93 protein-coding genes and 1 pseudogene (2 of these 94 cut by a window edge) are annotated in these 115343 nt (G+C 72.1%); 37 read left to right on the top strand and 57 right to left on the bottom strand.

The features are described from left to right. The 28 genes from rfbH to HCC61_RS16885 all read right to left on the bottom strand — a co-directional run. On the bottom strand, positions 1 to 428 hold the beginning of the coding sequence (rfbH, locus tag HCC61_RS17020) for a lipopolysaccharide biosynthesis protein RfbH (RefSeq protein ID WP_169136296.1). It extends 877 nt beyond the left edge of the window; the window shows 428 of its 1305 coding nt (coding positions 1-428); its start codon is at positions 426 to 428; the stop codon falls past the left edge of the window. Beyond that, on the bottom strand, positions 425 to 1537 hold the full coding sequence (locus HCC61_RS30760) for an NAD-dependent epimerase/dehydratase (RefSeq protein WP_169136295.1): 1113 nt from the start codon (positions 1535 to 1537) through the stop codon (positions 425 to 427). Before HCC61_RS30760 ends, rfbH begins: the two co-directional genes overlap by 4 nt. Continuing rightward, positions 1527 to 2510 (bottom strand): dTDP-glucose 4,6-dehydratase, encoded by a 984-nt coding sequence (gene rfbB / locus HCC61_RS17010; protein ID WP_169136294.1) that lies wholly within the window; start codon positions 2508 to 2510, stop codon positions 1527 to 1529. Before rfbB ends, HCC61_RS30760 begins: the two co-directional genes overlap by 11 nt. Next, positions 2507 to 3574, bottom strand: a complete 1068-nt coding sequence (locus HCC61_RS17005) for a glucose-1-phosphate thymidylyltransferase (RefSeq protein WP_169136293.1) — start codon at positions 3572 to 3574, stop codon at positions 2507 to 2509. The genes rfbB and HCC61_RS17005 overlap by 4 nt, the downstream gene beginning before the upstream one ends. Before the next feature lie 109 nt (positions 3575 to 3683). Continuing rightward, on the bottom strand, positions 3684 to 4685 hold the full coding sequence (locus HCC61_RS17000) for a methyltransferase (RefSeq protein ID WP_169136427.1): 1002 nt from the start codon (positions 4683 to 4685) through the stop codon (positions 3684 to 3686). A 181-nt stretch (positions 4686 to 4866) separates the two neighbouring features. Beyond that, entirely contained in the window at positions 4867 to 6249 is a 1383-nt protein-coding gene (locus tag HCC61_RS16995) for an FAD-binding oxidoreductase (RefSeq protein ID WP_169136292.1), read from the bottom strand. Between the two features lie 633 nt (positions 6250 to 6882). Continuing rightward, the gene (locus tag HCC61_RS16990) at positions 6883 to 7938 is read right to left on the bottom strand and encodes a methyltransferase (RefSeq protein ID WP_169136291.1); all 1056 of its coding nucleotides are present in this window, start codon (positions 7936 to 7938) and stop codon (positions 6883 to 6885) included. A gap of 173 nt (positions 7939 to 8111) precedes the next feature. After that, positions 8112 to 9677: an FAD-dependent monooxygenase gene (locus tag HCC61_RS16985; RefSeq protein WP_169136290.1), complete on the bottom strand. Its 1566-nt coding sequence runs from the start codon at positions 9675 to 9677 to the stop codon at positions 8112 to 8114. A gap of 197 nt (positions 9678 to 9874) precedes the next feature. Then, a complete protein-coding gene (locus tag HCC61_RS16980) occupies positions 9875 to 10705 on the bottom strand; it encodes an SDR family oxidoreductase (RefSeq protein ID WP_346777242.1) in 831 nt (276 codons plus the stop codon). A gap of 38 nt (positions 10706 to 10743) precedes the next feature. Further along, complete coding sequence (locus HCC61_RS16975; protein WP_169136288.1) at positions 10744 to 11232, bottom strand: flavin reductase family protein; 489 nt, start codon at positions 11230 to 11232, stop codon at positions 10744 to 10746. Positions 11233 to 11517: 285 nt separating this feature from the next. After that, positions 11518 to 12342, bottom strand: coding sequence for an NAD(P)H-binding protein (locus tag HCC61_RS16970; RefSeq protein WP_169136287.1), 825 nt, complete (start codon positions 12340 to 12342; stop codon positions 11518 to 11520). Continuing rightward, a complete protein-coding gene (locus tag HCC61_RS16965) occupies positions 12339 to 13169 on the bottom strand; it encodes an NAD(P)H-binding protein (protein WP_169136286.1) in 831 nt (276 codons plus the stop codon). Before HCC61_RS16965 ends, HCC61_RS16970 begins: the two co-directional genes overlap by 4 nt. Before the next feature lie 173 nt (positions 13170 to 13342). Further along, positions 13343 to 14467: an acyl-CoA dehydrogenase family protein gene (locus tag HCC61_RS16960; RefSeq protein WP_169136285.1), complete on the bottom strand. Its 1125-nt coding sequence runs from the start codon at positions 14465 to 14467 to the stop codon at positions 13343 to 13345. Between the two features lie 16 nt (positions 14468 to 14483). After that, positions 14484 to 16253, bottom strand: a complete 1770-nt coding sequence (locus HCC61_RS16955; RefSeq protein WP_169136426.1) for an FAD-binding oxidoreductase — start codon at positions 16251 to 16253, stop codon at positions 14484 to 14486. 2 nt (positions 16254 to 16255) lie between these two features. After that, complete coding sequence (locus HCC61_RS16950; RefSeq protein ID WP_240969045.1) at positions 16256 to 17845, bottom strand: MFS transporter; 1590 nt, start codon at positions 17843 to 17845, stop codon at positions 16256 to 16258. Between the two features lie 115 nt (positions 17846 to 17960). Next, complete coding sequence (locus HCC61_RS16945) at positions 17961 to 18536, bottom strand: dTDP-4-dehydrorhamnose 3,5-epimerase family protein (protein ID WP_169136284.1); 576 nt, start codon at positions 18534 to 18536, stop codon at positions 17961 to 17963. 7 nt (positions 18537 to 18543) lie between these two features. Further along, positions 18544 to 19881, bottom strand: coding sequence for a nucleotide disphospho-sugar-binding domain-containing protein (locus tag HCC61_RS16940; RefSeq protein ID WP_169136283.1), 1338 nt, complete (start codon positions 19879 to 19881; stop codon positions 18544 to 18546). A gap of 11 nt (positions 19882 to 19892) precedes the next feature. Continuing rightward, positions 19893 to 20408, bottom strand: a complete 516-nt coding sequence (locus tag HCC61_RS16935) for a nuclear transport factor 2 family protein (RefSeq protein ID WP_169136282.1) — start codon at positions 20406 to 20408, stop codon at positions 19893 to 19895. Between the two features lie 14 nt (positions 20409 to 20422). After that, positions 20423 to 21925 (bottom strand): FAD-dependent monooxygenase, encoded by a 1503-nt coding sequence (locus HCC61_RS16930; RefSeq protein WP_169136281.1) that lies wholly within the window; start codon positions 21923 to 21925, stop codon positions 20423 to 20425. Positions 21926 to 22035: 110 nt separating this feature from the next. Further along, positions 22036 to 23604, bottom strand: coding sequence for an FAD-dependent monooxygenase (locus tag HCC61_RS16925; RefSeq protein ID WP_169136280.1), 1569 nt, complete (start codon positions 23602 to 23604; stop codon positions 22036 to 22038). Between the two features lie 2 nt (positions 23605 to 23606). Then, entirely contained in the window at positions 23607 to 24542 is a 936-nt protein-coding gene (locus HCC61_RS16920) for an aromatase/cyclase (protein ID WP_169136279.1), read from the bottom strand. A 22-nt stretch (positions 24543 to 24564) separates the two neighbouring features. Then, entirely contained in the window at positions 24565 to 25350 is a 786-nt protein-coding gene (gene fabG / locus HCC61_RS16915) for a 3-oxoacyl-ACP reductase FabG (protein ID WP_169136278.1), read from the bottom strand. Between the two features lie 285 nt (positions 25351 to 25635). Next, on the bottom strand, positions 25636 to 25905 hold the full coding sequence (locus HCC61_RS16910; RefSeq protein ID WP_169136277.1) for an acyl carrier protein: 270 nt from the start codon (positions 25903 to 25905) through the stop codon (positions 25636 to 25638). 68 nt (positions 25906 to 25973) lie between these two features. Next, entirely contained in the window at positions 25974 to 27197 is a 1224-nt protein-coding gene (locus tag HCC61_RS16905; RefSeq protein WP_169136276.1) for a ketosynthase chain-length factor, read from the bottom strand. After that, positions 27194 to 28474, bottom strand: coding sequence for a beta-ketoacyl-[acyl-carrier-protein] synthase family protein (locus HCC61_RS16900; protein ID WP_169136275.1), 1281 nt, complete (start codon positions 28472 to 28474; stop codon positions 27194 to 27196). Before HCC61_RS16900 ends, HCC61_RS16905 begins: the two co-directional genes overlap by 4 nt. After that, entirely contained in the window at positions 28471 to 28797 is a 327-nt protein-coding gene (locus HCC61_RS16895) for a TcmI family type II polyketide cyclase (RefSeq protein ID WP_169136274.1), read from the bottom strand. Before HCC61_RS16895 ends, HCC61_RS16900 begins: the two co-directional genes overlap by 4 nt. A 582-nt stretch (positions 28798 to 29379) precedes the next feature. Beyond that, entirely contained in the window at positions 29380 to 30180 is an 801-nt protein-coding gene (locus HCC61_RS16890; RefSeq protein ID WP_169136273.1) for a hypothetical protein, read from the bottom strand. Between the two features lie 353 nt (positions 30181 to 30533). Continuing rightward, positions 30534 to 31259, bottom strand: coding sequence for a methyltransferase domain-containing protein (locus tag HCC61_RS16885; protein WP_346777241.1), 726 nt, complete (start codon positions 31257 to 31259; stop codon positions 30534 to 30536). A 130-nt stretch (positions 31260 to 31389) separates the two neighbouring features. Between HCC61_RS16885 and HCC61_RS16880 the strand changes: the two genes are divergently transcribed. Beyond that, a complete protein-coding gene (locus tag HCC61_RS16880) occupies positions 31390 to 33225 on the top strand; it encodes a sugar-binding protein (RefSeq protein WP_346777240.1) in 1836 nt (611 codons plus the stop codon). Between the two features lie 239 nt (positions 33226 to 33464). Further along, positions 33465 to 34193, top strand: a complete 729-nt coding sequence (locus HCC61_RS16875; protein WP_169136272.1) for a DUF899 family protein — start codon at positions 33465 to 33467, stop codon at positions 34191 to 34193. Between the two features lie 52 nt (positions 34194 to 34245). Here the strand turns inward: HCC61_RS16875 and HCC61_RS16870 are convergent, their stop codons facing one another. The 6 genes from HCC61_RS16870 to HCC61_RS16845 form a co-directional block, all read right to left on the bottom strand. Next, positions 34246 to 34767 (bottom strand): GNAT family N-acetyltransferase, encoded by a 522-nt coding sequence (locus HCC61_RS16870; RefSeq protein WP_169136271.1) that lies wholly within the window; start codon positions 34765 to 34767, stop codon positions 34246 to 34248. Next, entirely contained in the window at positions 34764 to 35537 is a 774-nt protein-coding gene (locus tag HCC61_RS16865; protein ID WP_169136270.1) for an ABC transporter ATP-binding protein, read from the bottom strand. The genes HCC61_RS16870 and HCC61_RS16865 overlap by 4 nt, the downstream gene beginning before the upstream one ends. A gap of 3 nt (positions 35538 to 35540) precedes the next feature. Continuing rightward, a complete protein-coding gene (mdlC, locus tag HCC61_RS16860; RefSeq protein WP_169136269.1) occupies positions 35541 to 37331 on the bottom strand; it encodes a benzoylformate decarboxylase in 1791 nt (596 codons plus the stop codon). Between the two features lie 124 nt (positions 37332 to 37455). Next, positions 37456 to 38280 carry an ABC transporter permease subunit gene (locus tag HCC61_RS16855; RefSeq protein ID WP_169136268.1) on the bottom strand — a complete coding sequence of 275 codons (825 nt, stop codon included), beginning with the start codon at positions 38278 to 38280 and terminating at the stop codon, positions 37456 to 37458. After that, a complete protein-coding gene (locus tag HCC61_RS16850) occupies positions 38277 to 39194 on the bottom strand; it encodes an ABC transporter permease (protein ID WP_346777239.1) in 918 nt (305 codons plus the stop codon). Before HCC61_RS16850 ends, HCC61_RS16855 begins: the two co-directional genes overlap by 4 nt. Before the next feature lie 3 nt (positions 39195 to 39197). Then, entirely contained in the window at positions 39198 to 40154 is a 957-nt protein-coding gene (locus HCC61_RS16845) for an ABC transporter substrate-binding protein (protein ID WP_240969044.1), read from the bottom strand. A gap of 372 nt (positions 40155 to 40526) precedes the next feature. On the opposite strand from HCC61_RS16845, the gene car reads away from it, so the two are divergent. Both car and HCC61_RS16835 read left to right on the top strand, forming a co-directional pair. Continuing rightward, positions 40527 to 44324: a carboxylic acid reductase gene (gene car, locus HCC61_RS16840; RefSeq protein ID WP_169136266.1), complete on the top strand. Its 3798-nt coding sequence runs from the start codon at positions 40527 to 40529 to the stop codon at positions 44322 to 44324. A gap of 236 nt (positions 44325 to 44560) precedes the next feature. Further along, a complete protein-coding gene (locus HCC61_RS16835) occupies positions 44561 to 45811 on the top strand; it encodes an aromatic acid exporter family protein (protein WP_169136265.1) in 1251 nt (416 codons plus the stop codon). A 148-nt stretch (positions 45812 to 45959) separates the two neighbouring features. On the opposite strand, the gene HCC61_RS16830 is transcribed toward HCC61_RS16835, so the two are convergent. From HCC61_RS16830 to HCC61_RS16805, 6 genes and pseudogenes are all read right to left on the bottom strand, one after another. Continuing rightward, complete coding sequence (locus HCC61_RS16830; protein ID WP_169136264.1) at positions 45960 to 48056, bottom strand: aconitate hydratase; 2097 nt, start codon at positions 48054 to 48056, stop codon at positions 45960 to 45962. A gap of 78 nt (positions 48057 to 48134) precedes the next feature. After that, entirely contained in the window at positions 48135 to 48827 is a 693-nt protein-coding gene (locus HCC61_RS16825; RefSeq protein ID WP_169136263.1) for a TetR/AcrR family transcriptional regulator, read from the bottom strand. Beyond that, positions 48824 to 49573, bottom strand: coding sequence for a DUF4166 domain-containing protein (locus HCC61_RS16820; RefSeq protein WP_169136262.1), 750 nt, complete (start codon positions 49571 to 49573; stop codon positions 48824 to 48826). The genes HCC61_RS16825 and HCC61_RS16820 overlap by 4 nt, the downstream gene beginning before the upstream one ends. Positions 49574 to 49878: 305 nt before the next feature. After that, a pseudogene (locus HCC61_RS16815) lies at positions 49879 to 50607 on the bottom strand (hypothetical protein); the annotation flags it as partial. Between the two features lie 118 nt (positions 50608 to 50725). Continuing rightward, entirely contained in the window at positions 50726 to 52579 is a 1854-nt protein-coding gene (locus HCC61_RS16810) for a thiamine pyrophosphate-binding protein (RefSeq protein ID WP_169136261.1), read from the bottom strand. Further along, complete coding sequence (locus HCC61_RS16805; protein WP_206322590.1) at positions 52572 to 54107, bottom strand: aldehyde dehydrogenase family protein; 1536 nt, start codon at positions 54105 to 54107, stop codon at positions 52572 to 52574. Before HCC61_RS16805 ends, HCC61_RS16810 begins: the two co-directional genes overlap by 8 nt. Before the next feature lie 186 nt (positions 54108 to 54293). On the opposite strand from HCC61_RS16805, the gene HCC61_RS16800 reads away from it, so the two are divergent. The 9 genes from HCC61_RS16800 (at position 54294) to HCC61_RS16760 (ending at position 62930) form a co-directional block, all read left to right on the top strand. Beyond that, positions 54294 to 55682 (top strand): Rieske 2Fe-2S domain-containing protein, encoded by a 1389-nt coding sequence (locus tag HCC61_RS16800; protein ID WP_169136260.1) that lies wholly within the window; start codon positions 54294 to 54296, stop codon positions 55680 to 55682. Beyond that, complete coding sequence (locus tag HCC61_RS16795; RefSeq protein ID WP_169136259.1) at positions 55679 to 56392, top strand: 3-phenylpropionate/cinnamic acid dioxygenase subunit beta; 714 nt, start codon at positions 55679 to 55681, stop codon at positions 56390 to 56392. Before HCC61_RS16800 ends, HCC61_RS16795 begins: the two co-directional genes overlap by 4 nt. Further along, on the top strand, positions 56389 to 56754 hold the full coding sequence (locus HCC61_RS16790; RefSeq protein WP_206322589.1) for a hypothetical protein: 366 nt from the start codon (positions 56389 to 56391) through the stop codon (positions 56752 to 56754). Before HCC61_RS16795 ends, HCC61_RS16790 begins: the two co-directional genes overlap by 4 nt. After that, the gene (hcaB, locus tag HCC61_RS16785; protein WP_169136258.1) at positions 56751 to 57617 is read left to right on the top strand and encodes a 3-(cis-5,6-dihydroxycyclohexa-1,3-dien-1-yl)propanoate dehydrogenase; all 867 of its coding nucleotides are present in this window, start codon (positions 56751 to 56753) and stop codon (positions 57615 to 57617) included. Before HCC61_RS16790 ends, hcaB begins: the two co-directional genes overlap by 4 nt. Beyond that, positions 57614 to 58429, top strand: a complete 816-nt coding sequence (locus tag HCC61_RS16780) for a class II aldolase/adducin family protein (protein WP_346777238.1) — start codon at positions 57614 to 57616, stop codon at positions 58427 to 58429. Before hcaB ends, HCC61_RS16780 begins: the two co-directional genes overlap by 4 nt. Before the next feature lie 298 nt (positions 58430 to 58727). Then, positions 58728 to 60284 carry an SLC13 family permease gene (locus tag HCC61_RS16775; protein ID WP_169136257.1) on the top strand — a complete coding sequence of 519 codons (1557 nt, stop codon included), beginning with the start codon at positions 58728 to 58730 and terminating at the stop codon, positions 60282 to 60284. A 97-nt stretch (positions 60285 to 60381) separates the two neighbouring features. Next, positions 60382 to 61083 carry a class II aldolase/adducin family protein gene (locus HCC61_RS16770; RefSeq protein ID WP_169136256.1) on the top strand — a complete coding sequence of 234 codons (702 nt, stop codon included), beginning with the start codon at positions 60382 to 60384 and terminating at the stop codon, positions 61081 to 61083. Positions 61084 to 61094: 11 nt separating this feature from the next. Continuing rightward, the gene (locus HCC61_RS16765; protein ID WP_346777237.1) at positions 61095 to 62084 is read left to right on the top strand and encodes an ABC transporter substrate-binding protein; all 990 of its coding nucleotides are present in this window, start codon (positions 61095 to 61097) and stop codon (positions 62082 to 62084) included. A gap of 48 nt (positions 62085 to 62132) precedes the next feature. Continuing rightward, positions 62133 to 62930 (top strand): IclR family transcriptional regulator, encoded by a 798-nt coding sequence (locus HCC61_RS16760; RefSeq protein ID WP_169136255.1) that lies wholly within the window; start codon positions 62133 to 62135, stop codon positions 62928 to 62930. 10 nt (positions 62931 to 62940) lie between these two features. On the opposite strand, the gene HCC61_RS31235 is transcribed toward HCC61_RS16760, so the two are convergent. Then, positions 62941 to 63942 (bottom strand): TetR/AcrR family transcriptional regulator, encoded by a 1002-nt coding sequence (locus tag HCC61_RS31235; RefSeq protein ID WP_169136254.1) that lies wholly within the window; start codon positions 63940 to 63942, stop codon positions 62941 to 62943. 134 nt (positions 63943 to 64076) lie between these two features. On the opposite strand from HCC61_RS31235, the gene HCC61_RS16750 reads away from it, so the two are divergent. Both HCC61_RS16750 and HCC61_RS16745 read left to right on the top strand, forming a co-directional pair. Further along, positions 64077 to 65282, top strand: a complete 1206-nt coding sequence (locus HCC61_RS16750) for a cytochrome P450 (protein WP_169136253.1) — start codon at positions 64077 to 64079, stop codon at positions 65280 to 65282. A gap of 89 nt (positions 65283 to 65371) precedes the next feature. Further along, positions 65372 to 65569 (top strand): ferredoxin, encoded by a 198-nt coding sequence (locus HCC61_RS16745; RefSeq protein ID WP_169136252.1) that lies wholly within the window; start codon positions 65372 to 65374, stop codon positions 65567 to 65569. A 109-nt stretch (positions 65570 to 65678) separates the two neighbouring features. Here the strand turns inward: HCC61_RS16745 and HCC61_RS16740 are convergent, their stop codons facing one another. The 11 genes from HCC61_RS16740 to HCC61_RS16690 all read right to left on the bottom strand — a co-directional run bounded on the left by HCC61_RS16740 (position 65679) and on the right by HCC61_RS16690 (position 77483). Further along, complete coding sequence (locus HCC61_RS16740; protein ID WP_169136251.1) at positions 65679 to 66098, bottom strand: PPOX class F420-dependent oxidoreductase; 420 nt, start codon at positions 66096 to 66098, stop codon at positions 65679 to 65681. 267 nt (positions 66099 to 66365) lie between these two features. After that, entirely contained in the window at positions 66366 to 67331 is a 966-nt protein-coding gene (locus HCC61_RS16735; protein ID WP_169136250.1) for a UbiA family prenyltransferase, read from the bottom strand. Beyond that, positions 67328 to 68572: a polyprenyl synthetase family protein gene (locus HCC61_RS16730; protein ID WP_169136249.1), complete on the bottom strand. Its 1245-nt coding sequence runs from the start codon at positions 68570 to 68572 to the stop codon at positions 67328 to 67330. Before HCC61_RS16730 ends, HCC61_RS16735 begins: the two co-directional genes overlap by 4 nt. Positions 68573 to 68796: 224 nt before the next feature. Then, positions 68797 to 70053, bottom strand: coding sequence for a cytochrome P450 (locus HCC61_RS16725; RefSeq protein WP_169136248.1), 1257 nt, complete (start codon positions 70051 to 70053; stop codon positions 68797 to 68799). Continuing rightward, positions 70050 to 71264, bottom strand: coding sequence for a cytochrome P450 (locus HCC61_RS16720; protein WP_169136418.1), 1215 nt, complete (start codon positions 71262 to 71264; stop codon positions 70050 to 70052). The genes HCC61_RS16725 and HCC61_RS16720 overlap by 4 nt, the downstream gene beginning before the upstream one ends. 56 nt (positions 71265 to 71320) lie before the next feature. Beyond that, complete coding sequence (locus tag HCC61_RS16715; RefSeq protein WP_169136247.1) at positions 71321 to 71929, bottom strand: ATP/GTP-binding protein; 609 nt, start codon at positions 71927 to 71929, stop codon at positions 71321 to 71323. Then, positions 71901 to 72269 carry a DUF742 domain-containing protein gene (locus HCC61_RS16710; RefSeq protein ID WP_169136246.1) on the bottom strand — a complete coding sequence of 123 codons (369 nt, stop codon included), beginning with the start codon at positions 72267 to 72269 and terminating at the stop codon, positions 71901 to 71903. The genes HCC61_RS16715 and HCC61_RS16710 overlap by 29 nt, the downstream gene beginning before the upstream one ends. Then, positions 72266 to 72670, bottom strand: coding sequence for a roadblock/LC7 domain-containing protein (locus HCC61_RS16705; protein ID WP_206322588.1), 405 nt, complete (start codon positions 72668 to 72670; stop codon positions 72266 to 72268). Before HCC61_RS16705 ends, HCC61_RS16710 begins: the two co-directional genes overlap by 4 nt. After that, complete coding sequence (locus HCC61_RS16700; RefSeq protein WP_169136245.1) at positions 72667 to 74229, bottom strand: ATP-binding protein; 1563 nt, start codon at positions 74227 to 74229, stop codon at positions 72667 to 72669. Before HCC61_RS16700 ends, HCC61_RS16705 begins: the two co-directional genes overlap by 4 nt. 832 nt (positions 74230 to 75061) lie before the next feature. Then, on the bottom strand, positions 75062 to 76315 hold the full coding sequence (locus HCC61_RS16695; protein WP_169136244.1) for a CapA family protein: 1254 nt from the start codon (positions 76313 to 76315) through the stop codon (positions 75062 to 75064). Between the two features lie 346 nt (positions 76316 to 76661). Then, complete coding sequence (locus tag HCC61_RS16690; protein ID WP_169136243.1) at positions 76662 to 77483, bottom strand: SAM-dependent methyltransferase; 822 nt, start codon at positions 77481 to 77483, stop codon at positions 76662 to 76664. Positions 77484 to 77808: 325 nt separating this feature from the next. On the opposite strand from HCC61_RS16690, the gene HCC61_RS16685 reads away from it, so the two are divergent. The 3 genes from HCC61_RS16685 (at position 77809) to HCC61_RS16675 (ending at position 80485) form a co-directional block, all read left to right on the top strand. Continuing rightward, positions 77809 to 79641 (top strand): bifunctional metallophosphatase/5'-nucleotidase, encoded by a 1833-nt coding sequence (locus HCC61_RS16685; protein ID WP_169136242.1) that lies wholly within the window; start codon positions 77809 to 77811, stop codon positions 79639 to 79641. A gap of 274 nt (positions 79642 to 79915) precedes the next feature. Next, positions 79916 to 80146 (top strand): CBS domain-containing protein, encoded by a 231-nt coding sequence (locus tag HCC61_RS16680; protein ID WP_169136241.1) that lies wholly within the window; start codon positions 79916 to 79918, stop codon positions 80144 to 80146. Positions 80147 to 80251: 105 nt separating this feature from the next. Next, positions 80252 to 80485 (top strand): hypothetical protein, encoded by a 234-nt coding sequence (locus HCC61_RS16675; protein ID WP_169136240.1) that lies wholly within the window; start codon positions 80252 to 80254, stop codon positions 80483 to 80485. A 192-nt stretch (positions 80486 to 80677) separates the two neighbouring features. Here the strand turns inward: HCC61_RS16675 and HCC61_RS16670 are convergent, their stop codons facing one another. Further along, positions 80678 to 81154, bottom strand: coding sequence for a phospholipase (locus tag HCC61_RS16670; RefSeq protein WP_169136239.1), 477 nt, complete (start codon positions 81152 to 81154; stop codon positions 80678 to 80680). Between the two features lie 1144 nt (positions 81155 to 82298). On the opposite strand from HCC61_RS16670, the gene HCC61_RS16665 reads away from it, so the two are divergent. From HCC61_RS16665 to HCC61_RS16635, 7 genes are all read left to right on the top strand, one after another. Then, entirely contained in the window at positions 82299 to 82502 is a 204-nt protein-coding gene (locus HCC61_RS16665; protein ID WP_169136238.1) for a type A2 lantipeptide, read from the top strand. 379 nt (positions 82503 to 82881) lie between these two features. After that, a complete protein-coding gene (locus HCC61_RS16660; RefSeq protein ID WP_169136237.1) occupies positions 82882 to 83685 on the top strand; it encodes an HlyD family efflux transporter periplasmic adaptor subunit in 804 nt (267 codons plus the stop codon). 452 nt (positions 83686 to 84137) lie between these two features. Beyond that, positions 84138 to 86303 carry an NHLP family bacteriocin export ABC transporter peptidase/permease/ATPase subunit gene (locus tag HCC61_RS16655; protein ID WP_346777251.1) on the top strand — a complete coding sequence of 722 codons (2166 nt, stop codon included), beginning with the start codon at positions 84138 to 84140 and terminating at the stop codon, positions 86301 to 86303. 598 nt (positions 86304 to 86901) lie between these two features. Then, positions 86902 to 89799, top strand: coding sequence for an NHLP bacteriocin export ABC transporter permease/ATPase subunit (locus HCC61_RS16650; protein ID WP_169136415.1), 2898 nt, complete (start codon positions 86902 to 86904; stop codon positions 89797 to 89799). A gap of 161 nt (positions 89800 to 89960) precedes the next feature. Then, positions 89961 to 90314 carry a hypothetical protein gene (locus HCC61_RS16645; RefSeq protein ID WP_169136236.1) on the top strand — a complete coding sequence of 118 codons (354 nt, stop codon included), beginning with the start codon at positions 89961 to 89963 and terminating at the stop codon, positions 90312 to 90314. Between the two features lie 326 nt (positions 90315 to 90640). Then, complete coding sequence (locus HCC61_RS16640) at positions 90641 to 91117, top strand: SSI family serine proteinase inhibitor (RefSeq protein WP_169136235.1); 477 nt, start codon at positions 90641 to 90643, stop codon at positions 91115 to 91117. A 285-nt stretch (positions 91118 to 91402) separates the two neighbouring features. Then, complete coding sequence (locus HCC61_RS16635) at positions 91403 to 91789, top strand: VOC family protein (protein ID WP_169136234.1); 387 nt, start codon at positions 91403 to 91405, stop codon at positions 91787 to 91789. A gap of 10 nt (positions 91790 to 91799) precedes the next feature. Here the strand turns inward: HCC61_RS16635 and HCC61_RS16630 are convergent, their stop codons facing one another. After that, positions 91800 to 94154, bottom strand: coding sequence for a DMT family transporter (locus HCC61_RS16630; protein WP_206322587.1), 2355 nt, complete (start codon positions 94152 to 94154; stop codon positions 91800 to 91802). A gap of 330 nt (positions 94155 to 94484) precedes the next feature. Further along, positions 94485 to 97814 (bottom strand): D-alanyl-D-alanine carboxypeptidase, encoded by a 3330-nt coding sequence (locus tag HCC61_RS16625; protein ID WP_346777236.1) that lies wholly within the window; start codon positions 97812 to 97814, stop codon positions 94485 to 94487. A gap of 239 nt (positions 97815 to 98053) precedes the next feature. Here HCC61_RS16625 and HCC61_RS16620 point away from each other — a divergent pair, with 239 nt between their 5' ends. From HCC61_RS16620 to HCC61_RS16610, 3 genes are all read left to right on the top strand, one after another. After that, positions 98054 to 98857, top strand: a complete 804-nt coding sequence (locus HCC61_RS16620; protein WP_169136232.1) for a GPP34 family phosphoprotein — start codon at positions 98054 to 98056, stop codon at positions 98855 to 98857. A 281-nt stretch (positions 98858 to 99138) separates the two neighbouring features. Then, the gene (locus HCC61_RS16615; RefSeq protein ID WP_169136231.1) at positions 99139 to 99999 is read left to right on the top strand and encodes a Scr1 family TA system antitoxin-like transcriptional regulator; all 861 of its coding nucleotides are present in this window, start codon (positions 99139 to 99141) and stop codon (positions 99997 to 99999) included. 138 nt (positions 100000 to 100137) lie between these two features. Further along, the gene (locus tag HCC61_RS16610; RefSeq protein ID WP_169136230.1) at positions 100138 to 100347 is read left to right on the top strand and encodes a DUF397 domain-containing protein; all 210 of its coding nucleotides are present in this window, start codon (positions 100138 to 100140) and stop codon (positions 100345 to 100347) included. A gap of 187 nt (positions 100348 to 100534) precedes the next feature. On the opposite strand, the gene HCC61_RS16605 is transcribed toward HCC61_RS16610, so the two are convergent. After that, a complete protein-coding gene (locus HCC61_RS16605; RefSeq protein WP_169136414.1) occupies positions 100535 to 101629 on the bottom strand; it encodes an ADP-ribosylglycohydrolase family protein in 1095 nt (364 codons plus the stop codon). Between the two features lie 99 nt (positions 101630 to 101728). Continuing rightward, the gene (locus HCC61_RS16600; RefSeq protein WP_169136229.1) at positions 101729 to 104389 is read right to left on the bottom strand and encodes a bifunctional FO biosynthesis protein CofGH; all 2661 of its coding nucleotides are present in this window, start codon (positions 104387 to 104389) and stop codon (positions 101729 to 101731) included. Positions 104390 to 104532: 143 nt separating this feature from the next. Here HCC61_RS16600 and HCC61_RS16595 point away from each other — a divergent pair, with 143 nt between their 5' ends. The 9 genes from HCC61_RS16595 to HCC61_RS16550 form a co-directional block, all read left to right on the top strand. After that, a complete protein-coding gene (locus HCC61_RS16595) occupies positions 104533 to 105201 on the top strand; it encodes a hypothetical protein (protein ID WP_169136228.1) in 669 nt (222 codons plus the stop codon). 259 nt (positions 105202 to 105460) lie between these two features. Continuing rightward, a complete protein-coding gene (locus tag HCC61_RS16590; protein WP_240969069.1) occupies positions 105461 to 106936 on the top strand; it encodes a CehA/McbA family metallohydrolase in 1476 nt (491 codons plus the stop codon). A gap of 276 nt (positions 106937 to 107212) precedes the next feature. Continuing rightward, positions 107213 to 108991, top strand: coding sequence for an ATP-binding protein (locus HCC61_RS16585; RefSeq protein ID WP_206322585.1), 1779 nt, complete (start codon positions 107213 to 107215; stop codon positions 108989 to 108991). Continuing rightward, complete coding sequence (locus tag HCC61_RS16580) at positions 108988 to 109413, top strand: roadblock/LC7 domain-containing protein (protein ID WP_169136227.1); 426 nt, start codon at positions 108988 to 108990, stop codon at positions 109411 to 109413. The genes HCC61_RS16585 and HCC61_RS16580 overlap by 4 nt, the downstream gene beginning before the upstream one ends. After that, positions 109410 to 109778: a DUF742 domain-containing protein gene (locus tag HCC61_RS16575; protein ID WP_169136226.1), complete on the top strand. Its 369-nt coding sequence runs from the start codon at positions 109410 to 109412 to the stop codon at positions 109776 to 109778. Before HCC61_RS16580 ends, HCC61_RS16575 begins: the two co-directional genes overlap by 4 nt. A gap of 91 nt (positions 109779 to 109869) precedes the next feature. Further along, entirely contained in the window at positions 109870 to 110448 is a 579-nt protein-coding gene (locus tag HCC61_RS16570; RefSeq protein WP_346777235.1) for an ATP/GTP-binding protein, read from the top strand. Continuing rightward, a complete protein-coding gene (locus HCC61_RS16565; protein WP_346777234.1) occupies positions 110445 to 111953 on the top strand; it encodes a cytochrome P450 in 1509 nt (502 codons plus the stop codon). The genes HCC61_RS16570 and HCC61_RS16565 overlap by 4 nt, the downstream gene beginning before the upstream one ends. Continuing rightward, positions 111884 to 113335, top strand: a complete 1452-nt coding sequence (locus tag HCC61_RS30750) for a cytochrome P450 (RefSeq protein ID WP_240969043.1) — start codon at positions 111884 to 111886, stop codon at positions 113333 to 113335. Before HCC61_RS16565 ends, HCC61_RS30750 begins: the two co-directional genes overlap by 70 nt. A 286-nt stretch (positions 113336 to 113621) precedes the next feature. Beyond that, positions 113622 to 115343, top strand: the 5' portion of a protein-coding gene (locus HCC61_RS16550; RefSeq protein ID WP_169136224.1) for a BTAD domain-containing putative transcriptional regulator. 1239 nt of this gene lie beyond the right edge of the window; 1722 of the gene's 2961 nt are visible here — the first part of the coding sequence; the start codon lies at positions 113622 to 113624; the stop codon falls past the right edge of the window.

Genomic DNA, 115343 nt, shown 5'->3' with positions numbered 1-115343 from the left:
TTGCAGGTGGTGAGGTCCACGTCCACGAAGACGGGCACGAGGCCGTTCTGGAGGATCGGGTTGACGGTGGTCGGGAAGCCCGCCGCCACCGTGATCACCTCGTCGCCCGGCTTCAGCTGCGCCTCCTCCAGCAGGTGAGAGGTGAGAGCCGAGACGGCCAGCAGGTTCGCCGACGAACCGGAGTTGGTGAGGTGGGCCTTGCGGCGCTTGAGCCGCCGGGCGAAGGCGGACTCGAACTTGCGGCAGCTGCGGCCGGCGGCGATGCGCATCTCCAGCGCGGCCTCCACCAGGGCCGTACGGTCCTCCTCGTCCAGCACCGCGCCGGACGGCCAGATCTCCGTCGTGCCGGGGATGAACTCCCGCTCCGGGGAGGCCTCCCGGTGGTACTTGCGGACCTCGTCGAGTACCGGTTCCTTGCGGTCGCTCACAGTGCGTCCCCTTCCATGTCCGGTGCGCCGGCCGCGGCGCGGATCGGTGCGTGCCCCGGCGGCAGTACGGGCGCGAGCAGATCGCGCAGGGAGTCGTCGAGCCGGCGGCGGGGCCGCCAGTCGAGCAGCCGCGCGGCGCGAGCGATGTCCAGCCGCTGCCGCGCGACGTCGGCGCGCGCGGGCGCGCCCTCGGAGGTCTCGGCGACCGGCACGTCCAGACCGCTGAGCGAGACCATGCGCTGGATCAGTCCGCGCACCGGGACGGCCTCGCCGCGGCCCACGTTGATCACCCGTCCCGTCACGGCCGCTCCCGGTGCCGTGGCCGCGGCCAGCACCGCGGCGGCGGCGTCGCCCGCGTCCACCAGGTCGCGGGCCGCGCGCAGCGGCGGAAGCCGCAACTCGGGGGCGCTCTCGCCGCGTTCGACGGCGCGCGCGGCCGCACCGAGATGGGCCGCGACACGTCCGAAGAGACTGCCCTCCGGGACTCCGGCACCGAGCACGTTGGCGAGCCGCAGCACCACGCCGTCCACGCCCCGCTCGGACGCCGCGCGCAGAACTGCCCGGGTTCCCAGCAACTTGGTGCGGCCGTAGGCGCTGACCGGGGCCGGCGGGTGGTCCTCACCGGTGGCGGTGTCCGGTGCGCCCGCCCCGTACTCGTGGACGGTGCCCAACTGGACGAGCCGTACCGGCGGACCGGGCCGCTCGGCGAGAACCGCGACGAGACGCTCGACCAGTTCGGCGTTGCCCGCCGCCATCTCCTCCTCGCCGGCCCGCCAGGCCCGCCCGGCCGCATTGACCACCACGTCGGCGCCGGCCGAGTCGAGCAGCGCGGCGATGTCCTGCGGCGCCGCCGCGAGCAGATCCAGTCGTACGGGCACGGCGTGCAGGGCGGGGCCGGGCCGGGCGGTGGGTGATTCGCCGGAGGGCGGTCCGTCGGTGCGGGGCCCGCCGGAGGGTGATCCGCCGGTGCTGGGCCCGCCGGTGCGCGACACCGCATGCACCCGGGCGCCCAGTTGGGAGAAGACCGCGGCGATGTGGCCGCCCAGGAACCCGGAGCCGCCGAGCACGACGACCGAGAGCCCGGCCAGCGGACGGGCGTCAGACCGCACGGCTCATCCCGTGCTTGACGGCCTTCCACCAGTCGGGGTTGTCCCGGTACCAGGCGACCGTCTCGGCCAGGCCCTCCTCGAAGCCGGTCAGCGGCGCATAGCCGAGCTGCTCGCGGATCTTGGACTCGTCGATCGAGTAACGCAGGTCGTGCGCCTTGCGGTCCGGCACGCGGCGGATCATCTCCTCGCCCGCGCCGGTCAGTTCGAGCAGCTTCTCGGTCAGTGCGAGGTTCGTGTAACCGTTGCCGCCGCCGATGTTGTAGATCTCGCCGGGCTGGCCCTGGTTGAGCACGAGGTTGATGCCGCGGCAGTGGTCGTCCACGTGCAGCCACTCGCGGACGTTGCGCCCGTCGCCGTAGAGCGGGACCTGGCGGCCCTCCAGCAGGTTCGTGACGAACAGCGGGATGACCTTCTCGGGGTGCTGATGCGGCCCGTAGTTGTTGGAGCAGCGCGTGATGGACAGGTCAACGCCGTGCGTGCGCCAGTACGTACGGGCGACGAGGTCCGAGCCGGCCTTCGAGGCGGCGTACGGGGTGTTGGGCGCCAGCGGCCACTCCTCGGTCCAGGAGCCCTCCTCGATCGAGCCGTACACCTCGTCGGTCGAGACGTGCACGACCCGTTCCACGTCGCTGTTCAGCACGGCGTCCAGCACGGTCTGGGTGCCGAGCACGTTCGTACGGAAGAACTCGCCCGCGCCCTCCAGGGAGCGGTCGACGTGGGACTCGGCCGCGAAGTGGACCACGGCGTCGTGGCCCGGCACGAGCTGGCGCATCAGGTCGCGGTCGCAGACGTCGCCGCATACGAACACCAACCGCTCGTGCGCGGCCGGGATGTTGTCACGGTTGCCCGCGTAGGTCAGCTTGTCCAGGGCGGTGACCTGGGCGCCCGCCCAGCACGTGTACTCGTCGGCCAGCAGCCGGCGGACGAAGTTGGAGCCGATGAAGCCGGCCGCTCCGGTGACCAGGATCCTCATGCCGCGACCTCCACTCGGGTGTGGTCCCCGACGACCAGGCAGTGATGGTCGGTTCCGCGGACGGTGGTGCCGACGGAGGCGGCGCGGCCGATCAGCGAGTCGCGCAGGCCGTGCACGCCGGTCACCGAAGCCTCGTCCAGGGCGATCGAGCCCTCCAGCCGGCTGCCGGTCACCAGGCAGTCCCGCCCGATCGAGGTGTACGGGCCGATATGGCTCTCCTCCACGACGGTGCCGGCGCCGATGATCACCGGGCCCTCGATGCGGGACCGCAGTACGCGCGCCCCCTCCTCGACGACGACCTTGCCCACGAGGACGCTGCCGGTGTCGACCCGGCCGTCCACGCGCCGGCTCAGACCGTCCAGGAGACGGCTGTTGCACTCCAGTACGTCCTCGACCTGTCCGGTGTCCTTCCAGTAGCCGTCGTACCGGCCGGCCCGTACGTCCGCGCCGGAGGAGACCAGCCACTGGACGGCGTCGGTTATCTCCAGCTCGCCGCGGGCGCTGGGCTCGATGGCCGCCACCGCCTCGTGGATGGCGGACGTGAAGAAGTACACGCCGATCAGCGCCAAGTCGCTGCGCGGCTGCTCGGGCTTCTCCACCAGCCGCAACACCTCGCCGCCGGGGCCGAGTTCGGCGACCCCGAAGGAGCGGGGGTCGGGCACCTTGCACACGACGACCTGGGCGGCGGGGCGGTGCCTGGCGAACTCCTCGGCGATGCCGACGACCCCGTCGGGCAGCATGTTGTCGCCCAGGTACATCACGAAGTCGTCGTCGCCGAGGAAGCCGCGTGCGAGGGACACGGTGTGGGCCAGCCCGCCCGGCACGTCCTGTGGGATGCAGGTGATCCGCAGGCCGAACCGGGATCCGTCGCCGAGCACGGCCTCGATCTCGGGCCCGCGGTTGCCGACGATGACGCCGACGTCGGTCACCCCCAGATCCCGGACGCCCTTCAGTACGTGCACGAGGACGGGCGTGTTCGCGATGGGGATGAGCTGCTTGGGCATCGAGTAACTGAAGGGGCGCAGGCGGGTACCGGACCCGCCTGCGAGCACCAGAGCCTTCATCGAGAGGTCCTCTCGGTTCGTTGGTTCGTGCGCTGTACGGGCGCGGCGCGCCGCGCGACGTCGCCCGGCAGCGGCACGCGGCACCGCCGCGTCAGGCGGCCCTGGCGCGTCAGGCGGCCCTGGCCTCGATGAGGCAGAACAGCCCGCCGGGTCCGCCGAGCCGTGTCACCGACTCGACCGCGAGTCCCGCCCGGCCGCACACCTCCTCGAACTCGGAGCGAGTGCGCTCCCTGCCGCCCCAGTTGACGAGCATGTTGAGATCGCCGAGGTAGAGCCCCACGGACTGCGGGTCGACCGCCTCGGACAGGACGGGCTCCACGATCAGTACGCGTCCGTCCGCCGGGAGGACCTCGCGGCAGTGGCCGAGGATCGTGACGCACAGGTCGTCCGGCCAGTCGTGAAGGATGCTCTTGATCAGGTAGGCGCCGGCGCCTTCGGGCACGGACTCGAAGAAGTCCCCCGGCACCAGGGAGCAGCGGTCCGCCAGACCGTCGCGCCGCAGGGTCTCCGGGGCCTGGGCCAGGCCCTCCTCGGTGTCGTAGAGGATGCCGTTGAGGGAGGGGTGCTCCCGCAGGACGCCGGCGAGCAGCGTGCCGTCGCCGCCGCCGATGTCGGCGACCGTGCCGAGGCGGCCGAAGTCGAAGGCGCCCGGCAGCACCGCGGCGGTGCCCCGAGTCGCCTGGCTCATCGCCTCGTTGAAGCCCGCGGAGCGTTCCGGGTGGTCCTTGAGGTGGCTGAAGAAGTCCTTGCCGAAGACCTTCTCGAACGAGGTGTCGCCGGTGCGGACGCTGTCCGCCAGGTGGTCCCAGCCGGGCTGCATGATCCGCTCCATGAACGTGGAGGAGGCGACCATGGAGGCCATCGAGCCCGGGGTGCCCGGGTCGAGGAGGGCTCCGGCGGACGTCACCGAGAAGGCGCCCGGCGCGGACTCCTCAAGGAGGCGCAGGGCGGCCAGGGCGCGCAGCAGCCGGAGTGTGGCCTGCGGGTCGGTGCCGGCCTCCGCGGCCACTTCGGCGGCGGACCTCTCCTTGCCGCCGATCAGCTCGACGATCCTCAACTCGATGGCCGCGCGCACCGTGTGCGCCGCCAGGCTCCCGAACACGAGTTGCATCAGGTACCCGCGGTCGTCGATCGCCGCCGCCCGGCCTTCGTCGTGCGCCGCGGCGGCCGCGGTCGTCGATTCCTGTGTCATGAGCTGTCCTCCAAGGGGGCATGGTCCGCGGGCCGTCGGTGTGCGGGCATGCGAGAGGGGGGCGCCGGACAACCGGCGCCCCCCTCTCGGCAGTCGTCGCCTACGACGTGGCGGGCAGGATGTTGTGGTTGGAGCGGAAGAGGTTCTCCGGGTCGTACTTCGCCTTGATCTGCGCGAGCCGTGCCCCGGTGTCCCCGGGGTAGAGCGCCTCCCGGATCTCCTGCTGGTCCGCGGTCGCCACGAAGCCGGCGTAGATGCCGGAGTCGGACTGCTTCAGGGCGGCCCTGAAGCCGTCGATCCACGTCGCGTGCACGTCGGCCTCGGCCTTGTCGCCGTAGACGGCGGACAGCAGGGCCATGATCTTGCTCTGCCGGTGGGCGAAGGCCGTGGCATCGGACGGGACACGTGCCAGGGCACCGCCCAGCACCCGCAGTTGGGCCCCGGCGATCATCGCGCCCGAAGCGGTGATGTGCTCCAGGATGGTCTCGGCCGCGGCACGGTCGACCCGGTCGATGAACATGTTGCGCTCGATGGTGAGGGGGTGCTCCAAGGGGTCCCCGGGCGGGAACATCCCGGCGTACGGCATGGCCTGCACCATGTCGGCCAGCGGCGTCGCGATCGCCCGGAACCGGTCGACGACCTTCTCGCCCTCGTCGGCGGGACCGGCGTAGCACAGCACCGCGAGAATGATCGGCTTGCCGTGGTGCTCCTCGGGCACGAACGGGAACGGGGGCGCCGTCCACACGTTGACGATCGTGGAGAGCTCCTCGGGGGCGGCCTCGGCCTCGGCGATGAACGCCTCCAGGATCCCGGGGTCGACCGGGAGCACCATGATTCCGCCGTACACGCCGTCGAGTTCGTGCAGCCTGAACTTGAAGCGGGTCACCACGCCGAAGTTGCCGCCGCCGCCGCGGATGGCCCAGAAGAGGTCGGGGTGGCTGTGCTCGTCCACCGACAGCAGCTCGCCGTCCGCCGTGACGATCTCCGCGGCCAGCAGCGAGTCGATGGTCATCCCGTGCTTGCGGGACAGGAAGCCGATGCCGCCGCCCAGGGCGATGCCGCCGACCCCGACCAGGCGGCCGTCGCCGAATCCGGTCGCGAGCCCGTGCTCCCCGGCGGCGTCGGTGAACTCGCCCGCGGTGATGCCGGGTTCGGCCCACGCCGTACGGGCCTCGGCGTCGATCTCGATGGCGCGCATCCTGCTCAGGTCCAGGACGATGCCGCCCTCGCAGACGCCGTGCCAGCTGTGCCCGCCGCTGCGCACGGCCAGCTCGAGTCCGGTCTCTCGTGCCAGCGCCAGGCCCTGCGCCACCTGCGTGGCGTTCCCGGGGCGCAGGATGACGGCGGGCCTGCGGTCCACCGCGCCCGGATACACCGTGCGCGCTGTTTCGTACTCGTCGTCATCGGGTCTGATGACCTGCCCGTACTGCTCATCGGTGAGCTCCCCGGTCGAAAGGGGGGCGCGGCCGAGAGGTGCTGTCACAGAGTGACTCCTTAATATGCGTCGCAGATCCGCATGGCTGATCCAGACCGATCTCCGGGTGGAGACGGCGGGATTTCATAGGCGCTCAGACGATGCCACCCGGGCTTTTTCGTTGTCAAACATGGTTGAAACTCCCGAACAGAATCAGCCAGCGCGGGATTGGCATAGCGATGCGCGGACGCATCGGCTCGCAGGCAGATTTCAGGATGACCGGAGACTCCCGCTGAGGCTTCTCCGGTACCGGCCGTGCATGCGGACGGACCGGCGGTCGCCCGTGGGCAGCCCCGGGTCAGTACAAATGTGAACCACCTTGGGAGCCCGCCCAGTTCAGCGGATGCCAGGGTGGTACCGGACGGCGGCGCGGGCCGGGATTTCCCCTTGCGGGGCCTGATGAAAATCCCGGAAGATTACGACCGGCCGCGGTTTCCCGTGCTACGCGGGACGAGCGAGACCGGCGCCCGGGGCCCGGACATTCATGAAAGCCCACGCCGCCCATGGAAACGGAATCTGTTCCTACGGAAAATTCCCGGCGCCACCGGACGGACGGGAATTCACGCGAGGGCGACGGCGGAACCCGGGGGCCGGTTCGATACCCCCGGGCCGTCGGCCTTTTCGGCGGCGTACGACGAGACCTCAGTCGGACGATTTCACCAGGCTGAGCATGCGTGCCCCGTAGGCGAGGGTGCCGGATACGGAGTCGATCCTCATTCCGGCGGCGACCGCCAGCTCCTGCCACTCCTCGTACGTGCGCTCACGCCCGCCGAAGTAGGCCAGCATCCGCAGATCGCCGCTCGTGAAGCCCCGGTCCGGCTTGGAGGGCGACTGGTCGGCGCACTCGATGAGCAGCACGGAGCCGCCGGGCTCCAGCGCGTCCGAGCAGTTGCGCAGGATCCGTACGGCGTCCTCGTCCGGCCAGTTGTGCAGCACGAACGACACCGCGATCAGGTCGGCCGTCCCCGGCAGCGGATCGAAGAAGCTGCCGTCGACCACGTCGGCCTTGCCGGTCAGTCCCGCCTCCTCGAACCTCGCCCGCGCGCGGGCCGCGGGGCCGGGAAGCTCCAGCAGGGTGGCGCTGATCCCGGGCTCCTTCGCCAGGACGGCGGCGATCAGGTCGCCGTCGGCGCCGCCCACGTCGAGGATGCGGCGCACACCGGACCAGTCGCGCTGCTTCACGACCTCGCTGAAGATGGTCTTCTGACCGTTCGCCATCAGGTCGTAGAAGGTGGCGCCGAGGACCGCGTCGTCCGAGACGTCGTCCCAGAACTCCCTGCCGTAGCGCTGCCCGTAGACGGAGCCGCCCCCGCGGACCGCGTCGAAGAGGTGGACGAGAGAGAGGTCGGCCCGCCCGATCATGTGGTCCGGGTCCAGCCAGCCGACCTGGGTCAGCGGGTGGCCGTGTGCCAGCAACTCGCCCAGGGCGGTGGGCACATAGTGGTCCGGCGCGGACTCCTCCAGCACGTCGATGGCGACCAGGTGCCGGATCAGCCGCCGCAGCGTGTCCTGGTGCGAGTCGGTCAGCTTCGCGAGCGACTCGACGTCGTGGGCTCCGTTCTGGATGTGGTCGACCAGGTGCAGGTGCGCGGCCACCCGTACGGCCATGGGGGTCACCAGGTCGCCGAGCTGCATCAACGTGGCGAACTCCGGGGGGAATCCGGTGATCGCGGGCTGCGTCTGTTCATCCGTGGACAAGCGGTTCTCCTATCAACGTGGGCGCTGTCGGGCCCTGTTCATGGCACGTCGGGTTGTCTGCGACGGGTCTTCGTCCGCGAGGGGTCTTTGTCTGGGACGGGGCTCCATGGGGGCCGCCCCTCGTCCGCGAGGGGGCTTGCGGCTCGCTGCGGGCTCCGGCTTCCTGCTCCCGGTCAGCCGCCGTGCGGAGGGCCGAACCACCGGGTGAGCGCGGACCTGAGGCCGTCGGCGGTCTCCGCGGCGTCCGCGCCGGCGGGCGCGGTCGGCAGGGTCGGGGCTGTCGGCGCCGTAGGCGCGGTCGGCGCGGTCGGCGCGGCCCAGGCGACATGGCCGTCGGGCCGGAGCAGAACGGCCTCGGGGGCCGGCACTTCGCCGATCACCGGGTAAGTCCAGTGCTCGTCCTGGCACTCCGCCTCGACGAGGTCGACCCGGTCCGTCCAGCCGTCGAGTGCGGTACGCAGCCCGGCCCGTCCGGAGAAGTCGAGCAGCACGGGCCGCGCTTCGTGCAGCAGCTCGAAGACGCGTGCATGCCCGGAGGGCGTCTTGATGTCGAGGTCGGGCATACGGCGTCCCAGGGCCGGATGCCCGTCGCCCATCGGGTAGCGGAGGTCGAGCTGTGTGCAGGCGCCGCCCAGCCGCCGGTTGACCTCCTCGGACTCGACGAGCGAGCCGAACACCTCGCGCAGCGCGTCGGTCTGCGCGTCCGGTCGCCAGAGGGCGGTCTGCGCACGGGTGCTGACGAGCATGCGCTCGGCGGCCGGGTGCCGTTCGGCGTGATAGCTGTCCAGCAGCTCCCCGGGCGCCTGCCCGCGGACGACCGCGGCGAGCTTCCAGCCGAGGTTGAAGGCGTCCTGCAATCCCAGGTTCATCCCCTGCCCGCTGGAGGGGAAGTGGATGTGCGCGGCGTCCCCGGCCAGCAGGACCCGTCCCTCGCGGTACCTGTCGGCCTGCCGGGCGGCGTCGCTGAAGCTGCTGAGGAAGTGCGGGCTGTGCATGCCGAAATCGGTGCCGGCGATCCTGACGCATGCCTCGCGAAGCGTCTCCAGAGTCACCGGGGCGTCCCTGCTGGTGACCTTGCCGAACTCCATGGTGATCAGCCGGTGCATGCCGGGCCGGTCGGCCTCGAAGATCATGAAGGAGCCGTGCTCCCGGCGGCCCTCGGCGCCGAAGACGATCCCGGCGGGAGGGTCGGTGAGCTTCACGTCGCCGAGCAGCGCGGTCACCGTGGCCGGTGTGCCGGGGTAGCCGATGCCCGCCAGCTTGCGTACGGCGCTGCGCCCGCCGTCGCAGCCCACCAGATAGTCCGCTCGCAGCCGCTCGGTGCCCCCGTCCCCGGCGAACTCCACCTCCACGCCGGTCCCGTCCTGCCGCAGACCGGTCACCTCCGCGGGGCGGCGCAGCCGTACGCCCAGTTCGGCCGCACGCTCCTCCAGCAGCCGCTCGACCCGTGACTGGTGGACGGCGAGCGCGTACGGATGTCTCGTCGGCAGGTCACCGATGGACAGCGGTATGAACGAGAAGTGCGCGAACGGCCCCTGCCTGCCTGCCGCGAGGAAGCGGTCCACGATCCCGCGCTGGTCGAAGAGCTCCACGCTCCGGGCGTGCAGGCCGCCGGCGCGTGACTCGCCGCTCCGCTCCGCGAGCCGTTCCAGCACCACCACGTCCACGCCGGCAAGCCGCAGCTCGCAGGCGAGCATCAGCCCGGTCGGGCCGGCGCCGGCGATGATCACATCTGGCATGGGGAGACCTCTCGTATCCGCCGTAGAACTGGAAACAGGCGCTCGTCGCCGGGCAGTCGCCAGGGGGAGCGATCAACGATGGGCGCCGGAGCGGGACTTCGCCCGGGGAGCCGGAGCAGCACCGGGCCCCGTGGCCCGGCCCCGACCCCGGGCCCGGGCCCGCCCCGCCGTGTCCGGGACTGCCGCTCCCGCCGCCGCTACCGGAAGTCGGCCACGTGGTCGGCCGCCCACTGGTCGAAGGTGCGCGCGGGCCTGCCGGTGACGTCCTCGACCGTCGAGGTGACCTGCGCCCGCACACCGACGAGCCCCGCCTGGAACTTGAGGGTCATCTCCACCATGTCGGCCGGGACCCGATCGCGGATCATCCGCTCGCGTGCGACATCCGGCGGCACCTCCTCGTACCGCACGGGACGTCCGAGGGCCTCGCCGATCCGCCGTGCCTGCTCGGCCTGGGTGAGCGACTCCGGCCCCGTCAGCGTGTACTTCGCGCCCGAGTGCCCCTCCGAGAGCAGCGCGCGGGTGGCGACGTCCGCGATGTCGCGGTCGTCGACGAGCGACATCTCGGCCTCCGCGAACGGGCCGCGCACCACGCCCTCCGCTCGGATCTGCGGTGCCCACTGCCGGGTGTTGGCGGCGAACGCGCCAGGCCGGACGACGGTCCACTCCAGCCCGGAGTCCTCCACCTGGTGCTCGATCTCCCGGTGGTAGGCGACGACGGAGTTGTCGGCGCCTTCGCCGGAGTACCCGACGGCGGACGAGGAGAGCATGACGACCCGGCGTACCCCGAGTTCTCTCGCGGCCCGCAGGACCGGCCCGGCCGTACCCGGCGAGGGGAACAGGAACAGCGCGGAGACGCCCTTCAGCGCAGGCTCCACCGTCTCGGGCCGTGCGAGGTCGCCGGCCGCCACCTCGGCACCCGCCGGCAGCCGGGCGGCCGCGGGGTCGCGGGTCAGTGCGCGTACGGCCGCACCCGCGGCCAGCAGGCGGCCGACGACATTGCGGCCGACGTTCCCGGTCGCTCCGGTCACCAGAAGCACAGAATCCTCCAACTCACCGACGGTCGGCGTCATTTCGCATGTGTTCGCTCGCTGAGGCTGGCGTAGCGGCCGGAGTGGAAGATCAGCGGCCGCGCGTCGGCGCCGGTTGACCAGTCCACTGCTTCGGCGATCACCAGCTCGTGGTCCCCCTCGACCTGGACCGTCCTGATCCGGCAGTCCAGCCAGCCGAGTCCGTCCGCCGTCACGGGACGTCCGGCGGGGGTCCTGGCCCAGTCCCGGCCGGCGAACCGGTCCGTGCCGCGTGCGGAGAAGGTCCGGCAGACCTCTTCCTGCGCGTCGCTGAGGATCGAGACGGCGAAGCCGCCCGTGGCGCGGATGGACGGCCACGTGGTCGAGGTCAGCGCGGCGCAGAACGCGATCAGAGGCGGATCGAGCGAGACGGAGGTGAAGGAGTTCACCGCCATGCCGACCGGTCCGCCGCCCGACTCCGCGGTCACCAGCACGACTCCGGTGCCGAAGCAGCCCAGTACGTCGCGGAATCCGCGCCGGGTCAGCACTGTCGTGCCCTCTGCCGGCAGGCGGCGCGTACGGCGTGCCGGCGGGCGGTCCCGTACGGCACCGGCGTGACCGGCGGGCGGCCGCCCGAGGTGTGCGTGATCAGCTGCGGGCGGCTGCCGGCTCTCCCGCCCAGGACCAAAGCCTTCACGTGCGTCCTCCCCCTTCACCGGGCGTCCCCTTCACCGGGCGTCCCCTTCACCGGGCGTCTCCTTCGTAGCGCGCCCCTCTTGCCGGACGCCCCTCTGCCGGGCGCCTCCTTCACCGGGCGCCTCCTTCACGGGACGTCAGCGGAACGAGTCGGCGTTGTCGCGCGCCCACTCCGCGAACGTCCTCGCCGGCTCGCCCGTCACCTTCTCGACCGTGGGCTGTGCCCGGGTCTCCGCCTCGGTGGGGCTGCCGACGAACTCCAGGGTGGCGGCGACGATTTCGGGCGGCATGTGCGCGGCCATCTCCTCCGCGGCCCGCTCCGCGGTGATCTCCTCGTGCCGCAGCTCCCGGCCGATGGCCCGGCCGATCGCCGCCACCTGCTCGACGGGCGTTACCGGCTCCGGGCCGGTGAGCGAGTAGGCGGCGCCCGCGTGCCCCTCCCGGGTGAGCGCGGTCCGGGCGACGGACGCGATGTCGCCGGTGTGAACGGCGGGCAGGCCCACCCGGGGAAACGGCGTACGGATCACGTCGCCGGCCGCGATCTGGGCGCGCCAGGCACGGGTGTTGGAGGCGAACTGGCCCGGACGCAGGAACGTCCACTCCAGCCCGGACTCCGTTACGGCACGTTCGGCCTCCAGGTGCAGCCTGCCGATCAGGGACTCCGGGCGGGTCTCCACGGCCATGGTGGACAGCAGCACGATCCGCCGCACTCCGGCGCGTGCCGCCTCCCGTAGCACCGCGGTCTGGTTCGAGGACATCATCAGGAAGGCGGACTCCGCCCCGGAGAAGGCCTCGGCCAGCGACTCCGGGGCGCCGAAGTCGCCCTCGGCCACGTCCACTCCGGCCGGGAAGCGGGCCCGCGACGGGTCCCGGGTGAGCGCCCGTACCGCGGTCCCTTCCGCGTGAAGCTGCCGCAGCAGCTCGCCGCCGACGTTGCCCGTGGCTCCCGATATCAGAATCATGACGTCACCTTTCGGAATGTGTTGGCGTGGTCGGCCACCCACCGGGCGAAGCTCAGCCCGGGCCTGCCCAGGAACGGGTCGACCGGTGAGATCTCGTGCGGGCGGCCGACCAGCTTCTCGAACATCCGCAGCCGCGCCTCCACGGCGTGCGGGGGGACACCGGCGCGCAGCCACTCCTGCCGCGCCTCGTCGTGCGTGAGCTCTTCGAACCGCACGGGCTCGCCGGTCACTTCGCCGATGATCCGTGCCCGGTCGGCGTAGCTGAGCGACTCCGGCCCGCTGAACAGCGGTGCCTCGCCGACGAGTTCATCGGTCAGCAGCGCGCGGGCGGCCACGGCCGCGATGTCGCGCTCGTGTACGGGGGCGGTCCGCGCGTCCCCGAAGGGCGAACGGGCCACGCCCTCGTTCCTGATGTGCTCCGCCCACTCCAGGGCGGTCGCCGCGAACCCGCCGGCGGGACGCAGGAACGTCCACTCCACACCGGCCTCCCGGATCTGGCGCTCCAGATCGCGGTGCTTCACGCCGATCATGTTCTTCGGGTCGTCGTCGAGGACCGAGTACGAGGACAGGGCGACGATGCGGCGGACCCCGGCCGCCTTCATCCGGGCGATCGGCTCGGCCGTGCCTCCCGGGAACGCGGCGGTGACGAAGAAGACCGAGGTGACGCCGTCCAGCGGCAGTTCGGCGGTGGCGGCCGCCTCGACCTCGTCGGGCAGGCCGGCGGTGGCGGGTTCGCGGCTGAGCGCCCGCACCTTGCGGCCGGCGCGCAGCAGCTCGTTCACGAGGGGCCTGCCGACGTGCCCGGTGGCTCCCGTTACCAAGATCATTCGCTGCTCTCCTTCAGGTCGCCCCGGCCGGTCGGCCGGGCGGGACGGGCACGTCGCTCGGGCCGAACGGGCCGAACGGGCCCGTCACATCGGTCAGTTGGCCGGTCGGCCGGTCCCGTCCCGGCGGTCCCGTCCCGTAGGTCCCGGCGGTCCCGGCGGTCCCGTCGGTCCGGTCAGGTCGGCCCCACGAGGCCCTGAAGACCGAGGGTGTAGGCGAGGCCCGCGGGCTCGAACTGCATGACGGCGTGGCTGGCGACCGAGCGCACGTCCCGCCAGTACCGCTGCATCGGGTGTGCGTCGTCCTGCGCCCTGGTCCCGCCGATCCTCAGCAGCCGGTCGGTCGCGGCGACCAGCATCTCCAGCGCCAGCGCGCAGTCCCTGCGGTTGCGGTTCGCCAGCTCGGGCGGCACGGCGTCGCCGTCCGCGACGGCGGCGGCCCGCTCCAGCAGCAGCTGCGCCGCATCGATCTCTCCGGCGGCCCTGGCGAAGTCCACCTGGTACGGCTGGCCGGCGGCGGCCCGGGGACCGGTCGGGGCGACCGCCACGAGCTGCTGCGCGATTCCGAGAGCACCGCGCGCGGCGCCCAGTACGGGAGCGACGAACATCAGCCCGCTCACCGCCGGGTTCGACAGCTGGGTGTGTCCCGGATGCCCCACCATCGCTCCGCGCATCGCGTCCTCGCGCAGACAGACACGGTGCGCGGGCACGAACACGTCGTCCAGTACGAGCGTGTGGCTGCCGGTGCCGCGCATCCCGAGGGAGGTCCAGGTGTCCTCGTACGTGTAGTCCCGCCGCGGCACCGCGAAGAGCCTCATCGGCTGACCGCCGGAGTCCGGGCCGGGCGCGGGACCGGTCAGCAGCGCCCAGTCGAAGTGGTCGACGCCGCTGACGTACGTCCACGAACCGGAGAGCCGGAACCCGCCCTCCACCTCGTCCGCCTTGCCCAGCGGTTTGAAGACGATCGCCGCCAGCGTGTCGGGACCCTCCGCCCAGACGTCGGCCTGGCCCTGCTCGGGCAGGCAGGCCACGTACCGGGCGGCGTAGGCGGCGACGCTGGCGAGCCAGGCCGTCGAGGGGCACTCCTCACCGAGCCTCGCCACCGCGGCGGTCAGCTCCTTGTGGCTGCGCTCGGCGCCGCCCCAGCGGGACGGCACCCGCCAGCGGGCGAAGCCGGCGTCCACGACCGCCCGTATCACGTCCGGGCTCACCCTGCGCTCGGTGTCGGCCTGCGCGGCCTGCGCCCCGGCCAGCTTGGCGACCTCGTCCGTCGCGGCCTGTGTCTCCGTTGCGAGTGACATGCCGGTTGTTCCCCTTTCAGGCGCCGTCCAGGACGGGCGGGATGTTGTGGTTGACGCGGAACAGGTTGTGCGGGTCGTACTCGGCCTTCAGCGCGGTCAGCCGCCGGTGGTCCGGCTCCGAGTAGGCCCGCCGGACCCGCTCGGGACCGGAGTCGTGCTCGTAGAGGAACCCCGGCAGCAGGCCGCCGGTGTCCCAGGGCCGCAGCCGTTCCAGTACGCGGTCGGCGGCCCTGCGCACGGCGTCCGCCTGCTCGGCGGGGGCCGGCATCCGCATCCACATGTGGAACGCGGCGTCCCTGATGCCCACCGAGTGCGGACGTGCGGGCGGCCGGCTCAGCGCACCGCCCAGGTGGCGCAACTCGATGCCGGGGAACGGCCCTTCGGGCACCGCCGGATCGATGAACGAGACCAGCGTCTCCACTGCCGCGTCGTCCGGCTCGTACAGCAGCGCGCTGCGGAAGTGCACCCTGACCGGGTGCTTCGGGTCCTGGTGCAGCTCGGTGATCCGCGAGTACGGCATCGAGGCGCAGGTGTCCTTCTCGGGCCCGAGCGCGCGCAGCGGCTCCACCAGCCGGGCGCCCTGTGCCTCGTCGCCGACGTGGACGATGTGCACCTGCACGATCGACCGGCCGCGCAGTTCGCGGGGCAGCTGCGGCACGTCCGGGAGCCGCAGCAGAGTCACCGAGGACGACATCCCGTCCGGCTGCTCCTTGACCCAGGCCAGATAGGAGCGCACGACGTGCGCCGCGTGCGCGGGGTCCTCGGCGGGGTAGCGCAGCTCGCCGCCGTAGACGCTCCGCAGCGGCACCAGGTCGATCTCGGCCGAGGTCACCACGCCGAAGTTGCTCGTGCCGCCCCGCACCGCCCAGAACAGGTCGGGGTCCTGGTCCGGGGAGACCGTACGGATCCGGCCGTCGGCCGTGACCAGTTCCAGGGAGCGGACGTGGTCCGCGGCGAATCCGTACGTACGGCAGGCCATCGGCAGTCCGCCGCCGGTCAGATAGCCCATCACCCCGACCTGCTCGGAGGAGCCGCACAGCGGCGCCAGTCCGTGTTCGGCGGCGGCGTCCACCACCTCGCCCCAGCGAAGTCCCGCCCCGATGCGGGCGGTTCGGGCCCGCGGGTCGACCGACAGCTCGCGCATCTCCCGGGTCGACACGAACACCGCGCCGTCGGCGGGCACCGACTTGCCGTGGCCGGTCGACTCCACCGCGACCGGCAGGTCCGCCGTGGCGGCGAACCGCACGGCTGCGGCCACGTCGCCGGCGTCGGCCGCCACCACGACAGCGGCGGGACGGTGCTCGACGGTGAGCAGCCAGCCCGAGCAGGCCTCCTCGAATCCGTCGTCCCCGCGGTGGAGGGTGCGCCCGCGGATCGGCGCACCGAGGCTCACGACGTCGTGCCAGACGGCCGGTTCGTCACCGATCCGTTCACCGGCGGACTCGGCGGTCGTGGTGTGCACCAGCGTGCCGTCGGGGGTGTGGATGCGGGCGCTGCCGACTCCCGTGTGCGCGGCCCCGTCCAGGTGGGCCTCGACGTGGGCCTGTATCTGCCCCGCCTGGCCGCTCGCCGGGGTGAGGGTCTCGGTGAGTTCGTAGGTGAACCGCCCCGCCTGCCCGGCTGCCCAGGTCCCGGTGCCCACGGTGACGGGCGTACGCAGCGCGATCGTCCCGTCCGGGGCGAAGGAGATGGTGTAGGGGTCGCTCTGGCCGTCGTGGCGCACGACACCGGCCCAGACCCCCACGGGGGTCTGGGCCGGGCCGGCGCCGGAGTTGGTCTCCGGCATCGTCAATTATCCGCCTTCTCAAGGGACTTCGCCCCGTCGTCCGCTTCCGCGGACGGCGGGGGGCCCGGCATCCGGGCGTTGCGGAGCATGGTCGTGGCCACCACGGCCAGCAGTAAGGCGAGCACGGCACCGCCGACCGCCGTCGTCTGGAGGCCGTGTACGAACGCGTCACGCGCCACCGTCAGCAGCCGGGAGCCGTCGGCGGCCGGCAGCCTGCCGGCGACGTCGACCGCCTCGGCGAGGGTGTTCTTGGCCTGTTCGCCGACGGAGGCCGGCAGGCCCTCGGGGAGTCTGTCGGAGAGGTTCCCCCGGTAGACCGCGAAGGCGGCGCTGCCGATCACCGCGACGCCCAGCGCGCTGCCCAGCTCGGTGCCGGTCGAGGCCATCGCGGACGCGGCGCCGGCCCGCTCGGGCGGTGCCGCTCCCACGATCAGTCCGGTGCCGAGCGCGACCATCGGCCCGAGCCCGAGGCCGATGACGGCGGTCCCCGCCACGGCGAGCACCAGGTCGGAGGGGCCGTCGACCCGGGTGACCAGCGCCATGCCGAGCGCGGAGACCACGAGGCCCGTGGCTAGCAGGCTGCTCAGCCTCATGCGTCCGGCGAGCGCCGGCCCCCCGAAGGCGCCGATGGTGATTCCGACCGTGATGGGCAGCGACCACAGCCCGGCCTGGATCGGGGTCAGGCCCCGTACGAGCTGGAGGTACTGCATGACCAGGAACTGCGATCCGGCCTGGAGCAGGGTGGCGAGCACCAGCATGCCGAGTGCGGTGCCGAACAGGCCGTTTCGGAACAACCCGAGGTCCACCAGGGGCTGTTCGAGGCGGCGCTGGCGGCGGAGGAAGAGCGCGGCGAGCACCACGCCGGCCACGATGGCGACGCCCGACTCGGGGCTCAGGCCGTCCGCCGCGATCCGCTTGAGGCTGAAGATCAGGGCGAGGACGCCGGCGACGGACATGACGGCGCTGAGCAGATCGGGCCATGCGACCGACTCGTCCCGGTACTCCGGCAGCAGCCGCGGGCCCAGCACGATCAGCAGCAGCATGACCGGGACGCCGAGCAGGAAGACCGAACCCCACCAGAAGAGCTCCAGGAAGGTGCCGCCGACCAGCGGCCCGATCACCGTTCCGAGGCCGAAGAAGCCCGTCCACGCGCCGATCGCGGTGCCCTGCTGCCTCGGGTCCTGGAACATGATGCGGATCAGGGACAGCGTCGAGGGCATCAGCGTGGAGCCGGCGATGCCCAGCAGCGCCCGTGCGGCGATCAGCATCGCCGGGCTGACCGCGAACGCCGAGAGCACCGAGGCCACTCCGAACGCGGCCCCGCCGATGAGCAGCAGCCGCCGGCGGCCGATCCTGTCCCCGATCGCGCCCATGGGGATGAGGAAGCCGGCGATGAGGAAGCTGTAGATGTCCACGATCCACAGCAACTGCGTGTTGCCGGGCCGCAGATCGGCGGTGAGGGTGGGCAGTGCCAGGTGCAGCACCGTCAGGTCCATGGCGATGAGCATGGTGGGAAGTGCGAGGACCGCCAGCCCCAGCCATTCCCTTCGCGTCGCCCGCGGTGCTGCCGCCGTACCGGTGTCGGTACCCAAAGAAATCTCCTTGCGTCGTCTGTGGACGACGAAACCGTAGAACTTCAAGTTCAGTTGAGGTCAAGAACCGGCCGTTCTCGCCCGGCGCGTGGCGCCGCCGCGTACGCGTCCCGGATCAGCGCACGTCGTTCCAGTGGGCCAGCAGCCCCGAGGCGAGCGCCGCACGCACTCCCGGTGCCTTCGCGTCCTTCTCCGACATCAGCGGCGGTTCGCCGAACCCCCACGGAAGCGCCAGTTCGGGGTCGAGCGGGTCGATGTCGATCTGCGTGCCGGGCACGTGCCGCGTGGAGACCACGTAGCAGATGCAGGCGTCGTCGGTGAGCGAGAGGAATCCGTGCCCCACCCCTTCCGGCACGTACACGCACCGCCCCGACTCGGCGTCCAGCAGGGTCACTTGGTGCGCGCCGAAGGCGGGTGAGCCCACCCGCAGGTCCACAACGATGTCGCGGAGCGTCCCGCGCACGCACGTCACGTACTTCGCCTGCCCCGGCGGTACGGACACCCCGTGTACGCCGCGGAGGGTGTTCCGCCGGGACACCGAGTAGTTGATCTGCTCCGGCCGGAACGGGCGCCCCGTGGCCTCCTCGACCTGGTCGCAGCGGAACGCCTCGAAGAAGGCGCCCCGCTCGTCGCGGATCTGCTTCGGCGTGAACACGAACGCGCCCGGCACCCGGGTCTCCTGTACGTCCATGTCCGGTTCAGCCGCCGGTACTTGAGCGGGCGTGGGCGCGGGCACCGGCACCGGCACCGCGATCGGCACCGGCACCGCGACCCGCACCGTACTGCGCGGCCATCCGCTCCAGGACCGGAACGATCTCGCCGGGCCCGGGGGCGGCGGTCATGTCGGCGTACACGGCCGCGGCCCCCCGCTGGAACGACGGCTCGGTCAGCATCCTGGAGAGTCCGCCGCCCACCTGCGCCGCGGTCAGCCCGTCGCTGTGGAGGGCCATGCCCGCGCCCCTGGCCTCCAGATACCGGGTGCTGTTGAGCGCGCTGCCCAGCTCCTCCATCACGATCATCTGGGGCACCCGGTGCGCGGCCGCCGCGAAGAACGTGCCGAAGCCGCCGTGGTGGATGACGGCCGAGCAGGTCGGCATCAGCTGGGTGAGCGGAAGGTAGTCGACGATCCGCACGTTGCCGGGGACCTTCGGGTCCTCGCCCAGCTGACCGGCGTCGACCGTGGCGACCACCTCGACGTCCATGCCGGCCACGGCCTCGAAGGCGGCCATGACCCGGGCGTCCGGGCCGTCGTGGACCGTACGTCCTGTGACGCCCAGCGACAGGCACACCCGGGGCCGCGACGGCGGCCGCGACAGCCACTCCGGCACGGGGGCCGCCCCGGTGTAGGGCACCCAGCGCATCGGGATCCGGCGCAGCCCCTCGCGCCGGGGCAGCAGCGGGGGCAGCGGGTCGATGGTGAAGTCGCCGAACAGCAGCTCCTCGGAGAAGCCGTGGCCGAACCGGCCGAAGACCGGCGCCAGAAGCTCGGCCAGCGGATCCGTCTCCGGACTCGCGGCGGACGCCGGATCGCCGGCTCGTTCGACGAGGCGCCCGCGGAGCCAGCCGATGTAGTCGGGTCCCCACATCATCCGGGCGGAGGCGGCGCCGCACTCGCGGGCCGCGACCGCCCCGACGGGGCACGCGGGATCCCAGATCACCAGGTCCGGTCGCCAGTCGCGGGCGGCCCCGACGAGGTTGTCGGCGAGTTCCTGCCGTCCCTCCTCGTCCGGGTGGTACCGCGTCTTGGCGGCCACCATGTAGTAGCCGATGGCCCGCCAGAGCTGGTCGGAGTCGGAGCCGGCCTCGAACCCGAGGGCGTCGCCGAAGCGCTCCAGCTGCTCGTCGGTGACGGGCGGGGGCGGCGAGCTGCGCTCACCGAGCCCTACCGCCGTGAGGCCCGCCGCGGTGATCTGCCCGACCAGGCCGGAGTTGGAGGCCACCCGCACCTCGTGCCCTGCGCTCTGGAGCGCCCACGCCAGCGGGATGCTGGGATACAGATGAGCGGTCAGCGGTGCGACCGCGATGAGAGTCCGCATGTGAATCGCCTTCAGCTGTCGTGGATGGCGGCGCGCACCGGCGGTGTGCCGCGGGTCCAGATCACCTCGAACGCGAGCCGCGCGAAGCGCCAGCCGGCTTCGGTCCGCACCGCCTCGCCCTCGAAGCGGTCCCCCGTCTGGAAGGGCTCGGGCGCCGCCGCGGAGGTCTCCCGCGAAGCCGGCCGTCCTGACGGGCCGTCCGGTGCGGCCTCTCGCGGGTGCAGGTGGGTGGCGAGCAGGTTTCCCCTCACCCGCGCCCGGTCCCCGTCGACCTCCACGATGTGGCCCGCGGCCATGTGGTGGGTCCGCCGCCACTTGCCCATCATCGCGGCGGTGAACTCGGCCATGCCGGCCGCTCCTTCGTGACCGCCCATCGCGAACTCGAACCTGCCGCCCTCGGTGAAGAACGACCGCGCCCAGGCGTCGTCGAACTCCGCCTCGTCCAGACCGGCCAGATAGCGGTCGACGAGGTCCCGGACGTCCATCCGGTCGGCGAGCCGTCGCGGTGACGCCGCGTCGTGTGACATGTGCTCCCCTTCGCTCAGGCCGCCTCGGCGGCAGGCGGGCCGAACCAGCGGCCCAGCGCGTCGGCCGGTCCCTCGTCACCGCCGGGCGCGGCCCAGGCCACGTGCCCGTCGGGCCGTACGAGCACGGCGTCCACCCGCGGACCCGTCGAGCCGGCACCGGCGGCCGCCTTGGCGGTGACCACGTCCACCCGGTCCGCCCACGGCCGCCCGGACCGCCGTACGGACTCGTCGTCGCCGAGGTCCAGCAGCAGGCCGCGCCCCGTGCGCAGCAGCGGGAAGACCGTGGTCGTCCCCGTCTCGCCGACGAGTTCGAGGTCGGGCATGCGCAGCCCGAGCAGCGGGTGGTCGCCGGGACCCATGGGGTAGCGGATCTCCAGTCCGCTGACCATGCCGGCCAAGTGCCGGTGCACGACCTCGTGTTCGGTCAGCTCGCCCAGTACGTCGCGGAGCGGCTGCATCTCGGTGCCGCCCAGAAAGAGCAGGCCCTGGGCGCGGGTGTTGCCGAGCAGCCGTCTGCCCACCGCGTGCCGCTCGTCGTGGTAGGTGTCCAGCAGCGTGCCCGGGGCCCGTCCGCGTACCACGGCGGCGAGCTTCCAGCCGAGGTTGAAGGCGTCCTGGATGCCGGTGTTCATGCCGAGACCGCCCGCGGGGAGGTGCACGTGCGCGGCGTCCCCGGCGAGCAGCACGCGCCCCCTGCGGTACTCCGTCGCGAGGCGCGTGGCGTCGCCGAAGGCGCTCACCCACAGCGCCTCGCCGTGGCTGATGTCCTCTCCGGTGAGCCGCTGCCAGCCGGCGGCCACCTCGCTGAACTCGGGGGGCTCGGTGCGCCGCCCGGGAGGCGTGTCCCGTTCGCACACGACGACCCGGTCCACCCCGTCGCCGATGGGAGCCGACATCGCGACCCCGCCGGGCAGCCACTCGCCGATGAAGCGCGGCCGGATGCCGCAGCCGCGCACGTCGGCCAGGAACAGCTCAAGGGTGGCGGGAGTGCCGGGGAAGTCGAAACCGGCCAGCCCGCGGACCGTGCTGCGGCCGCCGTCGCACCCGACGACGTAGCGCGTACGCAGCAGCAACGGCCCCTCTGGGCCTTCGACTTGGAGCTGGACGCTCTCGCCGGTGTCCTCCAGGCCCACGACCTCGTGTCCGCGGCGTATGTCGCAGCCGAGCTCCGCGACCCAGCCGCGCAGCATCGTCTCGGTGTGCACCTGCGGCAGGTTCATCACCGCCGGATGGGCCTCGGGGAACACCCCGAAGTCCAGGGGCAGTCCGCCGAAGTGCCCGCGGGTGGCGGTCTGCAACGGGGCGTCCAGCTCGTCGAACCTGCCGGCCAGGCCGCGCTGTGCGAACACCTCCATGGTTCTCGGGGTGAAGCCCAGCCCTCTTGATTCCGTGGTCGGTTCGGTCAGCCGGTCCAGCACCAGGGCCTCGACCCCGGCGAGGCGCAGCTCCCCGGCGAGCATGAGCCCGGTCGGCCCCGCGCCGACGACGACGACCTCGGCGTCGCATGCAGCATCCATCAGTGGATCCCCTCTTCGGATTCCGGGCCCGGCACGCGGATGCGCACCGACAGGCACCGACGCGCACCGAGGCGCACCGGCCGCCCGGCGGTCGGGCCGCCCGGGCTCTCTCACACCCCGGCCGCGGGCTCCGGGGCCGCCCGGTCATGCGCCGGGGCACCGAACCAGCGGCGCAGTGCCGTATCGAGCCGTCCCGTATCGAGCCGTGCCGAGCCGAGTCGTGCCGTATCGAGCTGTGCCGAGCCGTAGTCGGCCCATGCGACGTGGCCGTCCGGGCGGATCAGTACCGCACGGACGGGCCTGCCGCCGGGCCCGGCCGGGGGCCCGCTCGCAGGGGCGTGCGGCGCCGGGGCCGGCACCATGCCGACCCGGTCCGCCCAGCCGGCGACCGCCCCCGGCGACAGACCGGCGGTGAAGTCGAGCAGCACCCCGCGCCCGGTACGCAGCAGTTCCGCGGTACGGGCCGCCCCGTCCCCGCCGGCCGGCTCCCAGTACGGCGCCCGGCGGCCGGCCAGCGGGTCGTCGTCTTCGCCGGGGTAGCGCACGTCCAGGCCGCTGATCATTCCGGCCAGATGCCCCACCGCCTCGTCGTGGCCGAGCAGTTCGGCCACGACCGCGCGCAGCGGCTCCACCTCCGGGCCGCCGAGCAGCAGCAGCGCCTGCGCCTCGATGTTGGCCAGCACGCGGCTGCCGACCGCGTGCCGCTCGTCGTGGTAGCTGTCCAGCAGGCCCGCGGGTGCCGTGCCGCGCACCTGCGCCGCCAGCTTCCAGCCCAGGTTCACGGCGTCCTGGAGGCCCAGGTTGAGGGCCTGGCCGCCGACCGGCATCTGCACGTGGGCGGCGTCCCCTGCGAGCAGCACCCGGCCGTCGCGGTAATGCCCGGCCAGCCTGCGGGCGTTGCCGAACGCGTTGACCCAGACCGGCCTGCCCGCGGTGATGTCCTCCCCGGTGACCCTCGCCCACGCCGCCGCGACCTCCGCGAACTCCGGCTCCCCGGCACGTGCCGCGGCGGACTTCCCGAACTCGTGCACCATGACCCGGGTGATCCCGTCGGGCCGGCGGTGGGCGACGGCCATGCCGTGCTCGTGGCGCTCGAACCGGCGGTCGGGCACGTCGATGCCGGCCACGTCGGCGCGGAGCAGCTCCCGCGTCGCGTCCGTACCGGGGAAGGGGAAGCCCCCCAGCCGCCGTACGGCGCTGTTCTCACCGTCGCAGCCCACCAGATGGGAGGCCCGGATCCGTACGGTGCCGCCGGGGCCGGCCGCTTCGGCTTCGACCCCGGACTCGGTCTGCCGCAGCTCCACGAGTTCGTGACCGCGCCTGACGACCGCGCCGAGACCGGCGGCCCGACTGCCCAGCAGCCGCTCGGTGTCGGCCTGCGGCACCTTCCACAGGCCCCGGTACGGGCTGTCCAGTCCGCCGAAGTCCAGCCGGATCCCGCCGAAGTGCCCGGCCGTGTCGTGCGGCACCGTCCCCAACTCGTCGAGCAGGCCCCGCTGTTCGAAGATCTCCATGGTGCGGGCGTGCAGGGTCGACGCCCGCGACTCGGTGGTGGGTTCGGCCAGCCGCTCCAGCACGGTCACGCGCGCGCCGCCGGTGCGCAGCTCCCCGGCGAGCATCAGCCCGACCGGCCCGGCACCCACGACGATCACATCGGTGTCCACTGAGTGCGCGGCCATGGTCAGCGCTTGTTCTCCGCGTAGTCCTTCGCGTGGCCGAGGGTGGCGCGGCTGTTGGCGCCGAGCGCGTTGCGCACGTACTCCCGGGCGTCAGCGACGCCGGCCTCCTCGCCCAGCACGCGGGCGATGTTGCCGGTGTTGAGGACCACGGTGTGCTGCGAGGTGGCCTCGACTCCGTGCTCGTCCTCTTTGAAGGTCCACAGGCCGGTGTGCAGCGTCATCAGGGCGGGCAGCGTGACCTGCTTGTACGCGATCCTGTGGTGCGGGAAGGTCACGCGGTACGACTTGGTGGTGTGCGTGGAGCCGTCCTGCGCGCGGGTGTCCATCTCCAGGGTCTGAAGCCCCGGGGTGTCCTCCTCCAGGCGGACGCTCGCCACGTGCGGGAGCCGCTCGGCCCACATCCCGGCCTCGTCGATGAAGTCGTAGGCGTCCTTGGCCTGGCCCTGTATCCGGACGGTGTCCTCGAAGGAGAAGGTGATCTCCTCGGAGGCGTGGGCCAGTTCGACATTCTGCTTCAGCGAGGCGAGTTCGGTGCGGGAGTTGCGGTCGACGGCCTCGTCGATCCACTTCAGGCCGTCGGGGTCGTCGTCCACGGCCCGGTAGTCGTGCAGCAGCCGCACCCGGGAGGCCGAGCCGGACAGCGGCTCGACGATCCAGGTGCCGCCCATGGCGGCGACCGGCGGGCTGGAGACCTCCTGGCGGAAGGTGATCCGCAGCTTCCGCGGGTCGAGGGTGCGGCGCGAAGTCCAGTTCTTGGCCTCGCCGTTGGCGGTGGCCCAGATCCGTATGCGCTCCTCGTCCTCGCCCCGCTCCATGTGGTCGACGTGGATGGTGGGCGGGAAGATCCGGGGCCAGTTCTCCACCTCGGCCAGCAGCCGGTAGACGGCGGCGGCCGGGGCGTCGACGGTGATCTCGTGCTCGACCTGGCGGTTCGTCATCGGTCCTCTTCTCCGCGGTTGTCTAGAAGTTGCCGAGGCCGCCGCAGACGTTCAGCGCCTGCGCGGTGATGGAGGCGGCGGTGTCGGAGGCCAGATAGCCGACCAGGCCGGCGACCTCCTCGGGAGTGGAGTAGCGGCCGAGCGGGATCTTCCCCTCGAACTTCTGGAGTACGGCCTCCTCGGTCGTGCCGTATACGTCCGCGTAGCCCTGGCGGACGCGCTGGGCCATGGGCGTCTCGACATAGCCGGGGCAGACGGCGTTCACGGTGATGCCGGTCGGAGCCAGCTCGTTGCCGAGGGCCTTGGTGAAGCCGACGACGCCGTGCTTCGACGCGGAGTACGGGGCGCCGAGCACCACGCCCTGCTTCCCCGCCGTGGAGGCGATGTTGATGATCCGTCCGCGGTCCTTGTGCCGCATGCCGCCGGTGTTGAGCACCTCGCGGGACATCCGGAACACGCTGTTGAGGTTCGTGTCGATGACGTCGAACCACAGCTCGTCGGCGATGTCGGCGGTGACACCGCCGCCGGACCGGCCCGCGTTGTTGACCAGCACGTCGACCGTGCCGAAGCGGTCGACGGCCTGCCGCACGAAGCGGTGGACGTCCTCGCCGGAACGCACGTCGCAGGGGGCGCCGTCGACGTCGAGTCCCTCGCCGGCCAGCTCCTTGACGGTACGGGTCACGCTGTCCTCCGTGCGGGCACAGAGGAAGACGCGGTGGTCCTGACGGGCCAGCAGCCTGGCCGTCTCCAGGCCGATGCCGCTGGTGGCCCCCGTGACGACGGCGACCTTCCGATTCTGCTCCGTCATGCTGTCTCCTGACTGCGTGGGTGAACGACGCGCGGCTGAACGACGCGTGGGTGAACGACGCGTGGGTGAGCGTGGTTTGAAGGCGCGTTGGGTGAACTACGCGTGGTTGAAGGTGCGTTGGCTGAAGGCGCAAGGCCCGTCGGGTGAACTACGCGTAGCCGTACGGTCGGTGGGCGCGCGGCCGTAGCAAGGCCCGGGAAGCGGAACGGGCGCGGCGCCGCCCCCGCCGGGACATCGCCGGTCGACCGGCGGGGGCGGGGGCGGGCTCCGGGAGCGCTCCCGGGGTCAGGCCGCGCCGGACGGCACCAGCAGGCCGTTGACGGCGTCGATCAGGGCGCGTGGCGTCCTGGCCTCGGTCAGGGTGTCGTCGTCCAGCGTCACGGCGAACTCGCGTTCAATGCGGCCGCCGGTCTCCAGCATCGCCAGCGACTCGTAACCGAGCGACTCGAAGTCGGTGTCGAGGATGTCTCCGTCGAGGTCGACGCCCTCGTCCGCGCCGGCACCCTCGCGCAGGATCCGCTTCAGATCGTCGACGGTGAACTCGTGGGCAGACATGAATGGCTGTCCTTTCATCTCGGTGGGGCGGTCACGGCGCGGACCTGCCCGTACGGCGGGGCGCCGGTTCATACGGCGCGTGCCACCAGCGCGGAGTTGAAGCCGCCGTGACCGCGGGCGATCACCAGGGCGGAGCGGACCGTCGTGGTGCGCTCCTCCTCGACGACCAGGTCCAGGTCGTACTCGGGGTCGGGGTTGACGCCGACGGTGGGCGGGACGACTCCGTCGCGCATGGCGAGGAACGCCGCGGCCACGTCCAGCGGCGCCGCCCCCGAATACAGGCGCCCTGTCATGGTCTTGGGCGCGGTCACCGGCACGGCCCGCGGGCCGAAGACGCGGGAGATCGCCTCGGCCTCGACGCGGTCCAGCTCGGGTATCGCGGCCGCGTCGGCGAAGACCACGTCGATCTCCTCCGGGGCGGCGCCCGCGTCGGACAGCGCCAGCTCGATCGCCCTGGTCAGCCCGGGGGGACGGCCGCTGCCGGGCCGGGGGTCCAGGGTGGTGCCGTAACCGGCGATCTCCCCGTACACCGCCGGGACCCCCCGGGCGCAGGCGCTCTCCAGGTCCTCCAGGACCAGCAGCGCCCCGCCCTCTCCCGGCACATGACCCCGCGCGGCGGCGTCGAAGGGCAGATACGCCCGCTCCGGGTCCTCACTCGTGCTCAGCCGGCCTCCTGCCATCTGGGCGACCCAGCCCCACGGGCAGATCGAGGCGTCCACGGCCCCGGAGATCACCAGGCCGGTGCCCTTCCGGATCTGACGCCGCGCGTGGGCCATCGCGTCCAGCCCGCCCGCCTGGTCGCTGACGACCACGCCGCTCGGGCCGCGCATGCCGTTGCGGATCGAGATCTGGCCGCTGTTGACGGCGTAGAACCACGCGAAGGACTGGTAGGCGCTCACGTAGCGGCCGCCCTTGCTCCACAGCGCCTGGAGCTCGCGCTGTCCGAACTCGAAGCCGCCCGAGGAGCTGGCCGTGATCACGCCCATGTCGTACTCGGGCAACTCCCCCGGGTCGACGCCCGCGTCGGCGAGCGCCCAGTCCGCGCTCGCCAGGGCGATCCGGGTCATCCGGTCGGTCTGCGGCAGCAGCCGCCCCGGGAGATGGTCCTCGGCGGCGAAGTCGTCGATCTCCCCCGCCAGCCGGGCCGGGTACTGCGCGGGATCGAACCGCGAGATGCGGCCGATGCCGCTGATCCCCTTGCGGGCCGACGCCCAGTACGTGTCCGTGCCGCAGCCGTTGGGGGCGGCCACGCCCAGACCGGTGACCACGGTTCTGACGGCAGCACCGTTCATGCCGCGCTCCTTTCGGGACGGGCCAGCACCATCGCGCTCTGGAACCCGCCGAAGCCGCTGCCGACGGAGAGGACGGCGTCGGTCCGCCGGTCACGTGCCGTCAACGGCACGTAGTCCAGGTCGCATTCGGGATCGGGCGTGTGCAGGTTGGCGGTCGGCGGCACGACTCCGTGCTCCATCGCGAGCGCGCTGGCCGCGATCTCGATCGAGCCGATGGCGCCCAGCGAGTGCCCGACCATCGACTTGATCGAGCTGACGGGCACCTTGTACGCGTGCTCGCCCAGGCTCCGCTTGAAGGCGGCGGTCTCGTGCCGGTCGTTCTGCTTGGTGCCGGAGCCGTGTGCGTTGACGTAGTCGACGCCGTCCGGAGCGAGCCTCGCCTCGTCCAGGGCGACGCGTATCGCCTCGGCCATCTCCCGTCCGTCGGGGCGCAGTCCGGTCATGTGGAAGGCGTTGCTGCGCGTGGCGTAGCCGGCGACCTCCGCGTAGACGTGGGCGCCGCGGCGTCTGGCGCTCTCCAGCTCCTCCAGGACGAACACGGCCGCGCCCTCGCCCAGTACGAACCCGTTGCGGGTGCGGTCGAAGGGGCGTGAGGCGTGCTCCGGATCGTCGTTGCGCGACGTGGTCGCCTTGATCGCGTCGAAGCAGGCCACCGTGATCGGTGAGATGGGCGCGTCCGACGCCCCGGCCACCATGACGTCCGCGGAGCCCTCGCGGACCAGCTCGGTGGCGTAGCCCACCGCGTCCAGCCCGGAGGTGCAGCCGGTGGAGACCACGGTGGCGGGGCCCTCGGCGCCCACGTCCCATGCCACCTCGGCCGCGAAGGAGCTGGGCACCAGGTAGTTGTAGAGGTGCGGCACGGCGTAGGTGTGGTCGACGAGTTCGAGCCGGCCGCTGTCGCTGACGGTGCGGTACTCCTCGTCCAGCCCCATGGTGGCGCCGACCGCGCTGCCGACCGTCACGCCCGTGCGGTACGGATCGAGGGCGGCGAGGTCCAGTCCGCTGTCCGCCACCGCCTCACGCGCCGTCACCACGGCGAACTGCGCGGCCCGGTCCATCCGCCGGATCTGCTGGCTGCTCAGCCCGAGCAGTTCGGCGTCGAAGTCGGCCTCCGCGGCGACCTGCGAGCGGAACGGGCCCGGGTCGAAGAAGCTGATGCGGCGGGTGGCGGTGCGGCCGTCCGTCAGCAGGCTCCAGAAGTCCTTGACGCCCACACCGCCGGGCGCCGTGACGCCGATCCCCGTGATGACGACCCGCCGACCACGAGACGCGGTCACCGTGCGGACCAGTGATAGAAGCGCCGCGCCATGGCGTCGGCGGGAGAGCGCCAAGTGGCCGGATCGTAGGCGGTGATGAACGGCTTCAGGTCGTTGCTGATGCCGACGAACCGCGAGTCGGTCTTCGCCTCCTCGATGCGCTCGCCGCCGTCCTCGCCGTCGAAGTCCTGAAGGTGGAAGTAGAGGCCGCGGTACGAGTAGAGCTGCCGGCGCCTGGTCCCCATCCGGTGCGGCATCTCCGTGCCGTCGAACGCGTCGAAGAGGTTCGCGACCTGCGCGGCCGAGTCGGGTTCCATCCGGGCCACGATCAACGTGCTGTGCATCCACATCTCCTTGTCGGGACGGTTGGGTCCGGGGAGGGCCGGACCGGCGCTCGTGCGCCATGAGCAGGTCGTGGTGGCTGCCGGACGGCGGCCCCGGCGGGAGTACGGGCCGGGCCGGGGCCGGCCCGGCGGGCGGCGGGGTAACGCCGAAGCGGCGCACCCCGGTTCGCCGTGGGTGCGCCGCGCTGGAAATGCAGGGATTTCTTCGAGCCGTACCGTACGGCCCGTACGAGGAATTCCCGAACGGTCCGCCGGCCGTCTCGGCCGAGAATCGAACCGGAGAATCTTCACGGTCAATGGACCGGTGCACCGACCGCTTGAACCGACCCGGTAAACCGGCACAGTGCTGAGGAAGTTAGTGAACAGCTTCTTCGAGGGGCCGGGAGATGTCAACGCCGTTCTCTCAAAGCCGCGACAGGGCCGGGTCAGAGAACGGTTAAATCGCGCCGCGCGTGCAACGCGGTTTCAGCTGGCCAGGGCGTGGACGCCGCGCGGTTTCGCAAGCTCTCGCATATCCGCCGGAAAAAAGGAGAGCGGGCACGGCGCCGAGGCCGTGCCCGCTCGTTCCCGTGGGACGGTCCGTCAGGAGCGCCCGCCGGTGCGCGCCCCGAGGGACCGCAGGACGTCCTCCTGGTGGTAGAAGGTGCGGCCCTTGGCGCTGCGCCGCCGCCACCGCTGTTCGCTGGCGTGCCGGTACACGCTGCCGGAGGCGACGCCCCACAGCAGGGAGATGTCCCGGGCGCTGAGCCACCGCACCGCGGGCGCCCGAAGCGCCGGGCCCTCCGCCCGCACCGGGCCCTCCGGCCGTACCTGACGCCCCGCAGACGTGCCCCGGGTCAGCCCCATCCACTGCTGCGCGGACCAGCGGTGCGAGGGCGCCGCGGCGCAGGCGATCTCGACCGGGGCGTCGGCGCGGTCGATCCGCACCACCGCCGTCAACTCGCCCTCGCAGCCCGCCTCCACGCACGTACCGACCCCCATGCCCCGGCCGGAGGGCGGGTCGACCACGTACCGCGCCCGGCGTACCGCGCGCGCCACCTCCTCGGACAACTCGCCCGCGGCCTCGTGTGCGGCCAGCCATCCGGCGTGCCGGACAAGGAACTCGACGACGCCCGCCACCGTGTCCCCGGGCCCCGCGACGACCCGCTCCGCGGCGACCAGCCCGGCCCAGGAGCGCAGCACCCCGAGGATCATGGAACGGGCCTCGGCCGCCGCGGTGTTGAAGGGGATCCCGGGCAACGAGCCGCCGCCGGAGGTGCGTTCGCGCAGCCGTCCGTCGGAGCCCCCGAGGAGCATTCCGCACTCGTCGTACAGGCGCGGCAGCCGCGTCAGATCCCTCGTCAGGCGCAGGGCGCACGCCGAGCAGAACCGGGTCCCCGCCACGGCAGGGCCCCGGGAACGCCCCGGCGTCTCACTTCTGCCGCGGCATGCGATGCCCTCGCATTCCGTGATGTCCGCCACAGAGTGGGTCGCTCGTGCGGCGCCGTCGAATTCGCGCGTCATGTCTCGCGTCATGTTTCGTGTCATGTTTTCCCCCGTCTCGATGGGGGCGAATGTATTTCGCGGATTCGACGGCGTGCAAGGAAAGGCCTGTTCCCTGTCCGGCTTCTGTAGCGGACTTTCCCTTTCCCTGATGGAGCTGTCCTGTGTATGTCGCTCGGCCGGACAGTCCCGCGGCCCCTCATGTCCCGGGCGATGCGGGAGCCTTTTTCAGCGGGCCGGTTCCGTGAGCGGGCTCAGTCCCCGCGCCGTGCCAGGACCAGGCGGCAGCGGGGAGCGCCGTCCGGCCGCCGGCCCAGGGACTCCAGGGGAAGGGTGGCGACCGTGAAGCCCGCGGCGACGAGGTCGCTGCGGACCTCGGGGAGGCGGAACCTGCGGTAGTACATGACGAAACGGGGGTGCCAGAGCGCGTTGCGCACCCGCATCGCGGCGTCGAAGCCCCACAGCGTCCAGTACGGGAGCGAGCCGACGCGCGGTGGTGCCGCGACGGGAAAGGCGAACAGGCCGCCCGGGCGCAGGGCCGCGTGCACCTGAGCGAACAGCACGGGCCGCTCACGCGGCAGGAAGTGCCCGAACGCGCCGAAGCTGACGGCCAGATCGAAGGCCTCGCGGGCCGGCAGCGCACGGACGTCGGCGCGCACCCACTCCGCGTCGGGCACCGCACGGCGGGCCTCGGCGAGCATGCCCCCGCTGAAGTCGACTCCCGTGACGGTGCCGCCGCACACCCGCCGCAGCACCCGGTCCACACCGGCGCCCGTGCCGCAGCAGAGATCGAGCCCCGTCTCGTACGGACCGGTCCGGCGCAGCGCTTCAGCGGTGGCGTCCAGCACGTTGTCCGGCGTACGGAACGGGCTGCCGTCGAATTTCGGCGCGAGCAGGTCGTAGCCGCGCTCCGTGGACGACAGGGCCTGCCGGACCAGCTCGGCGAAGCCCGGCCCCTCGGGAGAGATGAACGGCGTCACGCCCTCACGCTAGCCCGCCGGCGGCGGCACGGCCCCTCGGCCCGTAAAGGGCTTGTCCGCGGGCGGGAGTTGACGAAGAGTTACGGTCGGCAGGTCTCAGGCCCGTGGGCGGGAAAGGGCGGTTTGCATCGTGGTCGAATCGAGCGGGAAATCCGGCGCGGCGGGGCCCTCCCGGCGGCGCGTGACGGCCGCCATGGCCTCCGGCCTGGTGGGCGCGGCGTACGCGGCGGGCACACCGGCCGCGCGAGCGGACGAGCGGCGCAAGCCCGGCGGCCGCCACGGACCCGCCCACCACGACGTGCTGTTCGTGAGCGCGCACCCCGACGACGAGGCGGGCAGTCTGTCGACGTTCGGCCTGTGGCACGAGCGCCGCGGGGTGCGTACGGGAGTCGTCACCATCACCCGGGGTGAGGGCGGCGGCAACGCGGTCGGCCCCGAGGAGGGCGCGCCGCTGGGCATGCTGCGCGAGGACGAGGAGCGTTCCGCGACCGCGCTCGCGGGCATCGAGAACATCTTCTACCTCGACAAGCCGGACTTCTGGTACACGCTGTCCGCACCGCTGACCGAGCGGATCTGGCACGAGCAGGACACGCTGGAGCGCATCGTCCGGCTGTTCCGCATGATCACGCCGCACACCGTCGTGACGATGGATCCGCGCCCGTTCAACCAGCACGGCGGGCACCAGATGTCGGCGCGGCTGGCGATCGAGGCGTTCTTCCTGGCCGGTGATGTGACGGCGTTCCCGGACCAGTTGACGTGCGAGGGTCTGAGGCCGTGGCGGCCTCGCCGGCTGCTCTCCCAGAACGACAGCTTCTCGGATCTCCTCGGCCCGGACGCGCCCGAGAAGCACCGCACCGACCCCGACACCGGCCTGCCCGTACTCGGCTTCTGGTCGGGTCACGTCTCGCGGCGGCACGGCAAGACCTGGGCGCAGGTCGAGCGGGACGCGTCGCGCATGTACCGCACCCAGGGATGGGCCGCGCAGCCGCCCGAGGTGCCCACGGACCCCGAGAAGCTGGACTCGGACTGGTTCAGCGTGCTGGTGGAGCGGGGCGAGATCGTACGGGCGCGGGTGCGCGAGCAGGAGGAACTGCGGCCGCTGTACGCCGAGTTCAGCGCGTGGACGCGGAAGGTGGGCCTGCCGTGGCTGGCCAACGCCGCGCAGCCCGACTACCCGGCCGCGCCGTCCACGACCGTCCCCGAGGTCGCCGTCGCGCCCGTGCTGAACGGCGTCGAGGGCGAAGGCGAGTACCCGGGGCCGGAGTTGCGACTGCGGCACTGGGAGGGCGACGAGGTGCCGGACGCCGACTGCTCGGCGACTGCGAAGCTGTCCCGGCACGGTGACGACCTGTTCGTGCTGGTCACGGTCGTGGACGACCGGGCTGGGACCGCCCTCGGGCAGGACGACGCGAAGAGGCACTGGCGCACCGACTCCGTCGAGATCGCGCTCGATCCGCGCGGTGACGGGGACGACACCTCCACCACGTTCAAGACCGGCATCTTCCCGTTCACGGCCGGCGACGGCGGCCCGGCCGCCGAGCGGGACGCCGACAACCGCCAGGGGCCCGCCGCGAAGACCGCGCCCGGAATGCGCGTCGCGGCGAAGGTGGGCGACCCGTACCGGGGCTACACGGTCGAGGCGAGGATCCCGCTCGGGGAGCTGCCGGCCGCCGCGGATCCCGAGCGGTTCGCGGTGAACGTCCTCGTCTACGACTCCGACACCGACGACAAGACCGGTCAGACGCGGCTCGCTTGGTCGCCGTTCGGCAGCGCGCAGGCCGATCCGTACGTCTGGGGCACCGCACGCCTGGAGGGGTACACGCCGCCCGCGGACCGCCCCACGGACCCGGCCGACCCCGAGATCCCGACCGAGGCGGCGCGCAGCGAGGACTCCGCCGCGTCCGTCGCCCAGGCCCGCCGCACGGGCGTGCCGCTCGCAGGAGGACCGCGCCCCTGCCGCAGCTGACGTCCGACGCCGGGCGCCCGGGTGCGAGAGCCGGGGCGCGGGAGTCGGTTGCCGGAGCCGGTCGCCGGAGTGGGGCGTCACGGGCACAGGGGCCGAACTGCCGCAGGGCTCGCGGCACTTGGCCTCCGGATCTTCCGGGTCGTTTCGGTGCAGGGCGGGCGCCGCACGCGGACGTACGGTGTGGGCCGTAGCAGACTGCGGCCACCGGGCGGCAGACGAGCCGGGAAGCGGGGACAGCGATGCGTCAGACCAATCTCACCGGAGAGTCGCCCGAGCACGCCGCCGCCCGCGAGGAGCTGCGGCAGGCCGAGATCGAGCTGATGCGGCAGGGCGAACGCGTCGCCGAGCGGCGTCGCCGGCTGCCGCCCGGACCCCTCGTCGAGGACTACGAGTTGGAGGAGGGCCCGGCCGATCTGGACGAGGGCGACTCGCCCGCGCGGACCGTGCGCCTGAGTGGGCTGTTCACCGGGCCCGGACGTGAACTGGTCGTCTACCACTTGATGTACGGCAAGGCGCAGACCGAGCCGTGCCCGATGTGCACGATGTGGGTGGACGGCTTCAACGGCGTGGCCCGGCACATCGCGCAGAACGTCGACTTCGCGGTCGTCGCCGCGGCCGGACTGCCCGAGCTCCGCGCGCACGCCCGTGACCGGGGGTGGGCGAATCTGCGTCTGCTGAGCGCCGGTGAGAGCACCTTCAAGTACGACCTGGGCAGCGAGGACGCGGAGGGCGGCCAGGACTCGACGGTGTCGGTCTTCACGCGTGACGCCTCCACGCGCGACGGCTCCGGATCTCCCGCCGAAGGCGCGGGCGAAGGACCGGTGCGTCACGTCTACTCGGTGCACCCGCGGATGTCCGACGACATCGCGGAGCGCGGCATCGACCTGCTGAGCCCTGTGTGGCACGTCCTCGACCTCACCCGCGCGGGCCGTGGCGACTGGTATCCGGCCCTCGGCTACGGAAGCTGACGAGTCCGGCTCCCGTCCCCGTGCGGGGCGGCGTCCGCCGCCGCCCGTGCCGTCAACGGCCGTTCCCGTCCCGTGTCCCACCCGCGTCGAAGGAGATCCAGACGTCGGGCGGCAGATCGGGGCGGCCCGGGACCGGTCTGCGTTCCTCGGACCAGTCGTCGCCGGCGATCTCCGTCACGGCGCGGCGCCAGAAGCGGACCGCGGCCGGGTTCGCGTCCTGGAAGGCGACCTCCCACGGTCCCGGGTGCCGGGACACGACCTGCCGGACGGCCCGCAGTCCCATGCCCGTTCGGCGTGCGGCGCGCACCACGAAGAAGGTGTTCAGCACCCGTACCGGCGCGGTGAGGGCACGTACGAACGCGATGCCGACCGGATGCTCGCCACTCGTCAGCAGGTACGGAGCCCAGTCGGCGCCGTCGGTGAGCGCCGCAAGGAGCCGGTCGCTGCGGAAGGTGCCGTCCGGGGCGGGCAGCCCGCCCTGGAACTCCGACATGTCGTGCCGGAACATCAGCCACAGCCGCTCGACCGTGGGATGGTCTGCGGCCCGCACCGGGCGTACGGAGACGTCTGTCATGGCGGGTCCTTCGCTGGTGCGGCCGCGGGGCGGCGGACCTGGCGGCTGACCTCCGTGCGGAGTTCGACGAACTCGGGGAGCCGTCGCGTGGCGATCTGGTCGCGGCTGCGGGGCAGGTCCACGGGGAGGTCGGAGCGTACGGTACCGGGGCGCGGTGACAGTACGACGACTCGGTCGCCGATGTAGACGCTCTCGTCGACGTCGTGGGTGACCACGAGGATCGTCGCGCCCTCCGCGTCGCGCACGGCCAGCAGCAGGTCCTCCAGCTCCTCACGGGTCTGCGCGTCCACCGATCCGAACGGCTCGTCCATCAGCAGCAGCGAAGGACCGCACGCCAACGCCCTTGCGATGGCGACGCGTTGCTGCATTCCGCCGGAGAGCTGCCAGGGGTGTCTGCGTGCCGCGTCGGGGAGGCCGACGAGTTCGAGCATCCGGGCCGCCGTCTCCCTGCGCTCCTTGCGGGAGGCCACGCTTCGGCGGAGCGGCAGGGCGACGTTCTGCGCGGCGGACAGCCAGGGCAGCAGCGAGCGGCTGTAGTCCTGGAAGACCACGGCGAGGCCGTCCGGTACGCCGTCGACGATCGTGCCGTCGACCGTGATGCGGCCCGACTCCGCCCGTGTCAGCCCGGCGACGCAGCGCAGCAGCGTCGACTTGCCGCAGCCCGACGGCCCGACGATGGAGAGCAACTGGCCGTCGGGGACGGTGAGTCCGACGTCCCGGAGGGCCGGGTGGCCGCCGTAGGAGTGGCTGAGGTCCTCGATGACGAGCACGGGTCACCGCGCCCACGGCTCGGGGCCGTAAAGCGCCGACTCCTCGTCGCCCACGCGTACTTCGAGGAGGGCGGGCCCGCCGCCTTCCGGGGCGAGAGCGTGCGCGAGGGCCGCGGGGAGCGCGTCGGCGGTCTCGACGCGGTCGGCGGGACAGCCGAGCGACGAGGCCAGCGCGGCGAAGTCGATGCCCTCGATGCCGGTGCCGGGGACTGCGTCGATGCCGATGCGGCGGCCGAGCGATCTGACCGCCTCGTAGCCGCGGTTGTCCAGCAGCACATAGGTCACCGGGGCGTGGTGGCGGGCGGCCGTCCACAGGGCCTGTACGGAGTAGAGGGCGGAGCCGTCACCGACGACGCACACGACCCGCTCCGGTCCGTCCGCGCGGCTGCCGCCCCTCGTGCCCTCGTCGCCCGGGGGCTCCTTCTCGGTGTCGGCGAGGGCGCGGCCCACGGCCAGCGGCAGGCCCCAGCCGAGCGCCCCGCTGCCGGTGGTCAGAAAGCCTCCCGCGCGGGTCACCGGCAGCCGCTCGTGGAGGGTCGCCCGGTGGCTGGGCGTCTCCTCGACGATCACGGTGCCGTCCGGCAGCGTGCGCCGCAGCAGGTCCATGACGAGTGCGGGCGCGATCGGGTTCCCGGCGGGGGCCGGCGGCGGGGAGCTGCGCACGGGCGGCGGCTCGCGGTCGGAGCGGGCGACGAGCCCGGTGAGGGCGCGTACTCCGGCTCGTACCGTCGTGAGCACGCTGGTGCCGACGGGCAGCCAGGCGGCCTGCTCCGGATCGCAGTCCAGGTGGAACAGCTCGGTCCCGTCCGGCAGATGAGGGCCGGGGCCCTGGACGTGGTACGTGAACAGCGGGGCGCCGATCGCGATCACCACGTCGTACGCGCCGAGCCTGGCGGCGAGCTGCTCCGGTACGGGCGGCAGGAAGCCCTGGAAGAGCGGATGGGTCTCGGGGAAGCCGGAGCGTCCGGAGAGCGGGGAGATCCACGCGGCGGCACGCAGCCGTTCGGCGAGGGCGACGACCTCTTCGAGGGCGCAGTCGTCCTCCACGCCGGGGCCGATCACGAGCGCGGGCGCGGTCGCGGTGTCGAGGCGCGCGGCGAGCTCGGCGAGCGCGGACGGCTCGGCGACGAAGCCGTCCCGCAACTGTCTCGGGGCGACGTACGGCACGGGCCCGGCGTCCCAGTCGTCCTCCGGCACGGAGAGGAAGACGGGACCGCGGGGATGGGTCATGGCGACCCGGTGGGCCTCGGCCAGGGCGGCGGGCACGTCCTCGGCGCGCTCGGGCTGGCGGCTCCATTTGACGTACGGGCGGGGGAACATGGCGGGCTCGTCGGCGCCGAGGAACGGGTGGGTGGGGAGAAGGGCGCGGGACTGCTGTCCGGCGACGATCACGACGGGCACCCGGTCCCGGTAGGCGTTGAAGACGGCGCCCAGCGAGTGGCCCACGCCGCCCGCGGAGTGCAGCGACACGAGCGCCGCACTGCCGGTGCCGAGGGCGTGCCCGGCGGCCATGGCGACGGCGGTCGACTCCTGTAGCCCGAGGACGTAGCGGAAGTCGCGCGGCCAGTCGCGGAACATGCGCAGCTCGGTCGAGCCCGGGTTGCCGAAGACGGTCGTCATGCCGGTGCGGCGGCACAGCTCGAACACGGCCTCGCGGACCGTCACGCCGGGGGCCTCGGGCCCGGCGGGCCCGTCGGGTTGGACGGGTTGGGCGGGCTCGGCGGGCTCGGCGGGTTGGGCGGCCTCGGCGGGCTTCCCGGGCCGTGTGCGTGCCTGCGTTTCGCTGTCGGTCATCGTCGGGCACCTCCGCAAGGTCGTGGTTCGGCGGGCCAGGAGCGGGAGTTCGGGGTCGTGGCGGTCAGGGGCTGGGGGCCGCGGGGAGGCCGGGGCCCACGGGGTCGGTCGGGGTCGGTCGCGGTCATGGCCGGGCCGCCCCGCGTGTTGCGCGGTGCCACGCCAGCAGGCGCCGCTCGGCGGCCAGCAGGCCCGCGTTGAGGAGATTGCCCAGCAGCCCGAGGAGTGCGACGACCGCCCAGACGGTCAGCAGGTCGAACCGGGTCTGCGCCTCCGTGAGCTGGAATCCGATGCCGTTCTCGGTGCCCGGCAGCAGCTCGGAGAAGACCGTGAGGATCAGGGAGAGCGACAGGCTGAGCCGCAGGCCCGCGAAGATCTTCGGAGCCGCGGCCGGCAGGAGCAGCAGCGACACCCTGTCGGCCGGGCCCAGTCCGAGCACCCGTGCCGTGTCCAAGTGCAGCGGCTCCACGTCGCGTACGCCCTGCGCCGTGTTGATGAGCACGGGCCATACGGCGCTGAAGACGATCGACGCGAGCTGCATGGGCGTCCCGAAGTCGAAGAGGACGACGAAGACGGGGACGAGGGCGGGCGGCGGCACGGCCCTGGCGAACTGGAGCACCGGGTCGAGCACGGCGTAGACCCGTGCGGACCGCCCCAGCGCGAGACCGAGCACGATCCCGCAGACGGAGGCGACGGCGAAGCCCGCGGCCAGCCGGCCCAGGCTCGGGAGGATCCCAGTCAGCGCCTCGCCCGTGAGGAAGAGCCGGGCGGGAGGTCCGGAGAACCACAGCTGGTGCACGTGTGCCGCGATCCGCGTCGGAGGGGGGAAGTAGACACTGGCGTGTGCCTGCGCGGCCCACTGCCAGAGCGCGACCGCGGCGGCGAACACGCCCCAGTGCAGCAGGAGTCCGCGCAGCGGGTCGCGCGCGCTGCCGCCGGCGCCGCTCATCGCGTGCGCCCGCGGTGCTCAGGAGCCCAGGGGAAGAGCCGGCGCTCGGCCGCGACGAGCGCCTGGTTGACCGCGAGCCCCAGCGCGCCCGCCCACACGACCCCGGCGAGCACGTCACGTACGCCGTCGGTGGCGGTGGCGGCCTGCGCGATGAAGATGCCCAGTCCGTCGCCGAAGCCCGCGATGATCTCCGTGGCCACGGCGAGGATGAACGCGACGGCTGCCGCGATCCGTATCCCGGCCGCGACGAACGGAGCCGTGGACGGCAGCCCGACCCGCAGCAGCACTTGCAGCCTGCCGAAGCCGTAGGCGCGCAGGGTCTCTTCGGCGACGGGGTCCGTCTCGCCGAGTCCGTAGACGGTGTTGAAGAGCACCGGCCACACGCACGCGTAGGCGATCAGCACGACCTTCATCTCCGTGCCGGTGCCCAGCAGCAGCGATACGAGCGGTATCAGCGCGACGGACGGGATCGGGCGGAGGAACTCCACGACGGCCCGTACCGCGGTGTCGACCAGCGGCACGCTGCCGAGCAGCAGCCCGAGCGGTACGGCGACGGCGCACGCGATGCCGAGCCCCGCGCCCCATGCCACGAGCGTCGCCAGCAGGCCCTGGAGGAACACCGGGTCGCCGGCCAGCGCCGCCGACCGGACCAGCACCGACGAAGCCGGCGGCAGATAGGCCCGGTTGACGATTCCGGCCCGTCCGAGCACCTCGAAGACGAGCACGACGGCGGCGATGCCCGCGGCGCCCGGCAGCAGTCCCGCCGGCGGACGCGGCAGACGCGCACGGCGAGGCGGACGCTCACTGCGAGGCAGGCGCTCATGGCGAAGCAGACGCTCATGGCGAAGCAGGCGGGCCGCGCGCGGGAGGCGTGGATCACGGCGCGGCACGGCTTCCTCGCTGGGACGCGTCACGCGTCACGACTTCCCCGTGAAGAAGAACCCGCCGGTGCGGGGCTCCTTCTTCAGCAGTCCCGCGTCCTTCATCAGGGCGGACAGGCGGCCGATCCGCTTCTCGCTGTTGGCGACGGGATATCCGGGCAGTCCGATGCGCGAGGCGGTCTTCGCGTCGATGCGTGCGTAACCGGGCAGGACCTTCTCGACGTCGGCGCGGTCCGCAGCCGCGATCTTCTGGCCCTTGGCGACGGCCCGCTGGAAGGCGGCGGACGTGCGCGGGTACTTGTCCGCGAACTTCCGCGTCGTCACATAGCCGCTGATCGGCAGCCCGGCCACCTGTCCCCCGCCGCCGTCGGTCACGAGCCGCGCGCCGAGCTTCCGCTTGATGTCGGTCAGGAACGGCTCCGCGACATGTGCGGCGTCGACCTGCCCCTTCTCCAGCGCGACGCCCATCTGCGGGAAGGGGATCTGCCGGTACGCGATGCCGCTGCGCTCGTCCCCGGTGCGGTCGGTGACGACGGTGTCCAGCGTGAGGGACTGGATGTTGTGGAGGATGTTGACGGCGACCTTCTTGCCTCTCAGGTCCTCCGCCTTGTCGATGCCGGAGCCGGGCATCGCCAGTACGCCCATCATCCGCCGCGAGAGCGTCGCTCCGTCGGCGAGGGCGACCGGACTCAGGGTGCCCTTCTCCTGGGCCTGGAGCAGCGTCACGTAGTTGGCGCCCGCGACGACGTCGACCTGGCCCTTGGCGAGCGCGGGCAGTGCCTGGATGCTCTGCTGCACGGGCTGGATGCGGACCGTCAGGCCCTCCTCGGCGAAGAGCTTGCGCTGCTGGGCGATATGCAGACCCGCGACGTCGGCCAGCGGGAGCCCGGCGACGGTGATCGTCTGCTTCTCCGGCCCGTTCTTGTCGCCGGACGAGGAGGACGACTGGCCCCCGCAGCCCGTGACCGCCCCGACCAGTGATAACGCGACCAATGTGCATGCGACCGATTTGCCTGTGACATACGGGAGTTGCAGGCTTATACGCATAATCAGCAAGCTACTGCACGGCGGGCGCGGCATGGAACAGCGTCTGCGGGGCGCGCGGTCGGGGGCGTCGGGGCGGACCCGTGCCCCCGACCGCCGGGGGTGACGACCGAGCCGGGCATGCGGCTGAGCGAGACCGAACGTGGACGCCGTCAGGTGCTGGGAGGGAACCGCTCTACGGCGCGGGTGTGCACCGGTGTTTGGTGAGGGCACGCAACCCGGTGCGCACCCCTTTGACTGCGCAGGCCACTCCATAGGCCCCCGTGCGTAGGGTTCGCGCTTCCGAACGGCACTCCGCAGTCGGAGCGAACAGGAGACGCAATGGCAGTGAACGCGCGATCCGGAAGCGAGGACGGCGGCGGAGAGGGCGGTGAGGGCGGGGGCGGCGGCACCCCGCACGATTCGCCCACGCCCACGCCCACGGCCCCCTCGGCGGCGCAGCGCCGGACCGCCGAACTGTACGCAACCGACCGGCAGTTCAGGGACGCCCGGCCGCTGGACGAGGTCACCGACGCGATACGGAAGCCGGGCATCGGGCTTCGACGGATCATGGAGACGGTGCTGGAGGGCTACGCCGACCGTCCCGCGTTCGCCGAACGTGCGAGAAGGCCGGTGACGGACCCGCGCACCGGCCGCACGGTCCTCACGCTGCTGCCGGAGTTCCGTACCGTCACCTACCGCCAGGTGCGCGCCCGCATACAGGCGCTCGCGAACGAGTTGGCCTCCCACCCCGAATCCCCGGTCTCGGCCGGGGACTTCGTCTGCACGCTCGGCTTCACCAGCGGCGACTACGCGACCGTCGACCTCGCTTGCGTCCACCTCGGTCTGGTCTCCGTACCGTTGCACGCGGGCGCCGGAGTCGCCGTCCTCGCACCGATCGTCGCGGAGACGGCTCCGCGCGTCCTCGCGACGAGTCTCGAACTCCTCGACACCGCAGTGGAGTTGGCGCTCGGCGAGACGGACGGTGCTCAAGGGGACGGTGGTCACGGGGACGAGCACGGGGCCGGTGGTCACGGGGACGATGGTCACGGGGACGGTGCCGGCGGGCCGCTGCGCCGGATCGTCGTCTTCGACTGCGAGCCGGGCGTGGACGAGCACCGCGAACGGTACGAGGCCGCGGCGCGGCGCCTTGCCGCGGCCGGCTCCCACATCGCACTCGACACGCTGAACTCCGTGCTGGAACACGGTCGTTCGCTGCCGCCCGCACCGCTGTGCACCACCGCCGGCGAGGGCTCGCTGACCTCGCTGCTCTACACCTCGGGAAGCACCGGCGCGCCCAAGGGCGCGATGTACACCCAGCGGCTGGCCACCTATCTGTGGGGCGCCTCGTGGCGTACGGCCGACACCCCCGTCATCACGCTCGACTACCTGCCCATGAGCCATCTCGCGGGCCGCTACATGCTGTTCAGCACGCTCAGCGCGGGCGGCACGGTCCACTTCACCGCCCGCAGCGACCTGTCGGCCCTCTTCGAGGACATGGCGCTGGCACGCCCCACCGATCTGATGCTGGTGCCCCGCGTCTCCGAGATGGTCTTCCAGCAGTACCGGTCGGAGGTCGACCGCCGCGTGGCCGACGGCGCCGGCACGCCCGCGGCAGTCGCCGCGGAGGTGCGCACCGAGTGGCGGGAGAAGGTGCTCGGCGGCCGGATCGTGCGCGTCATGTGCGGCAGCGCCCCGCTGGACGCGGAGACGGCGGCGTTCCTGGAGGAGTGTCTTGAGCTGAAGCCGCTGGACGGCTACGGCGCCACGGAGGCCGGGATGATCACCACCGGGCACCGGCTGGCTCCCCCGGTCGTCGCCCACAAGCTCGCGGACGTACCGGAGTTGGGCTACTTCAGCACCGACTCCCCTTATCCGCGGGGCGAGTTGCGCATCAAGACCGAGATGATCATGGCCGGCTACTACAAGCGGCCGGAGGCGACCGCTGCGGCCTTCGACGAGGACGGCTTCTACAGGACCGGCGACATCATGGCGCGGACGGGGCCCGGCGAGTTCGTCTACGTGGACCGCACGAAGAACGTACTGAAGCTGTCCCAGGGCGAGTTGGTGGCGCTCTCCAGGCTGGAGACGGTCTTCGCGGGCAGCCCGCTGATACGGCAGGTCTTCGTCCACGGAAGCAGTGAGCGCTCCCATCTGCTGGCCGTGGTCGTGCCCACGCCCGACGCGACCGGGCGGGCGGGGAACGACCCGGACGCGCTCAAGTCCTCGCTCGGCGCGGAGATCCGGCGGACCGCCGGGGAGGCGGGCCTCAACTCCTATGAGATCCCACGTGACTTCATCGTCGAGACCGAGCCCTTCGGCATCGGCAGCGGACTGCTCACCGAGGCCGGCAAGCTGGCGCGGCCCGTCGCCGAGGCACGCTACGGGCCACGCCTGGAGCAGCTGTACGCGGAGATCGCCGCCCGGCAGTCGGAGGAGCTGAGCGCCCTGCACCGCGACGGCCGCGACCGGCCCGTGCCGGAGACCGTCGCCCGTGCGGTGGGGAGCCTGCTGGGCTGCCCGTACACCGAAGTGGACCTGCGGGCCCGGTTCACCGGCCTCGGCGGCGACTCGCTCTCCGCGCTGGCCCTCTCCCGGCTGCTGCACCGGATCTACGGGGTGGAGGTGCCGGTCGGCGTCGTCACCGGGCCCGCGACCGATCTGCGCGGGCTCGCGGAGTACGTCGAGTCGCGGCTCGCCGCCTCCGGCCCCGACCGTGCCGACTTCACCGCCGTGCACGGCGCGGACGCCGCGACAGCCGACGGGGAGCGGTCGGCGGACGCCGGAGAGATACGTGAAGTGCGCGCCGGGGACCTCTCGTTGGAGAAGTTCATGGACGCCCGGGTGCTCGGCGAGGCCCGTGCGCTGCGGCACGCCCCGCCGGACGGTTCCGTACGCACGGTTCTGCTGACCGGCGCCAACGGCTACCTCGGCAGGTTCCTCTGCCTGGAATGGCTGCAACGGCTGACGGAGCGGGACGGCACGCTGATCTGCGTCGTGCGCGGCGGCAGCGACGAGGCCGCACACCGTCGGCTGGACGCGGCGTTCGACAGCGGTGACCCCGAACTGCTCGCGCACTACCGGCAGTTGACCGCCGCCGGACGCATGGAGGTGCTGGCGGGCGACATCGCCGAGCCCGGTCTGGGCCTGAGCGGGGCGACTTGGGGACGGCTCGCCGCCGACGTCGACCTCGTCGTGCACCCGGCGGCCCTCGTCAACCATGTGCTGCCGTACGGCCAGCTCTTCGGCCCCAATGTGGCCGGCACCGCCGAGCTGATCCGGCTCGCGCTCACCGCCCGGATCAAGCCCTTCGTCTTCCTCTCCAGCCTGGCCGCCGGCACGGGGCTGCCGGCTCCCCTCACGGAGGATGCCGACATCCGCACGGCCGTGCCCGCACGCCCCCTCGACGCCTCGTACGCCGGCGGTTACGGCACGAGCAAATGGGCGGGCGAGGTGCTGCTGCGGGAGGCGCACGAGAGGTACGGGCTGCCCTGCGCCGTCTTCCGCTCGGACATGATCCTCGCGCACAGCCGCTACCGCGGGCAGCTGAACGTGGACGACCTCTTCACCCGCCTGATGCTCAGCCTCGCCGTGACGGGGATCGCGCCCCGCTCCTTCTACCGGGGCGAGGGCCGAAGCCAGGGCGGCGGCGCTGTTGGTGGCGGTGACGGGCGGCCGCGTGCCCACTTCGACGGGCTGCCCGCGGACTTCACCGCCGAGGCCGTCGCCGCGCTCGCCGAGCGGCTCACGGACGGCGGCTTCCACACGTACAACGTCGTCAATCCGCACGACGACGGCGTCTCCCTCGACGTCCTCACCGACTGGCTCTCCGAGCTGCCCGAGCTGCCCGAGAACGGCGGCCGGACCGTCCAGCACATCGACGACTACGGCGAATGGCTCTCGCGTTTCGGGACCGCGCTGCGCGGCCTGCCCGAGGAGCAGCGCCGGCGCTCCCTGCTGCCGCTGCTCGACGCCTTCCGCGAGCCGATGCGGCCCGTCGCCGGAGCGGGCGTCCCGGCCGGGCGCTTCACCGCCGCGGTGCGGGACGCGAAGGTGGGCGACGGCGGTGCCGTTCCCCGGCTCCGGCCGTCGCTCGTCGCCAAGTACGCCTCCGATCTGCGGCACCTCGGGCTCATATGACCCGGCGGAGGGCGAGCGGCCACGCCGCATGAGCGGATCCGCGCCCGGGCGGCGGGCAGCCCGGGCGCGGATCCCGCGCGGGAGACCCATACGCGGACGCGAGGCGCGCACCCGGGGCGCCCGATGCGCGGGCCCGCGCGCGGCGGCACCCTCGTCCGGCTGCCGCCGCCGTCCCGAACGGGTGGCACACGCCCCGGTCGCGCCCGCTTCCGTTCCGCAGCGGGAAAAGGCAGCGCGTGCCGGCCGTTCCCGAACCCCTCGCCGAACTCGCCCGGCGCCGCGACGAGCCCGCGGTCGCCCAGACCCTCCGGTCCACGGCGGCAGCGGTGCTCAGCTACCTGGCCGCGCTGTGGCTGAGCAACGCCCAGGTCCCGCTGCTCGCCCCGCTGACCACCCTCCTCACCGTCCAGGTCACCCTCTACGCCACGCTCACCCGGGGCATCCGGCGCGTGAACGCCGTGGTGGCCGGGGTGCTCGTCGCCGTCGGCTTCAGCAACCTGGTCGGCCTGAGCTGGTGGTCGCTGGGGGTGCTGATCCTCGCCTCGCTGACGGCCGGTCATCTCGTACGTGTGAAGGAGTTCGTGCCGGAGGTCGCGATCAGCGCGATGCTGGTGCTGGGCGTGAGCGTGACCCGTGTCGCCGAGACCGCACTGGACCGCGTACTGGAGACCCTCATCGGCGCGGTGGTGGGCCTGCTGTTCAACGTGGTCTTCGTACCGCCGGTGTGGACCCGCTCCGCGAGCGAGGCCATCGACGATCTCGCGGGCCGCCTGCGCAGCCTGATCCGGCGCGTGGGCGAGGAACTGGGCCGCCACACCCCCGTCGAGGACGCGGCGGCACGGCTGGCGGAGGCCCGGCGCCTGGACCACGACATCGTGCAGGTCGACGCGTCGCTGGTGCAGGCGGAGGAGAGCCTGAAGCTCAACCCGAGGGTCAAGGAGGCGCTGCTCTCCCGCATCGTGCTGCGCACCGGCCTGGACACCCTGGAGATCTGCGTGGTGGTGCTGCGCGTCGCCGCACGCACGATGACGGATCTCGCCAGGAGCCGGGAGAACGAGCCGCTCTTCCCGCCGGGGGAGGCCGCCGCGCTGGAGGAGCTCTTCCAGCATCTGGCCGGTGCGGTCAAGGCGTTCGCCGTGCTCGTCACGAGCGACGTCACCGCCGACGCGGACACCGCGGAGGCACGGCTGGTGGAGGAGCTGGCCGCCGCCCGCGAGGCGCGGGACCACGTGGCGGAGCTGCTGCTCGCGGGCGTACGGCGGTACCCGCGCCAGTGGCAGCTGCACGGCGCGCTGCTCGCCGAGGTCGACCGGATGCTGGACGAGCTGGACGTGGAACGGCGCTCGGCGCGGCTCGCGGAGGAGCTGGACCGCTATACGCGCGAGCCGTCGGAGCACGGCCGGCGGCTGGCTCAGCTCGTGGGGAGCGTACGGGCGCACCTTCCGGTGCCGAGCAGGGCGCGGAGGCGGCGCGAGGGCGCCCACTGAGACGCCAACGGCCCGCCGGCTCCTGCCCGTAGCGCCGCTCCGGGCGGCTTGTGCGTCCGCCCTCCGGAGCGTCCGCCCTCCGGAACGTCCGGGCGCCCGACCGCGGGCCCGCCGACCGCGCGCGAGCCGACCGCGCGCCCGGCCCCCGCTACCGGCCCGTGCCCGCGCCCGCCGTCGCCAGGGATGGGATGATCCCGCCCGCCAGCACCATCGCCCGCTGCCGGGCGGAGAGCCGGTGGCGCACGGCGTACTCCTCGTCGCGTGTGACGTTCCGCAACCGCAGGCCCGCGCCGGGCATACGTGCGCCCGCGCCCCCGCCGTTGCCCCCGCCGTTGCCCCCGCCCGCGCCCTCGTCCCCGTCCGTGCCGAGGGCCGTGTGCAGTCCGTCGAGCCGCAGCACGTCGCCCGTGCGGATGCGCTCCGCGTCGCCGCCGTCCTCGAACTCCACAGGCAGGACACCGAAGTTGACGAGGTTCTGCCAGTGGATGCGGGCGAACGACCTGGCGACGACGGCCCGCAGCCCCAGATGGCGCGGCGTGATCGCCGCGTGCTCACGCGAGGAGCCCTGCCCGTAGTTGTCGCCGCCCACGACGAAGTGCCCGTTGCCCGTGTCCGCGCGTGCCGCCTCCGCCGCGCGCCGCGGATAGTCCGGGTCGATGCGGGTGAAGGTGAACTCGGCGAGCTTCGGGATGTTCGAACGGTACGGAAGGGCGCGGGCGCCCGCCGGTGAGATCTCGTCCGTGGACACGTCGTCGCCGGCCTTCAGCAGCACCGGTCCCTCCAGCGTGTCCGGCAGCGGATCGAGTACGGGCAGCTCCGAGACGTTGGGCCCGCGCTCCAGCTTCACTTCGGCCGCCTCCTCGGCGGGCAGCGGCGCCTCCAGCATCGCCCTGTTGACGCTCGCGAGCTCCGGAAGCTCCAGCGCCGGGAACCCGGCGCCGGCGTCGGCCGCCCAGTCGCGGGGATCGGTGATGACGCCCGCGAGCGCGGAGGCGACGGCGGTCTCCGGGGAGCAGAGCCACACGGAGTCCTCCTCCGTGCCGGAACGCCCGGGGAAGTTGCGGGGGAACGTGCGCAGCGAGTTGCGTCCCACCGCGGGCGCCTGCCCCATGCCGATGCAGCCCAGGCAGCCGCTCTGGTGGAGCCGGGCCCCGGCGGCGACAAGGTCGAAGGTGCCTCCCGTGCGGGTGAGGTCCTGGAGGATCTCGCGTGACGTCGGGTTGACGTCGAGGCTGACGCCGTCGGCCGTGCGCCGTCCCGCGACCATCGCGGCGGCCACCGCGAAGTCCCGCAGCCCGGGGTTGGCCGACGAGCCGATGACGCACTGGTCCACGGGGCGCCCGGCGACCTCCCGTACGGGCACGACGTTCCCGGGGGACGACGGCCGCGCGATGAGCGGTTCGAGGGAGGAGAGGTCGATCTCCTCGTCCAGGTCGTAGACGGCGCCGGGCTCGGCGGCGAGCGGCACGAAGTCCTCCTCCCGTCCCTCCGAGCGAAGGAACGCGCGCACGGCCTCGTCGGACGGGAAGACGCTCGTGGTGGCCCCCAGCTCCGCCCCCATGTTGGCGATCACATGACGGTCCATCGCCGTCAGCGAGGCGAGGCCCGGCCCGTGGTATTCGAGTACGCGGTCCACGGCGCCCTTGACGCCGTGTCGGCGCAGCAGCTCCAGGATGACGTCCTTCGCGCTGACCCACGGCGGCAGCTCGCCCGTCAGGCGTACGCCCCAGATCTGCGGAGTCCGCACGTACAGCGGCCGTCCCGCCATGGCCAGGGCCACCTCCAGACCGCCGACGCCGATGGCGAGCATCCCCAGCGAACCGGCCGCGCACGTATGGGAGTCGGAGCCCGCGAGGGTCCTGCCGGGGATGCCGAAGCGCTGCATGTGCGTGGGGTGCGAGACGCCGTTGCCGGGCTTGGAGTACCACAGGCCGAAGCGCCGGGCGGCGGAGCGCAGGAAAGCGTGGTCCTCGGCGTTGCGCTCGTCGGCCTGGAGGATGTTGTGGTCGACGTACTGGACGCTGACCTCCGTGCGGACCCGGTCCAGGCCCAGCGCCTCCAGCTCCTGCATCACCAGCGTGCCGGTGGCGTCCTGAGTCAGCGTCTGGTCGACGCGCAGACCGATCTCGCGGCCGGGCACGGGCTCGCCCTCGACCAAGTGGTCGTGGATGAGACGCTGCGTCACGGTCCCCCGGGCCCCCCGTCCCGTGACCGTCGTGACCGCCTCTTCGTCCGCGCTGGCCATGGCCGGGCTCCCTCCTGCTGTGCGCCGGTTGCATCGGTACCGGTGCCGGAGGCCGACGGGTACCCGGCGCCGGTCCGCCTACCCGCCGCCACCTCCCGGGCGGGGCCGGCGTGCGCGCCGTTCCGGCTCGTCCCGGCGGGCCGCGCCCCGGCGCAGCCTGGCCCGTACGGCCCGCTGGGCGACCGGGCCCAGCTCCTCCAGCACGCCCGCCAGTCCGGCCAGCTGCTCCAGGGCGTCGAGGGCGCGGCCCGCGCCCTCCTCGTCGACGCCCTCGTAGAGCTCCAGGCCGACGAACCCGGCCGCGACCGCCCGTGCCAGACCCGGGCCGTCGACGAACTCGGCGACCGGCGACCCGTCGAGCACCCGCGCCAGCACCTGCTCGATCTCCCGGATCCACAGGCCGAGTCCGGCGGCGGTGGCGGGGGCGAGCCGCGGTTGCCGCTGCGCGCCGGAGAGGAGCTGGGCGAGTACGGCGACCTGGCCGTCGGCGCGTTGCTCGCTGTGCAACTCCCGGCCCAGTTCCAGCAGTCGGGGGAGGTCCTCGACGCGGGCGAGCCGTTCGCGGTAGCGCGCGAGCAACTGCTCCGCGCCGAACCGGCAGGCGGCGGAGAGGAGTTCGTCGACGGTGCCGAAGTGGTAGAAGACCAGGGCCTGGTTGACCCCGGCCTCGGCCGCGACGGCACGCGCCGAGGTCTTGGCGTAACCCTGCTCGGTGACCGTGCGCAGGGCGGCCTCCAGCAGCTTCGTCCTGGTGGCGGTGCCGGCGCTCACGCCCTGGACTCCTCGCGCACCGGCCGCAGGTCCGTGGGCACGTCGCGCCCCCGCACGGGGGAGAACTCCGCCGAGAAGGTGCCCTCGTAGCCGAAGAGCGGACCGAACCTCCGGTTCCGCACGGTGACTTGGATGCGGAAGAGGCCCGCGGCGTCGTCGTAGGACTCGCGCACCTCCGCGTCTCCTCCGATCAGCTCCGGCACCCTGACGTCGACCGGACCCTCCCGGAAGCGGTGCTCGCCGGAGCGGATGACGAGGGCGCCGTCGTCGTCGGCCGTCAAGTGCAGGTCGGTGGCGAGGTGTTGGTGCGTGCCGAGGTAGTCGACGATGCAGCCGCGCTCGCGGCTGAAGACCATGGTGGCGTCGAAACGGCGCGTACGGCGGGGACTCGCAGGGCGGGATCGCGTACGCCGGGATCGCGTACGGCCGGATCGCGTACGCCGGGGAAAGGCGAAGGTCCGCACGAAGGTGACCGTCTCCCGCCCGTACGTGTCGGTGTACGGGAAGTTCTCGATGGTGAAGGGGATGTCGCGGCCGGCCTGCGGCACGAGGATGTGGCGGCTGCCGCCGAGCGCGAGGAACGGCCGTACGAAGCCGCGGCCGTGCCAGATACGGCTCATCGTGCCGCTGCCGGTGCACGCCTCGCCGCTCGCGAGACCGACCGAGAAGCGGCGGCGGATCTGCGGATGGAGCCGGCCGAAGTCGGGGCCGAGCGCCTGCTGGAAGATCGAGGCCGTGGCTGTCATGGCTGCTCCAGGGTGCTGAGTAGGGCGGGAACGTCCAGGTCGTCCCGCTCGGTCCGGTCGTCCTGGGCGTGCCGGTCGTCCCGCTCGGTCCGGCCCTGCCGGTCGTTCGGGGCGCCGCCCCCATGGTCGGCGGAGTCCGAGCGCTCACAGCCGCCGCCCCGGCGGTCCGCAGAGTCCCGGCCGTGCCGGTCATCCCGCTCCGTCCGGCCCTGCCGGTCGTTCGGGGCGCCGCCCCCATGGTCGGCGGGGTCCGGGCCGTGCGCACCGGCCGCGCCGCCGTACGCACCGGCCGCGCCGCCGTACGCACGCTCGGGCGGCCGTCGCAGACAGCGGCGCGCGGCGGGCGTGTTGGCCCGCGGCGGCACGAGCACCGCGGCGACCGCGACGGCGAGCGCCGTCACGAACGCGAGCCCCACGGCGGCCGGATGCACGAACGCCGGCGCACCGGCGAAGCGGGAGGGACCCTCCGCGGCCACGAGTGCCGCGGCGAGCACGGCGGCCAGCGCCGCACTCGCCCGCACGCACGACTCGGCGACCGCGCGCCGCAGCGCCCGCTCGGGGGCGATGTCCCGCTCGCACCACAGCCGCAGCCGGTCGAAGGACCAGGCCGTCGCCCAGCCCATGAGCGGCCGGAAGACCAGCCGGTCGGCGGCCCGGCCGAACAGGCCCCAGCGCGGCCGGTAGTCGTACCCGGTGAGGAAGCGCAGCCCGTCGCCGTCCGGGACGTAGCGCCAGTGACCGCTGCCCTCGGCGATGAGCGACAGGGGATGCGCGGAGGCGAAGCGCAGGGCCGAGACGCCGCTGCCGTCGGGGCGTTGCCGCTCGCCGGCGGAGACGCCGGTGCCGTGGACCGTCACCAGCGGCAGTACGCGGGTGGCGTACCGGAAGCGCTGTGGCTCGCCGTCCCCGCGCGGCAGATAGTCGATCTCGCTGAACCGCAGGTCCCAGCGCCGGTGTTGGTCCGGCTGCTGGCTGCGGTCCCAGACGGTGCCGACGCGGGCGCGGATGTGTGTCTCGATGTACAGCCGCCCCATGAGAGGTCCCCCTTCCCGGGCGGATTTGAGCGACCGCTCAAATCCAGTGGGACAGGACCGTACACGCGACTTGAGCACTCGCTCAAGTCGTTCTGTCGAGTCCGGAAGTGACGCCTGTTCAGCGGGCCTTGGGCGGTTCCAGCCCTTCGGGCAGGCCCTCCGTCTCGCTCTGCACGATGTCGACGATCGCGGGCCCCGGCTGCGCCAGCGCCTCCTCGATCGCGGGCAGCACCTCGTCGTCGGAGGTGACGCGCACGCCGTGGCCGCCCAGCAGCCGTGCGTACGCGGCGAAGTCGGGATTGCCGAGGAAGACGCCGGAGTAGCGGCCGCCGTGTGCGAACCGCTGCCGGTCGCGGGTGTTGCCGTAGGAGAAGTTGTTGACGACGACGTTCACCACGGGGATGTCCTCGCGTACGCACGTCTCGAAGTCCTGGGCGACCATCCAGAAGCTGCCGTCGCCGCTCAGCGCCACGACCCGTACGCCGGGACGCGCCGTCGCCATGCCCATCGCCGCCGGGAAGCCCCATGCCATCGCGCCGCCCGCCGAGCCGTAGTAGCTGTGCGGACGGTCGAAGGACACATGGCGCTGCACCCAGGGCCCGAAGGTGTGCACGTCCTGGACGAGGACCACGCCCTCGCGTTCCGCGAGCCCCCGCACGGCGCGGGTCAGGGCGAGGGACGTCACGGTGCCGCCGTCTGCGGCGCCATCGCCTTCGCCCTTGCCTTCACCTTCGCCGCGGGTGCCCACGGGCCCGCCGTCCCCGTCGGCGGCCGGGCCGCCGCTCCCGCCGAGCAGCCCGGCCGGTTCCGCCGCCTTCTCGAACTCCTCGCGCAGGTCCGCACGGCGCTGCGCCCGCCGGGCCGCCAAGTCGCCCGCGGCGCCGGATGCTTGGGCGAGCACGCCGACGGCGGCGGCGAGCGCACGGGACGCCGCGGCCGCGTCGGAGACGAGACCCACGCGCGGCGGATGGACGCGGCCGAGCTCTTCCGGGTCGATGTCGGCGTGCACGAGCGCCGCCCCGCTCGGCACCAGGGTCCACCGCTTGGTGGTGAACTCGGAGAAGCGGCAGCCCAGAGCCACCACCACGTCCGCCTCGCGCACGAGCCGGTCCGTCACGTCGTGGGCGCCGTAGCCGAGCGCCCCGAGGAACGCCGGACTGGAGTTGGGCACCGCGTTCTTCCGCAGCCATGTGGTGACCAGCGGTGCCCCGGCGGCGTCGGCGAGCGCGAGATGGGCCTCGGGGGCGCCCGTCGCCCCGCCCCCGACGACGATCACCGGGCGTTCGGCCCCGGCCAGCAGCCGGGCCGCCTCCTCGACGCCGTCCGGGTCGGGTGCGGGCGGACGGATGCGCACTCGCGGGCCCGGCCGCGCCGACACCTGGGCCTGGAGAACGTCGAGCGGCAGCGAGACCACGACCGGGCCCGGCCTGCCGCCCAACGCCGTGCGTACGGCCCGCTGGAGCAGCTCCGGTATCCGCTCGCCGTCGTGGATCTCCACGGCCCACTTGCAGAACGGGCGGAAGGCGGAGACGACGTCCATCTCCTCGAACGAACGGCGCTCGCGCACCGATCCGGGGACCTGCCCGATGAGTACGAGCACCGGCACCGACTCGTCGTGCGCGTTCTGCACGGCGATGGAGAGATTGGCCGCTCCCGGACCGCGGGAGGCGAGGCAGACGCCCAGGCCGCCCCCGCCCCCGTCGCCGCCGGCACCCGTGCCCGGGGCACCCGGAGTGCCGGGGATCCGCGAGGCGCGCGAGTACCCGTCCGCCATGAATCCGGCGACCTGCTCGTGCCGCGTGGAGAGATAACGCACGGCGTCCTGCCGGGCCAGCGCGTCGATCAGGTCCATCACCGTCGTGCCGGGCAGCCCGAAGACATGGCCGATCCCCTCCGCGGCGAGGCACTCCACGACGACGTCCGCGCCACGGCGCGGCCCGGTGCCCTCCGTCTCAAGTCCCGCTTCAGACAAAGACGTTCACCGCCTTCAGCTCGGTGTAGGAGAGCAGTTCCTCGACGCTCTCCTCGCGGCCGACGCCGGAGGCCTTCGTACCGCCGAAGGGGACGCCCCAGAAGTGCCGCGAGGAGCCGTTGATCCACACGTAGCCGGCCTCTACGCGCTCGGCGAGGGACAGCGCGGCGGAGACGTCGCGGGTCCAGATGCTCGCGGTCAGCCCGTAGTCGACGCCGTTGGCGATCTCCACGGCTTCGTCGGTGTCGGTGTAGGTCAGTACGGACATCACCGGGCCGAACACCTCCTCCTGCGCGATGCGCATCCCGGGCCGCACACCCGTGAAGACCGTCGGTTGGAGATAGTGCCCGCGCTCGAACTCCGGGCCGCGCGGCCGGTCTCCGCCGAGGAAGAGCGTGGCGCCTTCCTCGAGTGCGATCGCCGTGTAGCGGCGGGACTTCTCGTACTGCGCCCTGGAGGCCAGCGGTCCCATCTGCGTGGCGGCGGCGACGGGCGAGCCGATCCTGATGGCCGCGATCCGATCGCGCACCATCCCCAGCACCTCGTCCGCGACGGAGGCGTGCAGCAGCACGCGGGACGTGGACCCGCAGGACTGGCCACCGGACCAGGCGAAGTTCATTCCGCCGACGATGCCGGCGGCGGCCGCCTCCAGATCGGCGTCGGGGAGGACGATCAGCGCGTTCTTCCCGCCGAGTTCGAGGCTCACCTCCTTCACACCGGAGTCGGCGGCGTCGCGCTGGATCATCCTGCCGACGGGTTCGCTGCCGATGAATCCGATGCGCCGCACCAGCGGATGGCGCACGAGCGCCCTGGACGCGGCCGGTCCGCCCCCGGTGACCACGGAGACGACGCCCGGCGGCAGTACCTCTCCGGCGATCTCGGCCAGCCGCAGCGCGGACAGCGGGGTGATCTCGGAGGGCTTGAGCACCACGGTGTTGCCCGCCATCAGCGGCGCCGCCACCTTGCCCGCGGCGAACATGGCCGGATGGTTGAACGGCACGATCCGGGCGACGACGCCGAAGGGACGCCGCCTGGTGAAGTGCAGGTTCTCCGGCGTGGCGGGGATCGTGTCGCCGCCGAGGTGCGAGGCGAAGTCGGCGAAGAGATCCAGGAGTTCGGCGCCCCAGGACACATCGGTGCGCATCGCGGTTACGGGGTTGCCGGAGTCGAGCGCGTCGAGCAGTGCCAGCTCGTCCGCGTGTGCGCGCACCGCCTCCGCGAACGCACGCAGTCTCCGTCCGCGCTCGCGCACGTCGAGGGCGCGCCAGCCGGGGCCGGCCTCCTCCGCGGCGCGTACGACGGCGTCGGCGTCGTCCTCCGTGGCGTCGGGCGCGGCGGCGATCACCGTCTCGGTGGCCGGGCACTCGACGTCATAGGTGCGTCCGCCGCTCGCGGCCCGTGGGCGCCCGCCCACCACGAGCCGCCACTCCCGGTCGGCGACGGCGGCGGCCGCGGCCTCCACGGACCGTTCGGCGTGCTCCGGCCCCTCCGGCCCCTCCGGCTCTTCCCGCTGCTCTGAAGCTGACAAGACCGCCTCCTCCACGGAAGCTCATTCTGATCAGCAGAAACTAGCTCCGGGCATCGAAGGGGGTCAACGGGACCGTCGGGGTTGACAGTCCCGCACGGCGGCGGAGATTCTCCTTTTCGGAGAGCGATTCTGCAAAGCAGAGACAGCAGCGGCGGCATTCCGCGGCGGTTGGAGCGTGAAGCCACCATGACCGACCTGGCCACCCTCTTCGCGGACGTACGGCGGGGAATGATCCCGGCGCACATCTACAACGACGAGGAGATCCACCGGCTCGAACGGCAGCGGCTCTTCAGCCGTGCCTGGGTGTTCGTCGCGCACGAGTCGGAGATCCCGCACCCCGGCGACTACGTGGTGCGCCGCGTGATGGACGACTCGTTCATCGTCTCGCGCGGCGAGGACGGCACGGTGCGGGCGCTGTTCAACATGTGCCTGCACCGCGGCATGCAGGTGTGCCGGGCCGAGATGGGCAACGCCACGCACTTCCGCTGCCCTTACCACGGCTGGTCGTACCGCAACGACGGACGGCTCGTGGGCCTGCCCTTCCACCGGGACGCCTACGGCGGCGAGGCCGGCTTCCGCAAGAAGGGACAGACGCTGCTCCCGGCCCCGTCCCTCGGCACGTACAACGGCCTGGTCTTCATCAGCCTCGATCCCGAAGCACCGCCGCTCCGGGACCACTTGGGCGACTTCGCCTTCTATCTGGACTACTACACGCGGCAGTCGGAGAGCGGCATCGAGCTCCGCGGCCCCCAGCGCTGGCGGATCAAGGCCAACTGGAAGATCGGCGCGGAGAACTTCGCCGGCGACATGTACCACACGCCGCACACCCATACGAGCGTGGTCGAGATCGGGCTCTTCCGCGAGCCCAAGGCGGAGAAGCGCAAGGACGGCTGCACGTACTGGGCGGGCAACGGCGGCGGCACCACGTACAAGCTGCCGCCCGGCACGCTCGAGGAGAGGCTGCGCTACGTCGGCTATCCCGACGCCATGATCGAGCGGATGAAGCGCAGCTGGTCGGACGAGCAGCTCGGTCTGATCGGCCGCGACGGCTTCCTGATCTCCGCGGCCTCCGTCTTCCCCAACCTGAGCCTCGTGCACAACTGGCCGCGGGTGGAGGACTCCGAGGACGTGCTGCCGTTCATCTCGCTGCGCACCTGGCAGCCCGTGGGGCCGGACGAGACCGAGGTGCTGTCGTGGTTCGCCGTCGACGCGGAGGCGCCGGAGGAGTACAAGGCGCTGTCGTACAAGGCGTATCTGATGTGCTTCGGCAGCACCGGGATGTTCGAGCAGGACGACGTGGAGAACTGGGTCTCGCTGACCAGCACCGCCGCGGGCTCCATGGCCAGGCGGCTGCTGCTCAACAGCCGGATGGGGCTGCTGGAGGACGGCGGCCACGTGGTGCCGCCGCTGACGGCGGAGCAGTTCTCCGGGCCGGGCGAGGCGTATGTGGGGTACGGCGAGTACAACCAGCGCCATCTGCTCGACCGCTGGGCCGACCACCTGGAGACGCCGCCCGTGCCGGTGCGCCAGGTCCAGGTCAGCCACCCCGCCGGAGGCGAGGCGGTGGCCCGATGACGGCACGGGACACGCACGACGGCACGCGCTCGGGCACCGGTTCCGGCCCGGACCCAGGCCCGGGCCCGGGCACGGAGAGCAATGGCGGCGACGGCGGCACCGGCACCGAGGGCAGCGACGGCCGCAACTGCCGCTCGTACAGCGCCGATTCGCCGCTCGGCGGCCACGCCTCCACGCTCCAGCGGACCGGGCGGTCCCTGCCGTTCTCCGACGAACGCCACCTCCAGGCCCACCACTGGCTCGTCGAGGAGGCGTACACGCTCGACGCCCAGCGCTACGAGGACTGGCTGGCGCTGCTGACCGAGGACGTGCACTACATCATGCCGGTGCGCGTCACCACGGCCCGCGGCGCGGGCTACGACTCCTCGCCCGGCATGGCCCACTTCGACGAGAACAAGTACTCGCTGTCGCGGCGGGTGGCCCGGTTCGCCACCGAGCACGCGTGGACCGAGGATCCGCCGTCCCGGCTGCGGCACCACGTCGGCAACGTCCGTACTTTCGCGACCGCCGATCCCGCCCATCTCGTCGTCGACTCAGCCCTGTTGCTCTACCGCAGCCGCGGCGACGTACGGGAGCCCGCGGTGATCTCCGCGGGACGCGAGGACCTGCTGCGCCGCGCGCCCGGCGGCGAGGGGTGGCTGCTGGCCCGGCGCACGGTCCTGGCCGACGACTCGGTGCTGCGCACCCAGAATCTGGCGGTCTTCCTGTGACGGCGCGGCCGGAGGAGCGGGGCGAACCGATCGTGCTCGGCAACGAGTTCGCCGAGGTCCGCGTCTGCCGCATCGAGACCCGCAACGGCTCGCGGCTGCTGGTCGAATCGCCCAAGTCGGGCCATCGGATCACCCTGTGCCCGCTAGAAGTCGAGGCGCTGACCTGGCAGAACGCGGAGACGTTCTCGCGGATGCTCGGGAATCCCTCGGCACCGCTCTTCCCGTACGACGGGGACGGCACCGACGATACGGACGGCGTCGACGACGCGGGCGGCGTCGGCCATACGGACGGCACGGTCGGTACGGACGGCACGGTCGGCACGCATGACGACGGCCGCCGGGCCCCGGAAGGAGAGACATGACGGGCACGGGCGCCCCGGACACAGCTCCGGACACGGCTCCGGACACGGCCCCGGACACAGGCGCGCCCGCGGGCACCGGATGGCTGGCCGGAAAGCGCGCGCTCGTCGTCGGCGCGGGCTCCGGCATCGGCCGCGCCGTGCTCGACGCGTTCCACGGCGAGGGCGCGCGGGTGGCCGTGCTGGAGCGGGACGCGGAGAAGTGCGCGCGGCTCACCGACCGCATCCCGGGGCTGCCGGTGGTCACCGCGGACGCCACGACGCGGGAGGCGAACGAGGAGGCGGTCGCTGCGGCCGTGTCCGCCTTCGGCGGCCTGGACGTCCTGGTCAACTGCGTGGGCGTCTTCGACTTCTACCGGGGGCTGGCGGACCTGGACGCAGGGAGCGTCGACGACGCCTTCGACGAGATGTTCGCGGTCAACGTCAAGTCCCACATCCACTCGGTGAAGGCCGCGCTGCCGGCGTTGCGCGAGGGCCCCGCGCCGGGCGCGGTGGTGCTGACCGAGTCGGCCTCCTCGTACCGTCCCGGGCGCGGCGGGCTGCTGTACGTGTCGTCCAAGTTCGCCGTACGCGGGCTGGTGACCTCCCTCGCGCACGAACTCGCCCCGGACGTAAGGGTGAACGGCGTCGCACCGGGCGGCACCGTCGGCACCGATCTGCGCGGGCTCGACAGTCTCGGGCTGGGCGCCCACAGCCTGGGCGACGCCCCCGGCCGTGCCGCGGAGATCGCGGACAGGGTGCCGCTGCGGGTGGCGCTGTCGGGCGAGGACCACGCGTGGGGCTATGTGTTCCTCGCCTCCGACCGCTCCCGCGGGATCACCGGGGGCGTGGTGCACAGCGACGGCGGAGCCGGGGTGAAGGCGTGAGCGCAGCGCTGCCGCCCGAGCGGCCCCCGCGGAGTCCACAGGAGGAGGCGCCCGAGGCGGAGTCGCCGCCGTCCACCGCGCCGCCGCCGAGCCGTGAACTCTCCCCGCTGCGCTCCACGGTGGCCGGAGCCTGCCGCGTACTGGCCGCGCGCGGCCTGGCGGACGGGATCCTCGGGCACATCGCTCTCCGCGTCGACGAACGCCGCCTGCTGCTGCGGTGCCGCGGCCCGGAGGAGAGAGGCCTCGCGTACACGACCGCCGCCGACATCCGGCTCGTCGACCTCGACGGGCGGCCGGGAACGCCGCAGGAGCTGGCGGGAGGCTACCGCCCGCCGAACGAACTGCCCCTGCACACCGAGGTGTTGCGCACCCGGCCCGATGCCGTCGCCGTCTGCCACGCCCATCCGCCCGAGGTCGTCGCGGCCGACCTCGCCGGCATCGCCATCCGTCCCGTCGTAGGCGCCTTCGACATCCCGGGGGCGCGTCTCGCCGCGGGCGGGGTGCCCGTATATCCCCGGGGAGTGCTGATACGGGACCGGAGCCTGGCCGCGGAGATGGTCTCGGCCATGGGGGACCGTCCCGTCGTGCTGCTGCGCGCACACGGACTGACCAGCGCGGCGGCGAGCGTGGAGGAGGCCGTTCTCCAGGCGGTCAGCGTCGACCGCATCGCACGGCTCTCTCTCCGCGTCGTGGGCGCGGGCGGCGTGCTGCGCGATCTCCCGGAGCGCGACATGGCCGAACTGCCGGATCTGGGCGGGGCGTTCAACACCGCTACGGCATGGCGGCACGAGCTTGCACGACTGGCGGAATGAATGATTCCGGTCCGGCGGCTGCACGGGGCTTGACATGGCACGAGCGCAGTGAAGAGGGTGCTTCTGCGATGCAGAAAAGTCAGATCCAGTCCGCTCGTTGAACGCCCCGTGAGTCCGCTCGATGAGCCCGCTCGATGAGTCTTCTCGATGAGTCTTCTCAACGAGTCCCCTCGGTGGTCCCCTCACTGAGACGGCAATGACACAGCAATGACATGGCCCGGCTCGCGTCCGCCCGTACGGGCACTCCGTCCGGACGGGCACCACGCCGGCGGCCCAGCACGAGGCCGGAGGAAGCGGCATGTCCATCCACGTCATCGGAGTCGCGACGCTCGCGATCGTCTTCATCGTCGGCACGCTGCGTCCGGTCAACATCGGCGCGCTGGCGCTCGTCGCCACGTTCCTCATCGGAACGCTGGCGGTGCACGAGAGCCTGGACAAGATCCTCTCCGGCTTCCCGCCCGATCTGTTCGTACTGCTCGTGGGCGTGACCTATCTCTTCGGGCTCGCCTCCGCCAACGGCACGATCGAGTGGCTCATCGACCGGGCCGTACGGCTGCTGGGCGACCGGCCGCTGCTCGTGCCCTGGCTGATCTTCGTCTTCTCCGCCGTACCGACAACGGCCGGTGCGCTGGGTCCCGCCGGGGTGGCCATGCTCGCGCCGCTGTGCCTGCGGCTCGGAGCGCGGTACGGCATCGACAGGCGGATGTCCGCGCTGATGGTGATGCACGGCTCGTGCCTGGGCAACTTCTCGCCCCTCAACGGGCTCACCATCATCGTCCGCAAGGCCGCCGAGGCCAACGGGCTCCGGCTCTCGGGCGGCGAGCTCTTCTTCGGCAACGCCGCCTACAACATCGGCCTCGCCGTCATCATCTACCTCTGCTTCGGCGGCCGGCCCCTGTGGCGTACGCACCGCAAGGGTGCGGTCACGGTCGCGGCGGCGGACGGCGGCAGCGCGGTCTCCGCGCCGGTGCCCGAGGGCGCGGCGCTCGCGGGCGCGGGCGCGGGTACGAGTGCGGGTGCGGGTGCCGGTATGGGTGCGGGTGCGGATGCGGGCACACACGCGGCCGGGAGGAGCGCGGACGTCACGGCCGCCACCGGCGACATCGCCGGCGCCACGACCCCGGACGCGTCTCCGCCCCCGCCGGCGGGGACCGCGCCGGGCACCGCCACGGCCCCGGCCACAGCGACACCCACAGCCGCGACCGCGCCGCCGTCCGCGGCCACGCCGCCTCACGCACCGGCCCCATCCGCCACGGCCCTGCGTGCGGACCAGGTGATCACCCTCGTCGCCGTCGTGGGAGTGGCCGTCGGCGCCCTGGTGTTCGACGTCGAGATCGGCTTCCTCGCCCTCGTGGCCGCGGTGTTGCTGCACGTGGTCTTCCCCGGCCGGTTCGAGCAGGCCGACAAGCGCATCGTCTGGTCCGTCGTGCTGCTGATCTGCGGCGTCGTCACGCTCGTCGAGGCTCTTCAGCGTTACGGCACGGTCGAGGTGATCGGCAAGGGCATCGCGGATCTGGGCGCCCCGCTGCTGACGGCGCTGCTGCTCTGCCTGGTCGCGGCGGTCACCTCCGCGTTCGCCTCCAGCGCGGGGCTGCTCGGCGTGCTGATACCGCTCGCCGTGCCGTTCCTCGTACAGGGCGAAATCGGCGTCACGGCCGTGATCACCGCGCTGGCGATATCCGCGACCGTCGTGGACTCCACGCCCTTCTCGTCCGTCGGGGCGCTCACCCTCGCCAACGCGCCCGAGCACGAACGGCCCCAGCTCTTCCGCGTGATGCTCGTCTGGGGCCTGGCCATGGCGGTCACCGCACCGCCGCTCACCTGGCTCCTCTTCACGCTGCCGAGCGCGCATTGAGCGAACGCGCCACGATGATCGCGCCCCCGAGAACACCGCGGTCACCGCGAACCCCCGCGGTCACCGCGAATCCGCGATCCGCCGGAAGGACCCCCGTATGAGCAACGACGTCCGCGAACTCGTCGCCGCCTCCTCGCGCATCCTCGCGCAGGCGGGCCACGACGACCTCATCTGGGGCCACTCCTCGGCGCGGGACCCGGGCGGGCGCGGTGTGTGGATCAAGTCCGCGGAGTGGGGCCTGGACGAGGTCACCGCCGAGCGCGTGCACCTCGTCTCCCCCGAGGGGAAGGTGCTCGACGGCAGCGGCGTCGCGCACAGCGAATACCCCATCCACACCGAGATCATGGCGGCGCGGCCGGACGTCGGCGGCGTCGTGCACACGCATCCGCCGCACGCCGTCGCGCTCGCCGCCGCCGGGCAGCCGCTGCGGCCGGTCAGCCACGCCGCCAACTACTTCGTGCCGCCGGAGGTCCCGGCCTTCACGGAGACCGCCGACCTCGTGCTCACGCCCGCCCTCGGGCGCTCCGTCGCGCGCACCCTCGGCGACGCGCGTGCGGTCTTCCTCGTCAACCACGGCATCGTCGCCGTCGGCCCGACGCTCCAGCAGGCGACCGTCGCCGCCGTACTGCTCGAACGGGCCTGCGCACAGCAGCTGTTGACCGCCGCGGCGGGAGGAGAACCGTCGTGGTCGCCGCCGGAGGAGTCGCTGTCGAAGCGCGAGCACATCTACCACGACCGGGCGGTCTCGGCCGTCTGGGACCACCTGGTGCGGCGCCTGCCGGGCGCCGGCGAGCGCTGAGGGGGGGCGGCGTGGCACCTGTCTTCACCATGGCCTGCCAGTCGTACGACCGTATGGAGCCGCTGCGTTCGGGCAGGGTGACCGTCGGCGGCGCGGAGCTGAACTTCCTCGATCTGCCGGTCGAGGAGACGTTCTTCAGGATGCTCAAGTTCCGCGAGTTCGACATCGCGGAGATGTCCCTGTCGACGTATGTGCTGACCCTGGCGGAGGGCTCGCCCTTCGTCGCCGTGCCCGTCTTCCCGTCCCGCGCCTTCCGGCACAGCGCGGTGTACGTACGCGAGGACTCGCCCGTGACCGACCCGGCGCAGCTCGCGGGCGGCACCGTCGGCGTGCCCGAGTACCAGATCACCGCGGCGGTCTGGGTGCGCGGAATCCTCGCCGAGCACCACGGCCTCGGCGTCACGTCGGTGCGCTACCGCACCGGCGGCCTCGACGCCCCCGGCCGCGTCGAGAAGCTCGGACTGCGCCTGCCGCCCGACGTGGAGGTGCTGCCCATAGGCCCCGAGGAGACCCTGTCGCGGATGCTGCTGGACGGCTCGCTCGACGCCGTGCACAGCGCACGCAACCCCGGCCCCTTCAACGAGCCGGGGCACGGCGGCATCCGCCGTCTCTTCCCCGACCCGGAGGGCGTCGAGCGCCGCTACCACGAGCGCACCGGCATCTTCCCGATCATGCACACGCTGGTGATCCGCCGCGACGTATACGAGCAGCACAGGTGGCTGGCACGCGAACTGGTCAAGGCCTGCGGCCGCGCCAAGGACGAGGGCCTGGCCGGCATCGGCGAGACCGCGGCGCTGCGCTACGCGCTGCCCTGGCTGTGGGCCGAGGCCGAGCGGACCCGCGCGGCACTGGGCGACGACTGGTGGCCCTACGGATTCGAGCCGAACCGCACGACCCTGGAGACCTTCCTGCGCTACTCGTACGAACAGGGGCTGGCCGCACGCCGCTACGACGCCGAGGAGCTGTTCGCCCCCGAGACGCTGGCGGAGGTGGTGGTCTGACGATCGCCCCTCCGCGGCCCCCGAACCCCGTCGATTAGGGTTTCTGCTATGAAGAAATCTCCGGCTCCGGATCCCGGGTCCCCCTCGAGATCCCGGCCGCAGTACCCCATCGAGTCGGTCGACAACGCCATGCAGATCCTGCTGCTCCTGGGCGAGCGCAGCGAGCTGCGGCTCACGGAGGTGGCGAAGTACCTGGGGGTCGCCTCGTCGACGGCGCACCGGCTGCTCGCGATGCTCCAGTACCGCGGCTTCATCCGGCAGGACGCCCGCTCGAAGGCCTATGTGCCGGGTTCGGCGCTCACGGGCGTCGCCTTCTCGATCCTCCAGCGCTTCGACGTACGGCAGCAGTTGCGGCCGTTCCTGGAAGAGCTCAACCAGGAGACGGGCGAGACCGTTCACCTCGGGGTGCTGGACGGTGCGACCGTGCGCTTCATCGACGCCGTCGAGAGTCCGCGTGCCGTGCGCGTCGCCTCGCGCCTGGGCCGCTCGATGCCGGCCCACTGCACGTCGACGGGCAAGGCCATGCTCACGACGCTCTCCACCGCACAGCTCCACCTGCTCTACCCGGAAGAGGAACTCCCGGGCCTCACCGAGCACTCGGTGCGCAGCCGCAGCGATCTGGAGAAGGAGATCGCGGTGATCCGGCGCCGCGGGTACGCGACGAGTTCCGAGGAGAGCGAGGAGGGCGTCTCGTCCGTGGCGGTGGCCTTCCCCGGCGAAGTGCCGTCCATGCCACTGGCGTTCAACACCGCGGTCCCGCTGGGGAGGGTCAGCCGCACCGACGTCAAGCGCATAGGGGAACTGCTGCGCACCACCGTCGACCGGGCCTCGAAGATCATGCCGTGAGCGGCCCGGGTCAACCCGTGCGCGGCCCGGACTGGCCGGAACGCTCCTTGGCGGCCCGGCGCTCCGCCGACGTACGGCGTTCCAGGCCGTCGGAGGCGCGGGCGGTCCGCGCCTCGAAGTCGCTTACGGACAGCGGCTCTCCGGGCAGGGGCGTGTTCCCGGGACGTGCACGCAGGCCGTCGAGCATCAGGCCGAGCGCGCGCTCCGAGACGACGTCCGCGGCGTCGCCGGACGGGCCGCAGTCCTCACCGCCGCCGGAACCGCCACCGGAACCACCGCCGGAACCGCCTCCCGGACCGCCACCGGAACCACCGCCGTCCTGCCCGGCCCGACCACCCGCGTCCTCGTCCGCCTGACCGCCCGCGTCCTCCGCCGGTACCACCCGGCGGCGCAGCAAGAGCGAGAGCAGCGCGGCGACGTCGCCGCCCTCGACGTCCGGGCGCAGGGTCCCCTCGTCCTGGGCGGCCCGTACGACCTGGTCGAGCACGTCGAGCAGTTCGTCGCGGAAGCGTCCCGTCCCCGGGTCGTTCTTGATGACGCCCCGGGCGAGACTCGACTCGACGGCCAGCTGCACGCTCAGCTGCAACTCCCGGGAGCTGCGCAGCATCCGTACGAGCGCCTGCCACGCTCCGGGCTCCTCGGCGACGGCCGCACGCGACTCCTCCAGCACCCGCGCGAACGTGTCCTGGGCGACGGCGCGGATCAGCGACTCCCGGTCGGGGAAGCGGCGGTAGAGCGTGGCGACCCCGACCCCCGCCCGCCGGGCCACGTCCTCCATCGGTATGTGCGGCCCGCGGGCGGCGAAGGTCTCCTTGGCGGCGGCGAGGATCTTCCGGCGGTTGCGGAGCGCGTCGGCCCGCAGCGGCGCCTCCGCGGACGCGGCGCCCCTGCCGGGCACCGCGCCCTTGCCGGACGCGGCACGGGTCGCCGAACCGGAGGCCGAACCGGAGGCCGTACCGGTCGCCGTACCGGTACGCACGCCGCCGGCGTCTGCTTCCGTCTCCCCGCTCATGTCCCCGCCTTTCAAAGGAAGTTGGCCGATTCTTTCACCCTGGCGATGTGGACGAATTTCATCCACTTAACCTACGGTGAGAGACGCGTCGTTGAAGATCCACCACCGGAACCAACGCCACGGATCGGAGTCCCATGACGAGCGGTCGGCCCACGGTGACACTCCCCGCACAGCGCACCTGCCCCTTCTCTCCACCGGCGGAGTACGAGCGGATGCGCGAGGAAGCGCCCGTCTCCCGCGTCACCATGCCCGGCGGCGGCACCGCCTGGGCGCTGACCCGGCACGAGGACGTCCGCGCGATGCTCGCCGATCCGCGCTTCAGCTCCGACCGTACGAACCCGGGGTTCCCGGCGTTCACCGAGGGCCAGCAGCAGCTGGCGGCGCGTTTCCGCAAGACGCTGATCTCGATGGACCCGCCGGAGCACGGGCCCGCACGACGCATGGTCGTCGGCGAGTTCACCGTGCGGAGGATGGAGGCGCTGCGGCCGCGCATCCAGGAGATCGTGGACGAGCACGTGGACGCCATGCTGGCCGGGCCGCGCCCCGCCGACCTCGTGCGGGCGCTGTCGCTGCCGGTGCCGTCGCTGGTCATCTGCGAGCTGCTGGGCGTTCCGTACGCCGATCACGAGTTCTTCCAGGCGCGTTCGTCGCTGCTGCTGCGCCGTACGGAGCCGGTGCCCAGGCGGGAGCAGGCGCGCGACGAACTCCGCGCGTACCTCGACGAGTTGGTCACCGCGAAGGAGCAGGACCCGACGGACGACCTGCTGGGCAGGCAGGTGCTCAAGCAGCGCGAGACGGGCCTCGGCGACCACACGGACCTGGTGAGCCTCGCGGTGCTGCTGCTCATCGCCGGCCACGAGACGACGGCGAACATGATCTCGCTCGGCACGCTCGCGCTCCTCGAACACCCCGGCGAGCGGGCCAGGCTCGACGAGCAGCCGGAGTCGATTCCGGTCGCCGTCGAGGAGCTGCTGCGCTACTTCAGCATCGTCGACCTCGTCACCGCCCGGGTGGCGACCGCGGACGTGGAGATCGGCGGGGTTCTGATACGCGAGGGCGAGGGGGTGCTCGGCCTCGGCAACTCCGCCAACCACGACCCCGGCGTCTATCCACGGCCCGACGAGCTCGATCTCACCCGCGGCGACCGGCACCACGTCGCGTTCGGATACGGTGCACATCAGTGTCTCGGCCAGAACCTGGCCCGCATGGAGCTCCAGATGGTCTTCGGGACGCTCTTCCGCAGGATTCCGGACCTCCGTCTCGCCACGCCCGCGGAAGAGCTGCCCTTCAAGGACGACAGCAACATCTACGGGCTGTACGAGCTGCCGGTCACCTGGTGACGGGGACACACGCAGACCACGCAGACCCCGCAACGGCAGACCGGCCGGCGGCGGAGGCAGAAGCAGGAGAACGGGGAGGAGAGGGACGGATGCGCATCGTCGCGGACACCACTCGCTGTGTCGGAGCCGGCCAGTGCGTGCTCAGCGAGCCCGCGGTCTTCGACCAGGACGAGGTGGAGGGCACCGTCGTCGTACTGTCCGAGCAGCCCGGAGAGCCCGAACTGACGGGCGTGCGGGAGGCCGTGGACGTCTGCCCCAGCCAGGCGCTCTCGCTCACGGAGGAGTGAGCGGGACGCCAAGGGCACGCCGCGGCAGTGCGCGGCGTGCCCTTGGCGTGCGCCCGGCCGCCCGGCCGGGCCGACGGCCGCCCGTACCGCCGTCGGCCCGGGTGCCGGGTCAGCCCGACTGGCTGCTGTCCTTCAGCGCTCCCCAGCCGTGCCAGCGCTCGACCTCGATCCAGGCGCTGGTCCGGCTGCGGTCCCGCTGCGGATACTGCTTGCCCAGATAGTGCCGGGCGAGCCGGTCGATGTCGGACAGGCCCTCGTCGGCGCGGAGTTCGACGACCCGCCCGATGAGGCTGATGTGCGTGTACCAGTTCTCCTCGTCGAGCACGGTGAGCGTGACGCGCGGGTCGTTGCGCATGTGCTCCAGCCGCTTGCGGCCGTCGTCCATGTTGACCAGGACGCGGTCCTCGTCCCACAGGTACCAGGTCGCGGTGGACACGGGCTGGCCGTCCCGCCGCAAGGTCGTGACGACGGCCGGGTTGGCCTTCTTCAGCATCTCCACTGCGTCGCCGGGAAGCGGGGGTTTCGACATACGTGGCTCTCCTCGCCGTGTATCGCTTGCTGCTGCCTGCTGCCTGCTGCCTGCTGCCTGCTGCCTGCTGCCGCGGTCGTACGCGACGGATCACGCACGGGTCCCGCGGACGACGGGGCCCGTACGTTACGGGTGTTGCGTACCCGCGTGACGCGCACCCGGAAGCCCGCCGACACCCGGGCAGGCGCGTACCCGGCGGGGCGCCGCTCAGGCACCCGCGGGCATGCCGCGCACCGCGCACGTTCCGCCCGCCTTCCCGCCGCGCCCTCACAGCAGCACGACGGCCGTGGCGAGCACGAACGTGTACCACCACTCCACCACCCGCTGCGTGCCGTGGTCCTGCGCGGGCGTGCGCAGCAGCAGCACGCGGGCGGCCAACAGCAGGCTCAGCGACGCCAGTACGCCGTCTATGGCCACGGTCCACCAGTGGAATCCGGCCGGCGCCACCATCACGTAGTGCGTCACCGGCAGCAGCGCGACGAAGGTGACGGCGAAGTAGACACGGGACGGAAGGTCGCCGAGGACGATCGGCATGGTGCGCCGGTCCAGCGCCCGGTCGCCCTCGACGTCCCGTAGATCCTGTACGCCGATGATCAGGAACGTCATCGCGGACATGGTGAGTATCCAGTGCCACACGGCGGTGGTGACGGGCGTGACCATCTGCCAGGCGGGGGCGAGTTGGGAGACGACGCCCAGCGCTATGAGGAGGTTCTTGGCCAGCCAGTGACGGTGCCCTCCCCACGCGTAGTGGAGCATGAACAGCAGCTGCCACAGCAGCGCCCACTCCACGACCCCCAGCAGGAGTCCGGCCGCGGGGAAGAGGACGTGGACGGCGGCGAGACGGCGCTTCGCACCGCGCAGGCTGCTGTCGCCGGTGACGAGCGGCCGGAAGGGCTTGTTGAGGCGGTCCTCCTCCACGCCGGTGATCTGGTTGATGAGGCTGGAGCCGTAGATGAAGAGCCAGAAGTAGACGACGGCACCGGCGAGCGATAACGCAGTCTCGTACGGGGCGGGCCGTGCGTGCACGAGGGCTGCGGTGACGAAGCAGGAGGCGGGTACGACGGTCGACCACAGGTCGTTGCTGTTGAAGCGGTAGCTGATGAAGATCTCGCGCCACAGCAGGCGGGGCAGCCGGCGTGCGGTGCGGACGGCGGCCGCCGCACGGCCCCCGCTCCCCGCACCGCCCGCCCCGGGTCTCGCCGCCTCCTTGGCATCGGTGGTGGTCGTCGTCATCGGGCGTCCACCCCCGGGCCGTCGAACTGGTCGGCCAGCGCGGCCAGCCGTCGCCGGTGCGGGCTGGGCGGCAGCACTTCGAGGGCCTTGCGGCAGCGGTCCAGATAGGTGTCCGCCGTGTGCCGTGCGGCCGTCAACGCGCCGGTGGATTCGAGGAGTTCGTGCAGGCGCTCCTGGCGCAGCTCCTCGTCCGCACCGCCGTCGAGCAGCCGGGCGAGCAGGGCGCGGTCGGCGTCGCTGCCGTGCCGGTGGGCGAGGAGCAGCGGCAGCACGGGGCGGCCGTTGCGCAGGTCGCTGGTGCGGGACTTGCCCGCGGTGACGGAACGGGCGGCCGGGCGGGACGGGGCCGGCCCGGCGGACCCGGCGGGCTCAGCGGGCCCGGCGTACGGTGCCGACCCGGCGGGCTCGGCGGACCGGGCAGGCCCGGCGGACGGTGCAGGACCCGACCCGGCGGGCTCCGCGTACGGCAGCAGATCGTCCTGTATCTGGAAGGCGATGCCGAGCGTCTCCCCGAACTCCGTGAGCGCGTCGGTCTGTTCGGCGGTTCCGCCGGCCAGTACGGCCCCCGTGCGGCATGCCGCACGCAGCAGTGCCGCCGTCTTCAGCCGGGCCATCTCCAGATACGCCTCGGTGTCGTCGTGGAGCCTGCCGCTCAGGTCCAGCTCCAGTGTGGCGCCGCGGGTGATGGCCAGCCCGGCCTCGGCGATGACGGCGGTCGCGTCGGCGATCAGCCGGTCGGGGACGCCGCGCAGACGGCACTCCCCCAGCGTCTCGAACACCGCGAAGAAGAGGGCGTCGGCGCCGACGATCGCCCGCTCGACGCCGTAGCGGCAGTGCGTCGCCGCGCGCCCGCGCCGCACCTCGTCACCGTCGATGATGTCGTCGTGCACGAGGCTGCCGGCGTGCATCAGCTCGAACCCCGCGGCCACGGGCTCGACTTGCTCGGGCCGCCCGCCGACGGCCGCCGCCGACTCCAGCACCAGCACGGGCCGCAGCAGCTTGCCGGGCGGCAGCAGGGCCCAGCCGTGCTGTTCGTGCAGCGGGTCGCCGTGGCGCGGATCCAGCCACTCCTCAAGGCTTCTCCGCGCGGCGTCGCGCGGCCCGGTCCCACTTCGGGAGCCGGTGCCGGAGCCGGAGCCGGGTGGCCCGGCCGGGGTCTCCGGCCGCCGGGTGCGGCCGGATTCGCCGCAATGCCCGGTCGGCGGCGGTATGTCCGGGGTGTCCTGTCCTTCGTCGAGCATGGTCGTCGCGCCTTCCTGAAGAACCTCGGGGGTGGTGCTCCTGGCAGCTGCTACGTGTGGATGTGCAACGTTGCGGCGATCCGTACCGGGGCCTGGCGCGCGGCACTGCGCGTCCGGGCCCCTGCTCCCCTCCCCGTACGGTTCCGGCCGGCTACGGCGGCGGCCGGACGCGGACGGCGGTGCGGCTTTCCGCCCACCGCCCGCGCCGCTCCCCCTCGGTCACGTCAGCTCGCCGGCCGCCCCAGGCGTACCGGCAGCGTGGTGACGCTGTTGGAGAACATCGACGGCACCGGCTCAAGGGTGCCCGGTACGGCCCCCAGGATCATGTCCGGGTAGCGCGCGAAGAGTTCACGGAGCGCGATGGTGCCCTCCAGGCGGGCCAGCGGCGCTCCGAGGCACGCGTGCGCGCCGTGCCCGAAGGCGAGGTGGCGTGCCTGCTCGCGGGCGATGTCGAAGCTGCCCGCGTCCGGGCCGTGCTGCTGTGCGTCCCTGCCGACCGCGCTGTACGGGGCCATGATCGGGTCGCCCTTGGGGATGGTGATGCCGGCGACCTCGATGTCCTCCGTCGGATAGCGGAAGGGGAAGTTGCCGATGGGCGCCTCCCACCGCAGGGTCTCCTCGACGACCGCGGGCCACATGTCCTCCTCGCCCCTGGTGAGGGCGAGTTGGTCGGGGTGCGTGAGCAGGGCCCGTACGGCGTTGACGATGAGGCTGAGGGTGGTCTCGTGCCCGGCGGAGAGCATCACGAGGAGCGTGCCCACGAGTTCTTCCTGCGTGAGCGCGTCCGGCTCGGCCTCGCGGGCGGAGATCAGGGCGCTGGTGAGGTCGTCGCCGCGTTCCTTGCCGCGGAGTTCGACGACCCGGGCGAGCAGCTGGTAGACGGCGATCTGGTTGGCGCCGACGACCTCGGGCGAGAGGTCGCTGCGGAAGATCTTGTCCACCGCTTCGCGCAGTTCGGGACGCTCGTGGTCCGGGATGCCGAAGAGGTCGCTGATCACCTGCATCGGCACGGGGTAGGCGAAGTGCTTGCGCAGGTCGACGGTGCCGTCCTGGTCGGCGTGCGAGGGCAGCGCGTCCAGGAGGTTCGCGACGATCTCCTCCGTGCCGGGACGCAGGTCCTCCACACGGCGTGCCGTGAAGGTCTGGCTGACGAGCTTGCGCAGCCGGCGGTGCTCCGCGCCGTCCGCGGTGACCATGTTGGTGACCTTGACCATGCCGATCAGCGGCCAGTCGTCGGGGATCTCACCGCGCTCCATGGCACCCCAGTTGTGCCAGTCCTTGGAGATGCGCGGGTCCATCACGAGCTGGTTGAGCAGGTCGTGGCGCGTGACGCTCCACGCCTCGACGTCGCCCGGCAGCTGCACCCGGACCACCGGTCCCAGCCCGCGCAGTGTCGCGGCCTCTCCCTGGTGGTCGCGGCCGTACGGGTCGAGCGCGAGCGTCGGTACGCCGGATGTGGACGGTGCTTGTTCTGCCGTCATGCGGATTCTCCAGTCGGGCGGGCGGCTGCGGGCGTGGTGCGGATTTCGTGCGGTACGGCGAATGCGACGGGCAGCTGCGTCGGGCAGCGGGTCCACGGGCTGGGGTTCCAGCTGATCTCGCCGGGTGTGACGGTGAGCCGCAGACCGGGCAGCAGATGCAGCGCGGTGTCCACGGCGGTACGGGTGATCACGCGCGAGGTGTCCTGCGCCGGGCACATGTGCGGCCCGGCCGAATAGGCCATGTGCGCGCGGTTGTTGTGGGGGCGGGTGCCCTCGGGCGCGAGGGCCGGGTCCGAATTGGCCGCGGAGAGCCCGAGGATGAGGACGTCGCCGTGGCGGATGGCCTGGCCGCCGAGCTCGATGTCGCGCAGCGCGTACCGCGCGGGCATGTGCGTCATCGGCGGTTCGCGCCACAGCACCTCGTCGAGGGCGTCGTCCACGCCGAGCTGGCCGCTGCGCAGCCGGTCGTCGAAGGAGGTGTCCGTGATCATCCGGTAGAGCGTGTGGGCGATCCAGCAGGTGGTCGTCTCGTTCCCCGCGGAGATCATCACCACCATGGACTGGAGGACTTCGGGATCGTCCTGGAGGTTGGGGTGGTTCATCAGGGCGGTCGTCAGATCGTCCGTGGGGTTCGCCTGCCGCTCCCGCAGGGTGTCGAAGAGGATCTGCTCGAAGCTGCGGTTGCCGACCTGCGAGTCCGTCTGGCTGCTGAACAGCGCGATCAGCGCGGCACGCAGCTCGTGGCCCTGGCGGGTGTCGAGGCCGAAGAGGCTCGCGACGGCCAGCATGGGGACGTAGGCCGCGTAGTCGGCGACGAGGTCCGCGCGGCCCGACTGGGAGAAGTGGCCGATGAGTTCGCCACAGATCCGCTGCACCTGGCGGCGGAGCGCACGGTGGTTGATGCGTCCGACGCCGTCGTCCAGGGGCTGCCGCAGGCGCCTGTGCTCCTGCTGGTCGGCGCCGATGACGTTGGGCCGGTAGGCCATCATCGGCAGCAGCCCGGAGTCCGGCGAGACGATGCCGTCGTTGAGGTCCCGCCAGTTGCGGGCGTCGCGGGAGAAGAGGGCCTCGCGTTCGGTGATGATGCGCAGCTGGTCGACGCCCATCACCAGCCAGCCGGGCACGCCGGGCTCCAGCTCGACGGGCGCCACCGGGCCGTGCTGGAGGCGGAGTTGGTGGTAGATGCGGTGCGGGTCTCTGGACTGGGTGATCTCCGTGAGCGATACGAGCTTTTCTGAGCCGTATGTGCGCGGGGGTGCGGGTGTGGTCACGCGACCTTCTCCTGGGCCTTGATACGGGCGGCGTACTCGACGAGGGTGATCAGTGCCTCCGTCGACGAATGGCGGTTGCGGGCGTCGAGATGGATGAGCGGCGTCTCCGGGAGCAGATCGAGGGCGTCCCGCAGCTCGTCGTCCTCGTAGCGGGCCGAGTCCGGGAACTGGTTGATCGCGACGGCGAACGGAAGGCTGCGCAGGTCGAGTTGGTCGAGGATCTCGAAGCTGTCCTCGATCCTGCGGGTGTCGATGACGACCAGCAGGCCGATCGAGCCGATGACCAGACCCTCCCACAGGTCCCAGAAGCGCCGCTGCCCCGGCGTGCCGAAGAGGTAGAGGACCATTCGGGAGTTGAGGGTGATACGCCCGAAGTCCATGGCCACGGTCGTGGCCGACTTCCCCGAGAGACCGGAGAGGTCGTCGACCCCCGTACTGGCCTGGGTGATGGTCTCCTCCGTGCGCAGCGGGTCTATCTCGCTGACGCTTCCCACCAGCGTGGTCTTGCCGACCCCGAACGCGCCGACGACGAGGATCTTCAGTGCCTGGTCGACGGTCGGGGCCAGATAGCGCCCTTCAGGCGCTGAGTTGTCTGCGGAGTCCATCAAGTACCTCTTGGAGTATGTGCACGTCGGGAAGCTGCGCCTTCGGCACCTGGGAACGTGTGGTCAGGTATCCGGCTTCGATCAGGTCGCAGGCGAGGATCGTGACGACGCTGACCGACAGGCCCAGGTGCGCGGCGGACTCCGCCACCGAGAGTCTGTGGCGGCACATCCGCCACAGCATCCGTTCCTGCCGGCTCGCGGTCACCGGGAGACCACTGCCTTCGGGGTCGACGGTTTCGAGCAGCGTCTCCACGGCCAGCCGTTGACGAGGCCGGGCACGCCCGCGGGTCAGCACGTAGGGGCGTACAGGTCCCCTTCTCGGTCCTCTCGGTCCGGTCACGTTACCGAGCGCCTCCTCGGCGGACTGGACTGGTAGTCGCCGAACCGCTGGACCTGGAGCACCATCTGAGAGGCGATGACACCCGGATCGACCTTGTTGCTGGTGATCACCGCGAGCCTGGATCCGTCCCCCGCGCCCCGCAGGAAGAGGAAACCGCCCTTCCACTCGACCATGTGCTGCTTCAGCCCGCCCTCGCCGAAGCGCCCCGCCAGGCTGGTGCCCAGCGACTGGAGCCCGGCCGCCGCCGCGGCGAGCGTGTCGGCCTCGTCGACGCCGAGATCGCGGGTACGGGCGCGGACCAGACCGTCGGCGCTGAGTACCACCGCGTGCTGGACGCCGGGGACATCAGCTACGTCACTGAGCATCCAGGACTGGTCGTACGCGGCTGCTTCGTGACTCATCGGTCGTCGTCCCCCTGGGGCGAATCGGTTTCATCATCGGGCGAAGAGGTCCGGCCCCCCAGCACGAAGGAGCTCATGAAGGAAGCGGCGGCTTCCGGGTCTTCTTCGCTGTCCGCGCCGGTCTGCTGCGCTTCGACGGGAGCCGCGGAGGCGGTGTGCCGCGGCGAACGGCGCCTGGGCAGCCCCACGGCCGGGGACGGCTGGTCCGAGGGGGACGTCGCGGACTCGGACGGCTCGGACGCCCCGGACGGCTCGGACGCGAGCACGGACGCGGGGTCCGCGGCAGGCGCCGGATCGGAGGACGCGGAGGACGGCGCGGACGCGGAGGACTGCGCGGCGGCGGGCTTCCGGGACGGCAGGGACTCCGGCGCCACCCGGGACGGTGCGGCGAGGGGGCTCTCGTCGCGTTCCGCTCGCAGGGGCCGCTCTTCTTCGGCCGCCGGCCCGGCGGTGCCTTCCGGTACGGGCATCGTGTACACCGGGTCGATCGCTTCGAGGAGGTCCATGGGCACGAGCACGACGGCCCGGATGCCCCCGTACGGCGAACGTCCCAGGCTCACCCTGATGTTGAGCCGGCGTGCGATGTTCCCGACGACCGCCAGCCCGATCTGCGGGGTCTGAAGATCGCGGATGCTGGTGTCGCGCGGGCCCGCGACCAGTTCGAGGGCCTTCTGGAGACGGGCCTCGGTCATGCCCGTTCCGCGGTCGTCGATCTGGATGACCGCCCCCGACGGCACGGCCTCAAGCTGCGCTGTGACCTCCTTGCTCCTGGGGCTGTAGGTCGTCGCGTTGCCGAGGAGCTCGGCGACGAGGTGGATGAGCCATTCGGCCGCGAAGTCCTTGACGCCCAGGTCGGGTTCGCCGCCGATCACCACGCGCTGGTAGTCGGTGATCTGACCGCCCGCCGCACGGACGATGTCCGTGAGGGGAACCGTGTCCTGCCACTGCTGGCCGGTCCACGAGCCGCCGAGGATGCGCAGGCTCTGGGCGTGGTGGGCGAAGGTCGTCGCCAAGTGGTCGATCTCGATGCCGAGTTCGGGCAGTCCGGGCTCGGGGCGCTCGGTGAGGCCGCCGGCCTTCTCCTGGATCTGGAGACCGCCCGTCTGGAGCCGCTGTGCGAGGAAGACGATCGCGTGCTCACAGGCGTCCTGGACGTCGATGAGCTCTTCGTCCACCTCGTCGAGCGCGCTGGTGAGCACCTTCGCCGTCTGCGGACTCAGGCTGGGGAAGGAGGAGTCGGGCCTGCGCCGCTCCGTGAGCAGGGTCCGCAGATCGCGGGCCCAGGCCTCGACGGAGTCATGGAAGGCCTCGAACTGCGACTGCGACCACTGCTGCCACTGTTCCGTCAGGCGCGCCCTCTCCGAGGACACCTGGGCGTCGGCGGCGCGCTTGGTCTGCTCGGCCCGCTCCTCACTGCGGGCGGCGTTGTCTATGTCCTCACGGTGCATCCGCCACAGGTGGGGCAGGCAGGCCAGCAGCCCCACGGCCGCGACGGATCCGCTCGCCATCACGGCGGGGGACCGGGTCCACCAGCTGACCATCTGCGCGATGACCGCCACAGCGGCGAGTAAAAGGGCGGCGGGCCACACCGTCTGGCGTCTGAACCCCGACCGTCCGCTTAATGATTCGGTACTCAATAGTTGACCGCAGCTTTCACATATCGATGAGAAGTGGAGCCGGTTGACGACGCGTCAGTGTAGATGCAGTCACCCTGCGTGGGAAGCCGAAGAAGAAGGAACCTGAAGGCCTGCGACAAGTATCGGCAAGCAGTCCGTCCGTACTCTTTCCGAACGGCACTGACCTGGGCTTTCTCCGCGCCGCACGCATCACGCCATTTCGTTGACGCATCAATGGCCGACGGCCCGCACGCGCGCCTCCCGGGAACATCTTCCGGTCTCGTACGAAGTCTTCGCATTCCCCTTCGCCGCTGGTGAGCGGAAGGAACAGTGATGCCCGGCATTGGCCGCGAACGCACCGGGCACGGCTTATCCCAGCGACTTTGCCCGCAGGAATCCGCGCCCCAAAAGGAACAATTCTCCCCACCCCGCCGACAGCGGACCACCGAGAGAAACAAGAGGAAAGACAGAAACAGCGGAAACCTCGGATTAGCCCGGAACACACTTCGTTCAGGTCAGATCAGTCATAACAGGATCCGGACGGAAGACTCCGGAAGGTGGCCTGACGACCTGACGACCCGGGGGTTCTCCAACTCCGCTGCCGCGGCGGCTGATTCGGCCTCCGTCGAAGGTGCGGGACAGGCCCCTGCTCCGCTTGACACCCCCGGCTCCGGAGGCGGGCGCACCGCCCGCGGGGGGCGGAAGCCCGGGCAGTCCTCATGACGGCGCCCGGCGGCTCATGCGGTCCGCCGGGCGCACGCCGTGGTGCTGCGTCTCAACGCCCCATGCGCAGGCCCTGCTTCGCGGCGCCCCTGCTGAGGACCGACTCGCGGATGGTGCGGAACGCCTCGGCCCGTCCGGCGCCCGCGTCACGGGCGTTCTCCTGGCTGAGGTCGACGACGCTGATGCGCGGCGAGGTCTGGACGAAGAACGGAACGAACTCCGCCTTCTTCACGGTCCATTCGCCCTGCCGTCCGCGGTTCCCCGCGCGCTTGCCGGACTTCGCGTCGCGGTGCGCCGCGGTCCCGGCCGCCGCCGGCTTTCCGCCCTCGGGCGGCACGAAGGTGAACCGGGCCGCCGAACTCATCGAGCCGCGCGGGTCGTCCATCTTCCCGGCGAGCTGGTCGCCCATCCCGTAGACGACCCATGTGCCGTTGACCTTCTCGTACGGCTGCGGCACGTGCGCGTGCGTGCCGATGATGAGGTCGATGTCCTTGCGCCCGCTGCGGTCGCGGGAGCCGGTGAGCTTCTTCGCCAGCTTCTTCTGCCTGCTGTCGGGCGTCTGTTGCCACTCGGTGCCCCAGTGCATGCTGGTCACCACGATGTCGGCACCGGCACGCCGCGCCGCGCGCGCGTCCGCGATGATCCGGTCCGGGTCCATGAGGTTGACCGCCCAGCGCTTGTTCTTCGGCACGGGTATGCCGTTCGTGCCGTAGGTGTAGGCGAGTTGGGCGACCTTCGCGCCGCCGGCCTTCATCATCGTCGTACGGCCGTGTGCGCGGGCGGAGGCGGCGGACCCGGCGTGCTTGAGCCCCGCGCGGTCCATGGCGGTGATGGTGCGGCGTACGCCGTCGACGCCGTCGTCCATGGAGTGGTTCGAGGCGGACGAACAGCTCTCGTAGCCGGTGTCCTTGAGGGCCGAGGCGACGTCCGGGGGCGTCTTGAAGGCCGGGTATCCGGTGAAGGGGCCGCCGGAGCGGCCGTAGACGGTCTCCATGTGGCATATCGCCAAGTCGGCGCCGGACGCGAGGGACTTGGCGCCGGCGAGCATCTTGCGGAAGTCGTAGCCGGAGCCGGCCGCGTCGGTGCGGGCCTGGCGTATCACCGAGTCGTGGGAGAGGACGTCGCCCGTGGCGACCAGGGTGAACGGCCGCTGTGCGGACGCCGCGGACGCCTCGCTCTTCGCAGCGGCGTCGTCGCGGCGCTCGTCGCGCTGCCCGTGTACGTACCGGCCGCCGCAGCCTGCGACGGTCCCCAGCAGCAGCGTCGTGGCGGCGACGACGGCGGCCTGACGTATGTACGTGCTCATGGTGGGCTCTCGCTTTCTCAGGGAAAGTCGACAAACCCAGATATATGGGGCATCACCGCACGTCGCGCGATGTCACGTCCATACGGCCCAGCCCGTCCGCCCGCCCGGCCCTCGCGGCGGCCTGCCCGGCCGGGGACGGGGCCGACGGACATACGGAGATCCACGAGTCCCGGAGATTCACCCGGGACCGGGCACGGCACGGAGCCGGAAGCCGCGGGCGCGGCGCGGGACCGGAGGCCGCGGGCGCGGCGCGGGACCGGAGGCCGCGGGCGCGGCGCGGGACCGGAGGCCGGGGCAGCCGGGAGCACCGCGGCGGTTGCGGCGGGGGAGCGGGCGCGCGAGCGCCCTACCTCTTGCGGCCGACGCCCCCGTACATCGCCACCTCCGGCGCGTCCAGCAGCTCACCCGGCAGCCAGCGCGAGCACGGCACCACCCCGGGCTCCAGCAGCTCCAGCCCGTCGAAGTAGCGCTCGACCTGCGCGGGGGTGCGCTGGGTGAGCTTCGGCGTCCCGTTGGCGTTCCAGAAGGCGACGGCCTTGTCCACGTCGGGCATCGCGGGGGAGGTGACGGTGTGGGAGAGGGCGAGGAGGCTGCCGGAGGGCAGGCCGTCCATGAGCCGGCGCACCAGTCCGTACGAGTCCTCGTCGTCCTCGATGAAGATGACCACGCCGAGCAGGATCAGCGCCACGGGACGGCTGAAGTCGAGGGTCTCCGCGGCCCGTTCGAGGATGCGGCCGGGATCGCGCAGGTCGCAGTCGAGATAGGCGGTCCTGCCCTCGGGTGTGCTGGTGAGCAGCGCCTGCGCGTGTACGAGCACGATCGGGTCGTTGTCCACGTACACGATGCGGCTCCCGGGCGCCGCCCGCTGGGCCACTTCGTGCGTGTTGTCGGCGGTCGGCAGGCCCGTGCCGATGTCGAGGAACTGCCGCACGCCGAGCTCGCCCGCCATGTGCGCGACCGCGTGTCCGAGGAACCGCCGGTCGGCGCGGGCGTATTCGCCGATGCCCGGGTGAAGTCGGCGGATCTGGTCGCCGGTTCTCCGGTCGACCTCGTAGTTGTCCCTGCCGCCCAGCCAGTAGTTCCACACCCGCGCGGTGTGCGGGACGGACGTGTCGATCCTCTGCTGTACGTCCTCGGCCGTACGGCGCTCCGGTCCGTCGATGCTCACTGTGACCCCCTGCCCTGCCGCTGCCCTGCCGGACGGACGGCGCGGGCCGCGCCCCCGGCGGGCACCGCCTCACGCCGTGCGCGCGGATGTACGCCGACATTAGCCGCTCCGAACCGCGGACTGCGATGGCCGGGTGAGCCCCAAGTCGCAAGCGGCACAAGGGAGTCGGGGAATCAGGGCCGGGCGGCACGGGAGCGCCGCAAAGGACGTGCGCCACCGGCCGCTCCACTGCCCGCAACCCTGTCGTTACCGCAGCACTCCTGACGCACTACGCGCGTTGACCGTAGGCTGCCAGCGCTCGCGCAGTCCAGGAAGGGGACCCTCGATGACCGTGAAACCTCAACGGCGCAGACGCCTGAGCCGGTTGACCACCGGCGCCGCCGCGCTGGCCGCCGCAGTCGGCGTGCTCGCCGCGGCGCTGCCCGCCGGCGCGGAGAGCGGCGCCGCCGCCCGCGACGGGCAGGGCAAGGGGCAGCACGCCCAAGGACGCACGGTCGACGTGCAGTTGCTGTCCTTCAACGACTTCCACGGCAACCTCGAGCCGCCCGCCGGGTCCTCCGGCGAGGTGTCACGGCAGAAGCCGGACGGCTCCACGGAGAAGGTGGCCGCGGGCGGTGCCGAGTATCTGGCGACGTCCCTGCGCAAGGCCCGTAAGAAGAGCCCGTACACCGTCACCGCCGCCGCGGGCGACCTGGTCGGCGCGAGCCCTCTGATCTCCGGGCTCTTCCACGACGAGCCCACCATCGAGGCGTTCAACAAGATGGACCTGGACGTCGCGGGCGTCGGCAACCACGAGTTCGACGAGGGCCGCGAGGAGCTGAAGCGCCTACAGGACGGCGGCTGTCACCCCAAGGACGGCTGCTCCGAGGACGGCAAGGTCTTCAAGGGCTCCGACTTCCCCTACCTCGCCGCGAACGTGACGGACGAGAAGACCGGGCGCCCGATCCTCAAGCCGTACACGGTCTGGAAGAAGAAGGGCGTGAAGATCGGCTTCATCGGCGTCACGCTCGAAGGCACCCCGGACATCGTGAGCGAAGAGGGCGTCAAGGGGCTGAAGTTCCACGACGAGATCAAGACCGTCGACAAGTACGCCAAGAAGCTCGACAAGATGGGCGTGAAGTCCATCGTCGCGCTCATCCACGAGGGCGGCCTGCCCGCGAAGCCCGAGTACAACTACGACTGCGACAGCCCCGGCAACGGCGACGGCCTCTCCGGCCCGATCACCGACATCGCCAAGGGCATCAGCCCCAAGGTGGACGCGCTGGTCACCGGCCACACCCACGAGGCCTACGCGTGCACGATCCCGGACCCCTCGGGCCACGCGCGCACCGTCACCTCGGCCTCGTCCTTCGGCAAGCTCTACACGGACACCACGCTGACCTACGACCGCCGCAGCGGCGACATCGTCCGTACGAAGGTGAAGAGCGCCAACCACGTCGTCAGCCGCAAGCAGACCAAGGCCAAGGACATGACGGCGCTCGTCCAGCACTGGGGCAAGCTGGCCGAGCCCGTGGCCAACAGGCCGATCGGCTACATCTCCGACGACATCGACGGCCGCGGCGCCGAGACCCCCGAGTCGCCGCTGGGCGACGTGATCGGCGACGCCCAGCTGGAGTTCATGAAGCCCGAGGACAAGGGCGGCGCCCAGCTCGCCCTGATGAACCCCGGAGGCATCCGCTCCGACCTCGTCTACAAGGCCTCGGAGGAGGAGGGCGACGGCGTAGTGACGTACGGCGAGGGCTTCAACGTGCAGCCGTTCACCAACATGATGGCGGCGATCGACCTCACCGGTAAGCAGCTGATCACCGCTCTCCAGCAGCAGGTCAGCGGGGCGAACGAGAAGTCCCCGAAGATCCTCCAGGTCTCCGGCGGCTTCGGCTACAAGCTCGACATGTCCAAGTCCGGCAAGGACCGGGTCGTGGCGGACTCGGTGAAGCTGGACGGCAAGGCGCTCGACCCGGACAAGACGTACCGGGTCGCGATGAACGAGTTCCTGGCGGGCGGCGGCGACGGCTTCCCCGTCTTCAAGGACGGCAAGGACAAGCTCGTCGGCAAGTCCGATCTGGAGGCGCTGGAGGCGTACTTCAAGGAGCACTCCTCGAAGTCCGACCCGCTGAAGCCGCCGAAGGCGGACCGCATCGAGGTCGTCGGGAAGTAACGCGCACCGGCCGCCTGCGTGCGGCGCGTGCGCACAGGCAGCGCCCTGCCGGGTGGGGGCCCACCCCCGCCGGGCGGGGCGCTGCCGTGTGTCCGGGAGGAGGGGCACGGCGACGTACGGGAGGGGGCTCGGCCGCCCGCTGCGCCCCCCTTTGCCGGGGTTTGAGCCGGCGGGAACGTGCTACCCGCTGCGGCCACGGCGCGGTTCTCCGTGCCGGGCGCGCCGGAGCGGATCGCCGTGCCACCGCCCGAGAAGCCGTCGAGGAGCCTGTCGCATGACCACTGCACGAGAAGTTGTGAGCCCGGGTGCCGACTGCGTACGGACGGACCAGTCGGCCGCCGGCGCCGCCCGAATAATGACGAGGACGGGTGTCGGCGCCCTCCCGGTCTGCGGCCCGGACAGCAAGATCAAGGGCGTGGTCACGGACCGGGACGTCGCCGACGTCGCCAGGTCGATGCCGCACCCCGGGACCGGCGACCTCGTCGAGGCCCTCTCCAGCGACTGACCGGTCCCCGGACTCCCCGTCCCCGTACGGCCGGCCGTCAGCCCGTCAGTCCTCTCCACCGACCGAGTCCAGCCCACCCCATCCACATCATGCGAGGAGCTTGAGATGGCCGTATGCGAGGTCTGCGGGAACGACTACGAGGCCGCCTTCGAGGTACGGGCGGCAGGCGCGGTGCACACCTTCGACAGCTTCGAATGTGCCGCGCAGAAGATGGCGCCGATCTGTGAGAACTGCGGCTGCCGCATCCTGGGTCACGGCCTCGAGGCCGAGGGCCGCTTCTTCTGCTGCGCGAGCTGCGCCCGTATGCAGGGGCGCATGGAACTCGCGGACCACGTCTGACGGTCCGTCCCCGCCGCGCGCGGGCCCGGCGCGTACGGGCCCCGGCGGCGGGACGGCACGAGTGCGCGGGACGCCCGTCCTTCCGGCGGCGTCCCGCGCAGCTGTGTGCGGACGAAGAGCGTGTACGTGGATGTGCGCCGGTGTGCGGGTCGGAGCGGGCGCGTGTGCGTGGCGCTCCGCCCGGCGGCGCCGTCAGCCGACCGGGCTGCCCTTCTTGACGCCCAGGATCACCACGGCCTGGTAGTAGGTCCATGCGAGGCCGTCGCAGGACTTCTTGGTCGCACCGTCGTACTGGGTGCACACGCGCTTGAGGTCTTCGTAGAAGGCGCTGTCGATGCGGTCCTTGTTGGCCTCGAAGGTGCCCTGCGCCTTGTAGTTGCGGTAGCCGAAGTCGTGCCGTATGCACCCGTTCTCGAAGGGGAAGCCGAACGGGTTGTCAGGTGACGAGGAGCAGACGTCGGTCGACCAGTCGAAGTTGTAGTCGGCCCAAGCGCCCTGGTCGGCCCTTGCGGCGAGGAAGGCGTTCTGGCTTCCCGCGTCGGTCTGGGTCCAGCTCGCGAGCACCTGGGGTTTGTCCGCCGGGTCCGCGACAGCGGTTGTCGCGGTGCCGAGGACGGCGAGGAGAGCCGTGGACGAGACGATGACGCCCGCGGCGAGTCTTCGACGCATTTCGTACCTCCGTGGGGGAGAGGTGGTCCGGAACATCGGACTTGCGGAACTTTTCGAATCATGAGCATGACAGAACAAGCGCTTGTCAAATAGCCGCGTGCGCAGAAGTTCTGCCGTCGACTCAACTCGCCGGTGGCGGGGCCGAGGACGTGGTACGCGGTCGGCGCCGCGTGCGGTCGCGGTCCGTCGCATCCGGAGCCGTGGTGGGGGCGGACCGGGACGGGTCCGCACACAGACCGGGGCCCCGGGCGAACCCGGGGCCCCGATTGCCAACGTGGGGGAACCCACTACCAGCCTGCACAGGGTCAACGAACTCGCCCTGCGATCGTCACGGTTCAGCACGATCCGTCGATTTACTGGACTTCGTGCGCTGTTGGGGATATATGCCGCGGGTCGCCCTGCCGGCCCGGAGGGGTCCCGAGGGGAGCCACGCTGACACCGGCTCACGAGCTCGCGGCTCCACCGCAGTTGAGCGCCCGCAGCGGACCTCCGCACACCCACCCGAGCCCGCGAAATTCCGATGCATGCCTCCATGACCGCATCGCCCCGCCCGTTCACGTCCCGGCATTCGAAGGGGTCATTTCGCCCTTACCCTTCCTTAAGTGCCTCTGATACGAGGGGACTTCGGTGCGGAATTCTCCGGCTACCTTGAGTCACCGTCCGTGCAGAGCCCCTTCACAGAGCCCGCAGCCGCAGGTCAGACCGCGCAGGCGGGAGCAACTCCACTGCACCGAAACTGAATTCAGCGAACCTGCACAACTGGTCCGTAAGGACGGCACATGGACACCGGGGCGTACGGGGGCGTGCTTGCCGTGCGGTGGACTTGGGGCGGGATTGTCCAATTGGGGCGCACCGCCGTGTTCCAGAGTGCGGACACGGCCGGAGTGACAAGTGAAGGCTTCGCCACGAATTCGTGCACACGGCTACACCTCGGCGAAGTCGAGGGCCCTTATCGGCGCCTGACGAGCACACGGACGAGTGGCCCGGCAGCGCGTACACGTGCTTTGATCGGGCCCTGACGCGGAAGTTGAACGAATGGTTCCCGTTCTCGGGCATCAGACGACCGCTCGTACGGCCGGACGGCTTTCCCCGAGCCGGCCGATGCTATTGAGAACACCAGAGCAAGCGAAGGGAAGCTCAACTCATGGACTTCATTGAGACCCGCGAGATTTCCGACAACGACCTGGACAACGTTTCGGGTGGCGTCCTCGGCTCGGTCGTCGGCACCGCTGTGAGCACCGCGGACTCCGTCGCCCCGGTTTCCGAGACCGCCAACACCGTGAACGGCGTTGCCTCCGGCCTGACCGGCGTCGACACCTCCCAGATCACCGGTGTCGCCGGTCTCTGAGGCGATGCCTGCTGCCGGGCGGCGGGGCCAGCAGTGCACACCCCGCACCGCCCGGCGCATCCGAATCCCAGTGGGGTGAAGTGAGCCCCGGAACCCCCTTGTTCCGGGGCTTACGGATGTGTACGGGACAGTCGTGAAACGCTTTTGTGAAGCGTTGTGAAGGACCTGTCCCGGAAGTCCGCACACTCTCCGGAGTACACTCCCCGGAGTACCGCCCACGAATTACCGTCTGCGTACGGCGGCGCCATACCCGGCCGTTCCCCCGGCCCGTGCCCGCCCGTCCGCCGATGAAGCCGATGTGAAGTGGACGGCGTCCATGCGCCGCCCCGAAGGAAGCGTCATGCCCGAAAGCGACGAACGCAGTTGAGGGAATAGCCCCGTGCAGTTCCGGCAGAAGGCGTTTTCCAAGCTGCAATCCCCCGAGGAACTCGACCTGCCCGTGCGCTTCGCGCGCCCGCAGGGCTGGCTCGTGCTGCTCGTCACCGTGCTCGTGATGGCCGGTGCGGCGTACTGGGCCATCACCGGCAAGGTCTCGGGCAAGCTCGACGCTCCCGGCGTCCTCACCCACTCCAAGGGCAGCTACGTGCTCCAGAGCCCCGTCTCGGGCCAGGTCGTGCAGGTGCTGGCCGAGGAGGGCCGCATGCTCCCGCCCCGTACACCCGTGCTGAAGGTGCGAACCGACACCGGATACAGGGCAGTTCGCACGGTCGCCCCGGGCCGCATGACGTCGATGACGGCGAAGATCGGCTCGGTGATCACACCGGGCAAGGACGTGGCGACGGTCGAACGCATCGAGCGTGCCGACGAGCCGCTCGTCGCGATGCTGTACGTCTCGGGCAGCGGCGGCTCCACGGTCTCCCCCGGCGCCGCCGTCGACCTGACGGTGCAGTCGGCGCCCACCGACGAGTACGGAGTGCTGCGCGGCAAGGTCAAGGCCGTCGGCCGGGCGCAGACCCGGCAGCAGATCAGCGGATTCCTCGGCGACGACAGGCTGGCGGCGCAGTTCACCAAGGACGGCCAGCCCGTGCCGGTCCTGGTGGAGCTGGAGAAGTCGGCGTCGACGAAGTCCGGTTACAAGTGGTCCTCCGAGAAGGGCCCACCGTACCGGCTCGAATCGCTGACGATCACCGACGGCGCGATACACCAGCCTCCGCAGCGTCCCGTCGATTGGCTGCTCCCGTGAGCCCGCGGCAGAAGCCCGGCAAGCAGGCCGACGCGGCCCCGTCCTCCAGGAAGGGCAGGGCGGGCAGGGCGGCCGGGTCCGCGAAGCCCGCCAAGTCGCCCGCCAACCCCGCCAAGTCCCGTAAGCAGCCCGCCGGTTCGGCCGAGCCCGGCAGGCCCGCGAAGTCCGGCAGGTCCGCCGCGAAGTCCGGCCGGAAGGCGCCGGCGCCCGAGCCCCGCACCCCGGACGCGGGCACGCGCCCCGACGCCGGTACCGACGGCGACGGCGACGGCCGGAACCGCCTCCCGCCGCCCGGCCGCAGACGGCACCGCCCGGGCGGCGCCAGGTCCGGCGACAAGCCCGCTGACAAGTCAGGCGACAGGTCCGGCGACAGGTCCGCCGCCAAGGCGGGCCCCAGGAACAGCGGCAAGCACCGCACCGGCGGAGGCGACGGACCCACACCGCCGCAGCAGATACCGAAGCCCAAGTACCGGACCATCCGCACGCCCACCGTGCTCCAGATGGAGGCCGTCGAGTGCGGCGCCGCCGCGCTGTCCATGGTCCTCGGCCACTGGGGCCGGCACGTGCCCCTCGAAGAGCTGCGCATCGCCTGCGGCGTCTCCCGCGACGGCTCGCGCGCCAGCAACCTCCTGAAGGCCGCCCGCAGTTACGGCCTGACCGCCAAGGGCATGCAGATGGAGCCGGCGGCCCTCGCGGAGGTGCCGGCGCCCGCCGTCCTGTTCTGGGAGTTCAACCACTACGTCGTCTACGAGGGGATGGGACGGCGCCTCGGCCGTCGCGGCGTACACATCAACGACCCCGACAAGGGCCGCCGTTTCGTGCCCATGGAGGAGTTCGACACCAGCTTCACCGGCGTCGTCCTCACCTTCGAGCCCGGCGAGGACTTCCGCCGCGGCGGCAAGCGCCCCGGCTTCATGAGCGCCATGCCGGCGAGGCTGCGCCGCACCACCGGCACGATGCTGGCCGCGCTGCTCGCCAGCCTGCTGCTGGTGGGCGTGGGCGCCGCGGTGCCCGCGCTGAGCCGCACGTACATCGACATGTTCCTGATCGGGGACCAGACGTCGCTGCTGGGCGTGCTGTTCGGCTCGATGGGCGCGATGGTCCTGCTCACGGCCGTGCTGACCGCGCTCCAGCAGGCGAACCTGCTGCGCGGGCGCATCATCTCCTCGACGCTCAGCAGCGCCCGCTTCTTCCGGCATCTGCTGCGCCTGCCCGTCACGTTCTTCGCGCAGCGCAGCCCCGCCGACCTGGTGCAGCGGCTCCAGTCCAACGACACCGTCGCCGAGACGCTCTCCCGCGACCTGGCCGCGGCCGGCGTCGACGCCGTCGTCGTCATCCTCTACGCGGTGCTGCTGTGGACGTACGACCCGCAGCTGACCGTGATCGGCGTGCTGATCGCGCTGGGCAACCTCGTCGCGATGCGCGTGGTGATACGGCTGCGGGCCACCGGCACGCAGAAGCTGCGGGCCGACACCGCGCGGCTCACCAACACCTCTTACACCGGCCTCCAGTTGATCGAGACGATGAAGGCCACCGGCGGCGAGAACGGCTACTTCCGCCGCTGGTCCGGGCAGCACGCGACCACCCTGGAGGAGCAGCAGAAGCTCGGGGTCCCCACGGCCTGGCTCGCCGTGGTCGCGCCCACGCTCGCGACGCTCAACAGCGCGATGATCCTGCTGATCGGCGGCATGCGCGCCGTCGAGGGGCACATCTCGATCGGTCTGCTCGTGGCCTTCCAGGCGCTCGTGACGCGCTTCACCGCTCCCATCACACGGCTCAACGGCGTCGCCGGGCGCATCCAGGACTTCGCGGCGGACGTGGCCAGGCTGAAGGACGTGGAGAACTTCCCCGTCGACTCGCTCTACTCTCGGCGCGAGCCCGTCGCGGACACCCGCCGCCTCAAGGGCCATGTGTCCCTGGAGAGCATCACGTTCGGCTACAGCCCGCTCGACAAGCCGCTGCTGACGGACTTCTCGCTGTCGGTCGGACCGGGCCGGCAGGTCGCGCTCGTCGGCGGCTCCGGCAGCGGCAAGTCCACGGTGTCCAGGCTGATTTCGGGCCTGTACAGCCCGTGGGAGGGAGTGATCCGCATCGACGGGCAGCGGCTTGAGGACATCTCCCGCAGCGCGCTGGCCGCCTCGGTCTCCTTCGTCGACCAGGACGTCTTCCTCTTCGAGGGGACCGTACGGGACAACGTGGCGCTGTGGGACCCGTCGATACCGGACGAGGCGGTCACCGCCGCGCTGCGCGACGCCGCCGTGCTCGACGACTTCACACGGCGGCCCGGCGGCATACACAGCCGCGTCGAGCAGGACGGCCGCAACCTCTCGGGCGGGCAGCGGCAGCGCCTGGAGATCGCCCGCGCGCTGGTGCGGCGGCCGAGCATCCTCGTACTGGACGAGGTGACCAGCGCGCTCGACGCCCAGACCGAGCAGGTCATCATCGACAACCTGCGGCGGCGCGGCTGCGCGTGCGTGGTCATCGCGCACCGGCTGAGCACGGTCCGCGACAGCGACGAGATCGTGATGCTGGACCACGGCAGCGTCGTCGAACGCGGCCGTCACGAGGAACTGGTGGCCCGCGGCGGCCCGTACGCAGACCTGGTCAAGGAGCACTGACGTGGCATCCGCCGAAGGCTCCGCGGAGGACCCCCGTACGGACGGGGGGCAGCACACGGGACAGAGGGACACCGACACCGGTCAGTGGGACACCGGCCAGTGGGAGACGGGCCGTTGGAACACGGGTCAGTGGCAGACGGGCCAGTGGGAGACCGGTCAGTGGGACACCGGCTCGTATCCGACGGCGGCCGGGAGCGCTGACGCGGGTGCGGGTGCGGACGCCGGCGCGGGTGCCGGTGCGGGCGCGGGCCCGCAGCAGAACGGCGCGTACGACACGGGGCAGCACCCCACCGTCCCGTACGACACCGGCCAGCAGCCCGCCGTCCCCTACGACACGGGCGAACACCGCACCGCTCAGTACGACACCGGCCAGCACCCCACCGTCCCGTACGACACCGGTGAACACCGCACCGCTCAGTACGACACCGGCCAGCAGCCCACCGTCCCCTACGACACCGGCCAGTACCCGGCCGTCCCGCACAGGGACGCCCCCCACGACACCGGTGAACACCCCGCCGTGGGCCCCGAGTCCACCGCCCCGCCCGCGTCGGCGCCCGCCCACGCGGCGCCGCAGGACCCGGTGACCGCCGCCTTCGGCATGCTCGGCACCGAAGCCGACTGCGTCGGCAAGCGCAGCCTCCCGCTCGAAGGCCCGCATGTGCTGTGGCTGGTGACGGCCGGTGCGATGGACCTCTTCGCCGTCGACGCCGTACAGCAGGGCCACTGGCACTTCCTCGGCCGGCTGGAGCCGGGCACCCTGCTCCTCGGCCCGATCGAGGGCACCCTGCACACCCTCGTCGGCAGGCCGCTGCGCGAGTGCGCGGTGCGCCGCATCGAGCTGCGCGAGCTGCAACGGCCCGACTACAGCAACGTCGCCGCCCACTTCCGCGGCCACACCGGCTGGAATCAGCAGCAGGACCCGGGCGGACAGCAGGCCGCAGGCGGACAGCAGGACCCGTACCAGCAGCAGCACCAGAACGCGGACGGCATCGCCGCACTCCCGCACTCCCACCTCGACAACGCCTTCGCCCTCGGCATCGGCCGCAGCCTGCGCGTGCTCTTCGAGGCGCCGCTCGACGGCGAGGTGACCCCCGACGCCCTGTACCCGGGCGCCGGACGCGGCGGCGACGGGCAGGACGACGACGACATCCTGTGGATGCACATCGATCCGCGGAGTGTCCAGTACGGCGCCGAGTTCAGCCAGGAGGCGGCGTCGCAGCTGCTCGTCGACGGTGCGATGTGGCAGCGCATGGTGGACCAGCAGTTCCGCCTGCTCTCCGCACTGGACCGCTGGATCGAACACCTCGAACGCGCGCACGAGGACCGTACCGCCGCGGGCATCGAGGCCGGCGAGACCGTACGCGCCCAGGCCGACCAGGCTCTGCTCGCCTCCATCAACACCACCGGCAAGGGCGCCTCGGGCACGTCCTCCGCGAACGACGACGCGACGCTCGCCGTCTCCCGCATGGCCGCCCGCGCCGCGGGCATCGAGCTGTCGGCGCCACCGCAGGGCCGCGCCGTCAACGACCGTACGAACCCCGTGGAACGGATCGCGCTCAGCTCCCGTGTCCGCACCCGCGTGGTGAAGCTGCGCGACCGCTGGTGGCGGGAGAACACCGGCCCGCTCGTGGGTCACCGGGCCGACTCCGGCGAACCGGTGGCGCTGCTGTGGCGGCACGGACGGTACGAGGCGGTGGACGCGGACGGCGCACGCACCAGGGTCCGCAAGTCACGCGCCGGCGAATTCGAGCCGCGCGCCGTGATGTTCTACCGGCCGCTGCCCGAACAGCCCCTGAGCGCCTGGGGGTTGATGCGCTTCTGCCTGGGCGGCACCCGCGTGGACGTGCGCAACCTCGCCCTCGGCGGGCTCGTCGCCGTCGGCCTGGGCGCGCTGGTGCCGATCGCGACGGGACAGGTGCTCGGCGTGTACGTGCCGAACGCCGAGACCAGCCTCATCAGGCAGGTCTCCATGGCGATCGTCGTCAGCAGCATCGTCTCCGCCGTCTTCATGCTGCTCCAGAACACCTCGATCCTGCGCATGGAGGGACGCGTCGAGGCGGCGCTGCAACCCGCCGTCTGGGACCGGCTGCTGCGGCTGCCGACGAAGTTCTTCGCGGAACGCTCCACGGGCGAACTCGCAAGCGCCGCAATGGGAATCAGCACCATGCGGAGAGTGCTGTCGGGCGTGGGGCCCATCGCCGTACAAGCCTGCACGATCGGCACGATGAACCTGGTGCTGCTGCTCTTCTACAGCGTCCAACTGGCGCTGATGGCACTGACGTTGCTGGCGTTCATCGCGGGCGCGTTCATCGCGATGGGGATCTGGCAGCTGCGCTGGCAGAGCAAGCTGGTCGACCTCAACAACAAGCTCAACAACATGTCGTTCCAGACTCTTCGGGGTCTGCCGAAGCTGCGCGTGGCCGCGGCGGAGAGCTTCGCGTACGCGGCGTGGGCACGGGAGTTCGCCCGCAGCCGGGAGCTCCAGCAGCGGGTCGGCCGGATCAAGAACTACACCACCGTCCTCAACTCGGTGTATCTGCCGCTCACTTCGCTCGTGCTGTTCATGCTGCTGGCGGGGCCGGCCCGCGGCAGCCTCTCCTCCAGCGGCTTCCTCACGTTCAACACCGCCGTCACGATGATGCTGACGTCGGTGACGCAGCTGACGAACTCGCTGATCTCGGCCGCCGCCGCACTGCCGATGTTCGAGAAGGTCAAGCCGGTGCTGAACGAGCCGACCGAGGTACGCGACGGCAGTACGCAGCCCGGCGAGCTGACCGGGGAGATCGAGGCACGGCACCTGTCGTTCCGCTACAGCGACGACGGACCGCTGACGCTCGACGACGTCTCGCTGCGGGTGAATCCCGGCGAGTTCGTGGCGGTCGTGGGACCGAGCGGCTGCGGCAAGTCCACGCTGCTGAGGCTGCTCATCGGCTTCGAGAAGCCGGTCTCGGGCAGCGTCCTCTACGACGGCCAGGACCTCTCGGCCCTCGACCAGGCGGCCGTGCGCCGGCAGTGCGGCGTCGTGCTCCAGAACGCGCAGCCGTTCGTCGGCTCGATACTCGACTCGATCTGCGGCGCGGAGATCTACTCGCACGAGGAGGCATGGGAGGCCGCCGAGATGGCCGGTCTCGCCGAGGACATCAAGCGCATGCCCATGGGCATGCACACGATCCTCTCCGACGGGGGCGCCGCCGTCTCCGGCGGGCAGCGGCAGCGCCTGATGATCGCCCAGGCCCTGATCCGGCGCCCCCGCATCCTCTACTTCGACGAGGCGACCAGCGCCCTCGACAACGAGACGCAGCGCACCGTCATCGAGAGCACCCGCAAGCTCCAGGCCACGCGCATCGTGATCGCACACCGGCTCTCCACGATCATGGACGCCGACCGGGTGCTGGTGATGTCGCACGGGAAGGTCGTGCAGCAGGGGTCGCCGGCGGAGCTGCTGGCGGACGCCGCCGGGGAGTTCCACGAACTGGTCCGCCGCCAGCTCCGCTGACCGATCCCCGCGGCGGTCCCGCACCGGTCCCGCGTCCGAATCGGCATTGACCCACGTTCTTGACGGTCCGTGACCGGTGCGTGATCGAACGAGGGCTCTCGTGGCAGTGAAACGACCGGCTCCCCGGTGTCCCCTTCTCACCGCCCGGTGTTGCCCCGTGCATGGGAAAAACGTCATTCATCGTCTCGCGGACCGCACCGGCCGCGGTCCGCGACGTACTCGCAGAGCCGCGCACCCAGTTCGCCGAACTCACCGGCGCCTACTGGCTGGAGCCCATCTACGCGAAGCTCGCGAACGAGTGGGACCGGCAGGGCAGGACCGTGCCCGGAGCGCCGCGCGAGCACTGGCGGGTGCCGCCCGACGGGTCCCTGCCGGCCGAGGTGCCCGGCAGGCCCGCCGAGCTCGCCGGCCCGGACGCGGACGGGGCCGAAAGGCCGCACTGGGACGGCAGGGACGACCGGGCGGACGGGGACGAGAGGACGGGCACGGGCGCGGAGCTGGAAGTTCCGGAGTGATCGCCCGGACGTGCCCCGTTCCATAGCCGGTTCCGTAGCCGGTTCCGTAGCCGGTTCCGTCTCCCCGCCCGCGTCCGCTTCCGGCCGTATGCCCCCGTGGATAGCTCGTTCGAGTCAACCCGCGGCCCGAGGCGCCACGCACACCCCGTGGCGCGCGTTGGGGGGCCGAAAAGGTGCCCGGTCACGACCGGCCCGTCACGGAACGCCGTGACCGCCGTGCGCCCGCGTGGATCCGGCCATCCGTCCGCGCTTCCCGCACCTCGGTCCCGTTCCGATTCCGTTCCCGAGTCCCTTCCGTTCCCCGTACCGGTGTCCAGGAGCCCTCGATGCTGATCCGACGTCTCGCTCTCACCGCGACCGCACTCACCTCCGTGCTCGCCTGTGCCACGACGGCCGCCCCGTACGCGGTCGCAGGCACGGACCACGTACGCACGGACCGCGCACGTGCCCACCACGCACCCACGGACCACCTCACCGTCACCGTCGCGGAGTCCGGCGACGCTGCCGCCGAGGGCACGTACGAGCTGTACTGCCACCCCACGGCAGGCGACCACCCCAGCCCCGAAGCGGCCTGCGACGGGCTGGACGAGCTGACCACCTGGGGCAAGGACCCGTTCGCCCCCTTGCCGCGCGGCACGCACTGCACGATGCAGTACGGCGGCCCGGCCAGCGCCCACGTGCGCGGGGTCTGGGCGGGGCGGCCCGTCGACGCCCACTTCAACCGCGAGAACGGCTGCGAGATGAGGCGCTGGGACGCCCTCGTGCCGCTGCTGCCCCGCACGGGCATGCGCGCGCCCTCGTAACGCGCCCTCATGATCCAGCGCGCCACCGGCCAGGGGCCGGGTCCGGGGACGTCCTCGGGCCCGGCCCCTCCCCTGACCCGGGGGTCCCCGACCCGGGGCCCGTCCCCGGTCCCGGCACGGCCTGGGTCCGCCGGACTACGACGGAAGGCCGAAGCGGATCCCGAAATCCGGTGCGCACGCCGTGCGTTGAGAACGGTGAAAGGCCTGGCACAAGGGAGGGCAACAGGACTCAGGGCACAGGATTCAGCACGGCACTGAGCACAGCGAGCGGATGAGGAGCGGCAGATGGCAGTCCAGCTCAACCACACGATCGTCCACGCCACTGACAAGAAGGCCTCGGCGGAGTTCCTCGCCGGGCTGCTCGGGCTCGAAGTGCAGCCGCAGTTCGGCCCGTTCCTGCCCGTCGTCGTCGCCAACGACGTGGCGCTCGACTTCGCGGACGCGGGCGACGGCGCCATCACGCCGCAGCACTACGCGTTCCTCGTCTCCGAGGAGGAGTTCGACGCGATCTTCGCGCGCATCGAGGACGCCGGTCTGACGTACTACGCGGATCCCTCACGGCGGCGCCCCGGCGAGATCAACCACAACGACGGCGGCCGCGGCGTCTACTGGGCCGACCCGGACGGCCACTTCATGGAGATCATCACCCGCCCGTACGGCAGCGGCAGCTGACCGCTCCGGCTCAGCGCCCGCCGCCGTCACGCTCCTGTGCGCCACGCTGCGGCGTGCCATGCTCCGGCGCCTCGCCGCCGGCGTCCGCTCCCGGCAGTTGTTCCGGTGCCTGTGCCGGTGCCGGCGTGGGTGAGGGCGGCGGCGAGGACGCCGGGCCCGACGCCGGGCCGACCGAGGCGCTCCTGCCGGGACACGTCGTACCGCGGGGCAGCCGGTAGGGCGCGGCCAGCCGGTACGTGCCGGGGCGGGGCGCCTCCAGCAGGGTCCAGGTGTCCGTCAGCGGTTCGTCCCTGCCGGGCGGCGGCGGACCGTCCACCTGCGGCCGTGCCTTGCGCACACATCCGTACAGGTTCGGGCTGCCGGGCTGCGGCGCCTCTATGCGGCGGCCCTCGCGGTCCACCAGACCCAGCCACGGCGACCACGGGATACGCACCAGCACGGCGCCGCGCTCGCGCACCCGCACCCGCACCTCGCCCGCCCCCGCGTGCTCGACGCTCGCGGGCGGCTCGGCCATCGGCAGCGGATCCGCGACCCGGTAGAGCCGCCAGTGCACACCGCTCCAGACCTCCTTCAGATACGGCTGCCCGCGGCGGACGATCTCGGCCTCCTCCTTGCCGGCGCCGTCCGGGGGCGAGGACGGCAGCACCACGTAACGCACCGCCCAGCGCCGCAGCCACCGGTGGTAGCTCTTCTCCGTCAGACCGCCGTTCTCGTAGAAGACGGGATTGCGGTCGGTGTCCGCCTGCCTGTTCCAGCCGCGGGCGAGATTGACGTACGGGGCGAGCGCCGAGGCCTCCCGGTGACTGCGCACAGGCACCACCTCCACCCGGCCTCGCGAGGCGTCGACCCGCTTCAACTGCTGTACGAGGGGACCGAGTTCACGGGTCCACGCGTCGTCGGGAGTGGTCGCGAAGACGTCGTACGACGGCTTGCCGATCTGCCAGCCGGCCGCGATCACCAGCGCCGCGGCCATCGCCATGCCCCGCCGGGACCGCCACTCCCCCCGCACCACGAGCGGCGCCGCCGCCAGCAGCACCACGACGCCGAACAGCAGGCTCAGCCGCTCCACGTTCGAGCCGACCTGCGACGGGATCAGCCACGTCAGCACGACGCCCGCCGCGTAGACCAGCGCGCCCAGGCGCACGGTCCGCCACGAGCGGGGCACCAGCAGGAAGGCGGGCAGCGCGCCCGCGAGCGGGAAGAGCGCCGACCACCACGGAATCGGCTGGAGCCCCTGGAAGGGGAAGAGGACGGCGCAGAGGGCGACCACCACGGGCGGCGCGACGGCCAGCGCGTACGCGGCCTGACGGCGCCGGTCGAGGAAGAGGGCGGCGGCGACCACTTCGAGGAAGAGCCCGGCCACCGGGCTGCCCGTCGTCGCGAGCGCCGCCAGCACCGCGGCGGCCGCGCCGCGCGCCACCCGCAGCTTGCCGGAGCCGCGCCACCAGCGCCTCGGCCAGGCCCACACCATCGCCACGGCGGCGAGCGCGAAGAGCACCCCGAGCGCGAAGGTCACCCGCCCCGAGGCGGCGTTGCAGGTGAAGGAGAAGGCGCCCCAGAGGGCGGGGGCCAGCGGCCTGCGGAGCACGCGCCGCAGGATCAGCGCCAGCAGACCGGCGGAGAGGATTCCGGCGAGGATCAGCGTGCTGCGGACCCCGAACCAGGCCATGAGGTACGGCGAGAGCACGCTGTACGAGAAGGGATGCAGGCCCCCGTACCAGGCGAGGTTGTACGCCGAGTCCGGGTGCTCCCCGACGAACTCGGCCCACGCGTCCTGCGCCGCCAGATCGCCGCCGCCGCTCGCCAGCAGCCACAGCCACAGCAGATGCAGGACGGTCGCGAGCAGTACGGGCGCGGCCACGGGATGGCGCAGCAGGGCGGAGCCGAGGCGGCGTACGCGGGAGGGGGCACGCTCGGCGGTGCGAGCGGGAGCGGGGATGGCGGTGGGAGCGGCGGTGGCCGTGGCGGTCGGGGCGGTCGCGGCGGAGCCGGCGGCGGCGGACTCCGAGGTGGGGGCCGGGGCTCCGGATGCGGATCCGGATGCCGAAGCGGATGCGGAACGTGACCCGTTGCCGGTCCCGGTCCCCGATTTGCCGCCGGTGCCGGGCTTGTTGCCGGTGCCGGACTTGTCGCCGGTGCCGGACTCCGGGCGGGCGGCGTCGGGTTGCTCCGGGTGCGCCGCCGGTGCGTCCTGGACGCCCGGATCCGTACCGGCGCGGGTGTGCTGGTCCCCGGCCGGGCGGCGGAGGCGTGACGGCCCACGCCCGTCTCTCGTACGCCCCGGCGCACGGCTCCTCGTACGGGTGCCGCCGGAGACCGTGTCCTCGTGGGAGTCCGGATCGGTGCCGCGCCGGGGTCCGGGCACGGTGCCGGTCTCGGTCCCGGTGCCCGCACCCGTGGTGCCATTGGTTCCGGAACCGGTCCCCGAACCGGTTCTGGCGGCGGCGCGTGAGGACGCACCCGGCCCGGGGACCGGCCTGTCCCCGGCTTCTATCCCGGTGTCGTCGCCTTCCGGCATCTGCGGCTCCCGCACAGTCGGCACTGCGCCTCTCCCCCGTACGACTCCGTCCACCCCGTCCGGGGTTGAGCGGGCCACTCTCACCGGGACAGGACCTTCCGGTCCCGGCGGCACCACCGGCTCCGGCGGGTCTTCCCCGCACCGGCCCCGCCGGCTGCTCCGGTCATGTCACCCGGATCACAGGATCCTGGTCAACTTCGCCCCGAAGCCCGGCTCGGTCATGTCCTCCTTGAGCGTCACCGGCACCCGCACCTGGCCCGGCCCGTCGCCGACGGTCAGCGTGCCGGCCCGCGCGCCCGCCTTCGCCTCGTGCGGCAGCGCCTTGCCGCCGTCCGTGAGGCCGAGCTTCACCTTCAGCCCCGACCAGCCGACCGCCGACACGTCCCGCGAGGCCACCACGGGCGTCTTGCCGCCGAGTTGGTCGTCCACGTAACCGACGACGTCGCCCTTGCGGACCACCTTCTGCGCCTGCAACGAGTCCTGCGCCGTGTCGATGAGCCTCTTGCTCTTGGCGAGCACCGTGTCGAGGATCGACGGCTCGTACTGCCCGAGCACGGCTCCGATGATCAGCTGCTGGGTGCCGCCCACCCGCTTCTCCGCGGCGAACAGCAGATTGCCGCCCGCCTTCGTCGTCGTACCGGTCTTGATGCCGACGACTCCGTCGAGCGGGACGAGCTTGTTCCAGTTGCCGTGCCGGTCGCCCTTGGTGTCCTTGTAGCCGGGCAAGCGCACGGTCTCACGGAAGAGATCGATGCCCATCGCCTTCCTCCCGAGCTTCACCTGGTCCGCGGCGGTGCTCACCGTGGAGGACGTCAGACCGCTGGGATCGGTGTACTTCGTGTCCTTCATCCCGAGGTCGGCGGCGGCCTTGTTCATCTTCTCGGCGAACGCCTTCTCCGAGCCCGCGTCCCAACGGGCCAGCAAACGGGCCACGTTGTTCGCAGATGCGATCATCACCGCCTGGATCGCCTCACGTTCGGAGAGCGTGTCGCCCTTCTTCACATCGACCGTCGACTCGTTCTGCGCGCTCAGTCCGGCCTCTTTCTCGGCCTTCTTGTCGACGGGGATCTTCGGACCGTCCTTCCCCTTCTTCACCGGGTGGTCGCGCAGGATGACGTACGCGGTCATCACCTTCGCCACGCTCGCGATCGGCACCGGCTTCTGCTTGCCGTACGAGCCCAGCGAACCGAGGCCCTGCACTTCGAGCGCCGCCTGGCCCTCGGAGGGCCACGGGACGGAGGGCTTGTGCCCCTGGAAGCTGTACGTCGGCGAGGCCGAGAGGGACAACTCCGGGTCGGGCAGCGGCCGTACGGCCTGCGCGATGGCGAAGAGGATCGCCAGCAGCACAACCAGCGGCGTCCAGATCTTGACCCTGCGCGCAGCCGTACGCAGCGGAGTCTCCGGCGGCGGAGGCGTGTTGGTCAGCTGCGCGAGCAGATCGAGCGGCGCCTGGTCGGGCCGCGCCTGCTGCCGCGTCAACTCGGCTTCGGTGAGCTGACGTTCGGGCTCCGCCTCGGGCGGAAGCTCGCCGGCGGCGGGCTCCTCCTCGGGCATCGGCGGTACGACGGGGGCGGGATCGCGCTTGGGACGCGGGGGCGCGTCGGCGGAGCGCAGCGGCACGAACTGGCTCGTGCGCTCCGACTCGGACTCCGGCTCCGGCCCGGCCTTGCGCCCGGACCCGGCCTTGGATCCGCCCTCGGGCTCCGACTCGCGCGCGGGCTTCTCGCCGGTGTCCGGCTTTGCGGTCTCGGCAGCAGTGCCGGAGTCCGCAGCGCCGCCGGAGTCGGCGCCGGAGTCGGTGCCGGGCTGCGCCGCGGCGACCCGCGGGTCGGTCGGCTCCGAGGACTTTGCGGGCTTTGCATCCGCGTCCTCGGCCTCGGCCTCGGCCTTGCCCCCGGCCTTCGCGGGGGTGCCGCCGGTACCGGCCGTCTCCGGCTCGCCCGTCTCGTCCGGCTTGTCCCGCTTGCCCGCGGCGCCGCCCTTGTCGCGGGCGCCGGGCTCGACGGCACGGAAGACCGCCGTCGGCTGGTCCACGCGCGCCTCGCCGTCGGCCTCCTCGCCGACTCCCTCGGGGGCGCCGCCCTGCGAACTCTTCGGCCTCTTCGGCGCGGGCGCACGGAAGACCGCCGTGGGCTCGTCCACCCGCTCGCCCGGCCCGGCGGCGCTCTCGTCCCGGGCCTCTGCGGCCGCCTCGTCCCCGGCCGTCCCCTCGGTGTCCCCGGCGCCTCCGGCGTCCCGGTCACCCGGGCCCTCGGAATCCCCGGAGCCGGTCTCCCCGGCGTCCGTCTCTACGGACCGCGCCTCCCCGGAGCCAGTCTCCGGCGCCGTCCCAGCGGACCCGGTCTCCCCGGACCCCGTCTCCCCGGAGCCGGTCTCCGGCACCGTCCCAGCGGACCCGATCTCCCCGGACCCCGTCTCCCCGGAGCCGGTCTCCGGCACCGTCCCAGCGGACCCCGTTTCGCCGGGGTCGGCCTCCGTCTCCGTCGCCGTCCCAGCGGAGCGCGTCTCCGTCTCCGGCTCCGTCCCAGCGGAGCGCATCTCCGTCTCCGGCGCCGTCCCAGCGGAGCCGCGCTCGCCCTCGCCCAGCTCATCGCTCGGGCCCTCGCCCGGCCCTCCGCTCCGGCCCTCGCCCGGCTCCTCGCTCCCGCCTTCGGCGGCGTCGCCCCCGCCCTCGGCGGCGTCCGCGGCGTCCGCCGCCTGCGGGGTCCTGCCCGAGCCGAAGAAGGCCGCCGTCATGCGCTCCGCGCGCCTCGCGGCCTCCTCGCCGTCCGTCGCCTCCGCCGAGTCGTCCGCTCCCGGCCGTACGGTCCTGAACATCGCCGTGGGGTGGTCGGGCTCGCCCGCGGCCTTCGCGGCGCTCTCAGGGCCGCCTGAGCCCTCCCGCGCCTCCGCGCCACCCGGCTCACCGGTCCGCTCCGGGGCTTCCGTGGCTCCGTCCGCGCCCTCACCGTCGGCGGACTTGGGACGCACAGGCAGTTCACCGGCCGGGATTTGGCTTGAATTCTTCTCCCCCGCACCGGAGTTGGCCTTCTCATCCTTGACGATCTCGGCTTCCCCGGAACCTTCTCGGCCACCCTCGCCGGCTTGGCCCGTATCGTCCGGCTCGTCGTCCGTACCTGCGACCCACGCCGCCACAGCGGCCTTCAACCGGTCTTCGCCGGGCCCGCCGCCCTGGCCGCCGGCTCCGGCGTCACCGGACGCCGCGCCCTCATCGGCGACCTCGGCGCCCTCGTCGCCGGAGCTTCCGGAAGGTTCCGCTTCCGTGCCGTCCCCGTCGGCCGCAGAGGTCGCGGACGCGGCCTCCGAGGCGCCGTCCGCGGCCTCGTCCCGGGCTTCGCCGGAGGCCTCCGCGGTCTCGGGAGGGGAGGCGTCCGACCCTCCGCCCGACTTCCGTTCGCGCTTCTTCCCGGACTTCTTCCCGTCCGTGGAAGCAACCGTCGCGCGGTCTTCCGTCGTCTCCCCCGACGACTCCCTGCGCTCCACCTTGTCGGGGGACTCGCCCGCCACCGATGCCTCCTGCTGATGAATCTCGCCGCTCGCCCTACAAGTTACGTACCAGTCAACAGTGTCCTGCGCACCATGCCTCCCATATCGCGCGGGGGCTCCGGCAAGGTCACGGACAGGTCTCTCCGACCGTGCAGACGAGAACGACATACCTACTGGTTCCCGTCCATAACGCCCAGGCGCTCTCGACAGACCATTGTGAGAGGGGTCACCCTGTCAGACATCCACGCGGGGAGGCATGGATGGGCAGGAGCCGCAGAACTATTCCGGAGGAGCTTCTGCTGCTGGCCTTGGACCCGGCCACGGGCACCACGGCACAGCCGCAGTCGCTTGACCTCGGCCTGGCCGGGGCCCAGCTCGTCGAGCTGGCTCTCGCAGGACGTATAGCCCCGGACGGGGACCGTATCGCCGTGGTGCTGCCACGGCCGACCGGAGATCCAACTCTGGACTCCGCACTGGAGTTGCTGCGAAGGCGTGGCAGCCCCGTGCGCGCTGTCCACTGGATCGGCGGGCCCCGATTGGGACTTCGCCAAACCTATCTCACACACCTGGAGCGGTGCGGCATGGTGCATGCCGTATCAAGCCAGATGTGCGGGGTGTTGCCGACGACTCGCTACCAGGCGACGGAGACGGCGATCAGCCGGGAGATCCGAACCCGGCTCGACGCCGCGATCCGTACGGGCGTGCCGCCGGACCCGCGGACGGCGGCGCTCGCGGCGCTCGCCCACGCGGTCGGCCTCGGCAAGCACCTCTATCCCGGCAACGAGGGGCGCTCTTGCCGCTCCCGGCTCCGGGATCTGATCCGGCACGACCCGATGGGCGGCCTCGTCGCACACGCCGTGATGGATGTGCAGAACGGCGCGGGGGCGCAGCAGCCCCGGCGTGCGGCGGGCAACGGCGGTGCCGGAGCCCCGGCGCCGGCCGCTCAGACCGGTCGTCCCGCCACGGCGCGCGCGGGCGTGCCCGCCGGGCACGTCCAGTCCAGGCAGGTGTCCGAGAAGGCACGGCCGAGTGTGGGCGGGATGGTCCGCGCCGGCGCACGCTGATCACAGGGTGCGCGCGAGCGCACAGGCACCACCGGCAGTACGCCGAGGCGCCTGCCGGAACCGCGATGGCGCGCGGGGTGGTGGTCCGGCTGTCGAAGAGGACAGCCGGACCACCACCCCGCGCGCACGCGTGCGTCTACGCGGGTGCGTCAACTGTGGCCGTATACCGACCCGTTGCTGTGCCCGACTCTGCACCCTCTGTTGCCATTCGCCAGCGAGATCGCTCACGGTGGTGGCAACCTGCTTAAAAGTAGTCGTACTTACGCGGAGGTGCAGCACCCGTGGCGTCAAACGTCAACCCAACCGTCCGGCGCCGCCGCCTGGGCCAAGAGCTGCGCCGCCTCCGCGAGTTGAAGAACATGACGGCCGAGGAGGTCGCGGACCGCCTGCTGGTCTCCCAGTCGAAGATCAGCCGCCTCGAGAACGGGCGGCGCAGCATCAGCCAGCGCGACGTGCGCGACCTGTGCGGGGTCTACGAGGTCGAGGACAGCCGCATAGTCGAATCGCTGATGCAGATGGCCAAGGAGTCGCGCCAGCAGGGGTGGTGGCACGCGTTCGGGGACATCCCGTACAGCGTCTACATCGGGCTGGAGACGGACGCGGCCTCGCTGCGGGTCTACGAACCGCAGGTCGTGCCGGGCCTGTTGCAGACGCAGGCGTACGCGGAGGCGGTCTGCCAGGGCGCACAGCCGGAGGCGTCGGCCTCGGACATCGAGAAGCGCGTCCAGGTGCGCATGCGCCGCCAGGAGCGGATCAACGACACCCGTCATCCGCTGCGGCTGTGGGCCGTGCTCGACGAGTCGGCGCTGCGCCGGCAGGTCGGCGGGCGGCAGACGATGGTGGAGCAGCTGGAGCGGCTCAACGAGTTCTCCCAACTCCCCCATGTCACCGTCCAGGTGATGCCCTTCTCCATGGGCGCGCACCCCGGGGTGAACGGGCAGTACGCGATCCTCGAGTTCCCCGACGCCTCGGACTCCTCCGTGGTCTACCTGGAAGGCGTCACGAGCGACCTGTATCTGGAGAAGTCGCATGACGTGCAGAGCTACAGCGTCATGTATGAGCATTTGCGAGCCGAAGCTCTCAATCCGGACCAGACACGCGAGTTCATCGAGAATGTGGCAAAGGACTATGCCCGTGGCTGAGGGCGGGGAGCGTACACCCTGTCCAGGAGCACAGTGAAGCTACCCGCGGAATATGCCATCCGGTCGAGTGAACGGCCCCTTCGCGCCGGGAAATCGAGGCGTACGGTCGAGCGCTGGAGTCGAACAACCGGAGCAGACATGGCAATTCAGCAGGGAAACACGACCCGATGGATCAAATCGAGTTACTCGGCGAACGGTGCGTGCGTCGAAGTGAAGTCCCCTACCCGGACAGCAGTGGCGGTTCGTGACTCGAAGGTCCCGGACGGTCCGTCGCTGAGCTTCCCCCCGGGTGCCTGGAACGGCTTCGTGGCCGGCGTGTGCGGCGGAGAGCCCGTCCACAGCGCCTGACCGGTCACGGAGTCACCCTGGAACTGAGCCCTCTCGACCGGCCCGCCGTCCCAGCCGAGGGGGCTCTTCCATGGGCGTACGTGCGGCCGTGGGCGTACGTGCGGCCGTGGGCGTACGTGCGGCCGTGGGCGTACGTGCGGCCATGGACGTACGGACCGTGGGCGCACCGGCAGCGGGCGAGCGCGGGTCAGGCCCGCGGGTAGCGCGCCAGCCACGCCGGCGACGCCGCGCCCGGTGCGTGCAGCGCGGGCCCCTGGGTCATCTCCATGGCGAAGTCGTCGGCCAGTTCGAGCATCGTCGGGCGCCCCTCCAGTTCCGCGACCCACGCGGGCGGAAGCGCCGTCTCCCCGTGGATGGTGCCGAGCAGATTGCCGCAGACGGAGCCCGTGGAGTCGCTGTCGCCGCCGTGGTTCACGGCGAGCAGCAGCCCGTGGCGTACGTCCTCGGCGACGAGCGCGCAGTAGACGCCGATGGCCAGGGCCTCTTCGGCGGTCCATCCCTCGCCCAGCGCCTCGACGCGTTCCGCGGACGGCATGCCCTGGCGCATCGCCCCGAGCGCGCGCTTCAGCGCGTCCGTGGTCTCCTCGTGGCCCGGCCGCGTGGCCAGCATCGCGAGCGCCTTCTGCACCGCGTGGTCGAGGCTGTCCTTGCGCGCCAGCGCGTGCACGATCGTGGAGAACGCGCCCGCCGCCAGATATGCCGTCGGGTGGCCGTGCGTCTGCGCCGCGCACTCGACGGAGAGCTGGAAGACCAGTTGGGGCTCCCAGCCGACCAGCAGCCCGAAGGGCGCGGAGCGCATCACCGTGCCGCAGCCCTTCGACTCGGGGTTCTTGGGCGACTCCAGCGTGCCCATGCGCTCTTCGGAGAGTCCGCTGAGGCAGGTCTTGCCCGGGGAGCGCCGTGCGTACAGCCACTCCTCGCGCGCCAGCCAGCCGTCCTCCTTCTTGCGTTCGTCCGGGCCCCAGTCCCGCTGGGTGGCGGCCCACCTGCGGTAGGCGGCGTGCACGTCGGTCGGCGGGTGCCAGGCGCCCGTGTCCCTGCGCACATGCGCGCGGATCAGGCCGTCCGTCGTGAACAGCGTCATCTGGGTGTCGTCGGTGATGGCACCGCGACGCCCGTACGCCGGTACGTAGTCCGTGACGCCGGCCGAGCCGTGCGCCTCCCTGATGTCGCTCAGCGAGTCGTGCTCGACGCCCGCACCGAGCGCGTCGCCGATCGCGCCGCCGAGCAGGCAGCCCCGCACCCGGCTGCGGAAGTCCTGCTGCTCGGTGCGGCCCCACATGGCATCACCGCCGGAAGCGGCCACGTCTCTCTCCCACTGGTACGGCGTAAGGGTCCGTGCGTCGAGGCAAGCAAGGGGAGACCTGCTCCTGTCAGCAGGTCAGCACTCTAGAACGCCGGTTTGGTTTTCCAACACCGGAAGGAGTTCCGGAAGGTGCCCGTCCGACCGGCGGGCCGCCTCCTTGCGTTCCTCGGGCACCTCTCCGTACAGGGTCGTACGGGCGCGGGAGGGCCTGCCCGCGGCTTGGGCGATCTCGACAAGATCCTGCACCGAGCGGTACGAGCCGTAAGAGGAGCCCGCCATGCGGGAGATGGTCTCCTCCATCAGCGTGCCGCCGAGGTCGTTGGCACCGGAGCGGAGCATCTCGGCGGCGCCCTCGGTGCCCAGCTTGACCCAGCTCGTCTGGATGTTGGTGATGTACGGGTGCAGCAGCAGCCGCGCCATCGCCGTCACGGCGCGGTTGTCGCGGGTGGTGGGGCCGGGCCGTGCGATGCCCGCGAGATACACGGGCGCGTTGGTGTGGATGAACGGCAGCGTCACGAACTCGGTGAAACCTTCCGCCCCCTTGGCCAGCGCCGACTGCTGGATGCTCGCGAGCCGGCGCAGATGACCGAGCCAGTGGCGGGGCTGGTCCACGTGTCCGTACATCATCGTCGAGGACGAGCGGATGCCCGACTCGTGTGCCGTCTCGATGACTTCGGCCCAGGTGTCGGCGGGAAGCTTGCCCTTGGTGAGGATCCAGCGGACCTCGTCGTCGAGGATCTCGGCGGCCGTGCCCGGGATCGAGTCGAGTCCCGCCTCCCGTGCGCTCAGCAGCCAGTCGCGGATCGAAAGACCGGTGCGGCTGGCGCCGTTGACGACCTCCATCGGCGAGAAGGCGTGCACGTGCATCCCCGGCACGCGCTCCTTCACGGCGCGGGCGATGTCGAAGTACGCGCTGCCCGGCAGGTCCGGGTGGATGCCGCCCTGCATGCACACCTCGACGGCGCCCACGTCCCAGGCCTGCTGGGCGCGGTCGGCGACCTGGCCGAGGGAGAGGGTGTAGGCGTCGGCGTCGGTGCGGCGCTGGGCGAAGGCGCAGAAACGGCAGCCCGTGTAGCAGACGTTGGTGAAGTTGATGTTGCGGGTGACGATGTACGTCACGTCGTCGCCGACGACGTCGCGGCGCAGCTCGTCGGCGATGCTGCACACCGCGTCCAGGGCGGGCCCGTCTGCGTGCAGCAGCGCCAGGGCCTCGTCGTCGGTGAGGCGCGTGGGGTCGTCGGCGGCGGTGGACAGCGCGGCGCGTACGTCCGTGTCGATGCGCTGGGGTGCCATGCCCGGCTGCGCGGCCTCGCGGAGCGAGTCCCAGTCGCCGTAGACGTCGTCGAAGTCGTCGCGCCGGTCGGCGGTGCGGCCTTCGGTGTCGATGGTGCGGTGCAGGTCCGTACGTCCCGACGGGGCGAGATACCCCTCGTCGGGCTCCTGCCACGGGCGGCCCTCGACGGGGGCGTCCTCGCGGGCGAGTCCGGTGTCCGGCTCGACGAGCGCGTTCACGTGCGGCAGCAGGCGCGGGTCCAGCCAGGGCTCGCCCGCCTTGACGAACTCCGGGTATACGGGCAGGCGTTCACGCAGTTCGAAGCCGGACGCGGCGGTGCGCTCGGCGAGGTCGTCGATCTGCGGCCAGGGGCGCTCGGGGTTGACGTGGTCCTTCGTCAGCGGGGAGACGCCGCCCCAGTCGTCGATGCCGGCGTCGATGAGCTTCGCGAACTCCCCTGCGGCGCCGTCGACCAGGTTCGGCGGCGCCTGGATGCGGACGGAAGGTCCCATGATGTGGCGGGCGACGGCGATCGTCGCGGCCAGCTCGTCGAGTTCGGCGTCCGGCGTTCCGCGCATGGCCGTGTCCGGCTTGGCGCGGAAGTTCTGCATGATGAGTTCCTGGATGCCGTGGTAGGCGCGCTGGATGCGGCGCAGGGCGAACAGGGACTCGGCACGCTCCTCGTACGTCTCGCCGATGCCGATCAACAGCCCTGTGGTGAACGGGACGTTGGAGCGTCCCGCGTCCTCCAGGACGCGCAGCCGCACCGCGGGCTCCTTGTCCGGCGACCCGTGGTGGGGGCCGCCCGGCTCGCTCCACAGCCGCTCCGAGGTGGTCTCCAGCATCATGCCCATGGAGGGCGACACGGGCTTGAGGCGCTGGAAGTCGGACCAGGAGAGCACCCCGGGGTTGAGGTGGGGCAGCAGGCCGGTCTCCTCCAGCACGCGGATCGCCATGGCCCGTACGTACGAGAGCGTGTCGTCGTAGCCGTGCGACTCCAGCCACTCGCGGGCCTCGGGCCAGCGGTCCTCGGGCTTGTCGCCGAGGGTGAACAGGGCCTCCTTGCAGCCCGCTTCGGCACCGCGGCGCGCGATGTCGAGTACCTCGTCCGGGGACAGGAACGCCCCCAAGCTCCGCTCGGGAGGTGCCCCCACCGTGCCCTTCTCGCGGCGCAGCTTGCCGGGCACGGTGACGAACGTGCAGTAGTGGCACTTGTCGCGGCACAAGCGGGTGAGCGGGATGAAGACCCCGCGCGAGTACGTGATCACTCCCGGACGGCCCGCCGCCTCCAGCCCGGCGTCCCTCACGCGGGCCGCGGAGCGGGCGAGTTCGGCGAGATCGCCGCCGCGAGCCTGGAGCAGGACCGCGGCTTCGGCGGCGTCGAGCGTCACACCGTCGCGGGCACGCCGGAGCGCACGCCGCATTGCGTTGGCGGTGGGGGCTGCCTGCGCGTTCGAAGTCATGAATTGAGCATACGAGCGGGACCGAACGGCTCTCCGGAGCGGACGCTGCGGGCTATCTCACATCGTCTACGGTGCTGCGTTACACGCGGCCGCACGGATGTGCGGCCGCAGGGGACCGACGACCGACAACTACGGGGGAATCAATGCGAGTTCGCCTTCTCACCACTTCTGCCGTGCTGCTCCTCGCCGTGCTGGGCGGGGGCGCAGCGACGGCGCACGCGGCACCGGGCGGAGCCGCGCGCGGCGGGGCGGTGGCCGGTGCCGCGGCGGCGGCGACCGGCGCGGCGGCTAGCGGCGCGGTGTCCGGTGCCGCGGCCGGTGCGGCGACCGGTGTGCAGGGGCGGGCGGCGGCAGGGGACGTGGAAGGCGGCGCCGGAGGGACAGCGGGAGGGGCGTCCGGCGGTACGTCCACCGGGACCTCCGCGGTCGCGGGGAACTCCGCGGTTGCCGGGACCTCCGCGGCCGGGCACGGCGACGGTGCCGGCGCGGTGCGTACTCAGGCCGCGCCCGGACGGATATCCGGCGGCGTCAGCAGCGGCGGAAGCCGGGGCGGCACGACGAGCAGCAGCGGTGGGAGCGTCAGCACCAGCGGCGGCGTCAGCAAGACCAGTTCGGGCGGCACCTCCAGGGGCGGCTCGACCCTCGGCAGGACCACGACCGGGACGACCACCACGAGCGGCCACAACGGTGGGGACTCGTACTCGAAGAAGGGCCACAGCCGGTGGTGGCTGTGGCTGGTGATCCCGCTCGTCCTCATCGTGGCCGTGGCCGTGGGTCTGGCCCTCTTCGCGGCCTCACGGCGCCGCTCCTGAACGGGCGGGCGCGGGCGTGCCTCCGGTAAGCGGACGCGGGTGCTCCTCCGGTATGCCGCACGTGCGGGTGGGGTGCGAGCGGTGCCCGGCTCGCGCCCGCCGAGAGTTATCCACAGGGGTTTCCCCGCCTGTCGGCTGCGCGTAGAACAGTGACTCGTGGCGTCGGGGCGGCGCCGCCAGGGCTGGGTCAGCGGCGCGGTGGCGCGCCGCGAAGGGGGAGGCACACATGCCAGGCGTGGAGAGACGCGACGTGCTCCGGATGTCGGCGGTGGCGGGAGCCACCGGCGTGCTGACCCTCGGCGGGGTGAGCTTCGCCCGCGCCGCCGACGGCTCGGAGCGGTCCAGGACGGTCAAGGGCCGTCTGCCCACGGGAGCGCCCGACTTCGTCTATCTGCCGGTCGAAGTCCCCGCCGGCGTCCGCGAGTTCGAGGTGTCGTACGGCTACGACAAGCCGGCGGTTCCCGAGGGCACCCAGGGGAACGCCCTGGACATAGGGGTGTTCGACGAGCGTGGCACGGCCCTCGGCGGGCGGGGCTTCCGTGGCTGGTCGGGTGGTGCGCGGGACCGGTTCACGATCAGCGCCGAGGAGGCGACGCCGGGGTATCTGGCAGGGCCGGTCCGCGAGGGCACCTGGCACGTCGCGCTCGGTCCGTACACGGTGGCCCCGCAGGGAATGGAGTACGAGGTCACGGTCACCCTGCGGTTCGGGGACCAGGGCGAGACCCCGCGTCCCGTTCATCCGCCGGAGCGCGCGCGAGGCCGCGGACGCGCCTGGTACAGGGGCGACTGCCATCTGCACACGGTCCACTCGGACGGCAAGCGCACCCCGGCGGAGGCCGCGGCCGCAGCACGCGAGGCGGGCCTGGACTTCATCGCGACCACGGAGCACAACACGTCGTCGGGGCACGGCGCCTGGACCGGCCTGTGGGACGAGGACTTCCTGATCCTCTGCGGCGAGGAGATCACCACGCGCAACGGCCATGTGCTGGCACTCGGCACGGACCCGGGCACCTTCATCGACTGGCGCTACAGAGCCCGCGACGGCCGCTTCCCGCGCTTCGCCCGCCGGATCCGGCGGGCCGGCGGCCTGATCGTCCCGGCCCATCCGAACTGCCCGTTCGTCGGCTGCCAGTGGAAGTTCGGGTACGGGGAGGCGGACGCCGTAGAGGTGTGGAACGGGCCGTGGACGACGGACGACGAGCTCGCGGTCGCGGCCTGGGACAACATGCTCACGGCTCCGCCGCCGGGCCACGGCCCGCTGCCCGCCATGGGCAACAGCGACGCCCACGCCGAGCCGCAGAAGGTCGGCCTGCCGCAGACGGTCGTTCTCGCGGAGGACCTCTCCAGGCGTGCCCTGCTGGAGGGCATACGGGCGGGCCGCAGCTACATCGCGGAGTCGTCGGAGATCTCCGTGCGGTTCACGGCGAGCGGTGAGCAGGGCGAACACGCGGACATCGGCGAGCGGTTGGCGGTCCGGCCGGATGCGCGGGTCACGGTGCGGCTGGAGGTCTCCGGTGCGCCGGAGGGCGCCACGGCCCGATTCCTCACCGACGAGGGCGAGATGTTCACGGCCCCGGTCTCCGGTGCCCCTCTGGAGTGGCGGACCACGGCTTCGGCCGCGGCCTATGTGCGGGCGGAGATACGCCGCCGTCCGCCCGCGGGTTCTCCGCCCGATCTGCCCGGCGCGATGGCCGCGATGACCAACCCCGTCCGGCTGGGCCGAGACGACGGCTGACCGCCCGTCACCGTCCGCGGTCGTCCGTTGCCGCTCCGGGATTCCCGCACCCCTCGGCTGTCCGAACGCTCCCTGTTTGACGGTGAATTACGTTCTGTCGATGTGTACGAATGTTCCTGTTACGGGTGTGCGCTCCACGGGCGTCAGGCAGCATGTGGGGACCACCGGTGAGGGATGGCCGAAAAGGGCAGTGCTCGAAGATGCACATCCGTTTCTCCGACGCTTATCCGCACCCTGAACCACCGATCCACAGCAACCAGTTGATCAAGGACGCCGATGACCGACACACCGGTGGCGCTGATCGTGTTCCTCGCCTTGGGTACCGTCGCCGTCGTTCTGGCCCTCCTCCTGGTGCGCTCGCGGCAGGAGTTGAGCAGGTCGCAGCTGCACTCGGAGGCGACCGAGACGGAGCTCGAAGGCGCGTCGCGGTACGCCGCGGACCTCTCGGCGAGGTTCCAGGCCGTGGAGGCCGAGCTGAGGCACCTGGTGAACACCCGCATACCGGAACTGGCCACATCGCTCGCCCACACCAACGTCCCCGTCCCGGGTCCGCTGGGCGCCGCGACGCTCAGCCCGGATCTGGACCGTTCCATCGACGCCGTGCTCTCGCAGGTCAGGGAGGAGGTCACCAGGGAGCGTAACCGGGTCGACGCCGCCGCCCAGGCGACGATGCGCGGTGCGACCACGACCATCCAGGCGCTGCTCTACCAGCTTCAGACGCTGCTCCAGCGGATGCAGGAGAAGTACGAGGACCCCCTCGTCGCCGAGGACCTGCTCTCCGCCGACTTCCTCAACGAGCAGGCGCTGCGCCGCATCCAGTCGACCGCGGTGGTCTGCGGGGCATGGCCGGGACTGACGAGGGACAACTCGCACCTCGCGGACGTCGTCGTCGGCGCCTCGTCCAGGCTCAGCGGCTATGAACGCGTCCAGGTGAGCAATCTCCTGCGCGACCCGGTCGGCGTGATCGCCCGCGCGGTCGAGCCGGTCGCGGTGACGCTGACGGAGCTGATGGCGAACGCGCTCCACTACTCGCACCCCGAACTGCCCGTCGTCGTCACGCTTCAGCAGGGCAACCGCGGCGTATCGGTGATCATCGACGACGCGGGCGTGGGCATGAACGCCGAGGAACTCAAGCGCGCCAAGCGGCTGATGTCGGGCGACGAGGCGATCCTGATCACCGAGCTCGGCGACCCTCCGCGCAACGGATTCGCGGCCATCGGGCAGCTCGTGCGCCAGTACGGATTCAGCACGCACGTGGAGCCCTCCCCGTACGGGGGTGTGCGGGCGATCGTGCACATACCCGGCGAGCCGCTGCTCACGCTGCTCGACGAGGCGGAGTATCCGAGGTCGGTGATGGCGCCGACGCCGCCGTACGGCACGCCGGTGCTGCCGGGGCATGCGGACTCGGCCCTCTCCGCGCCGGTCCCGTCACGGGGCGTCGGCGCGGGCACGCCGTCCGGCCCGGCGGGCACGGGCGCGGAGGAGCTGCCGCGCCGTCGCCGGCGGGGCCGTGCGGACGCGGAGGAGAAGGCGGGCGAGGCGCGCGGCGCGGGCACCGCGGAATCCGCCGAGTCCGCCGGTTCCGCCCCGGCGCGGAGCCTGCCCGGGGGCACGGCGCCGGACCAGCATCGGCAGGGACCGGGCTCCGGAGCGGGTTCCGCCTCCGCGGGCGCCTCCGCAACTCGCGCCTCCGGCACGCCCGTTGCCCCGCCCTCGACACCGGAGGAGAGCGCCGAACGCTGGTCCGCGTTCCAGAGGGGCACGGCCTCCGGACGGGCAGCGGTCGGTACGGGCGGCGCGAGCGCGCCGGGCCGCACCGACGACACGACCGACCCGGGCCATACGGCCGCCCCGAGCGACTCGGCCACCACGAGCGATACGGGCGACGCGAGCGGAACCGGCGGAACCGGCAGCACCACCACCGGCAACACCCGCAACACCCGCAACACCGGCGAGACAAGACACGAGACCAGAGAGACAAGCGACAACGGCGGGGCAGGCGGCGACTCCAGCGACGCAGGCCCCGGCGCATCCGAAGGGAACCAGCCCGCATGACCACCCCAGCGCGCCGCCCCGTACGAGAGGACACCTCCTGGGTTCTCACTCCGCTCCTCGAACTGCCGCATGTGATACATGCGGCGGTCATCTCCGGCGACGGTCTCATCGAGGGCCGTTCGCCGGACCTGGAACGGGATTCCGCGGAGGGCGTCGCCGCGATGCTCTCCGCGCTTCAGGGCGCGGCCCGTACGACGACGGCGGCGTTCGCGGGGGACCACCAGGTCGAGCTGCGTCAGACCGTCATCGAGTCCGACCGGGGCTGGGTCTTCGCGATACCCGCCGGGCAGAACACGTGCCTCGCGGTCTTCGCCGGCCCGGAGGTCAACATGGGCGTCGTCACGCACCAGATGCACGTCCAGGTCGCCAGCCTGGGCTCCAAGGCCATGGGCAGCCCCACACGGAGCGACAGTCCGGAATGAACCCGCCGCCACGTGACCAGCGACGTCTGGTGCCCGCGTATCTGGCCACGACCGGACGTGCGCGGCCCAGCCGCAACACGTTCGACCGCCTCACGGTGCTGCACGCCCCGGACGACCCCGCGGGCAGCGGCCTGCGTCCGGAACAGCGGCGCCTGCTGGAGCTGCTTCAGCCGGGACCGCTGTCCCTCGCGGAGGCCGCCGCCCATCTGAGGTTGCCCGTCAGCGTCGTGAAGGTCATGGTGGCCGATCTGGTCGATGCGGGCCGTCTGTCGGCCCGCGCCCCCGTACCCGACGCCGAACTGCCGGAGCGGCAGATTCTGGAGAAGGTTCTCGATGGACTCCGCACTCTCAGGTCCTCGCGATGACGAGCCCGGTGGCGAAAGCGGCACCCGGACTGCCGGGGGCACCGGCACGGACACCTGCACCGGCCCGGCCCCTCTGCCCCCGCCGGAGGCCGTGGCCCACCTCGACGGGGAGCGCACCCAGACCCTGGTGAAGCTGCTGGTGGCAGGCCCGTTCGGCGTCGGCAAGACCACGTTCATCCGCTCCCTGTCCGAGACCGAGCCGCTGCACACCGAGGAGGTGATGACCAGCGGCAGCGCGGCGGTCGACGACCTGTCGGGGATCCGGGAGAAGTCCATGACGACGGTGGCGATCGACTTCGGGCGGCTGACGCTGCCCGGTGATCTGGTGCTGTACATGTTCGGCACGCCCGGCCAGCGCCGGTTCTCGCCGCTGTGGCAGGACATCTCGCGCGGCGCGCTGGGCGCTCTCGTGCTCGCCGACACCCGGCGCCTGTCTGACTCCTTCGAAGTGATGGACATGATCGAGGACGCGGGTCTGCGCTACGCGGTCGCCGTCAACTCCTTTCCGGACTCCCCTTCTCACCACACCACCACCCTCCGCGACCATCTCGACCTGCTGCCCGACACACCGCTGGTGCTGTGCGACGCACGCGACCGCGACCAGGCCACGGACGCGCTGATCGGACTCGTGGGCCACGTGCTCGCCCTCACGCCCCAGGAGACCCCGTGACCCCCGCCCCCGAACCGGGCGCCTCCGCCGCGGACCCGTCCGCTCCCGACGCCCCGGACGCCACCGAACCGGGCACCCCGCACTCCGGCCCGCCGGATCGCGCACCGTCGGACCCCGCATCGCCGGACCCCGAACCGTCCGGCCCCGACCCCTCCCGCTCCCGTCCGCCGGACCCGTCGAAGGGCGTCATGCCCTCGCCCGGAAGCGAATCGCACCACGAGCTGGAGCAGTTGTACGGGCCGGAGTTCGCCGCCGATCCGCAGGGCGCGTACGAGAGGCTGCGCCGGTACGGCCCGATCGCCCCCGTCGAGATCTCGCCCGGCGTCACGGCGATGCTGGTCACCGAATACCGCGCCGCGATCGATCTGCTGCACGACACGGTCACCTGGTCCAAGGACCCGCGTACGTGGCAGAAGACGCTGCCCGAGGACTCGCCCATCCTCCCGATGATCGGCTGGCGTCCGAACGTCATGTTCAACGACGGGGAAGTGCACGCCCGTTACCGCCAGGCGATCACCGACGCCTTCGACCGCGTACCTCCGCACGAGCTGCGCGCGATGGTGGTGAGCATCTCCGACTCCCTCATCGCCGGGTTCGGTGCGGACGGAGAGGCCGATCTGGTGGGGCAGTTCGCGCGGCTGCTGCCGCTGAAGCTCTTCAACCGCCTCTTCGGGCTGCCCGATTCCTACAGCGAGCGCCTCATCCGGTCCCTCGCCGGAATGATGGAGGGCGACCCGAAGGAGGCGTCGGAGGCGAACGACGAGTTCCAGGGCTACATGAACGAGCTGATCACGGCCAAGAAGCAGGTACGCGGCCGGGATCTGACCTCGTGGTTCCTGGATCACCCCGTGGACCTCAGCGACGAAGAGGTCACCCACCAGATGGTGCTCACCATGGCCGCCGGACACGAGCCGACGACCAATCTCATCGGCAACGCGCTCGCCCGCATGCTCACCGACGACCGCTACTACAGCACGCTGTCCGGCGGCGCCCTGACCCCGCGCGACGCCATCCAGGACGTCCTGCTGAACGATCCGCCGATATGCAACTACTCGGCGCACTTCCCCAAGCGGGACGTGTACTTCCACGGCACCTGGATCCGTACGGGGCAGCTCGTCATGGTCTCGTACGCGGCGGCGGGCGCGGCCCACGGCCGTACCGGGGCGGGGGCGGGCGCAGGCGGCAGCGGTTCGAGCGGCTCCGGCGGCGGGGCCCACCTCGCATGGTCGGCGGGGCCGCACTCCTGCCCCGTGCCACGGGCCGCGCTGCTGATCGCGACCACCGCGATCGAGCGGCTCTGCGCCTGGCTGTCGGACATCGAGCTGACCGTTCCGCACGACCGGCTCACATACCGGCCGGGGCCGTTCCACCGCGCCCTGACACAGCTGCCCGCACGATTCACTCCGATCAGCCCCGACCAGGCAGGAGCCACTCCATGGGACAGCAGGGACAGAGGACACGGCGGGGGCGTCAGTCCCGAGGAGGAGAGCAGGCCCGCGCCGTAGCCCCGCAGCCCGTCCCCATCGACCCGGCCGGACGCGAGATCCACGCGGAGGCGGACCGCCTGCGCGACTTAGGACCGGCCTCCCTTGTGGAGCTGCCCGCCGGCATCCGGGCCTGGTCCGTCAACAGCTTCGACCTGCTCAAGCGCCTGCTGACCGACGACCGGGTCTCCAAGGACCCGCGGCAGCACTGGCCGGCCTGGCAGCGCGGCGAGTTCCACGACACGTGGATACGTTCCTGGGTGGGCGTGACCAACATGTTCACCTCGTACGGCGCGGAACACCGCCGGCTGCGCAAGCTCGTCGCCCCGGCGTTCACCGGCCGCCGTACGGAGGCGATGCTTCCGCGAGTCGAGCGCATCACCGGCGAACTCCTCGACGCCATGGCCGAGTCGCCCCGCGGCGAGCCCGTCGACCTGCGCAGCGCCTATGCGCATCCGCTGCCGATGAGCGTGATCTGCGAGCTGTTCGGCATCCCGGCAGAGCAGCGCCCCGGTATGGCCCGTCTCGTCGAGCGCATCATGGACACCTCCGCGTCGCCGGAGGAGGCGGCCCGTACGGCGGAGGACGTGCAGAGCACCTTCGGCGCGCTCGTCGCGCTCAAGCGGGAGGAGCCCGGCGAGGACCTGACGAGCGTGCTGGTCTCCGCCCGTGACGAGACAGGTTCGAAGCTCTCCGAAGCCGAGCTGCTCGACACGCTCCTGCTCGTCATCGGCGCGGGCCACGAGACGACGGTGAACCTGATCGGCAACGCCGTGCACGCCCTGCTGACCCACCCCGGCCAGCTGGAACTCGTCCGCGAGGGCAGCGTCTCGTGGAACGACGTCATCGAGGAGACGCTGCGCTGGGCGCCGAGCATCGCCTCGCTGCCGCTGCGTTACGCGGTGGAGGACATCGAACTCCCGGAGGACGCCCACGAGTCGGCGCGACACGACCGGCACCCGGGCACAGGCCCCGCCTCCGGCACCGGCCAGGACCCGCGCCCCGCCCCCGCTTCCACCTCCGACTCCGGTCCCAACTCCGCCTCCGGGCCCGCCTCCGGCTCCCGCTCCGACCGCACCGTCACGATCCGTCAGGGCGACCCGATACTCGCCACGTACGCCGCGGCGGGACGCGATCCCGGCAGACACGGCGCCACCGCGGGGGAGTTCGACGTCCGGCGCACGGACGTGGAGCACCTGTCGTTCGGACACGGCGTGCACTTCTGCCTGGGCGCTCCCCTCGCGCGCATGGAAGCCCGTACTGCGCTCCCGGCGCTCTTCGAGCGCTTCCCCGAGCTGTGCCTGGCCGTCCCGCAGGAGGAGTTGCAGCAGGTGGAGTCCTTCATCGCGCACGGCTACCGCACGCTGCCCGTACTGCTGCACGGCCCTCGCCGAGCGGGCTGACGGCCCGGCGTCCGTCGCCGCCGCGACCCTTGCCGCGGCGGCCGGTCCGCGCCCGCCCGGTCCGCGCCCACCCGGTCCTCCACGGCCGGACCGCCCTCCCATCCGATACGTACCGCGATGTCCGGTACGGGATGACCGGCCGCCATGCCCAATACCACACCAACCGCCCCTGTTCCGTGAGAAGTTCGAAGGAGTCGTAGAGGAGCTGGGGCCTTGATGACGTATAGCTGACAAGCAAGGCAGACTGACCCCTGCGGGAGTGGAATGAAAAGCGCAGGGGGCCATCATGGCGGCGGGCGCCGAGGGGAACATCGGCCGCGGGACCGAGCAACCGGAGCACCGGCTGTGCTTCACGGTGCTCGGACCGGTCCGAGCCCGCCGCGGCGACCGTGAGCTGCACATGGGCTCCCCGCAGCAACGCGCGTTGCTGGGCGCCCTGTTGCTGCGCGGCGGACACACCGCGACGGCCGAGGAGCTGATCGACGCCCTGTGGGGCGAGGACCCGCCGGACCAGGCGAAGGCCGCGCTGCGCACATACGCCTCACGCATCCGCAAGGCGCTCGGCGACGACGCGGACCTGCTGGTCAGCGAGTCCGGCGGCTATGCGATCCGCACCGGCCGTGCCGTCTCCGAGGTCGTGCTGGACCTCGACGTCGCCACCGCGCACGTCTCCGACGCCGAGAAGTGCGTGGCGAGCGGCGACCGTTCACGCGCACGCGACGGCTACGCCGCGGCGCTGGCGCGGTGGAGCGGCGAACCGCTGGCGAGCGTGCCGGGACCGTTCGCCGAGCGGCAGCGCAGCGCGCTGTCCGAGTGGCACCTCACCCTTCAGGAACACCGCATCGACCTGGACCTCCAACTGGCCTGCCACACCGAGGCGATAGGCGAGCTGACGGCCCTGACCGCAGCCCACCCGATGCGCGAGAGGCTGCGCGAGCTGCTCATGCTGGCTCTCTACCGCAGCGGCCGTCAGGCGGAGGCGCTGGCGGTCTTCGCCGACACCAGACGCCTGCTCGCCGAAGAGCTCGGCGTCGACCCCTGCTCCGACCTGATCACCCTCCACCAGCGCATCCTGGAAGCGGACGACAGCCTCGTCCTCGTCCCGGAGGAACCGCCGGACCCCGCCACGCCCAAGCCGGCGCTTCCGGCTCAACTGCCCGCCGCCGTCGCCGACTTCACCGGCCGGGCGGCCTTCGTCGCCGAGCTGAAGGACCAACTCGCCCAGGCCGAGGGCACGGTGATGGCGGTCTCCGCCGTCGCGGGCATCGGCGGCGTCGGCAAGACGACCCTCGCGGTGCACGTGGCGCACGCCGCCGCCGAGTACTTCCCCGACGGTCAGCTGTATGTGGACCTTCAGGGAGCCGGCCCCTCGGCCAGCGAACCCGAGGCGGTGCTGGGCGCGTTCCTGCGCTCGCTGGGCATAGAGGACTCGGGCATCCCCGAAGGCGTCGAGGAGAGGTCGGCGCTCTTCCGCTCGCTGCTGTCGGGCCGCCGCATACTCACGCTGCTCGACAACGCCCGCGACGCCGCGCAGGTACGTCCTCTCCTCGCGGGAGCCGCCGGCTGCGCGGCCCTGGTCACCAGCCGCATCCGCATGGTCGACCTGGCCGGAGCGCAGCTCATCGACCTCGATGTCATGAGCCCCGACGAGGCGATGACGCTCTTCACCCGCATCGTCGGCGAAGAGCGGGTCACCGCGGAGCGGAAGGCGGCCATGGCCGTCGTCGGCGCCTGCGGCTTCCTCCCGCTGGCCATCCGTATCGCCGCCGCCCGGCTCGCGTCCCGCCGCACCTGGACGGTCGCCACGCTCGCCGAGAAGCTCGCCGACGAACGCCGCCGGCTCGACGAACTCCAGGTCGGCGACCAGGCCGTCAAGGCCACCTTCGAGCTCGGCTACGGACAGCTCGACGCCGAACAGGCCCGCGGATTCCGCCTGTTGGGCCTCGCCGACGGACCCGACGTCTCCGTGCACGCCGCGGCCGCCCTGCTCGACCGCTCCGCCGAGAAC

Origin of the sequence: Streptomyces sp. HNM0575 (assembly GCF_012726265.1) — a bacterium.
Lineage (GTDB): Bacteria > Actinomycetota > Actinomycetes > Streptomycetales > Streptomycetaceae > Streptomyces.
The sequence above is the reverse complement of the archived record's forward strand: the minus strand, read 5'-3'. Positions and strand labels throughout refer to the sequence as shown.

Excerpts from the sequence above, each read along its gene's own strand:
- rfbB (WP_169136294.1), bottom strand. The coding sequence starts at position 2,510 with ATGAGGATCCTGGTCACCGGAGCGGCCGGCTTCATCGGCTCCAACTTC.
- HCC61_RS17005 (WP_169136293.1), bottom strand. The coding sequence starts at position 3,574 with ATGAAGGCTCTGGTGCTCGCAGGCGGGTCCGGTACCCGCCTGCGCCCC.
- HCC61_RS17000 (WP_169136427.1), bottom strand. The coding sequence starts at position 4,685 with ATGCAACTCGTGTTCGGGAGCCTGGCGGCGCACACGGTGCGCGCGGCC.
- HCC61_RS16985 (WP_169136290.1), bottom strand. The coding sequence starts at position 9,677 with ATGCCAGATGTGATCATCGCCGGCGCCGGCCCGACCGGGCTGATGCTC.
- HCC61_RS16970 (WP_169136287.1), bottom strand. The coding sequence starts at position 12,342 with ATGATTCTGATATCGGGAGCCACGGGCAACGTCGGCGGCGAGCTGCTG.
- HCC61_RS16965 (WP_169136286.1), bottom strand. The coding sequence starts at position 13,169 with ATGATCTTGGTAACGGGAGCCACCGGGCACGTCGGCAGGCCCCTCGTG.
- HCC61_RS16960 (WP_169136285.1), bottom strand. The coding sequence starts at position 14,467 with ATGTCACTCGCAACGGAGACACAGGCCGCGACGGACGAGGTCGCCAAG.
- HCC61_RS16955 (WP_169136426.1), bottom strand. The coding sequence starts at position 16,253 with ATGCCGGAGACCAACTCCGGCGCCGGCCCGGCCCAGACCCCCGTGGGG.
- HCC61_RS16945 (WP_169136284.1), bottom strand. The coding sequence starts at position 18,536 with ATGGACGTACAGGAGACCCGGGTGCCGGGCGCGTTCGTGTTCACGCCG.
- HCC61_RS16940 (WP_169136283.1), bottom strand. The coding sequence starts at position 19,881 with ATGCGGACTCTCATCGCGGTCGCACCGCTGACCGCTCATCTGTATCCC.
- HCC61_RS16935 (WP_169136282.1), bottom strand. The coding sequence starts at position 20,408 with ATGTCACACGACGCGGCGTCACCGCGACGGCTCGCCGACCGGATGGAC.
- HCC61_RS16930 (WP_169136281.1), bottom strand. The coding sequence starts at position 21,925 with ATGGATGCTGCATGCGACGCCGAGGTCGTCGTCGTCGGCGCGGGGCCG.
- HCC61_RS16925 (WP_169136280.1), bottom strand. The coding sequence starts at position 23,604 with ATGGCCGCGCACTCAGTGGACACCGATGTGATCGTCGTGGGTGCCGGG.
- HCC61_RS16920 (WP_169136279.1), bottom strand. The coding sequence starts at position 24,542 with ATGACGAACCGCCAGGTCGAGCACGAGATCACCGTCGACGCCCCGGCC.
- fabG (WP_169136278.1), bottom strand. The coding sequence starts at position 25,350 with ATGACGGAGCAGAATCGGAAGGTCGCCGTCGTCACGGGGGCCACCAGC.
- HCC61_RS16910 (WP_169136277.1), bottom strand. The coding sequence starts at position 25,905 with ATGTCTGCCCACGAGTTCACCGTCGACGATCTGAAGCGGATCCTGCGC.
- HCC61_RS16905 (WP_169136276.1), bottom strand. The coding sequence starts at position 27,197 with ATGAACGGTGCTGCCGTCAGAACCGTGGTCACCGGTCTGGGCGTGGCC.
- HCC61_RS16895 (WP_169136274.1), bottom strand. The coding sequence starts at position 28,797 with ATGCACAGCACGTTGATCGTGGCCCGGATGGAACCCGACTCGGCCGCG.
- HCC61_RS16875 (WP_169136272.1), top strand. The coding sequence starts at position 33,465 with ATGCGTCAGACCAATCTCACCGGAGAGTCGCCCGAGCACGCCGCCGCC.
- HCC61_RS16870 (WP_169136271.1), bottom strand. The coding sequence starts at position 34,767 with ATGACAGACGTCTCCGTACGCCCGGTGCGGGCCGCAGACCATCCCACG.
- mdlC (WP_169136269.1), bottom strand. The coding sequence starts at position 37,331 with ATGACCGACAGCGAAACGCAGGCACGCACACGGCCCGGGAAGCCCGCC.
- HCC61_RS16855 (WP_169136268.1), bottom strand. The coding sequence starts at position 38,280 with ATGAGCGGCGCCGGCGGCAGCGCGCGCGACCCGCTGCGCGGACTCCTG.
- car (WP_169136266.1), top strand. The coding sequence starts at position 40,527 with ATGGCAGTGAACGCGCGATCCGGAAGCGAGGACGGCGGCGGAGAGGGC.
- HCC61_RS16830 (WP_169136264.1), bottom strand. The coding sequence starts at position 48,056 with ATGGCCAGCGCGGACGAAGAGGCGGTCACGACGGTCACGGGACGGGGG.
- HCC61_RS16820 (WP_169136262.1), bottom strand. The coding sequence starts at position 49,573 with ATGACAGCCACGGCCTCGATCTTCCAGCAGGCGCTCGGCCCCGACTTC.
- HCC61_RS16800 (WP_169136260.1), top strand. The coding sequence starts at position 54,294 with ATGACCGACCTGGCCACCCTCTTCGCGGACGTACGGCGGGGAATGATC.
- HCC61_RS16795 (WP_169136259.1), top strand. The coding sequence starts at position 55,679 with ATGACGGCACGGGACACGCACGACGGCACGCGCTCGGGCACCGGTTCC.
- hcaB (WP_169136258.1), top strand. The coding sequence starts at position 56,751 with ATGACGGGCACGGGCGCCCCGGACACAGCTCCGGACACGGCTCCGGAC.
- HCC61_RS16775 (WP_169136257.1), top strand. The coding sequence starts at position 58,728 with ATGTCCATCCACGTCATCGGAGTCGCGACGCTCGCGATCGTCTTCATC.
- HCC61_RS16770 (WP_169136256.1), top strand. The coding sequence starts at position 60,382 with ATGAGCAACGACGTCCGCGAACTCGTCGCCGCCTCCTCGCGCATCCTC.
- HCC61_RS16760 (WP_169136255.1), top strand. The coding sequence starts at position 62,133 with ATGAAGAAATCTCCGGCTCCGGATCCCGGGTCCCCCTCGAGATCCCGG.
- HCC61_RS31235 (WP_169136254.1), bottom strand. The coding sequence starts at position 63,942 with ATGAGCGGGGAGACGGAAGCAGACGCCGGCGGCGTGCGTACCGGTACG.
- HCC61_RS16750 (WP_169136253.1), top strand. The coding sequence starts at position 64,077 with ATGACGAGCGGTCGGCCCACGGTGACACTCCCCGCACAGCGCACCTGC.
- HCC61_RS16745 (WP_169136252.1), top strand. The coding sequence starts at position 65,372 with ATGCGCATCGTCGCGGACACCACTCGCTGTGTCGGAGCCGGCCAGTGC.
- HCC61_RS16740 (WP_169136251.1), bottom strand. The coding sequence starts at position 66,098 with ATGTCGAAACCCCCGCTTCCCGGCGACGCAGTGGAGATGCTGAAGAAG.
- HCC61_RS16735 (WP_169136250.1), bottom strand. The coding sequence starts at position 67,331 with ATGACGACGACCACCACCGATGCCAAGGAGGCGGCGAGACCCGGGGCG.
- HCC61_RS16730 (WP_169136249.1), bottom strand. The coding sequence starts at position 68,572 with ATGCTCGACGAAGGACAGGACACCCCGGACATACCGCCGCCGACCGGG.
- HCC61_RS16725 (WP_169136248.1), bottom strand. The coding sequence starts at position 70,053 with ATGACGGCAGAACAAGCACCGTCCACATCCGGCGTACCGACGCTCGCG.
- HCC61_RS16715 (WP_169136247.1), bottom strand. The coding sequence starts at position 71,929 with ATGGACTCCGCAGACAACTCAGCGCCTGAAGGGCGCTATCTGGCCCCG.
- HCC61_RS16705 (WP_206322588.1), bottom strand. The coding sequence starts at position 72,670 with ATGAGTCACGAAGCAGCCGCGTACGACCAGTCCTGGATGCTCAGTGAC.
- HCC61_RS16695 (WP_169136244.1), bottom strand. The coding sequence starts at position 76,315 with ATGAGCACGTACATACGTCAGGCCGCCGTCGTCGCCGCCACGACGCTG.
- HCC61_RS16685 (WP_169136242.1), top strand. The coding sequence starts at position 77,809 with ATGACCGTGAAACCTCAACGGCGCAGACGCCTGAGCCGGTTGACCACC.
- HCC61_RS16680 (WP_169136241.1), top strand. The coding sequence starts at position 79,916 with ATGACCACTGCACGAGAAGTTGTGAGCCCGGGTGCCGACTGCGTACGG.
- HCC61_RS16675 (WP_169136240.1), top strand. The coding sequence starts at position 80,252 with ATGGCCGTATGCGAGGTCTGCGGGAACGACTACGAGGCCGCCTTCGAG.
- HCC61_RS16670 (WP_169136239.1), bottom strand. The coding sequence starts at position 81,154 with ATGCGTCGAAGACTCGCCGCGGGCGTCATCGTCTCGTCCACGGCTCTC.
- HCC61_RS16665 (WP_169136238.1), top strand. The coding sequence starts at position 82,299 with ATGGACTTCATTGAGACCCGCGAGATTTCCGACAACGACCTGGACAAC.
- HCC61_RS16650 (WP_169136415.1), top strand. The coding sequence starts at position 86,902 with ATGCTCGGCACCGAAGCCGACTGCGTCGGCAAGCGCAGCCTCCCGCTC.
- HCC61_RS16645 (WP_169136236.1), top strand. The coding sequence starts at position 89,961 with ATGGGAAAAACGTCATTCATCGTCTCGCGGACCGCACCGGCCGCGGTC.
- HCC61_RS16640 (WP_169136235.1), top strand. The coding sequence starts at position 90,641 with ATGCTGATCCGACGTCTCGCTCTCACCGCGACCGCACTCACCTCCGTG.
- HCC61_RS16635 (WP_169136234.1), top strand. The coding sequence starts at position 91,403 with ATGGCAGTCCAGCTCAACCACACGATCGTCCACGCCACTGACAAGAAG.
- HCC61_RS16620 (WP_169136232.1), top strand. The coding sequence starts at position 98,054 with ATGGGCAGGAGCCGCAGAACTATTCCGGAGGAGCTTCTGCTGCTGGCC.
- HCC61_RS16610 (WP_169136230.1), top strand. The coding sequence starts at position 100,138 with ATGGCAATTCAGCAGGGAAACACGACCCGATGGATCAAATCGAGTTAC.
- HCC61_RS16605 (WP_169136414.1), bottom strand. The coding sequence starts at position 101,629 with ATGTGGGGCCGCACCGAGCAGCAGGACTTCCGCAGCCGGGTGCGGGGC.
- HCC61_RS16600 (WP_169136229.1), bottom strand. The coding sequence starts at position 104,389 with ATGACTTCGAACGCGCAGGCAGCCCCCACCGCCAACGCAATGCGGCGT.
- HCC61_RS16595 (WP_169136228.1), top strand. The coding sequence starts at position 104,533 with ATGCGAGTTCGCCTTCTCACCACTTCTGCCGTGCTGCTCCTCGCCGTG.
- HCC61_RS16590 (WP_240969069.1), top strand. The coding sequence starts at position 105,461 with ATGTCGGCGGTGGCGGGAGCCACCGGCGTGCTGACCCTCGGCGGGGTG.
- HCC61_RS16585 (WP_206322585.1), top strand. The coding sequence starts at position 107,213 with ATGACCGACACACCGGTGGCGCTGATCGTGTTCCTCGCCTTGGGTACC.
- HCC61_RS16580 (WP_169136227.1), top strand. The coding sequence starts at position 108,988 with ATGACCACCCCAGCGCGCCGCCCCGTACGAGAGGACACCTCCTGGGTT.
- HCC61_RS16575 (WP_169136226.1), top strand. The coding sequence starts at position 109,410 with ATGAACCCGCCGCCACGTGACCAGCGACGTCTGGTGCCCGCGTATCTG.
- HCC61_RS30750 (WP_240969043.1), top strand. The coding sequence starts at position 111,884 with ATGGGACAGCAGGGACAGAGGACACGGCGGGGGCGTCAGTCCCGAGGA.